The sequence below is a fragment of the Gluconobacter sp. P5B12 genome, from assembly GCF_018812035.1.
GTDB lineage: Bacteria > Pseudomonadota > Alphaproteobacteria > Acetobacterales > Acetobacteraceae > Gluconobacter.
Genome location: NZ_JACRVV010000005.1, coordinates 111,914 through 226,289 on the forward strand (window position 1 = coordinate 111,914; position 114,376 = coordinate 226,289).

General features: G+C 54.1%; 113 protein-coding genes, 1 tRNA gene and 1 pseudogene (1 of these 115 only partly in view). 64 read left to right on the forward strand and 51 right to left on the reverse strand.

Going from position 1 to position 114,376, the window contains the following annotated elements; translation table 11 throughout:
- The 4 genes in view from pdxA to KP702_RS10335 are tightly spaced (at most 50 nt apart) and all read right to left on the reverse strand, a layout consistent with a single transcriptional unit that may run on beyond the window.
- A protein-coding gene (pdxA, locus tag KP702_RS10320; protein WP_215768864.1) for a 4-hydroxythreonine-4-phosphate dehydrogenase PdxA crosses the window boundary here: on the reverse strand, positions 1-190 show its 5' portion. The gene continues 809 nt to the left of window position 1, outside the view; only the first 190 of its 999 coding nucleotides appear in the window; it begins with the start codon at positions 188-190; its stop codon lies beyond the left edge, outside the window.
- Between the two features lies 1 nt (position 191).
- Complete coding sequence (locus KP702_RS10325; RefSeq protein WP_202207581.1) at positions 192-1,613, reverse strand: M20/M25/M40 family metallo-hydrolase; 1,422 nt, start codon at positions 1,611-1,613, stop codon at positions 192-194.
- 4 nt (positions 1,614-1,617) lie between these two features.
- Positions 1,618-4,818, reverse strand: coding sequence for a glycosyltransferase (locus tag KP702_RS10330; RefSeq protein ID WP_202207582.1), 3,201 nt, complete (start codon positions 4,816-4,818; stop codon positions 1,618-1,620).
- Between the two features lie 50 nt (positions 4,819-4,868).
- On the reverse strand, positions 4,869-5,384 hold the full coding sequence (locus KP702_RS10335) for a protein-export chaperone SecB (protein WP_064272925.1): 516 nt from the start codon (positions 5,382-5,384) through the stop codon (positions 4,869-4,871).
- A gap of 583 nt (positions 5,385-5,967) precedes the next feature.
- Here KP702_RS10335 and KP702_RS10340 point away from each other — a divergent pair.
- The 5 genes from KP702_RS10340 to KP702_RS16555 all read left to right on the forward strand — a co-directional run bounded on the left by KP702_RS10340 (position 5,968) and on the right by KP702_RS16555 (position 9,152).
- A complete protein-coding gene (locus KP702_RS10340) occupies positions 5,968-6,303 on the forward strand; it encodes a lipopolysaccharide assembly protein LapA domain-containing protein (protein ID WP_215768865.1) in 336 nt (111 codons plus the stop codon).
- Between the two features lie 8 nt (positions 6,304-6,311).
- A complete protein-coding gene (pyrF, locus tag KP702_RS10345; protein WP_215768866.1) occupies positions 6,312-7,022 on the forward strand; it encodes an orotidine-5'-phosphate decarboxylase in 711 nt (236 codons plus the stop codon).
- Positions 7,019-7,648 (forward strand): phosphoribosylanthranilate isomerase, encoded by a 630-nt coding sequence (locus KP702_RS10350; RefSeq protein ID WP_215768867.1) that lies wholly within the window; start codon positions 7,019-7,021, stop codon positions 7,646-7,648. The genes pyrF and KP702_RS10350 overlap by 4 nt, the downstream gene beginning before the upstream one ends.
- A 40-nt stretch (positions 7,649-7,688) precedes the next feature.
- Positions 7,689-7,779, forward strand: a tRNA-Ser gene (locus KP702_RS10355).
- 158 nt (positions 7,780-7,937) lie between these two features.
- Positions 7,938-9,152, forward strand: coding sequence for a phage integrase central domain-containing protein (locus tag KP702_RS16555; protein ID WP_215768868.1), 1,215 nt, complete (start codon positions 7,938-7,940; stop codon positions 9,150-9,152).
- On the opposite strand, the gene KP702_RS10365 is transcribed toward KP702_RS16555, so the two are convergent.
- From KP702_RS10365 to KP702_RS10460, 19 genes are all read right to left on the reverse strand, one after another.
- The gene (locus KP702_RS10365; protein ID WP_215768869.1) at positions 9,100-9,318 is read right to left on the reverse strand and encodes an AlpA family transcriptional regulator; all 219 of its coding nucleotides are present in this window, start codon (positions 9,316-9,318) and stop codon (positions 9,100-9,102) included. The two genes, KP702_RS16555 and KP702_RS10365, sit on opposite strands and share 53 nt — an antisense overlap.
- Entirely contained in the window at positions 9,311-9,502 is a 192-nt protein-coding gene (locus tag KP702_RS10370) for a hypothetical protein (RefSeq protein ID WP_215768870.1), read from the reverse strand. The genes KP702_RS10365 and KP702_RS10370 overlap by 8 nt, the downstream gene beginning before the upstream one ends.
- The gene (locus KP702_RS10375) at positions 9,499-9,663 is read right to left on the reverse strand and encodes a hypothetical protein (protein ID WP_215768871.1); all 165 of its coding nucleotides are present in this window, start codon (positions 9,661-9,663) and stop codon (positions 9,499-9,501) included. The genes KP702_RS10370 and KP702_RS10375 overlap by 4 nt, the downstream gene beginning before the upstream one ends.
- Positions 9,664-9,874: 211 nt before the next feature.
- Positions 9,875-10,066 (reverse strand): hypothetical protein, encoded by a 192-nt coding sequence (locus KP702_RS10380; protein ID WP_215768872.1) that lies wholly within the window; start codon positions 10,064-10,066, stop codon positions 9,875-9,877.
- Positions 10,063-10,518, reverse strand: coding sequence for a hypothetical protein (locus tag KP702_RS10385; protein WP_215768873.1), 456 nt, complete (start codon positions 10,516-10,518; stop codon positions 10,063-10,065). Before KP702_RS10385 ends, KP702_RS10380 begins: the two co-directional genes overlap by 4 nt.
- A complete protein-coding gene (locus tag KP702_RS10390; protein ID WP_215768874.1) occupies positions 10,515-10,715 on the reverse strand; it encodes a hypothetical protein in 201 nt (66 codons plus the stop codon). Before KP702_RS10390 ends, KP702_RS10385 begins: the two co-directional genes overlap by 4 nt.
- Positions 10,715-11,272 (reverse strand): hypothetical protein, encoded by a 558-nt coding sequence (locus KP702_RS10395; protein WP_215768875.1) that lies wholly within the window; start codon positions 11,270-11,272, stop codon positions 10,715-10,717. Before KP702_RS10395 ends, KP702_RS10390 begins: the two co-directional genes overlap by 1 nt.
- Positions 11,269-11,739: a hypothetical protein gene (locus KP702_RS10400; protein ID WP_215768876.1), complete on the reverse strand. Its 471-nt coding sequence runs from the start codon at positions 11,737-11,739 to the stop codon at positions 11,269-11,271. The genes KP702_RS10395 and KP702_RS10400 overlap by 4 nt, the downstream gene beginning before the upstream one ends.
- Positions 11,740-11,926: 187 nt before the next feature.
- Positions 11,927-12,409: a hypothetical protein gene (locus KP702_RS10405; protein WP_215768877.1), complete on the reverse strand. Its 483-nt coding sequence runs from the start codon at positions 12,407-12,409 to the stop codon at positions 11,927-11,929.
- Positions 12,409-12,582, reverse strand: a complete 174-nt coding sequence (locus KP702_RS10410; RefSeq protein WP_156472205.1) for a hypothetical protein — start codon at positions 12,580-12,582, stop codon at positions 12,409-12,411. The genes KP702_RS10405 and KP702_RS10410 overlap by 1 nt, the downstream gene beginning before the upstream one ends.
- Positions 12,579-13,169: a 3'-5' exonuclease gene (locus KP702_RS10415; RefSeq protein ID WP_215768878.1), complete on the reverse strand. Its 591-nt coding sequence runs from the start codon at positions 13,167-13,169 to the stop codon at positions 12,579-12,581. The genes KP702_RS10410 and KP702_RS10415 overlap by 4 nt, the downstream gene beginning before the upstream one ends.
- Entirely contained in the window at positions 13,166-13,822 is a 657-nt protein-coding gene (locus KP702_RS10420; protein WP_215768879.1) for a hypothetical protein, read from the reverse strand. Before KP702_RS10420 ends, KP702_RS10415 begins: the two co-directional genes overlap by 4 nt.
- A complete protein-coding gene (locus tag KP702_RS10425; RefSeq protein ID WP_215768880.1) occupies positions 13,815-14,513 on the reverse strand; it encodes a lambda exonuclease family protein in 699 nt (232 codons plus the stop codon). Before KP702_RS10425 ends, KP702_RS10420 begins: the two co-directional genes overlap by 8 nt.
- Positions 14,510-14,692, reverse strand: a complete 183-nt coding sequence (locus KP702_RS10430) for a hypothetical protein (RefSeq protein WP_215768881.1) — start codon at positions 14,690-14,692, stop codon at positions 14,510-14,512. The genes KP702_RS10425 and KP702_RS10430 overlap by 4 nt, the downstream gene beginning before the upstream one ends.
- 29 nt (positions 14,693-14,721) lie before the next feature.
- Positions 14,722-14,910, reverse strand: a complete 189-nt coding sequence (locus KP702_RS10435; RefSeq protein WP_215768882.1) for a hypothetical protein — start codon at positions 14,908-14,910, stop codon at positions 14,722-14,724.
- Positions 14,910-15,179, reverse strand: a complete 270-nt coding sequence (locus tag KP702_RS10440) for a hypothetical protein (RefSeq protein ID WP_215768883.1) — start codon at positions 15,177-15,179, stop codon at positions 14,910-14,912. The genes KP702_RS10435 and KP702_RS10440 overlap by 1 nt, the downstream gene beginning before the upstream one ends.
- Entirely contained in the window at positions 15,179-15,940 is a 762-nt protein-coding gene (locus KP702_RS16190) for a BRO family protein (RefSeq protein ID WP_373687844.1), read from the reverse strand. The genes KP702_RS10440 and KP702_RS16190 overlap by 1 nt, the downstream gene beginning before the upstream one ends.
- A 319-nt stretch (positions 15,941-16,259) precedes the next feature.
- Entirely contained in the window at positions 16,260-17,186 is a 927-nt protein-coding gene (locus KP702_RS10455) for a hypothetical protein (protein ID WP_215768884.1), read from the reverse strand.
- Positions 17,177-17,860, reverse strand: coding sequence for a S24 family peptidase (locus KP702_RS10460; RefSeq protein ID WP_215768885.1), 684 nt, complete (start codon positions 17,858-17,860; stop codon positions 17,177-17,179). Before KP702_RS10460 ends, KP702_RS10455 begins: the two co-directional genes overlap by 10 nt.
- Positions 17,861-17,946: 86 nt before the next feature.
- Here KP702_RS10460 and KP702_RS10465 point away from each other — a divergent pair, with 86 nt between their 5' ends.
- The 12 genes from KP702_RS10465 (at position 17,947) to KP702_RS10520 (ending at position 23,512) form a co-directional block, all read left to right on the forward strand.
- The gene (locus tag KP702_RS10465; RefSeq protein WP_215768886.1) at positions 17,947-18,192 is read left to right on the forward strand and encodes a hypothetical protein; all 246 of its coding nucleotides are present in this window, start codon (positions 17,947-17,949) and stop codon (positions 18,190-18,192) included.
- The gene (locus KP702_RS10470) at positions 18,185-18,655 is read left to right on the forward strand and encodes a hypothetical protein (RefSeq protein WP_215768887.1); all 471 of its coding nucleotides are present in this window, start codon (positions 18,185-18,187) and stop codon (positions 18,653-18,655) included. Before KP702_RS10465 ends, KP702_RS10470 begins: the two co-directional genes overlap by 8 nt.
- A gap of 105 nt (positions 18,656-18,760) precedes the next feature.
- Positions 18,761-19,084: a hypothetical protein gene (locus tag KP702_RS10475; RefSeq protein ID WP_215768888.1), complete on the forward strand. Its 324-nt coding sequence runs from the start codon at positions 18,761-18,763 to the stop codon at positions 19,082-19,084.
- A gap of 277 nt (positions 19,085-19,361) precedes the next feature.
- Positions 19,362-19,790: a hypothetical protein gene (locus KP702_RS10480; RefSeq protein WP_215768889.1), complete on the forward strand. Its 429-nt coding sequence runs from the start codon at positions 19,362-19,364 to the stop codon at positions 19,788-19,790.
- Positions 19,791-19,808: 18 nt separating this feature from the next.
- Positions 19,809-20,033, forward strand: a complete 225-nt coding sequence (locus KP702_RS10485) for a helix-turn-helix domain-containing protein (protein ID WP_215768890.1) — start codon at positions 19,809-19,811, stop codon at positions 20,031-20,033.
- Positions 20,030-20,638, forward strand: coding sequence for a hypothetical protein (locus KP702_RS10490; RefSeq protein ID WP_215768891.1), 609 nt, complete (start codon positions 20,030-20,032; stop codon positions 20,636-20,638). The genes KP702_RS10485 and KP702_RS10490 overlap by 4 nt, the downstream gene beginning before the upstream one ends.
- Positions 20,635-20,904, forward strand: a complete 270-nt coding sequence (locus tag KP702_RS10495; RefSeq protein WP_215768892.1) for a DUF2312 domain-containing protein — start codon at positions 20,635-20,637, stop codon at positions 20,902-20,904. Before KP702_RS10490 ends, KP702_RS10495 begins: the two co-directional genes overlap by 4 nt.
- A 46-nt stretch (positions 20,905-20,950) precedes the next feature.
- Positions 20,951-21,310, forward strand: a complete 360-nt coding sequence (locus KP702_RS10500) for a hypothetical protein (RefSeq protein WP_215768893.1) — start codon at positions 20,951-20,953, stop codon at positions 21,308-21,310.
- Entirely contained in the window at positions 21,307-22,134 is an 828-nt protein-coding gene (locus KP702_RS10505; RefSeq protein WP_215768894.1) for a DUF1376 domain-containing protein, read from the forward strand. The genes KP702_RS10500 and KP702_RS10505 overlap by 4 nt, the downstream gene beginning before the upstream one ends.
- Before the next feature lie 2 nt (positions 22,135-22,136).
- The gene (locus tag KP702_RS10510) at positions 22,137-22,724 is read left to right on the forward strand and encodes a hypothetical protein (RefSeq protein WP_215768895.1); all 588 of its coding nucleotides are present in this window, start codon (positions 22,137-22,139) and stop codon (positions 22,722-22,724) included.
- An 84-nt stretch (positions 22,725-22,808) separates the two neighbouring features.
- On the forward strand, positions 22,809-23,135 hold the full coding sequence (locus KP702_RS10515) for a hypothetical protein (RefSeq protein ID WP_215768896.1): 327 nt from the start codon (positions 22,809-22,811) through the stop codon (positions 23,133-23,135).
- Between the two features lie 173 nt (positions 23,136-23,308).
- Positions 23,309-23,512 carry a hypothetical protein gene (locus KP702_RS10520; RefSeq protein WP_215768897.1) on the forward strand — a complete coding sequence of 68 codons (204 nt, stop codon included), beginning with the start codon at positions 23,309-23,311 and terminating at the stop codon, positions 23,510-23,512.
- Positions 23,513-23,629: 117 nt separating this feature from the next.
- Here the strand turns inward: KP702_RS10520 and KP702_RS10525 are convergent, their stop codons facing one another.
- Complete coding sequence (locus KP702_RS10525; protein WP_215768898.1) at positions 23,630-24,157, reverse strand: hypothetical protein; 528 nt, start codon at positions 24,155-24,157, stop codon at positions 23,630-23,632.
- Positions 24,158-24,250: 93 nt separating this feature from the next.
- On the opposite strand from KP702_RS10525, the gene KP702_RS10530 reads away from it, so the two are divergent.
- The 17 genes from KP702_RS10530 (at position 24,251) to KP702_RS10610 (ending at position 38,867) form a co-directional block, all read left to right on the forward strand.
- The gene (locus KP702_RS10530) at positions 24,251-24,577 is read left to right on the forward strand and encodes a DUF5681 domain-containing protein (RefSeq protein WP_215768899.1); all 327 of its coding nucleotides are present in this window, start codon (positions 24,251-24,253) and stop codon (positions 24,575-24,577) included.
- Entirely contained in the window at positions 24,570-25,916 is a 1,347-nt protein-coding gene (locus KP702_RS10535) for a terminase large subunit domain-containing protein (RefSeq protein ID WP_215768900.1), read from the forward strand. The genes KP702_RS10530 and KP702_RS10535 overlap by 8 nt, the downstream gene beginning before the upstream one ends.
- A 61-nt stretch (positions 25,917-25,977) precedes the next feature.
- Complete coding sequence (locus tag KP702_RS10540) at positions 25,978-28,221, forward strand: portal protein (protein WP_215768901.1); 2,244 nt, start codon at positions 25,978-25,980, stop codon at positions 28,219-28,221.
- The gene (locus tag KP702_RS10545) at positions 28,218-29,054 is read left to right on the forward strand and encodes a hypothetical protein (RefSeq protein WP_215768902.1); all 837 of its coding nucleotides are present in this window, start codon (positions 28,218-28,220) and stop codon (positions 29,052-29,054) included. Before KP702_RS10540 ends, KP702_RS10545 begins: the two co-directional genes overlap by 4 nt.
- A 212-nt stretch (positions 29,055-29,266) precedes the next feature.
- Complete coding sequence (locus tag KP702_RS10550) at positions 29,267-30,550, forward strand: P22 phage major capsid protein family protein (protein ID WP_215768903.1); 1,284 nt, start codon at positions 29,267-29,269, stop codon at positions 30,548-30,550.
- Positions 30,547-30,732 carry a hypothetical protein gene (locus KP702_RS10555; RefSeq protein WP_215768904.1) on the forward strand — a complete coding sequence of 62 codons (186 nt, stop codon included), beginning with the start codon at positions 30,547-30,549 and terminating at the stop codon, positions 30,730-30,732. The genes KP702_RS10550 and KP702_RS10555 overlap by 4 nt, the downstream gene beginning before the upstream one ends.
- Positions 30,716-31,561, forward strand: a complete 846-nt coding sequence (locus KP702_RS10560) for a hypothetical protein (protein ID WP_215768905.1) — start codon at positions 30,716-30,718, stop codon at positions 31,559-31,561. Before KP702_RS10555 ends, KP702_RS10560 begins: the two co-directional genes overlap by 17 nt.
- Entirely contained in the window at positions 31,558-32,943 is a 1,386-nt protein-coding gene (locus tag KP702_RS10565; protein WP_252348660.1) for a hypothetical protein, read from the forward strand. The genes KP702_RS10560 and KP702_RS10565 overlap by 4 nt, the downstream gene beginning before the upstream one ends.
- Positions 32,943-33,401: a hypothetical protein gene (locus tag KP702_RS10570; protein WP_215768906.1), complete on the forward strand. Its 459-nt coding sequence runs from the start codon at positions 32,943-32,945 to the stop codon at positions 33,399-33,401. Before KP702_RS10565 ends, KP702_RS10570 begins: the two co-directional genes overlap by 1 nt.
- Positions 33,402-33,413: 12 nt before the next feature.
- Positions 33,414-34,430 carry a hypothetical protein gene (locus KP702_RS10575; RefSeq protein ID WP_215768907.1) on the forward strand — a complete coding sequence of 339 codons (1,017 nt, stop codon included), beginning with the start codon at positions 33,414-33,416 and terminating at the stop codon, positions 34,428-34,430.
- Between the two features lie 166 nt (positions 34,431-34,596).
- Entirely contained in the window at positions 34,597-34,902 is a 306-nt protein-coding gene (locus KP702_RS10580; protein ID WP_202208217.1) for a hypothetical protein, read from the forward strand.
- Positions 34,899-35,225, forward strand: a complete 327-nt coding sequence (locus KP702_RS10585) for a hypothetical protein (protein WP_215768908.1) — start codon at positions 34,899-34,901, stop codon at positions 35,223-35,225. The genes KP702_RS10580 and KP702_RS10585 overlap by 4 nt, the downstream gene beginning before the upstream one ends.
- Before the next feature lie 74 nt (positions 35,226-35,299).
- Positions 35,300-35,452, forward strand: coding sequence for a hypothetical protein (locus KP702_RS10590; RefSeq protein WP_202208219.1), 153 nt, complete (start codon positions 35,300-35,302; stop codon positions 35,450-35,452).
- 161 nt (positions 35,453-35,613) lie between these two features.
- Positions 35,614-35,949, forward strand: coding sequence for a hypothetical protein (locus KP702_RS10595; protein WP_202208220.1), 336 nt, complete (start codon positions 35,614-35,616; stop codon positions 35,947-35,949).
- Positions 35,946-36,452 carry a hypothetical protein gene (locus KP702_RS10600; protein WP_202208221.1) on the forward strand — a complete coding sequence of 169 codons (507 nt, stop codon included), beginning with the start codon at positions 35,946-35,948 and terminating at the stop codon, positions 36,450-36,452. Before KP702_RS10595 ends, KP702_RS10600 begins: the two co-directional genes overlap by 4 nt.
- Entirely contained in the window at positions 36,449-36,700 is a 252-nt protein-coding gene (locus KP702_RS10605) for a hypothetical protein (protein ID WP_202208222.1), read from the forward strand. The genes KP702_RS10600 and KP702_RS10605 overlap by 4 nt, the downstream gene beginning before the upstream one ends.
- On the forward strand, positions 36,681-38,867 hold the full coding sequence (locus tag KP702_RS10610) for a hypothetical protein (RefSeq protein WP_215768909.1): 2,187 nt from the start codon (positions 36,681-36,683) through the stop codon (positions 38,865-38,867). The genes KP702_RS10605 and KP702_RS10610 overlap by 20 nt, the downstream gene beginning before the upstream one ends.
- A gap of 336 nt (positions 38,868-39,203) precedes the next feature.
- Here KP702_RS10610 and KP702_RS16470 read toward each other — a convergent pair whose 3' ends face one another.
- Positions 39,204-40,358, reverse strand: coding sequence for a CatB-related O-acetyltransferase (locus KP702_RS16470; protein ID WP_306795939.1), 1,155 nt, complete (start codon positions 40,356-40,358; stop codon positions 39,204-39,206).
- A gap of 223 nt (positions 40,359-40,581) precedes the next feature.
- Here KP702_RS16470 and KP702_RS16200 point away from each other — a divergent pair, with 223 nt between their 5' ends.
- Complete coding sequence (locus tag KP702_RS16200; protein WP_237390054.1) at positions 40,582-40,914, forward strand: hypothetical protein; 333 nt, start codon at positions 40,582-40,584, stop codon at positions 40,912-40,914.
- On the opposite strand, the pseudogene KP702_RS16560 reads toward KP702_RS16200, so the two are convergent.
- The 4 genes and pseudogenes from KP702_RS16560 to KP702_RS16205 all read right to left on the reverse strand — a co-directional run.
- A pseudogene (locus KP702_RS16560) lies at positions 40,908-41,012 on the reverse strand (IS5/IS1182 family transposase); the annotation flags it as partial. The gene KP702_RS16200 and the pseudogene KP702_RS16560 overlap by 7 nt on opposite strands.
- A gap of 1,149 nt (positions 41,013-42,161) precedes the next feature.
- Positions 42,162-44,342, reverse strand: a complete 2,181-nt coding sequence (locus KP702_RS10630; RefSeq protein WP_252348661.1) for a TonB-dependent siderophore receptor — start codon at positions 44,340-44,342, stop codon at positions 42,162-42,164.
- 30 nt (positions 44,343-44,372) lie between these two features.
- Complete coding sequence (locus tag KP702_RS10635; RefSeq protein WP_215768911.1) at positions 44,373-45,503, reverse strand: LLM class flavin-dependent oxidoreductase; 1,131 nt, start codon at positions 45,501-45,503, stop codon at positions 44,373-44,375.
- Between the two features lie 449 nt (positions 45,504-45,952).
- Positions 45,953-46,186, reverse strand: coding sequence for a hypothetical protein (locus KP702_RS16205; protein WP_237390057.1), 234 nt, complete (start codon positions 46,184-46,186; stop codon positions 45,953-45,955).
- Here KP702_RS16205 and KP702_RS10640 point away from each other — a divergent pair.
- From KP702_RS10640 to KP702_RS10655, 4 genes are all read left to right on the forward strand, one after another.
- On the forward strand, positions 46,174-48,243 hold the full coding sequence (locus KP702_RS10640) for a TonB-dependent receptor (protein ID WP_237390058.1): 2,070 nt from the start codon (positions 46,174-46,176) through the stop codon (positions 48,241-48,243). The genes KP702_RS16205 and KP702_RS10640 overlap by 13 nt on opposite strands.
- Before the next feature lie 183 nt (positions 48,244-48,426).
- Positions 48,427-49,434: an ABC transporter substrate-binding protein gene (locus tag KP702_RS10645; protein WP_202208230.1), complete on the forward strand. Its 1,008-nt coding sequence runs from the start codon at positions 48,427-48,429 to the stop codon at positions 49,432-49,434.
- A complete protein-coding gene (locus KP702_RS10650) occupies positions 49,431-50,990 on the forward strand; it encodes an FAD-dependent oxidoreductase (protein WP_215768913.1) in 1,560 nt (519 codons plus the stop codon). Before KP702_RS10645 ends, KP702_RS10650 begins: the two co-directional genes overlap by 4 nt.
- Positions 50,987-51,331: a ferredoxin family protein gene (locus KP702_RS10655; protein WP_202208234.1), complete on the forward strand. Its 345-nt coding sequence runs from the start codon at positions 50,987-50,989 to the stop codon at positions 51,329-51,331. Before KP702_RS10650 ends, KP702_RS10655 begins: the two co-directional genes overlap by 4 nt.
- A 39-nt stretch (positions 51,332-51,370) precedes the next feature.
- Here the strand turns inward: KP702_RS10655 and KP702_RS10660 are convergent, their stop codons facing one another.
- The 4 genes from KP702_RS10660 to KP702_RS10675 form a co-directional block, all read right to left on the reverse strand.
- Positions 51,371-52,456, reverse strand: coding sequence for an LLM class flavin-dependent oxidoreductase (locus KP702_RS10660; RefSeq protein WP_215768914.1), 1,086 nt, complete (start codon positions 52,454-52,456; stop codon positions 51,371-51,373).
- Between the two features lie 136 nt (positions 52,457-52,592).
- Positions 52,593-53,198 carry a nitroreductase family protein gene (locus KP702_RS10665; protein WP_215768915.1) on the reverse strand — a complete coding sequence of 202 codons (606 nt, stop codon included), beginning with the start codon at positions 53,196-53,198 and terminating at the stop codon, positions 52,593-52,595.
- A 28-nt stretch (positions 53,199-53,226) separates the two neighbouring features.
- Positions 53,227-53,961 carry an ABC transporter ATP-binding protein gene (locus KP702_RS10670; RefSeq protein WP_215768916.1) on the reverse strand — a complete coding sequence of 245 codons (735 nt, stop codon included), beginning with the start codon at positions 53,959-53,961 and terminating at the stop codon, positions 53,227-53,229.
- The gene (locus KP702_RS10675; protein ID WP_202208242.1) at positions 53,958-54,797 is read right to left on the reverse strand and encodes an ABC transporter permease; all 840 of its coding nucleotides are present in this window, start codon (positions 54,795-54,797) and stop codon (positions 53,958-53,960) included. The genes KP702_RS10670 and KP702_RS10675 overlap by 4 nt, the downstream gene beginning before the upstream one ends.
- A 186-nt stretch (positions 54,798-54,983) precedes the next feature.
- Here KP702_RS10675 and KP702_RS10680 point away from each other — a divergent pair, with 186 nt between their 5' ends.
- Complete coding sequence (locus KP702_RS10680; protein WP_215768917.1) at positions 54,984-55,922, forward strand: ABC transporter substrate-binding protein; 939 nt, start codon at positions 54,984-54,986, stop codon at positions 55,920-55,922.
- Positions 55,923-55,966: 44 nt separating this feature from the next.
- A complete protein-coding gene (locus KP702_RS10685; protein ID WP_215768918.1) occupies positions 55,967-57,136 on the forward strand; it encodes an acyl-CoA dehydrogenase family protein in 1,170 nt (389 codons plus the stop codon).
- A gap of 53 nt (positions 57,137-57,189) precedes the next feature.
- Here KP702_RS10685 and KP702_RS10690 read toward each other — a convergent pair whose 3' ends face one another.
- From KP702_RS10690 to KP702_RS10710, 5 genes are read right to left on the reverse strand one after another with little or no spacing between them, the layout of a single operon-like run.
- Entirely contained in the window at positions 57,190-58,797 is a 1,608-nt protein-coding gene (locus tag KP702_RS10690; protein WP_215768919.1) for a rhodanese-like domain-containing protein, read from the reverse strand.
- Entirely contained in the window at positions 58,794-59,390 is a 597-nt protein-coding gene (locus tag KP702_RS10695) for a cysteine dioxygenase (RefSeq protein ID WP_202208250.1), read from the reverse strand. Before KP702_RS10695 ends, KP702_RS10690 begins: the two co-directional genes overlap by 4 nt.
- 14 nt (positions 59,391-59,404) lie before the next feature.
- Complete coding sequence (locus tag KP702_RS10700) at positions 59,405-60,211, reverse strand: class II aldolase/adducin family protein (RefSeq protein WP_202208252.1); 807 nt, start codon at positions 60,209-60,211, stop codon at positions 59,405-59,407.
- A gap of 19 nt (positions 60,212-60,230) precedes the next feature.
- Positions 60,231-61,226, reverse strand: coding sequence for an NAD(P)-dependent oxidoreductase (locus tag KP702_RS10705; protein ID WP_202208254.1), 996 nt, complete (start codon positions 61,224-61,226; stop codon positions 60,231-60,233).
- 3 nt (positions 61,227-61,229) lie between these two features.
- On the reverse strand, positions 61,230-62,324 hold the full coding sequence (locus KP702_RS10710) for an LLM class flavin-dependent oxidoreductase (RefSeq protein WP_202208256.1): 1,095 nt from the start codon (positions 62,322-62,324) through the stop codon (positions 61,230-61,232).
- A 142-nt stretch (positions 62,325-62,466) separates the two neighbouring features.
- Between KP702_RS10710 and KP702_RS10715 the strand changes: the two genes are divergently transcribed.
- The 7 genes from KP702_RS10715 (at position 62,467) to KP702_RS10745 (ending at position 69,569) form a co-directional block, all read left to right on the forward strand.
- On the forward strand, positions 62,467-63,351 hold the full coding sequence (locus KP702_RS10715) for a LysR substrate-binding domain-containing protein (protein WP_202208258.1): 885 nt from the start codon (positions 62,467-62,469) through the stop codon (positions 63,349-63,351).
- A 97-nt stretch (positions 63,352-63,448) separates the two neighbouring features.
- Positions 63,449-64,135, forward strand: a complete 687-nt coding sequence (locus tag KP702_RS10720; RefSeq protein WP_202208260.1) for a peroxiredoxin-like family protein — start codon at positions 63,449-63,451, stop codon at positions 64,133-64,135.
- Positions 64,125-64,670, forward strand: coding sequence for a flavin reductase (locus tag KP702_RS10725; protein WP_202208262.1), 546 nt, complete (start codon positions 64,125-64,127; stop codon positions 64,668-64,670). Before KP702_RS10720 ends, KP702_RS10725 begins: the two co-directional genes overlap by 11 nt.
- Positions 64,671-64,693: 23 nt before the next feature.
- A complete protein-coding gene (locus tag KP702_RS10730) occupies positions 64,694-65,770 on the forward strand; it encodes an ABC transporter substrate-binding protein (protein WP_202208264.1) in 1,077 nt (358 codons plus the stop codon).
- A complete protein-coding gene (locus tag KP702_RS10735; protein WP_202208266.1) occupies positions 65,770-66,765 on the forward strand; it encodes an ABC transporter permease in 996 nt (331 codons plus the stop codon). Before KP702_RS10730 ends, KP702_RS10735 begins: the two co-directional genes overlap by 1 nt.
- Positions 66,759-67,529, forward strand: a complete 771-nt coding sequence (locus tag KP702_RS10740; RefSeq protein WP_202208268.1) for an ABC transporter ATP-binding protein — start codon at positions 66,759-66,761, stop codon at positions 67,527-67,529. Before KP702_RS10735 ends, KP702_RS10740 begins: the two co-directional genes overlap by 7 nt.
- 765 nt (positions 67,530-68,294) lie before the next feature.
- Entirely contained in the window at positions 68,295-69,569 is a 1,275-nt protein-coding gene (locus KP702_RS10745; RefSeq protein WP_202208270.1) for a glycosyltransferase family 2 protein, read from the forward strand.
- On the opposite strand, the gene KP702_RS10750 is transcribed toward KP702_RS10745, so the two are convergent.
- The 4 genes from KP702_RS10750 to KP702_RS10765 all read right to left on the reverse strand — a co-directional run bounded on the left by KP702_RS10750 (position 69,451) and on the right by KP702_RS10765 (position 73,291).
- On the reverse strand, positions 69,451-70,071 hold the full coding sequence (locus KP702_RS10750) for a class I SAM-dependent methyltransferase (protein WP_202208272.1): 621 nt from the start codon (positions 70,069-70,071) through the stop codon (positions 69,451-69,453). The two genes, KP702_RS10745 and KP702_RS10750, sit on opposite strands and share 119 nt — an antisense overlap.
- Positions 70,068-70,799, reverse strand: coding sequence for a PIG-L deacetylase family protein (locus KP702_RS10755; protein WP_202208274.1), 732 nt, complete (start codon positions 70,797-70,799; stop codon positions 70,068-70,070). Before KP702_RS10755 ends, KP702_RS10750 begins: the two co-directional genes overlap by 4 nt.
- Positions 70,796-71,932, reverse strand: a complete 1,137-nt coding sequence (locus KP702_RS10760; RefSeq protein WP_202208276.1) for an acyl-CoA dehydrogenase — start codon at positions 71,930-71,932, stop codon at positions 70,796-70,798. Before KP702_RS10760 ends, KP702_RS10755 begins: the two co-directional genes overlap by 4 nt.
- A gap of 132 nt (positions 71,933-72,064) precedes the next feature.
- Positions 72,065-73,291: an MFS transporter gene (locus tag KP702_RS10765; protein ID WP_202208278.1), complete on the reverse strand. Its 1,227-nt coding sequence runs from the start codon at positions 73,289-73,291 to the stop codon at positions 72,065-72,067.
- Positions 73,292-73,562: 271 nt separating this feature from the next.
- On the opposite strand from KP702_RS10765, the gene KP702_RS10770 reads away from it, so the two are divergent.
- From KP702_RS10770 to KP702_RS10790, 5 genes are all read left to right on the forward strand, one after another.
- Positions 73,563-74,069: a (2Fe-2S)-binding protein gene (locus KP702_RS10770; protein WP_202208280.1), complete on the forward strand. Its 507-nt coding sequence runs from the start codon at positions 73,563-73,565 to the stop codon at positions 74,067-74,069.
- Positions 74,066-75,073 carry a xanthine dehydrogenase family protein subunit M gene (locus tag KP702_RS10775; protein ID WP_202208282.1) on the forward strand — a complete coding sequence of 336 codons (1,008 nt, stop codon included), beginning with the start codon at positions 74,066-74,068 and terminating at the stop codon, positions 75,071-75,073. The genes KP702_RS10770 and KP702_RS10775 overlap by 4 nt, the downstream gene beginning before the upstream one ends.
- Before the next feature lie 12 nt (positions 75,074-75,085).
- The gene (locus KP702_RS10780) at positions 75,086-77,332 is read left to right on the forward strand and encodes a xanthine dehydrogenase family protein molybdopterin-binding subunit (protein WP_202208284.1); all 2,247 of its coding nucleotides are present in this window, start codon (positions 75,086-75,088) and stop codon (positions 77,330-77,332) included.
- A gap of 1,316 nt (positions 77,333-78,648) precedes the next feature.
- Positions 78,649-86,298, forward strand: a complete 7,650-nt coding sequence (locus tag KP702_RS10785; protein WP_252348662.1) for a GH36-type glycosyl hydrolase domain-containing protein — start codon at positions 78,649-78,651, stop codon at positions 86,296-86,298.
- Positions 86,299-86,554: 256 nt separating this feature from the next.
- Entirely contained in the window at positions 86,555-86,779 is a 225-nt protein-coding gene (locus KP702_RS10790) for a hypothetical protein (protein ID WP_237390060.1), read from the forward strand.
- 322 nt (positions 86,780-87,101) lie between these two features.
- Here the strand turns inward: KP702_RS10790 and KP702_RS10795 are convergent, their stop codons facing one another.
- On the reverse strand, positions 87,102-87,707 hold the full coding sequence (locus KP702_RS10795) for a DUF1826 domain-containing protein (protein WP_202208288.1): 606 nt from the start codon (positions 87,705-87,707) through the stop codon (positions 87,102-87,104).
- Positions 87,708-87,796: 89 nt separating this feature from the next.
- Here KP702_RS10795 and zigA point away from each other — a divergent pair, with 89 nt between their 5' ends.
- Positions 87,797-88,999 carry a zinc metallochaperone GTPase ZigA gene (gene zigA / locus KP702_RS10800; RefSeq protein WP_202208290.1) on the forward strand — a complete coding sequence of 401 codons (1,203 nt, stop codon included), beginning with the start codon at positions 87,797-87,799 and terminating at the stop codon, positions 88,997-88,999.
- Positions 89,000-89,095: 96 nt separating this feature from the next.
- On the opposite strand, the gene KP702_RS10805 is transcribed toward zigA, so the two are convergent.
- The 3 genes from KP702_RS10805 to hydA all read right to left on the reverse strand — a co-directional run bounded on the left by KP702_RS10805 (position 89,096) and on the right by hydA (position 94,419).
- Entirely contained in the window at positions 89,096-91,438 is a 2,343-nt protein-coding gene (locus KP702_RS10805; protein WP_202208292.1) for a TonB-dependent receptor, read from the reverse strand.
- A 210-nt stretch (positions 91,439-91,648) separates the two neighbouring features.
- Positions 91,649-92,968, reverse strand: coding sequence for an aspartate aminotransferase family protein (locus tag KP702_RS10810; protein ID WP_215768948.1), 1,320 nt, complete (start codon positions 92,966-92,968; stop codon positions 91,649-91,651).
- A gap of 35 nt (positions 92,969-93,003) precedes the next feature.
- On the reverse strand, positions 93,004-94,419 hold the full coding sequence (gene hydA, locus KP702_RS10815; RefSeq protein ID WP_202208293.1) for a dihydropyrimidinase: 1,416 nt from the start codon (positions 94,417-94,419) through the stop codon (positions 93,004-93,006).
- Positions 94,420-94,551: 132 nt separating this feature from the next.
- On the opposite strand from hydA, the gene KP702_RS10820 reads away from it, so the two are divergent.
- Positions 94,552-96,006, forward strand: a complete 1,455-nt coding sequence (locus KP702_RS10820; protein ID WP_202208294.1) for an NCS1 family nucleobase:cation symporter-1 — start codon at positions 94,552-94,554, stop codon at positions 96,004-96,006.
- On the opposite strand, the gene KP702_RS10825 is transcribed toward KP702_RS10820, so the two are convergent.
- The 4 genes from KP702_RS10825 to KP702_RS10840 form a co-directional block, all read right to left on the reverse strand.
- Complete coding sequence (locus tag KP702_RS10825) at positions 95,918-96,628, reverse strand: TetR family transcriptional regulator C-terminal domain-containing protein (RefSeq protein WP_202208295.1); 711 nt, start codon at positions 96,626-96,628, stop codon at positions 95,918-95,920. The two genes, KP702_RS10820 and KP702_RS10825, sit on opposite strands and share 89 nt — an antisense overlap.
- An 81-nt stretch (positions 96,629-96,709) precedes the next feature.
- A complete protein-coding gene (locus KP702_RS10830) occupies positions 96,710-97,951 on the reverse strand; it encodes a Zn-dependent hydrolase (RefSeq protein ID WP_202208296.1) in 1,242 nt (413 codons plus the stop codon).
- A 57-nt stretch (positions 97,952-98,008) separates the two neighbouring features.
- Positions 98,009-99,277, reverse strand: a complete 1,269-nt coding sequence (gene preA, locus KP702_RS10835; RefSeq protein WP_202208297.1) for an NAD-dependent dihydropyrimidine dehydrogenase subunit PreA — start codon at positions 99,275-99,277, stop codon at positions 98,009-98,011.
- Positions 99,270-100,622, reverse strand: coding sequence for an NAD(P)-dependent oxidoreductase (locus tag KP702_RS10840; RefSeq protein WP_202208298.1), 1,353 nt, complete (start codon positions 100,620-100,622; stop codon positions 99,270-99,272). Before KP702_RS10840 ends, preA begins: the two co-directional genes overlap by 8 nt.
- A gap of 306 nt (positions 100,623-100,928) precedes the next feature.
- On the opposite strand from KP702_RS10840, the gene KP702_RS10845 reads away from it, so the two are divergent.
- The 9 genes from KP702_RS10845 (at position 100,929) to KP702_RS10885 (ending at position 112,098) form a co-directional block, all read left to right on the forward strand.
- A complete protein-coding gene (locus KP702_RS10845) occupies positions 100,929-101,204 on the forward strand; it encodes a YtcA family lipoprotein (protein ID WP_202208299.1) in 276 nt (91 codons plus the stop codon).
- A gap of 2 nt (positions 101,205-101,206) precedes the next feature.
- The gene (mdtN, locus tag KP702_RS10850) at positions 101,207-102,256 is read left to right on the forward strand and encodes a multidrug transporter subunit MdtN (RefSeq protein WP_215768921.1); all 1,050 of its coding nucleotides are present in this window, start codon (positions 101,207-101,209) and stop codon (positions 102,254-102,256) included.
- The gene (locus KP702_RS10855; RefSeq protein WP_215768922.1) at positions 102,237-104,066 is read left to right on the forward strand and encodes an FUSC family protein; all 1,830 of its coding nucleotides are present in this window, start codon (positions 102,237-102,239) and stop codon (positions 104,064-104,066) included. The genes mdtN and KP702_RS10855 overlap by 20 nt, the downstream gene beginning before the upstream one ends.
- Positions 104,063-105,685 (forward strand): TolC family protein, encoded by a 1,623-nt coding sequence (locus KP702_RS10860; protein ID WP_202208301.1) that lies wholly within the window; start codon positions 104,063-104,065, stop codon positions 105,683-105,685. The genes KP702_RS10855 and KP702_RS10860 overlap by 4 nt, the downstream gene beginning before the upstream one ends.
- A 757-nt stretch (positions 105,686-106,442) precedes the next feature.
- Positions 106,443-106,994 (forward strand): sorbitol dehydrogenase family protein, encoded by a 552-nt coding sequence (locus KP702_RS10865; protein WP_215768923.1) that lies wholly within the window; start codon positions 106,443-106,445, stop codon positions 106,992-106,994.
- 19 nt (positions 106,995-107,013) lie between these two features.
- On the forward strand, positions 107,014-108,474 hold the full coding sequence (locus KP702_RS10870; protein WP_215768924.1) for a cytochrome c: 1,461 nt from the start codon (positions 107,014-107,016) through the stop codon (positions 108,472-108,474).
- Positions 108,475-108,494: 20 nt separating this feature from the next.
- A complete protein-coding gene (locus KP702_RS10875; RefSeq protein WP_252347408.1) occupies positions 108,495-110,129 on the forward strand; it encodes a GMC family oxidoreductase in 1,635 nt (544 codons plus the stop codon).
- Positions 110,130-110,242: 113 nt separating this feature from the next.
- Positions 110,243-110,644: a heme-binding protein gene (locus tag KP702_RS10880; RefSeq protein ID WP_373687845.1), complete on the forward strand. Its 402-nt coding sequence runs from the start codon at positions 110,243-110,245 to the stop codon at positions 110,642-110,644.
- Positions 110,641-112,098 carry a carbohydrate porin gene (locus KP702_RS10885; protein WP_215768926.1) on the forward strand — a complete coding sequence of 486 codons (1,458 nt, stop codon included), beginning with the start codon at positions 110,641-110,643 and terminating at the stop codon, positions 112,096-112,098. Before KP702_RS10880 ends, KP702_RS10885 begins: the two co-directional genes overlap by 4 nt.
- 185 nt (positions 112,099-112,283) lie before the next feature.
- Here the strand turns inward: KP702_RS10885 and KP702_RS10890 are convergent, their stop codons facing one another.
- Entirely contained in the window at positions 112,284-114,305 is a 2,022-nt protein-coding gene (locus KP702_RS10890) for a GAF domain-containing protein (RefSeq protein ID WP_215768927.1), read from the reverse strand.
- Between the last annotated feature and the right edge of the window lie 71 nt (positions 114,306-114,376).

Genomic DNA, 114,376 nt, shown 5'->3' on the forward strand with positions numbered 1-114,376 from the left:
CGGAAAATACCTCGTGGGCACTTTCCGGCGCTTCAATCAGTCTGAAGGGTACGGCGTCATTGAGGAGGGCCGGATCACCAAGCCAGAAGAAAGTTGGTCCAGTCTTTCGCAGGGCCGACCAGGCCAGAGCGGCCAGCTCCGGCCCTATCCCAGCCGGATCACCGAGGGTCAGGGCAATCGGAGCGTTCATGTCAGCCTACGTCTGCGAGGGAAGCAATGATGCGTGCCCAGGATCTGACACCTTTGTGGAAGGAGTCCAGGCCGTATTGCTCATTGGGAGAGTGAATACGGTCATCAGATTGTGCGAAGCCAACCATGAGCGCATCTAATCCGAGTGCGTCCCGTACTTCTCCTGCCACTGGAATGGACCCACCACAGCCGATTGTCGCGGCAGGGATGCCCCATTCATCTGTGAGTGCTTTCAGTGTGGGAGCAAGGAAGCGACTGTCACGTGAGACTTCAAAGCCAGGTGAGCCGCCATGCGCCGTGAACGTGACCTTGGCATCTGCTGGCAGGGCAGCATTGACATGCGCGCGGAAGGCTTCACGAATTTTGTCTGGATCCTGTCCCGGAACCAGACGGAAGGACACCTTTGCCATTGCCTTCGCTGGAAGGACTGTCTTGAACCCCTCGCCTTCGTATCCGCCGGAGATACCATTGATTTCGCAACTTGGGCGGCACCAGGTCTGCTCAATGGCTGTATAGCCTTTTTCTCCAGCAGCGACGGATAGGCCGGCTTCTTCCAGCAAGGCCGCATCATCTGGAAACAGTGTTTTCCACTGTGCGCGTGTCTCTGGGGATGGGTCCTGAATGCCGTCGTAAAATCCTGGAAGCGTTACACGGCCGTCAGCATCGCGAAGCGACGCTAAAATCTGACACAGCAGTGCAATGGGGTTAGCTGCGGCGTTGCCGTAAATGCCAGAATGCAGGTCATGAGAGGCACATTCGATGACGATTTCTTCTGCCATCATGCCTCGAAGTGAGGTCGTAATACCCGGGGTCTGACGGTCCGCCATTGAGGTGTCGCACACCAAAGCGATGTCGGCCTTCAGCTCGGTAGCATTCTCCTGAAGAAACGGCAGGAGATTGCTGCCCCCGCACTCTTCCTCACCTTCCAGCAGAACACTGACCTGTACCGGGATGGACCCATGCACGGTTTTCCAGGCGCGGCAAGCTTCAAGGAAGGTCATGACCTGGCCTTTGTCATCGCTGGCACCGCGCGCCACGATGACCTTGCGTCCAGAGGGTTCTTCCACAAGCCGTGGTTCGAATGGAGGTGCTTTCCAGAGGTTTTCCGGGTCAGTCGGCTGGACGTCATAATGGCCGTAAAACAGAACATGCGGCTTGCCTGTCTGGGCCGTATCATGAGCCACGACCATTGGATGTCCGGGAGCCGCCCAGCGTACTTCGCGTATATCTGCGTTCAGACCCATGCTTGCCATATCAGCTCGAAGCCACTCCGCGGCTTTGCGGCAATCCGCAGCGTGTGATGGCTGCGTAGAGATGCTTGGAATTCTCAGGAGGCTGAAAAGTCGTTCAACAGAAGCATCAAGCGTCGTGTCGATATGTGAGAGGACAGCATCCAGAGCTGAAGTGTGAGAAGTGGTCGTCATTAGGTCAAAGTTCCGAAAGCGGTAATGAAATTCCGACGCGGGGGGAGAGCGTGACTGAAACAGGCGTCTCGCCGTAATCGTCCTCATCGGAGAGGGCTGAGGGTGCGGGAGTGTCAGATATTTTACGCGGCTGCAGGCGGATAGGAGCAGGTGCAATTGGTCCTGCAGGTTTGTTTTGCCGGATCATGCGTGGGGGATGGGTCTGAAGCGGCAAAGCATCTTTTCCGCTTGCCAATGCCAGAATGCTGTCGAGCTGCTGGTCGAAACGTGCTGACCCGGACGCGTCCAAAACAGACTTACGGGCATGGCTGCTGATGTCATTCCAGAGCGCTTCATCCTGATACAGGCGTACGATCGCGTCAGCAAATTTGTCAGGGTCACAGAAACCGCCAGACAGACAGTCTTTTCCATCTTCCCAGTTGAGATGTGCACGCGTTGTTTCTGTCAAAATTGCAGGCAGGCCTGCCGCAGCCGCCTCGAGAATTTCTTTGGCAGAAGCACTCATGACGCGTGAAGGGTCAATCAGAATGCGCCGTGAACGATACAGAGCGTTCATGTTTATCAGTGAAGGCAGCGGTTCGACGTGCGATGCGCGGGTATAGGGCGTCAGATCGACATTGTCCCCTCGGTGCCCGGCCATCAGAACGGTTGCCTCTGGTGGCAGTCGCCCTTCCAGCTTCTGAATAACGTCGAGCATGAACCAGTTCAGGCCGTCATGTACGGCATTTCCTGCATCCTGTACGGGCAGAGCAAACAGAATACCTGAGCGTTCATTAAAACCAGGAGCCATTGCAGAGGATGTGATCGGAAACTGCTCCAGTTCCTGTACATTCCCATAACCAAGCTGACGGAGACTTTCTGCTTCCGTCTTGTGGGTGGTTACCAGAGCCTGGCACATCCAGGCATCTGTTAGTTCCTGATCAAGATCATCAAGCAGTTGCTCATGATCATCAACTGCTCCAACCCTCTTTCGAAGATAGGTTTCCTCCGCCTGTGTCCCGTCCAGATCCAGTACAATATTCAGCACAGGGAGAGTGGCGGCATGTGCGCGTAAAATCGCAGCAGTGCGTCGGAGCGCGCTGCTACCACTTACCCAGATCATATCAAAAGATCCGCTGCGATCGCGCAGGAAATCAGACAGCTCAGAAATATCGCTGTCGTTCATGATTTCGACGTTGGCCGGAAAATCCAAAGCGGTTGTTACGGTATCCGTGACATCTCCATCTATCGGAAAGACCGTAACGTGGTGCCCTTTCTGACTGAGGGCCAGAACAAGGTCTTGACGTCGCAGATGGGGAGAACCCAGCGAGCGATGTGGAAGTCGGTCGCACAGGAAGAGAACTGTAGGAACACCTGATGCAAAGCGGGCTTTGAACAGGGAGCTTCCCTGCATGGGATGCCGTGACAGCAGAGACGAGAAGCGACGGCGCAGCCAGTCCTGATTGCGTTTCAGGAAGTCTGAAGGAAGTGCGCTGGGCGGTCTGGTGCGATCCAGAATTGAAGGATCGTAGACAATTTTCCCGCCACCTTGACGTAGCGCCAGGCAGAGAGAAAGCAGTCGGGCTTCCGAACCAATGCAGTTCTGGTCAATGCTGCCGCATTCCGCGAGCCTTTCTCGTCTGCAGAGCATCATTCCGACCGAAATGGCATCTACCTGACGGCAGAAGCCAATTGCGGGTTCGTTTGCTTTGGCTCCCGTGCCAAAGCGCAACGTTGAGGCATCGCGCCATACGATTGTTCCGGCTTCCAGCACGCGTCCGTCAAGGCCAAGGGACTGACCACCAATGGCCCAGATGTCCGGAGAGTTAAAAGCCTGCAGTGCGGCTTTAAGAGAGCCCGGAAAAGGCTGCGTCCCTGGTTCCATGAGAAGAACGATGGGTGCACGTGCTGCTTCTACGCCTAGATTGACCTGTTCGCTGCTACTTGCCCGAAAAGACGGACGCAGGACGCGGATACCTTTTACAAACCGCTCGATCTGTGCCGTCTCATCTGTCGATCCTGCATCAACAATAATGACCTCGACCACTCCTGGGCCATTTGCGTGCAGTGCCGCGAGACTGGAGAGCGTGTCTAGGAACTGATTGGCAACCGGGATGATGACACTGACTTCCGGGGGCCGAATGAGGCGGAAATCGAGGGGAGCGCGGACGATGGACGGAATCAGTGTTTCTGCGCGCTTCAGATCCAGATTCTGGTACTGCTCTGCTGAAGCATCCGGAATATCTTCCGTCACGCCGAGAGTGCTCTGTGACTGCACCCACAATGCGAAAATATCCCTGAAATGCCGCTCTCTCAGCTTTCGCTGAACTCCAGGTTGGTGTGCAAATGCCTGCAAATCCACGCCTGTCTGTGGGATGCGCATTTCTCGTGCGCCAAACCGGATGAAATGCTCATACCCATTTCGGAAGCCGCCATCCGTAACGATAGCCGCAACATCCGGATAAAGCTGGGCATAATGTGCTTCGCTGAACCATTGATTCGGATTGTAAGCGACCGGATTTGAATTTGTCAGGTAATGGTGAAGAGCATTGAGGAAGAGGCCCTGCTCCACGGCTTTTGCAACCTCTGGATAGGTAGAAAGATACCACTCTGGATCAAAATACCAGGAACTGCGGCATAGGCCAGCCTCCGATGACATCAGGAACTGTCTGAAATCGCCTTTTCCATAATCATATGACAGGCCCCGGCTCAGGCTTGCCATACGGAAAACAGAGGTTTCAAAGAAAGGATGCGCCTGTCTGTGCTCGTGTTCCCCATCGGTCAGGTAATGGTCATATCCGTTGCTGAAACCCTGCGAGATCAGAACTGGCAGGCTTAGATCCGGATTGCGACTGAAGTAATCAGTTTCTGAGAACAACCAATGCGGTGAGCGGCTGCGAAAACCGCTTTCACAATAATGCAGAAAGCCACAGCTAAAAACGCCATAGCTGATCCCGTCTCGCACGTCTGGATTTTGGCGGAGATACCATTCTTCATCGAAGAAGCGGTTTGGAGAAAGGCCTTTACTGGCCCCCGTCTCGAGCCAATGATTTTCCATAGCCTCATTGCTGAGGTTCAGGGGCAGATTATCATCATTGAGGAGCTTTTCTTCGCGCAGAATGTGGGCGTAGCGTGTCCGATACCATTCCGCATCAAAGCGTCCCCACACGGGAGGACGGCTGCCGGAAAAAGCCGGGGAGGCTAGGATGTAGTCTTTCAAGCTCATGCGGACCGTCTCTTCTGCGCGAAACTCTTACTTCAGGACCTGTCGATATCTCATTTCTGCTGAGTGCGGCGGCTCTGCCAGAGGTCATGGAAGTTGATCGGCTGGATATTGCCGACAGGAAATCCAGCTTCCCGGATCGTATTAAGCAGGATCATTCTTGCAGACGGGAACAGATACCCAGGAGCATTGACCAGCAGCAGAGGTTCGACATCTGCCTGTGTGACCAGACCGGAAAGCGCAAAGAGACCCGCATAAGCGATCTGAAGTTCATACAGGGTACGGGCATTGTGTGTGGCGGACTGCGGAGCATCCAGACCCTGTGCACGGATCACGAGGGTGACTTCAAAATTCGGGTGTCCTCCCGGAAGCTGCCGGGCTGTCACGTCTACCGTCATGCCGATATGGGGCTCGCCTGAAATATCGCGATAGATGTCAGGCGTATTCTGTACGTCGATGGACAGTGTGCGAAGGTATTGAGAGCCAAGGACGAGTGTAGGGGCAGCAGCCGGGCTTGCAGAAACGCCCGAAGCGCCCTGAAGTGTGTCTGCGTGATCGTGATCGTTCATCCTGACCTTACCTTGTAAGCTATGCACGGTGTCCTGCGTAGTCGTCTGAAAGCGCAGCAACATGTCTGAAACAGTCTTGTGTCATGAGGGCGGCATTTTGGCTACCCGGCAACACTTTCTGCTGATCTCAAATGAGCCTGCCGCGTAGCATTCCCAAAGCTGGCAACGGCGCCCATCGTTTAGGTAATTCAGCACGGCGTATGCGCTCGATGTGATACACAGGCGGTGGTTGCTGTTCACTGATAAGAAATCGCGAATAACTCCTGACCTGAGCCATGCGCCACTGGCAGTCGGCCTCAGCGGCCTTTTGTGATAGATGAACATCTGCGATGACTTTGCGCCTTCCCTGCGAAGCAATGACAGCCCAGAGAAGATCAGCTTTCGGAAGTGTCGGTCGGAGGGGGATGACTTCGGACACAGCTCTCCCTTTCAGTGAGGCGCTGAGAATGTTATCGCCTTAAAGGAACGTCAGCATCGGTGCTTGGTTATGTTCCAAACGCAAGCACATCATGAGTGCTGACAGGAAATCAATCCTCCCGTGGCGCGGTTCGTGCCTCACGGGCAGCACGAATAGGACATTCCTATGCTGAGACTTCTTTTTATCGTCATCTTTCTGGCCGTACTGATCGTGTTCGCCTTGAGCAACACTGATCTGGAACCGATCTGGCTGATCTCTTTTGGCTGGCATCTTTCAGTGGGCACGCTCGCGCTGGGCATTGGTGTCGTGGGGCTGATCTTCGGGTTTGTCACCGGTTGGGTGGGCGAATTCCGTCAACGCTCCCGAGCTCGTCGTTCTGAAGCGCACGTCCGCACTCTGGAAAGCCAGCTTGTTGAGCTGCACCAGCGCCTTGATCGCCTGCAGACGCCTCCCGTTGCAGCTGCCCCTACAACAGTCCCCTCACCTGAAAACCGGATCTGACTTCACCCATGACCAAGCGCACCCGGCTGATTGCCGCTTTTGATACAAACAGCCGAACGCAGGCCGAAGAATGGTCTTCAAGTCTTGGGCATGCTGTTGATGCCATTAAGCTTGGCCTCGAATTCACGTATGCCTGTGGTCTGGAGGCTGTGAAGTCTGTGTCTGCCGGGCATGAGTTGTTTCTGGATCTCAAGCTGCATGACATTCCCAATACTGTTGCATCGGGATTGTCTGCGCTGGCGCCGTTGCGCCCTGCCCTGACGACAATTCATGCCTGTGGTGGCGCCGAGATGATCTCTCGCTCCCGCGAAGCGCTGGAGAAGACTTTTCCGGGTGACGAAAAGCGTCCCAAGTTGCTGGCCGTGACCGTTCTGACGAGTATGGATGAAGCTGGACTGCGAGAAACGGGGGTGGATGCTATGCCGCGGGAGCAGGTTCTGCGCCTTGGTAAACTGGCGATCAGTGCCGGTGCGGATGGCCTTGTTTGCTCGGCACATGAAATTACCCTTCTGCGAGATGCTTTGGGCGACGATCCCGTTCTGGTTGTGCCGGGTATCCGGCCCGAGGGCAGCGCATCAAATGACCAGAAGCGCATCATGACGCCTACTCAGGCGGCGCAAGCCGGGGCAGACTGGATTGTTGTGGGGCGCCCGATCACGCGTTCGCCAAACCCCGCAAAGGCTGCGGCGGCTATTATGGCTGAGCTTGCGAGCGTATGACGAAAGTCAAAATCTGTGGTGTGCGAGATGTAGAGACAATGCAGCTTTGCGCTAGCTTAGCTGTAGATTGGGTTGGGTTTGTCTTTCACCCCGCATCACCACGGTATGTATTGCCGGAGCAAGCGCGTCTGCTGCATGAGAGTGTGTCAGACGTCCTTGCGCCCTCCCGCGTAGGATTATTCGTCAAAGCCGACGACAGAACAATTGAGCGTACCTTGCAAACAGTGCCGCTCAATGTTTTGCAGATTTACGATTCAGTTGAACGTGCGAAAGAAATCAGAAGTCGATTTGGACTTCCCGTCTGGTTAGCGCGCGGGGTGAAGTCATTCTCTGATCTCCCCATTCAGGCTGATGTTGACGGGTATGTCATCGAAGCCCCCAGGCAGGCTGGAGATGATCGCCCAGGCGGTCTCGGGCGAACATTTGACTGGACCTTGACCCGGAAGTGGAAAGCTCCCGCTTTCTGGATGCTTGCTGGAGGACTAACGCCGTTCAACGTTCAGGAGGCTCTGAACGCCAGTTCGGCGCCCGCTGTGGATGTGTCTTCCGGCGTTGAAAGCCAGGCGGGCGAAAAATCTCACAAATTAATTGAGCAATTTGTCGAAAAAGCCCGCATAAGGGGTTGATCTTCAAACAGACCTTTCGTAAACACCACCTCGCTCGACAGGAGAGATGGCCGAGCGGCTTAAGGCGCACGCTTGGAAAGCGTGTGTACGTTAATAGCGTACCGTGGGTTCGAATCCCACTCTCTCCGCCAACGATACCCCCACCATTAGTGACCGTTATTGACCAAGGGCAGCCATTTCTGCCCTTTTCGTTCATCTGGTTTGTGTCCATTAATGACGAGAACAAACCATGAACCGCAATCATAATGGGGGTACTGATGGGGGTATCGTTTGAGACGTGGGGGTATCGGTGCTTACAGACATAGCAATCCGCAAATCTCAGCCACGCGAATCGCAGTACAAGCTTAGCGACGCGCAGGGTCTGTATCTTCTCGTCCGACCGAACGGCGCGAAGCTCTGGCGGTTGAAATATCGGTTTGGAGGCAAGGAAAAAACGCTCTCGTTTGGGAGTTATCCCGAGGTCAGTTTACTCAATGCCAGGAAGGCGAAAGAGGTCGCACGCGAAGAGTTGCGAAACGGGCAAGACCCGGCGCTCACCCGTCAGCAGAAACGGGCCGAGGCAGTAAGAACAGACAATCAGTTCAAGACTGTGGCAATGGCGTGGATTACAGCCCATGGGAAGCAGTGGACGCCGCAGCATCGCTCTGAGGTTCAGAGCACTCTTGAGCGCTTTGCTTTTCCGAAGATCGGAAGCTTGGCCCTGGACGCTATTACAGCGCCTATTGCTCTAGATGTCGTTCACTCCATAGAAAAGAAGCAGGCCGGTGAAACAGCTCGTCGCGTACGCCAGCGCATGGGGGCTATTTTTGCTTACGGGATAGCCTGTGGCTTGGGGACGCTAAACCCTGCTGACCAAATAAAAGGCGCCCTTGCCCCGCTTCAGAAGGGGCAGCAGCCAGCGATTATTCAACTTGAGCCGCTTAAGCGCATGATGCGGCGGGTAGAACATACTCCTTCCCATCCTATCACTCAGCTTGCTCTCCGCTTTCTAGCACTTACGGCAGTGCGCTCCGGAGAAGTGCGCGGTATGCTTTGGACTGAGCTGGAGGATGACGTTTGGGTCATCCCATCGGAACGCATGAAGATGCGCCGTGAACATGTTGTACCTCTCTCAACGCAGGCCCGCGCCGTGATTGAAATAATTCGACCTCTGACAGGTCGCGGGCCCCTAGTATTCCCAAATACGCGATGGGCTCATAAGCCCATGTCCGAAAATGCTCTGGGCTATCTCATTAATCGGGCAGGATATGCCGGCCAACATGTACCGCACGGGTTTCGGTCCTCGTTCTCATCTATCATGAATGAGAGGCGGCCTGAGGATAGGGCCATTATCGATTTAATGCTTGCGCACGTACCTAAAGACGCTGTTGAGGCAGCATACAACCGCGCCCAGCATGTAGAGCGCAGAAAGCAGATCGCCCAGGAGTGGGCGGATCTGTTTTTAAAAGATGCTACGCCAACTCGAGATCTGCTTCAGACGGTACGGAGGTCGGCAAGTTATTAAGCCACTCCACGACGTCGCTTTCTCTCCATCGTACACATCGGATACTTAACTGGATCGGGGCCGGAAATTTACCGGCCTTGATCTTGCGATAGAGATTGCTCGGCGTGGTGCGTAGTTTATCAGCCACTTCCTGTGCGGTCAGGAGTTGTTCAAGCGTCTCACCCATGGCCACCCTCCTTCACCTTCACGGCGCGATACAGCCCGTCCGGGCTGCGCTCGATCAGGCCGAGGCGCATAAGGGGCTGATAGGCATACCGATTGCGCTTGTCCGGCGCGTGCCAGACGTCCGGCTGTGCTTGCAGGGCATTCAGCACGTCACGCTGCGGACGGGTTAGGACGGGTTCTGTCATGGCTTGATCTCCTTTAACTGGAACCCAAAGCCTTTACGGTTTGCGATCCCCTCATTTGCCAGCGCTTCGAAGACTGGCAGGTTAATATCGGCTGGGAAGATCCAGCCCGTTGCAACGCGCGGCAGGCGCGCAATGGCCTGCTCTTTTGTGAGGGGCGTCACGCTGCCTTCCTCCACATCGTGGAATGAACTTGTCCATCAGGGTAAGCCGCAATAGAGAAAAATCGCCCGCACTGATGACACTTTAGTCGTCCAGACCAAAACCAAGACACTTTTCTAAAGGTCTTCTCATGGTGCCAGTCGTCGAACGTGTCGCACTGGCACGCGGGGCATTTGGGGCCTTGGTTAATCTCGATTGAAAGCTGCTTATCTCTCATCCCCGTTCCTCCGCGTCCATGGCAGCGTCACAAACTGCCGCGTTTAATGCGCGCTTCAAGGTGGGGTATGGTCCCCACATTCTTGTGGCTCCCATTGTGACAAACCAACCTTCCTCATATCGCTCTAAGCGCACACCCGACAGGCGATCAGCATCGCGTAAAAGCTCCATATCCGTCCGCCCGCTCATGCGCGATACCCCGGATAATTTGGATAAATCGGCTGCAAAGACACGGCCGCTGTGTGTCCAGCATCTGTCAGGACGAAATAAGACTCACCCGTGTTCCATCCTCGGCCCGTGGCTTTCATCAGACCAGCCTTAACAAGGCTGCAAATCGCCTTGTCATCCGTTGCTGTGTAGAATCTCTGGTTTATCAGAGTGTGGTTCAATACTGATTTCGCCTCTTCATCCAGCGCAGCAGTGACCGTATCGACAGCTGGCAAGATGATGTCCTCATCCGGCATCCGCCGTACGCGGATGCTGGCGAAAGTGATCGAATCACAATCTGCTCCCAGAAATTTCTGGTATCGAGCCTTGCTCGCCGTAGGGGCGTAAATAATCTCACCTAGACCGTAGGCGGGATCCATTATCTGCGCATGCCAAGCCTTGCGCACTCGGGTTGTATCCCTCCGTCCGCTCATGCCGGGTCTCCTGCGATGGGCTCGACTTCAGACACTGTCACGCCATAGACGGCCATGCCGATTGCTGTGGATGCTGGAACGTCATTTGGGCACAGAAGCGTTTCTGCGAGCCGCCCGCCGATGAACTCAAATCCTGACTTTGAGATCATGTCGAATAGGGCGGAATTATCGACCTCGAAAACGACGCGGTATTTCATCACACCCCTCCCTCGCGTGTGAGGGCAGCGCGGGCAACCTGAACGGCGCTGTCATGTCCTCTACTTCCCAAGCCATGCTCTTCCTCAGTCCAAACAACATGGCGGCATATACCCTCCAACACCTTCACCCGCGCCTTACTCGCCTCGGCATCCGCCCGCGCAAGCTGCTCGGCTTCCTTCAGGGACGCAATCTCCGCTTCCAGCGCGTCAACGTGGTCAGCAACGTCAATAAATGCAGACCCGAAGCCGTAAGATGACGACCATTCGACACTATGGCCTAGAACGCGCTCAGCGAATTTCCCGATAAACTCTTCGGCGTTGTCCCGCTCGACCATCACCTCGTCAAGCGCTTCGTCTGATGCCTCCGCATCCTTCCGGCGCTGTTCTTCCGCGCCTCGGGCTTCGGCTTCGAGGATGTGCTGTAGAGCACGTGCATCTATTCCCGCTCGATACTCGTCCGATAAAAGTCTGTAGATCTTTTCCGGGCCGATAGCCTTAGCGAGCGCGTCTATCTGCTCATCCCGCGTCTGCACGTTCTGTTCCGTGTTCTGGGTCATTTCGCGGCGCTCCGGATGGCTTCGGCACAACGATGTGAAGCCGTGACACAATCGCCCATTCGCGCCCTGACATATCCCTCCTCAACTTTGTTGCAGGCTCCTATATTCCGCTCCCTCTCCGCCGCCACAGCCTCGGCAATGGCGCGTTCGATCATCGGGCCAACTCCGCACATCACCTCAAGCAGCGGCAAGCTGAGCTCAGAACCGCAAGAGCCATATTCTGCTAGATAGCAGTCCGTATGCGGTCCCATTACAAAATTGCCGCCCTTGTATCCTTCGAACGTCTGCCCGATAGCTGAATTAGCTTCTGCAAGCATTTCGGCAATCGTGACATTTACCTTGGGAGTAAAGGCAATGCATTCATAATATCCACGATAGGAGTGGGCCGATCCCTCTCCCCACCCAGATGCGATTACTTTCGACTGGTCTTGCTTCTCGAGAAAATCAATCAATTCGCTTAAAGTCATCTCAAACACTCCCCGGCTCAGCGCCGGACACAATCAGCAGCAGGAACACGAGGGCCAGCGCCTCGCAGATGGTAGGTAGGAGATCAGTCACGCCGCATCCTCCAGCCGTGCCCGGTGATCCCGTCGTGGAACCACACGGACAGCGAGCGCAGAGCGTGATCGATCCAGGTGAGGATCGGGTGCGGGGTCATGCCTCACCTCGGGCTTTGGCGAGGGCGCACTCCGCATTGTTCAGGCACGTGAATTTATTCTCACTAAGAGCCTCAAACAGAGACATACTTCCTCCGCCAGTCCCAGCTGGCCTCGTCTCGCTCTTTAAGGCGTGGATAATTCCATCCAAAGCCTCATAAAGTTCAGGCGCGGCGGCGATTAGGTGGGCGTCTGGGGCCGCAATCCCGCGGATCTGGAACCGATAGACAGACGTATCTTTTTGAGCGGCATCCAAGCCAACGATCGACTGATCGCCAACTTCAAATTGAAGTAAATCTTTTGCCTTTACCATTCCGCAGCCGTTAGGCTGGAAAGACGGTTGCGCTCCATTCAATCCCCAACGATTGAAACCCATCACATAGCGGCGTCCTGAATGCTTCGTCGCAAGATATATTTCTGGGCATCCTCCAGCCGTACCGAACCAGCCCCAAGGCCCCTTCGTAAACTTTGCTTCACTCATCACGCCTCACCCCCGACAAAGCGCCCTTGGAGGCGCATCATCCGCACGTCGTCAGTCGCCAGCGCCCTGCCCCAGCGTTTGTCTCGGTTCTCCTGCGACAGTTCCCGCAGCGTCTCCGCCATATGCTGCACCCAGATCGCTGCGCTCATGTTCTGGTCCAGGTCGCGGGTCATGCTGCTGCTTCCTTCTTCATTTCGAAGTAAATCCGAGCGCAGGCACGAACATCGACCAAAGCGTCATGTGCGCCTTCAAGCGTTTCGCCATAGAAGTGCCGGATGCACTCTTCGAGCTTTGGGGCCTTGGGCTTGTTAAACCCAGCCGCCAGCATCCGAGGTGTTGGCGGTAGGTTCACTAATGGGGCGGCTGCTTCCATGGTGCAGAACTGCGCTTTAGGCAGTTCCCATTGCGTTCGGTTCGCCCTTGCAAACATTGTCGCAATGATCTGACGATCAAACTTAATATTGTGAGCCACCAAAAGGTCTGCGCGGCACAAAAGATCGTAAAATAGGACAGCAGCAACCTGCTCGCGTATGCCGTATCGAGTAGCCTTTTCTGTCGTGATGCCATGGACAGCAGACGCTTGCTCGGGAATGGGCCATCCATCAGGGCGAATAATCACACTGATTGAGGCCTCTTCCTTTCCATCGTCGTCTGTCATGATTGCGGCAAACTGGACGCAATGAGGTTGCGTCTCATGGCCATCAGGCATCGAAAATGCTGGCAGCCCAGTGGTCTCGGTATCAAAAAATAGAATTGTCATGCTGGCACCATGTCGTCTTCGGGTTGCTCCACAGACGCATCGTCCGCAGTGTTCAGGGTCTCGACTTTTGCCGTTACGGCTGCCTGTAGCTCAGGAAGTTTCGGGTGTTTTTCTTCCGAAAGCTTGGCGATAGCCTTCTGGTAGTTCTCAGTCCCCGTGACCTTCTGCAGAGCTTCGATGCTGTCAGCATTTTCAACTGCAGCAATTCGACCCGTAACCCACTTAATCCAGGGGTCTTGCTGCGCTACCTGCTGCTCCTGCTGCACTCGCAGAGGCTTCACGGTGAACAGCTTCTTGCTGCCCTTCGTGACCTGCAGGGCCATCGGCATGTCTTTTTCCAGCCCGGTCATGTGGCTGATGCGAATTCCGCCCACCATGATCCCGCCAAATTTGACGTTCGGATCGCGATAGAGCGTCATGGATTTACCAGCATAATCCGTGCCGTTCTTGCCCCATACGTTAACCAGAACGCGGCGCATGGATTTGCACGGATAGAAAGGCTTGCCGTTGCAGCCTTCGTACAGGATAGCGACCGGCTGGTCAGAATTGCCTTCCTTCACAGCCTGGACTTTCACAGTGATCGGACCGCCAAGAAGATCGTCAGCATTCAACTGATCTGATTTGGCAATAATGGTGCGAGATAGATCAACCATCGATCAGGATCTCCTCTTCCATGCTGCGCTTCTCAGTCTTCAAGAAGCGTAATTCGGGATTTTTCATTGCTTCGACGTATTCAGCCTGCTTGGCCTCGAGCTCGCCTTCGAACGCCATGGCGGCATCAACAAGGGCGTCCTGCATGACGGGATCGGGATAGACGCGCTTGATCATCATTTGACCGCCACCCATTGCGGGAAAGCTGATGAAGTCGAGCCACTGACGACCCGATACGAGCAACCCGGTCTGGATCTGTGCCATGTACTCGGCCGGAACTTCCTGAGAGCAGATCACTTCAAGCTGCAGGCCGTGAGCGCGGGATTTGCATTCCAGCAGCCCCTCATCGCCAACCAGACCGTCTGGCGAGTACCCAATCTTGAAGCCCCATTTGTCCTCAGTCATGAAACCGACTTCAGACACGGCAGCGACACGATCTGCATAGAGCAGCTTGGCTTCGATTTCGTCTTCATGGCCGCGCTGCATTGCAAATGTCTGAGGGATTTCCTCAACAATGCCCGTGATGCGCTGCGACAGAAGATCCAACACAATGCGGCGGCTCTTATCATTGCGTGCGCTCTTTCCTGTCGCCGTCAACAGCTTGCCGATCGTACTGGCAGTCAGAACGCCACAGCGTGCCTGCAGCCATTCGTCAGTGCCCTGCTCAAGGTCATGGTAAATCTTGAGGCTCATGCTGCGTGCCCTACCTGATCCAGATAGCTCGTCAGCGTTGCGACATGCTCCATGGTGCGCTCGAACGTGACGGGGAAAACATCCCGGTTCAGAGACAGCGCGAAGTCCAAGCGCTCCTCACGAAGCTGCTCCATTTCCTGTACATAAGGCGCACTTCGGGCGTTGAGTGTCTGAGACATTTTTCGAATTCCTTGCTTTTACTTGGCGGTTAAGCGGCTTCTAAAGAGCGGGCCTTGATTTCATGACTGAGGCGAATAGCTGCCCGTGATGCGCTGTAAGTGGCTCCGAAGAGTTCGTCTGTATTCAGACCTGCCAGAGCGCTGCGAACATCGGCGCGCTTGAGAAAGTCCCGCACGATCTTCACTTCGTTCAGTGCTTTATTCAGTTCGCTAGACATCAAGCGCACTCCATTTTCAGGTCGCGCTTGTAATCAGCATACTCCGCTGCCTCATTTTCACAGCGCTCATTGTCCCAATCACTGATCGCCTCAATCTGATGGCGGACATTGGATCGCAAATCAGTCAACGCGCCGATTACACATTCCCAATCAGCGTCATCGTTTTCCTTTTCGCATTCCGTTGCGGATGCGATCATTTGGTCAATGACGTCAGCCTGATGTTCCAGTACGGACAGACGGTTCTCGGCGATGTTTGACAGGTAATCCATCAGTGCAGCTCCATCTCGTGGGATGGTGCGGCCTGGTACACGCCGAGCAGCATCTTGAGGCGCGTGAGGCCCTTCTGGGTGATCATCGGCTGGCCAACGCCCTCGGTGTATCCGGTACGCTTCACCTCGACGTTCTTCACTTCCATCATGCCGGTCTTGAGGCGATCAGAGTATGCGTGCTTCCGGCCCGTAACCGGATTGACGTAGACCCAGCCGAGCGTGATCAGTTGGTCGATGAACTTGTTCTGAGGCCAGCCACACTGAGCCGCTGCGGAACGCAGGTTGTGACGGCCTTCGAGATTGGCGAGCGCGTCGAAGCTCTCTGCCTTTGGGGTAAGGGCTGCGTTCTCTGCCTCAAGCGCGATTACCTTCTCGGTGTATCCGAGCAGCGTCTGGCGCAAGAAGGCCGGATCGTTCAGATCGATGGCCGGAGCCGACTTGTACCCACCCGTCTTCCGGATCTCCGGCAGCACGTCATGCCGAACCCAACGGTCGAAGCGTTTGGCTTCTGGTTTCCGGCTGCGGCTAATGAGCTTGTAGAGGCCAGGCTCAGATACGCAGTTGACCTGCTGCTCTCCGCCAAGGGTCTTCATAGTATGAAGGCCCTTTTCGTCCTCATCCAATACGCGCAGTGCGTTTGTGACGTTGGCAATTTCAAGGATGCGGCAAGCATCCGGTGCGGAGAACCATGCGTCTCCACTGCTATCGATGACTGACGCCATCGGCTTATTCTCAAATCGGAAAAGTGTGATCTCTGTCACGAGCGTTTCTCCCATCGCCGTTCTGGCGTGGGATTATCCATAATAGGAATGTTCCTATCTGGTCAATAGGAAAATACGATTAAAGAGGAAATATCCTATTTCAGGATAATGAATTCCAAATTCTTTTTGTTCTTGTTATGTTCTTTTTTTGGAGCAAGGGCGTGATGAGGTCAAAGCATCGATATGTAATATGGGTGTACAAATTTATGATTGCAGCATCTATATATATAAGTCTGTCTTACATTAAAGTAGTATTCGGATCAGATTTTTCTTATTCTGTAGTTATATTTATCATAATTATTCTTAATGTTTTTGATAATTAGAGATTATCATTAAAATTATCTTGCCTAAACGGCAATAAAATATCTTCTATTTCCAATATTTCAGCTTTTTCGATTTTCCAGAAACCTTCATCATTTTTCTCAATGACCTTTATTATTACATTTAATCTGATATCTGGTCGCAACTCGACGTGTAAATCACCATTATAGAATTTATCTAAAAACTCCTTATCATTAATCGAAGCATGGAATTTTCCATGCGAAGAATCTTTAAATTCCCATTTCCGGTTAGCTTTTTTTATTAATACTGGACTAACTAGGGTAATTTCATCAGCGTAAACACGCTCCCTAGTTAAGAATGTCTCGATCTGATCTTTTCCGAGAGAAAGTCTTTTAAAATCTTTTCGGTCTACAAAAATATTTGGTTTTTGGGCATTGCTGGGGCTTATTCCAATTTTTTGTACTGATTCATCATTATCTAATTTTTTATAAAGTCGCTTTGAGCTTTCCTTAATCTCTTGATTTTTTATCGCTTGTTCTGCTCTCCGCTCAGCCTCTTGAATGATTTCCTCTTTTTGCTTTGGTGTTACATCGGCAGTTGATGCGGGCTGAGATAGAATTTGGTTTTTAAAAGTCTCTTTTACGATTTCTCCTCCGGACTGAAAAACATAGAGTGCAAGTGCAATTAGAATTGCTTGAGATGTCGATTTTCCAGATTTTAAATTATCCTCTCCAGTGATTTTCCCAATAAATTTTAACCATAAACTTCCTTGTTCACCGCTTACTAGGTCTAGTTCAAATTTTGTATTGGGGCTTAAAAAATAATGCAGTTCCTTTGAGGCAAAGCTTATTTCCTTTATAATATTCCAGGCAGTATCAGCTTGGATAGATCTGCCTGGAACAAGACCAAGATAGATACTTATTTCTTGGCTGAACTCCAGATCATCAGTTATATTCACTTCCAAGTCCACTTCCCAACGACGCGACCGTTGATCCGCACATCATCTAAGGCCAGTTCGTAGGCCGGATATGCTGGGTTGATGCTCATGATCCTGATGCGCTTAGGCTCTGATCCCATCACGACTTCCACGCGCTTCAAAACGACGCCCAGGCCATCCCACAACACATAGACGCCAGCGGGTGACGGTGTTGTGTGGCCTGTATCGACCAGGATGCGGTCTCCCGCGCAGTAATCCGGCTCCATGCTGTCGCCCGCTACGCGGATGATCGTTAGCTTTGAGGGGTCAGAGATGAACGCACTTACGAGTGCGCGTGGGAAGCTCCAGTGGTCTACAGGCTGCTGGTGCTCAACAATATCGGAGACTACGGCGCCCATTCCTGCCTGCGGGCTCACGTCGATTTCTGGAACCTTTAGCCCTGAGCTAGACTCTTGCGCGACCTTGGGTCGCTTCCCGCGGCTTTGAGCTCCTTCGGAGCGGAATACATTAGGGTCAACACCCAGGAGATCTGCGACAGCCTCGCGTTCCGGCTCTCCAAGCTCTCTCGGCGATCCGCGTGTAACGTACTGCTGAAGATACGCTGAATTTCTTCCTATCTTCTCCGACAGAGACTTGAGGTCGAATTCACTCTCAGAAAGTAGCTGCAGAAGAGTTTCGCGCGGTTTGTCGAGCATTGTCATGATTTCAGGCTACAGCTTGGAATAGGAAATATCCAATATGATCTTTCCTATTGAATGACAGGACATTTCCTACTAGGTTCCTATCCATGGAACACGCACATGACCCAGTGTTGCCGTTCGTGGAGGCGCTATTGGCCCGCGAAGACATCACGCCAACGGCTTTTGGAAGATTAGCTATCGGAGATCCTAGGCTTGTTCCTGATTTGCGGAACGGCCGTGAACTTCGACGGCTAACGAGAGAGCGCGTTTTTAGCTTCATCACTAACTTCGCTTCATCTCCATGCCTCCCCACCCGCGCCAAGCGCGCCGCGAAGGAGCCCGCGCATGTCTGATGATATTTTCCAGCTTAGCGAAGAGCAGATGCGGAGCGCCATGTACAATATGGCGCTCCGGAGCGGGTGGATTGTTAGAGATACGCAGCATTGTCCCCTGCTTCGCGCACCGTCTGATATGTCAGATATTGTAGCCGCCAAAGTCGATGCCCTAATTCCGGAATGCCGCCTGCAAGGCGCTCTCGAAGCATTTCTTCAGGAAAGCGGACTACATGAACTGCTGACCATTCAGTCACGCCATGAACTCCAGAAATCTCTAATGTCGCTTCTGCTTGACCGTTTGCAGAACCTTCAGGCGCACGATGTACGCTCAGAACTTTTACAGACATGGTTGATTGGGCCTCAGACATCTAATTCATCCTCTGTGTTGGCAGATGGTGATAGCGGGGACTCGGTTGCCGCCGATCCCCGCAATAACGGTACTCCCGATACTTCCGAGAAGGGAGTCAACGGCGATGCCTGACTTGGTGACTATTGAGGCGTTCATTGTGATCGGCTCGGGCATCGTGATGATCCAGGCCGTCGTTCTGTCCCTCACCTTCATGGCTCCGTTTCGGGGGATGAGGTGATGGCGAAAGTTCCTCACAACAAAATCGACTGGACCCCTCTTTTGCCGAGCGTTTTGGCTCTGATGAAGAAGGGTTTGACTGCTCAAAAGATGGGCGAGGCTTTGGGAGTTTCTGCTAACGCCTTGATGTCGGCGATTGAGCGCCATGCGCCTGCCAAGCTGCGCTCAGAGTGGAAGAAGGGTTTTCGCAAGGCAGGTAATACAAAGCCTGCACCCATCTTGCGCGGGCCTCTTGAGGCCGGTTCATCCGTGACGTGGAGCGCACTCTGGAATGGCCCGGCCCCGGCCTTTCCGGAAGACTTCAAGCGCAGCCGGTTGAGCTGACCTCACCCGATGCGCGCCCCTAACTCCTCAGCAACGCGAAGCGCGATGTGGTCCCTGACCTCCTGGCACATGCCACGGTGCAGCGTTGCCCATATCCGCGCCTGCACGATCAAGCCGCGAGCCAGTACCGGGTCGTCCAGGTCTTGTTCAAGTTGTGGTGTCTGGGGCGGCATGTCCTCCATCGCTGTTCTCCGTTCTTCGCTCAGTGACATGACGAAGAATGGAGCCAGCCGTGTCCAAAATTTTTGGAAAGAATTCCGCCAGATTGGAAAAGTGCATGATGCCCTCACCTGAGAGCGTGACGCATAGCGCCCAGTCTATGGCCCGAACCATCTCTGAGACGTTCGGCCAAGGCCTCGGCGTCAAAGAGACAACCCATCGCCTCGCGCGTCTCCTGAAGCTTACTGAACGTCAGGCGAAGAGCCTGTTTTACGGCGAGTGGGAGCGCATCCCAGCTTACGTTTATCTGAGGCTGGTCGAGGCATACCGAAGCAATTTGGAGCGCGCAGCCAGACAGGCAGAGCACAAAGCCGCCGTCTATCGCGCCCTAAGCCATGAATGGGATGAATTATGCGCACAGGATACCTGCGCCTGCGCATCCACTGCCTCCGATGGAGAGCAGAATATGCGATCCGTGCCGCCATTGCCCTTAAGCGCCTTGCCGACCGGTTCACAGCCGTCGCGGATCGGCTCGAACGTCGCATAGCGGAAATGGGGGTTAGTGATGAATGACCGACCGATTGGGGATGCACAATCAATCGTTGCGGATGCGGTTGAGATGGCAGGAGGGCAGCGCGCCCTCGCCCGTCTCCGCGGCATCGCGCAGTCCGACATTTCGCAAGCCCTGAATAGCGGACCTGTTGACGCTCGAAACCGCGTCCTCAATGGCCTCGGCTACGTCGTCGCCACCCTTGAAGTTATCCGTCCAATGAAAGGCCAGAACCGATGACGCGGAAACTGAGTGTATTGGTTGCCTGTGAATACAGCGGCGTTGTCATGGATGCGTTTCTCGAGCGCGGACATGACGCCATGAGCTGCGACCTGCTTCCTACGGAAAAGCCGGGCCCTCATTATGAGGGCGATGTGCGGGACGTTCTGGACTATCCGTGGGATCTGATGATCGCGCATCCGCCTTGCACCGACCTGTCTGTCAGTGGGGCAAGGCATTTTGCTGCGAAGCGTCTTGATGGCCGGCAGCAGGCGTCGGTGGCGTTCTTCATGACGCTCGCGCGCTGTCCCATTCCGAGAAAGGTCATCGAAAACCCGGTGAGCATCATGTCCAGCATGTGGCGCAAGCCTGACCAGATTATTCAGCCTTGGATGTTCGGTCATGGCGAGACGAAGGCAACATGCCTCTGGCTTGAAAATGTCGCACCGTTGGTTCCGACAGACGTCGTGGAAGGACGGATAGCGCGGGTGCATCTCCTGCCACCGTCAGAAGACCGCTGGAAACTCAGAAGCACGACGTATCAGGGCATCGCTAATGCTCTTGCTGAACAGATCGGGGGCCGTGTCCATGCCCCTACAACTTGCATTCCGGAGATGGCGCTATGACCCAAGACATGACAGGCCACAACAGCGCTGCAACGGGCGGCATCGCGGCGGATCGTTTGCGCTCCATCATCGAGCGGGTCGAGCGCTTGGAAGAAGAGCGCAAGGCTCTCGCTGGCGACATCAAGGACATCTTCTCAGAAGCGAAGTCGGCCGGCTTCGACGTGAAAGTCATCAAGCAGATCATCCGCCTTCGCAAGCAGGAGCCTGCTGAGGTTGAAGAGCAGGAAACGCTGCTGGATATCTACCGCCGTGCCCTGGGGATGTGAGATGATAGCGAGAGCTAGTATTCCCCAGTTCAGGACTGAGGACGACTTGCACAAGCATGTCGCCCGGATCCTGACCTATGCGGTTGCACCCCCTGGAAAACTCTCAGGTGACGGCGTGTACTGGTGCTCAATCGAGCACCGAAACGCACGCAGTCGGATCGAGGGCGCGCTTCGAAAAGCCCGCGGCGTGGTGGCTGGCGTTCCTGACATCCTGATCGGATATCGTAACCGCACGTACTGGGTCGAACTCAAACGTCATGACGGCACCCGAAGCAAATCCCAGATAGCGCTTCATCCGGTTCTGGAGGCCTGCGGACAGCCTGTTGGGCTCTGCCGCACACCGGATGAGGTGATCGCTTTTCTGGAACGTCACGGCATTCCGGTGAAAGCCGAGGTGATGGCATGAGCAGAACCAACACATGGATGCCATTGTACGTGGCTGACTATCTTGCCGACACTACACGCCTCAATGCGGCGCAGCACGGCGCCTATATGCTCCTTCTGATGGAGATTTGGCGTAACGGCCCGGTTGCGAATGTGCCGAGCGAACTGGCCATGATTACCAAGACGGACGTGCGCGCATGGTCGAAAGATATCTGGCCAACACTGAAGCGGTTTTTTCAAACCGACGATGACGGAAATCTCTATCAAAAACGGCTGCTTCTTGAACGTCAGAAGGCTGAGGAAATCAGCAACAAACGGCGTGAGGCTGTGCAACAAAGGAAAGACCGGCAGGCCAACAAACCGCCTGCAAAGACGCAACAAGGAGATAACAACGATCCTACAAATGTAGGTTCAAATGAACACACACGCGCGTTGTCGCGCGACAATCACAATTACACTTCTTCACTACGTTCAGAAGAACCCTCACTACGTTCGGGGGGCGCTTCTGCCGAAGCTTCGCCCGGTCAGGATGTTGCGGTCGCCTCGAAACCAGCCAAGGCCAAGCGGGCTTGCCGCCTTCCCGAGAACTGGCAGCCGTCAGCTGAGCAGATCGAGTTTGCCCGAGAAAACGGCGTGGACCCGATGAAGACCGCCGTCGTGTTCCGCGATTACTGGATCGGCGTACCCGGGGAGAAAGGCCGCAAGCTCGACTGGGACGCAACGTGGCGCAACTGGGTACGGCGCGATACCTCCATGCGCTCACCTCCTCCGCGTCAAACGCAGTCCGACCGCCGCGCAGCCGTGAACCAGGCCTGGGCAGGTGTGCCCGACATTGAGGGAGTGTGACCATGGACATCGCGACCAAACGCCCCGGTGCCGTCGTTCTCGCACCGACCTACACGCCTGCCACCGGCGACCTCAAGGCGTTGATTGCCGCCAAGCGCGAGGGATATCTCTGGCGGTCCGATCTGACGCCCGATCGTGTCCGCTCCATTCGCAAGCAGCTCGCCGATGCAGAACGGGCATCCCTGCCCCCGAACCCTGTCATCGTTGCTTCGTGGCTGATGAAGCTCACGAAGCTAGTCACGAACGCTCCGGCCGAACTGTCCCGGGAACTCACCGAGGTGATCTTCGAGGTCTGCGGCGATATTCCGGCCGGAGCATGGAACCCGGAAAGCCGACTGGCCTGGACACGTCAGCCGGACCGGAATGGCTATCCCGTCGGCTCTCGCTGGCCAGCGCCGGGAGAGCTGCACACTCACCTCCGGCCTTTTGCCGAGCGGATCAGGGACGAGGTTTCATCGCTCAAGACCATGCTTGCGATGGTCGAAGCGCCTCCTGAGCAGCGCGAGCGTCAGAAACCGACCGATGCGGAAATCGCCGCTGTTGTTCGCTCTGCGCGAATGGCTAGACAGATGCTTTCAGATGGGGTGTAAATGGCTATCGATACTCAGGCGCGTTTTTTTGAATAAGCCCCAAAGCCTTTAAAGTGAATTTCTAAAGAAAAGGAATATAATTGGATGACTTATTACTTACATCAAGCAAGATTAAGTCGTTCTAAGTCGCACCCAAATTGGGTAAAATTTAAAGAAGAGTGTGATCTTTTGAGGGCTAAATATCCAGGATACGGAGGTTTTGACGGATTAGCGCTCATTTCAACGACGCAAAGCGCTCAGAACATAAAATACATATTAGAGGCTGCAGTCGGACAGGAATATATTCAAGATATTTCAGTCGATGAAATAACTACGAATTCCATTTTTAATGGTAATGATGGATATTTACTTGACGACATAAAATATCTCGAAAATTACCATAGCTATGATAATATAGATACTGATTCGTAATTAAGATAATGAACTCTCGCGCCCCCGAGGGGGCAGAATCACGCTTCTGCTCTGGTGGCACATACCACAAAAAAACCGCCCGCTAAAAGCGACTTATGTGATCAAAAGTAGCTAAACGAAGCCATCTGTCGCCTGATCCAGAGGGGGGCTTGAGGCAGAGAAGGAATAAAGAGATGCCCAAAGATATTGGCATTCCCTTTGGAATGGATCGCCTTGTTGCGAACGCTTTAATGGAGTGGCAGAAAATCCATGGTCAGACTAGTTATACGACCGTGACTGGAACTACGGCTGACGGTCGGAATAAGTTAATGAATATGCCTGGCGCGTTATTCGATTTCCTGCGCTCCAAAGGGATTGATGTGACGGATGAGTCCTAGATCAAATTACTTTTCAAAACTGGAACCCGCAGGAATCATTTCACCCACGCACTCAAGCCGCCGCTTTCAGGTGTGGGACTTGGAAGTGGATTGAGATGCAGCCGGTGGAGTTTTAGCTCAGAGGTTTTTGCCGCTGTAAAATCTGCCGTTTTCCCAATTGAAAACTTCCTCAACCTTACCGCCAAAAAATGGCAGATAAGCATATCGATATTTAATCGTGACGGTCATCTTTAAGACGGTGGGCTCGATACGATAAGTAAGAGCATCGCATGAGAAATTTCTGTCGTCGGACGCGGGAATTTCTCCTGATCCAATATTGCCTTTCTTCTCAATATTATGGGCAACATCACCTATATCTCCGCCAAAATCTGAGAAGCCAACCACGCCAAAATTTATGAAGCATCGACCATTTTTGATATAAACTGGGAAGAAGAGATTTTTATTTCTTAATTTTATTGGCAGTCCATACGAACCCGCTTGATTTAATCCAATATCATCTATCGATACGGATGGGTTGCTCGCATAAACAAACCAAGAACCTGCGGCTATCACCAAGCCCACAGCTCCCACAGCTTTTTTAGCGAGTTGGATAAAGGGGCGATTAAGGTGTCGCTCAATTGCTTTGTTGCAGGTTCGAAGGCTCATTCTACAATTGATATCACGGGTCTGGTGTTATGATGTGGTATCCTGTTACCGGTTTTGCTTGTACTGAGTGGGGTCTGATGATAGGTTGGGCCTATGACCGAACCCACTGCAAACAGCGGCAAGCAGCGGAAAAAACCGCCAGCGGGCAAGCCATTCCAAAAAGGACAATCCGGCAATCCATCAGGGCGACCCAAGGCTCTGAAAGAGGTTGTCGAGCTCGCACGGTCTCACACCATCACAGCCATCGAAGCGCTGGCACAGATTGCAGGGAAAGCAACCGCTCCTGAAAGCGCCCGTGTATCTGCTGCGAATGCCCTGCTCGACCGCGCTTGGGGTAAGCCGAAGGACACAGTGGCGCTTGAGAACGCGGAAGGTGGACAGCCTTTCCAGATCGTCATTCGCAAGCTGAGTGATGGCTGAACTTCAAATACCAGCTTATGACTGGCGTCCGCGTGATTACCAGATGGGGCTTTGGACCTATCTTGAGAACGGCGGGAAACGGGCTTACGAGGTCGCGCATCGTCGTTGGGGCAAGGACGACGTCGCTCTGAACTGGGCGGCCGTCTCTGCGCTCACGAAGGTCGGCAACTACTGGCACATGCTTCCTGAGGCTAGCCAGGCGCGGAAGGCCATCTGGGACGCGGTAAACCCACACACCGGACGTCGTCGCATCGATGAGGCTTTCCCGGCAGAGATCCGCGCCACGACCAAAGAGCAAGAAATGTTCATCCGGTTCATCAACGGATCGACATGGCAGGTCGTTGGTTCGGACAACTTCAACAGCCTCGTGGGCTCAACACCGATCGGCGTGGTGTTTTCTGAATGGGCACTGGCGAACCCGTCAGCATGGGCGTTTCTCTCTCCGATCCTACTGGAAAATGGCGGATGGGCCATGTTCATCACCACGCCACGCGGTCGCAATCACGCCAAGACGTTCTTCGACGGGATGCGCAATGAACCGGGCTGGTTCTGCGAAGTCTCGAACGTCGAGAAGACGGGACGTTTCACCCCGGAACAGTTGGCAGCAGAAAAGAGGCAGCTCGTGGCCCAGTATGGCGAGGACGACGGCGGCGCGAAGTATGAGCAGGAATATGACTGCTCCTTCGATGCGGCCATTCAGGGTAGCTACTACGGCAAAATCATGAAGCGCCTCGATGAGGATGGGCGCCTTGGCGATGTTCCGCACAATCCGTCCCTGCCCGTCATCACGGCTTGGGATCTTGGCATCGGTGATAGCACGGTCATTTGGTGCGCTCAGCAGATCGGTCCAGACGTTCGCGTGATCGACTGCATTGCAGGGTCTGGCCAAGGGATCGACTGGTATGTGCGAGAGCTTGGGAAGCGGCCCTACACCTATCGCCAGCACATCGTTCCGCATGACGCGAACAATGGCGACCTTGGAACCGGTCAGCGCCGTATTGATACCATGCGCTCACTTGGCATGAACCCGATCCGCGTCCTGCCTCGCACACCGGTGGATGACGGTATCAGCGCAGCTCGCAACCTCCTGCCCCGCTGCCGGATTGACCGGAAGAACTGCCAACGCGGGATTGAAGCGCTCGAGCAGTATCGCAAGTCATGGGACGACGCGAACAAGGTCTTTCGAGACAAGCCGCTGCATGACTGGGCGTCCGACTACGCGGATGCGTTTCGGTATCTGGCTGTTGGGTTGAGGGATCGCGAGGATGATAAGCCGACACGCAAGCCAATCAAACGCTCTCCCTTGATCGGCGCTGCCGGTGGATGGATGGGGGTTTAATCGGTCCAGCCTGTCGAATTTGGTTGTACTGACAAGTTTTGGTGTGGTATTCGAATACCTCATGAGCGAGCGCTTTCCAGAAACAAATGATGTTCTCCGCGAAGTTCAGGAGCGGTTCGAAGCCGCCCGTGATTTCGAGGCTCAGTGGCGCAAGCACGCACTAGAAGATCTGCGGTTCTTCCATGCTGATGCGTACAATCATGACCAATGGGACAGTGCTGTTTATCAGGCACGTTCTGGCACGTTTGGCGGCTCCCCTCGGCCCTGCCTGACGATCAACAAAACCCAGCAGCACGTCTTCCAGATCGAGAATGACGCGCGGCAGTCGCAAATGGGCATGAAGGTCAATGCGACCGGCTTTGGCTCAAATGAAAAAGCGGCAGACGTCATCGAAGGCATTATCCGCCATATCGAATATCAGTCGAACGCTCAGCAGAACGCCTATAACTGCGCTATCCAAGGACAGGTCCGCCAAGGCATAGGCTGGGTTCACGTCGTGACAGACTACGTGCGTGGGCAAGACAGCTTCGACCAAGACTTCTTCATCAAGTCCGTTCCAGACCCGCGATCCGTTTACTCCGATCCGAACACGCAAGAGCCTGATCATTCGGACATGCAGTGGGCAATGATCGTAGAGGAAATGCCGCGGGCTGAGTTCGAGCGGCTTTATCCCGGGCATGAAGACGTTAAGGGCGCGCCACTGTCTATCGCGGCAGAGGGCGATGAACGCACAGACATCTCAGAACGCGATACCGTGCGTGTGTTCCGGTATTATCGTCGCAACGAGGACAAAGACACGCTCTGGGCCGTTCCGAACGCTCAGACTGGCGCCGTGCAGGCCATGCGTCAGAGCGAGATGCCTGACGAGATGGTGGCCATGTGTCGTGAAATGCAGCTTCAGTCTCGGCCTATTACCCGGCCTCATGTTGAGTTCTTTCTGATTGCTGGCAATGACGTCATCTCGTCTGGCCTGACGGTCTTCAGGCACATTCCACTCGTGCCGTTTGTTGGCGTTGAGAGCGTGATTGACGGGCGTCTGGACCGGTGCGGACTTGTGCGGTCGCTGATCGATCCGCAGCGCATGTTCAATTACAGCGCGTCCGCGTTCGTTGAGAGCATTGCCACGCAGACGAAATCGCCCTGGCTGGTCGATGAGCGGTCCATTGAGGGATACGAGAACCAGTGGGCCAACGCGAATACGTCCAATCAGGCGTGGTTGCCGTACCGATCCATTGATCCGGACACATCAGAAGCATTGCAGGCACCGCAGCGTCTGGACCCGCCAACCGGCAGCACGGGCCACATGCAGGCCATGCAGAACGCAGATCTGCAAATGCAGATGGTCACGGGTCAGTATCAGGCAGAAATGGGCGCACCGGGCAATGAAAAGTCCGGGAGAGCGATCAACGAACGCCAGCGCCAGTCTGACACGGCAAACTACCACTACACCGACAATCAGGGCATGGCGCTTCGTCTGCTTGGACGCATCCTGATCGACGCCATTCCGTTCGTGTACGACACAGCCCGCGCAGTCCAGGTTCTGGGCATGGATGGTACGCAGTCGAGTGCGATTGTTGATCCGCAATCACCGCAGGCTGCACAGGTTGTTTTGCCACCTGGTCCGAATGGCCAGCCTCAGCAGTCCCAGCAGGGCCTGACGTTCGAAGAACAGCTTGCGCAGGAAGGCGCTATCCTCGCAGTCAATCCGACGATTGGCCGCTACGACGTCGAGGCAGACGTTGGCCCGGCCTTTGCAACGCGTCGTCAGGATACGTTCAACAGCCTGATGCAGGTGTTGCAGGCGAACCCGGCAATCATGGGGCAGATTGGCGATCTGTTCTTCAAGGCGGCTGACTTCCCGCTTGCTGACGAGATTGCGGACCGCCTCAAGCCTGCCTCGGATGATCCACGCCTCGGGCAAGCTCAGCAGACCATCCAGCAGCTACAGGCGCAACTTCAGCAGGTTACGCAACAGCTCAAGGACAAACAGGCGGACCTCTCTTTGAAAGCACAAGGACAGCAGCATGATGCCGCTGCCGATCTGCTTAAGGAAGAGACGGACCGCTACAAGGCCGAAACTGACCGCATGGCCGCGATTGGCTCGACTGATCCCGAGGCATTGCGTGTTCTGGTTCACCAGCTTGTTCAGGACGCACTGAGTAACGGCACGCCCTCGCCTTCAGATGGCGCAATGCCTGCAATGCAGGACGGCCCTCCGGGCTCCCTCCCACGCCTTCCTTCTTCCAATCCCCCCGGTGGAGAAATCCACGCCCCCAATCCAGTGACAGGAGCCGTTGACGCATGAGCGAGACCCTAGAAGCCCCAGTTGTCGAGACGAACGACGCTCCTGCTGACCGCTTTGCGGGTGTCGAGTTCGGCAGTGAAACACAGACCGAACAGCCCAAGACGGAAACGCCTGCCCGTCCGGAACCGCAGGAACCAAGCGAGCCAGAGCCCAAGCCGGAACCGGCCTGGGCTGAACGACGCATTGGCACACTGACGGGCAAGTGGAAAAGCGCAGAAGAGCGCGCAGTGGCGGCAGAACGCCAGCTTGAAGAATACCGCCGCGCCCTCGCTGCGTCTCGTGGTGAGGAAGATCAGCAGCCGGAACAGACGCCAGAGCAGATCCGCCAGCAGGAACGCGATAACGCCAGTCAGCAACAGGCGCAGCAGGCTGAAGCTCAGGAGTTTGGAAACGCGACAATTAAGGTGGCGCAGTCTCTCACAGAAGCCCATGGCGCTGAGGCAGTTGGACGCGCTACGCAGCTTCTTTCAGAGCGCGCAGGCCTCGACTTCGCTAACAGGTCACACCAGCAGATCATTCGCGACATATCGGAGTTGCCGAACAGTGGCGCGGTGTATTATGCTCTCGCCAACGATCCAGACGCGGCAAGCGAGTTGCTTGATGCTCCCGAGCGCAAACAGTTTGCTCTGCTACAGAAGTTCGCGGACAAGGTGACAGCCCCAGCAGGACAGACGCAGGCCACGCAGCCAGCATCACGCCCTGCCCCAGCAGTTTCCAAAGCTCCGCCTCCTGTTGCCGCAACGTCTGGTTCTGGTCGAGCGGTTTCAAGCCGTTCGATCTACGACGACGATTGTAGCATAGAGGATTACGTCAAGCTGCGGTCGAAGAAGTAAGGCGACGGCCTCTAAACGGGTGTCTGGCGGGAACTGATCCCGCCCGTCTACCAGGACGTTAAATGCGGGCTCACCGTGGGTGACGGTTGCAAAGTCACCCTGCCTACCATGGCACGAAATGCGGGTGTTTCCGGTCGTAAACCGGCGCACGTTCTGGTTAAGCCGAGAACGGGTCACGAGACGCACGACGTCACACCCCGAAAGCCAAGGCAGTGGCAAGCAATAACCTGATCAACAACTCCATCATCACGCGTGAAGCCCTGATGATCCGCCGTAACTCCAACGACCTGATCAAGAACATTTCCCGCGAGTATCAGGGGCAGTTTGCGCAGCGCGGCGCCAAGATCGGCGACACGATCAACGTGCGCCTGCCGAACGATTACGTCGTGCAGGATGGCCCGGTCGTGAACCCGGAAGCAACCGCTGAGCGGTCCATTCCGCTGACGATCAACTTCCGCAAGAACGTCCCTATGTCCTTCTCCACGCAGGAACGGACGCTGAATATTGACGACTTCTCGGAGCGCTATATTGCGCCTGCCGTGAACGCTCTCGTCGGACAGGTCGCATCCGATGCCATGACGCTCGCGCTGCAAGCGTCGAACATGGTGATCAACACCGATGACGATGGAAACCTGATTGCGCCGTCTTCTCAGACTTGGCTTCAGGCCAAAGCGATCCTGACATCCTGCAACGCCCCTCTTGATGACCGCTTTGCCGTCCTCGATCCGATGACCGATGCCAACACGGTTTCGGGCATGATGGGCATGTTCAATCCGGGCAGTACGGTTTCTCGCCAGACGACCGACGGCCAGATGGGCTCCAAGATCCTTGGTGTTCGTGAGTGGATGCAGGACCAGACTGTCATGATCAGCCAGACCGGCTCTTATGACAGCAAGGCCACGGCAACAGGGACCTACGGGAACTACACACCGAATGGCGCGCCGGTTACGACCATCTCCTCCAGTGCCTCGCCTCACTCGTCTGTTCTGACGGTTTCCGCCATCAATGGCACTCTGAAGGCTGGCGACATCATCACCATTGCTGGTGTGAACCGCATCAACCGCGTGAACAAGAACAGTCTGCACATTCCGCAGCAGTTCGTTGTGCTGGCTGATTGTGCGAGCGGTGCGACGTCCATCCCGCTTTCTCCTGCGATCATCCCGCCTGGCGCAAATGGACCGGTCCCATATCAGACCGTTGACGCCGCACCGGCTGCTGACGCTGTAGTGAAACTGGTCGCTCCGGCTGGCTCCATCATTCGCCGCAACATGCTCTACAGCAAGCGCGCCCTGACGCTGGCAACGGTGGACCTGGAGAACGTGTCCGAGCTTGGCCCGCTGTGTGCACGTGCCTCTCTCGACGGCGTAAGCCTGCGGACTGTCACGTACTACAACGGCACCGACGACACGCGCTCTACCCGCCTCGACGTGCTGTACGGGATCGGCATGCTGCGTCCTGACTGGTGCGTCATCGTACCGGAACTGGTGCAGGCATGAAGCACTACCCGCGCACCCTCTTTGCTCCTGACGGCTTCACGACAGTGACCGTCCAGAATGCTGAGCAGGAAGCGCGGGTTCGTGCCCGTTTTGCGGGGCGATCCGATCCAGACAGTAAGGACGCCCCGCCCAAGCCTGTCATGAGACGCAAAGGGCGCGTTCCCAATGTCAGAAAGTCTTAACGAGGAAAGCGGAGACCAGGGGTATCTCGTCTCCGACCTCATCAGCATGGCGCTCCGTCAGATCGGCATAGGCGCAATGGGCACAACTGCCAGCGCGGCTGATCTGGCGGATGGTCTCATGCACCTGAACATGCTGTTGGCTCAGTGGCAGCGTAAGCGGTGGCTGGTTCCAAATCTTGTCGATCGTGCGTTCGTCTCGACAGGCAAGAGCGTCTACTTTGTGGGACCCGGAGGTGATCTGGATATCCCGGTCAGGCCGTCACAGATTAATGCCGCCTACATCCGTCTTCTGAATGGCGCGCCTCTTTCGACTGAGGGCGAGTTTGCCAGCACGGATTTCTCAGCGGACTTTGATGTCGGTAGCGACGGACTGAACTCCGGTGTGCAACCCATTGATTACGCGCTGGAGCAGATCCCGTCATACGAGGATTACGCGGGCCTTGGTCTCAAAGCGCTTCGGTCATGGTCAAGCTACTTCCATTACAATCCGGCTTTTCCTCTTGGTGAACTGCGTCCCTGGCCCATTCCAGCTGCGACGATCTGGGAAATTCATCTCGTCTATGCAGAGCCGCTTCCTGCGGCATTGAAGCCTACAGACGGGATCAATCTGCCTCCTGAGTATTGGGATGCGATCATGTGGTCGCTGGCTTCTCGCATGGCGCCTTCTTACGGACAGCCCCCGGATCAGACTGTTGTTGCAGCTATGAGGTCTGCGCTTGCCACTATTCGCAGCGCCAACACGCAGGTTCCAACGCTCGGCATGCCGTCGATCCTCACTCCTATCAATTCCCCATTCTACTGGCCCGGCTTGGAGATCCAGAGACTATGATGACCCGTTATATTCTGGCTCTCGCCCTCTTTGTCGGCGCACCAGGCCTTGCATCCGCACAGTCTGTTCCGACGCTCTCGCCGCCCGTTACGCTTTCGGGCCCTACGGGCATGAAATCAGCCCTTGCGACCAAGGCTGACGTGAGCAACGGCACCCTGAAATCTCCGACCATCACGGGTGGCACGCTTGATGGCGCCCAGAGCATCACGACCACGAGCGGCATCACGCAGCCCCTCGCATCTCTTCTGGGCCAGCAGATCAACGTTGTGAACTACGGTGCAGTCGCAGGCGGGACGGATAGTGGGACGGCCGTCAAGAACGCACTTTCGACCGCGGCAAACCGCTTTCCGGTTTACTTTCCGTATTCAGCGTATGGCTACACGATTAACTCCGGCGCCTACACGGGCAAGGAAATTGGAACGTGGCTGCTGAATGGTAACCGGATCACAGGCAATGCGATCGGCGTTCCGAGTGCTGGAACCGGGACACTCATCAGTCCCTACACGAACCCTTACCTGATCGCGACGGATCGGAAATCCGTCTATGACCCTGCCGCAATTCCACAGCCAAATACGGGTGCGACAGTGGCGGAAAGCATCGAATGCCTTCCCAACCGTGCGAACGGCCAGAACGCGAACGTGACCCGTAACTGGATTGCCTGCCGGTATGTCGGGGCGGATACGGGATCTGGTGGCACGACATCGATTGATATCAGTACCGAAGTCGAGAACTGGGTCCTGAACGTCTCCGGGAACCATGGTCTGGCCTTCGAGATTGACACCAACTTCAATGCGGCAGTGACTGATGGACAGTGGACGACCGGGCTCTTTCTGACAGGTGGCGGCGCTGCGGGCACGAACGTGAACTCCGTTGCGCTGTCCATCATGCATGCCGCTTATGACGGTTCCTGGCTGCCTTGGACGACGGGGCTTTCAATTCGTGAGGCGACCAATCAGATCCAGCAGTACAAAGCCAGTGCTGGTGAAGCCGGGTTTTTCCAGCAGGCTTTCGATCAGTCCGGGAATACACTCTGGCAGGTCGATAAGAACGGCTATGCAAAAGCGGTCGGCTTTGTCTCCATGGCAACAGGAAACCCCGCATTCAGTGCTCATGCGGCTAATGCTGATGATTTCGTTGCGACACGCGCATCAGCTACCGATACCGGCTTCTTTTTCCGGGGGTATGATGAGAGCGGCAATACACTTGCATCCTTGGATAAGAGAGGATCAGCAACAGTCGCAGGCCTGATCAATACCAACCACACAGGAGAGAGCGCATCATCGACCTGTACCGTTGGTGAAATGCATGCCGACGACCTGAATATCTACGTTTGCACCAGTGCGGGGACCTATAAGGTCGCAGCCCTTACGGCCATCAAATAATGGCTTTGCAGCGCCTCAATCTATCCGGTGGCTCGTATGAAGCGCGGGCCGTCTCGGTGGCGGCACAACGCTGCCTGAACCTGTATGGCGAGCCCGTTCCTGTTGAGGAGGGCGAGCCAGTCCGGTTTGCTTACTATCTGACGCCCGGGCTGCGGAAAATTGCCCAGATGACGGGTGCGATCCGATGCCTTTACCAAACGACGCAAGGCGATCTGATTGTTGTCGCGGGCAGTCAGGTCTCGCGCCTGTACAAGGACGGCGCACTGACCTCAATCGGGACCATTTCGCCCGGATCAACGCCTGTCCGAATGAGCGATAACGGAACGTGCCGTTTCATCGTGGATGGAAGCTCAGGAAATGGGTGGTTCTGTTCCATGCCGTCTTCACCAGGTAGCTCAAAAGGTAGCACAACCACATTCAGTTATTCCGTGAATAGCGCGACCCGTTCGGGCTCGTAGTCTCTGACGATTATGAGCGCGTTTACGCTGTCTGCGAGTTATGTATACACCCTGTCTGGTACTGGGATTGCTGACGGAACGACAGTCACGGGCGTGTCGTCTGCCTTGTCCGCCACCACGTCCGGAGATGCGGCAGAAGGTACGCAGACGATTACCGTTCAAAGCGTCGTCTCTAACGTCGGCGGCTGCGCGATCGTTGGTGGAGGCATTGCGGCCGGAACAACCATTCTGGCGACGTCAGCCAATGCCGCGAATTCCAGTTACACCGATATGGAACTTTCTGCACCGACCTCGGCGGATACACCCGTAAATACCGTTCTCACGATCCTGTCCACGGCCGATCCGGACGCAGACATTACGACGCTCACCCTGTCGCAGGCGACGACGGCTGATATCGATGCTGCGGCCTCCGTCTCGATTGTGACATCCTCTCCCAACCCCTATGGCGCTTTGGTGAAGATCAGTGATGACGCGTTTTACGGCTCGCCGACCATCGATATTCTGGACACGTTCTTTCTGTTCGTGAACCCGAACACAACGAACTGGTACACGTCTCCGGCGCAGTTTGCTGACGAGAACCAGACACCATTTGATAGCCTCTATGTCGCAAGCGATGCGACGAGCCTGGGTACGATTATGGGGTTGGCCGTTATTGGTCAGTTCATATGGATTTTTGGTCGGTGGCAAATTGAAATCTGGTACGATAGCGGAGCGTCTGATTTTCCGTTTCGGCGCAGTTCGGGCGTTACGATTGAGGCCGGCCTTATCAGCCCGTACACGATTGCAAAGATACCCTCGACGCAAAGCACACTGAATGGTGCGCTGATGTGGCTGGGTCAGGATCGAAACGGCTACGCGCGCGTCTATCTGGGCGCCGTTGAGTCTGCGGCTCCTGTCTCGACATTCCCGGTTGAGGGTGCGTTGCAGGATATGCCCGATCTCTCTCTCTGTGGCGAGCGTCTATCAGCAGGAAGGCCATATCTTCTATGTCCTGATGATCCCAGGGCAAGCGGCTTCGTGAGTTTATGACGTTTCCACGACCCTATGGCATGAACGATGCTCTCTCGATGCTTCTGGCAATGAGAGCCAGTATCGTCCTTATTGCTGGGCTTCGGCCTACGGCAGAGTCTTTGCTGGCGATTACGAGAGTGGCACAATCTATGAGGCTGATCTCGATACGTTCACCGATAACGGCATGGCCATTAAGCGCCAGCGCGCCTTCCCTCACCTGCTGACAAACGGGACGCGAGGCATACACCGACGCCTTACGCTCGACATGCAGAGTGGCGCTTCTCAGTCCATAGAAGTGGATTGGTCTGATGATAGGGGCGCAACCTTCAACGCAGCGCAGACAGTTGCGCTTGGGGCGAGCGGGAACGGCTGGCCAACGCTCTGGCGTCTCGGAATGGCGCGTGACCGCGTTTACCGGCTGACATGGACTGACCCTGGGAATACGGCGCTGATGGGCGTCTTTCTTGATCTGGAGCCTGTACGGTCATGAGCACAGAGCCCAAGGATCTGAATAGCCCGCTTCCGATCCAAATTTACAATCAGGACGGGACGTTGACTGCGCAGGGTAAAGCGTTCCTGCGTCGTCTCTGGGAGCGCACGGGATATGCGCTCGGAACGGATAGCGCGTGGACGGCGCTTGAGGCTGACATTGCCCTTCTCTCTGCTGCGCAGGCGCAAAGCGTGGCGAATGCGGCTCTGGCTGAAGCGAAGTCTGCACTTGAACTGGCCCAACAGGTTCTCTTGCAGGCAACGTCAATTCGCACCGAGGCAGCAAAAGCATTGGAATTTTCAGACGATTCCGCTATTCCCTGAGTCACGGCACGCGGTAACGCTCAGGCGGCACAATCTCCCGATGAGAGCATGATCTTTGCGATCATGAAGCCCTGATGTCCGTTGTCGCGAAATCCCTTCAGCCTGGAACAACCCTGACCGCTTCCACTGCATCCGTCCTGACGGCAGGCGCAGGAACGACAGTCATTACAAGCGGCGTTCTGTCCAATCCAACTACGGCTGCGGTGTCGTTTACAATACAGGTCTAGCGCTCAGGCGGCGCGGCTCTGGATGTCGTACCGTCCCGATCTATCCAGGCCAATGGCACGGATCTGCTTCCCGAGCTGTCGAGCCTTGTCCTGACGAATGGCGACGTCTTGCCCGCCTCGGGTGCAGGGCTTGTCTGCATCGTGAATGGTTACGCCATGTCGTGATGACGGATGCTGAAATCCTGGGCGCTGTACCTCCGGAGAACGCGATCCTCTACCGGGACGGCGATGCAGTCGGGATGCTTCTGCCGATCACGCCGTCTGTCTGGGAGGTCCATTGCGGAGCTGCCCAGGCCATGCGTGGCAAAGCATCCCTCTCCGAATTCTGGTCGGATCACCCCGAGGTTCAGGAACTGATTGGGGTTATGAAATCAGAGCATCTGTACGCCCGGTACAGCGCGGCTCGGCTTGGCTTGGAGCGCGTCAACACAACCCCCATCACATGGCCGGACGGGACTGTCCGCAATACCGCCGATTACAGGATGAAACGCCCATGATCCGCCATTCCGTTGCTCAGGCTGATTACTTGCCGGGGGTTTGTTTTGATCCAGGAGCCGCTATCGGGGGCGGTTTATCCGCTGCTGGTACGGTGGCTGCTACGGCCATGCAGGTCAATGCCGAGAAGCAGGCGCGCGAGATTGCCGTCAACACGGCCAAGGAAGTCGCGCCGACGATCACGGACAGTGCCACCTCCGCCAACGCTTTGCTTGGAAACTATGCGTCCGCAGGTAACTCCGCGATCAACGCGCTGTCGAATGGGCTGACAGAAAGCCAGCTTCAGGCCACTCTTGGATACAAGTTCAACCTTCAGCAAGGCGAACAGGCTGCGACGAACAGCGCCGCCGCCCGAGGGTTGGCGAATAGTGGGGCAGCCCAGAAGGGTGCGGCGGCTTTGTCTCGGGCCTCGCTGACAGTACGTATCAGAACCAGTTCAACGACACGAACGCACTGGCGCAGGAGGGCTACAACGCCCTCAACCAGCAGGGCAACAACACCATGATGGCCGCGAACAATGCGGCTCAGGTCCGTATGGAAGGCGCGAATGGCGCCATGGCCACGACGGTTGGCGCAGGTAATGCGCTGGCCAGTGGGCTGAGTTCTATTGGAAATACAGCCAGCCAATACAGCCTTTACAATGCCCTTCTGGGCGGCAGGAGTACAGCTTCCCCTGCATCGGCCAGCACACTCACGGAGGCTGATAAGGGGACTGAAAGCGGCACGCCAATTGGTGTCGGAGGGTTCTATTAATGGCAGGCTTCAACACAAACGCACTCTGCCGACACCGCTCACGCAGCAGACCAATCTGCTTGAGTTCGCAACCCAGGCGATCGGTGTTCGCAATGCTCTACTCGGTAATAAAATCCAGCAGGCGAAGTATGATGCCGATATGGCGCAGGGAAATGCCCTGCTCGGCGCCACAAGCCCGGACGGCCGTACAGATTATGCCAAGGCCCGTGCTACAATGGCCGCTGACCCGGCTGCCGCATATGGGGCATCGCGGGCCGTGCGCGAACAGAACGCGGTGCGTGCGGACGATCTCGCCAACACGGAAGCCTGGACATTCGTCAATGACACGGTGAACTCCGCAGGACGGGAGATCGACCGGACATTCGGTGTTGGCGTCCCTCACCTTGTGAGCTGGGCCACGTCTCTTGGTCATCACATGGACAATCCAGTTTCACGTGCGGCGCATGACGTGGGTGATTGGGTTGCCTCCAAGGAAGATGGCGACGAAGCGGCGCGCAAGAATGATTATGGTGCTCCCTACACGGATGCAGCCGGGACGATGCTTGGCGCGGGGTTGGCAACCGCGCTTGGTGGCCGTGCCGTGCGCCCTGCTGCTGCGGCGCTTGATGAAACGAGGGCCGGTCGTGTTGTCGCAAATGCGCTGACTGGCGAAGGTCCGTCTGCGATGAAGTACGCGAATAACGCTATTGCGGCAGGTGTGCAGACCGGTCTCGCAGGCGGGGACTGGAAAGACGCAGCAGCCCTGACGCTTGGCCTCGGTGCGGCTGGAAAGCTTGGGAGCAAAGTCCTTTCGCCTGTCACGGATCGGGCCTCTCCGGCACTCCGTCGTGCCGGGGATTATCTGGACCCGCAAGGCGCGGCTGCCAGAGGAGTAGAAGAAGCCCCTACAGAAATTGGGCGGCCTGCCAGCACGTCGGTACAGAAGGCGGAAGAGAAAGCCCAGATCAAGGCTATCTCCAAGGTTGGTGCCTTCAGTGACCCGGAGAAAGCCGCAGATGCCATCATGAAGGCCTTCACGAGTGAGGATGGAACGCGGCTTTATCAGGCGCAGGTTCCGGGTGTCTTCCACACGACTGCGGTACGCACACAGGATGCCAAAATGGCGGGCTTGGAAAACAACCTGCGCGATCTTTACCCAGATGCGTTCAAGACGCTCGATAGCGCAAATGATCACGCCTACACGCAGCATCTGCGGGAGACGATTGGCACGCCGGAGCAGATCCACAATCTGGAAGCCGAGCGTTCAGCCTTCGAAGAGGCACAGCGAACCAAGGCTTTCGAAAACGAAGAAGCCGTGCCGGTGGGCGCGCTTCATTCGATACTGGATAGCCACATCTCTGCCAATAAAGGCAATGAGCCCGTTCGTCAGGCCATCATGAAAGCCAAGAAGGCGCTTGAGGAAGTGACGTTCGCCAAAGAAAATCCGTCGCCTACACATACCCTTTGGAATGAGCCGAAAGACCCTGTTCGTTGGGCAAATCCGTCTGATCTTTGGAATGTCCGCAAGGCCATCGGTTATGGCCTTCAGAAAGCCGCAGCCGGTGAAGACGGGCATATGCGTGCAGCGGCTGCGCGTCTCTCTCCCTTCATGGATGACCTTGCACACCATATCGACCAGGGCGCACCGGGCTTTCATGACTATCTGGCAGGTTATTCGCAGCGCTCAGGCACCATCGACAGCCTGCGCTTTCTTCAGTCGCGCGGCCTGATGCAGCCTTCGACAAATGCTCCGACGGGTGAGAGCGTGAATTACACGGCGCTGAAGAACCTCATCAAGCAGATCGACAAGAACGAGGTTTCAGTTGCGACCAAAGGGACGGATGCCGTCACGCCTGAGCAGGAAGCGCGCATTCGGACGCTTTACCGTGACATGCTTGCAGAGCGCACCATGCGAGACGCGGGCGGATCCGTGGGGTCAAAGACCTTCAAGGCAGGGATGACGCAGCGCCAGAAGGAAATCCGAGGCGGGAATGCGGGTGCTGTTCTTAGCACCGCAGGAGGTCTTGCTGGGGTGCATGAAGGAGGAACTGGTGTTGGAGCAGTTTCTGGTGCCCTATTCCACGGTTTTAATCACCTTTCCAATCACGCCTTCGCCAATCGTCGCTTGACGAAGATGGAACAGGCAGAACAGAAGGTTATTAATCCCCTATTGAGTCAGTCTCGATAATCGAACCGAACGCCATTTAGAAACCGATCCGTCTTTTCCGCGCGGTATCGGCGAATGGTGTAAGGCATGAAGAATGCTACAGCCAACAGAACAGTGCTTATCCAGTAGTCAGAACCGTATTCTACATGATGAAAAATGACGTCATCGTACGTGTGGCTACAGCGAGAAAAGCAGGTGCCGGCAAAGCCTCCCCTTCCGCCCAGAAGAAGCACCAGGCCGCAGCCACGACGAGATAAAGGAAGATCATGCGAGGATTATCGCAACTCTATGCTTATTGGACAACGTTTTTTACTATCATTGCGTTATCCAACAAGTCGAAGCTAGGTCAATAAGTCATCAGGCTAATGATATACGTACAAATTCACTTACCAAATCGATTTTCTCAGGAAGAAATTTTCCGATTTCGCCTTTAACTATTTTTTCTTCCAATTCGTCTAAGGTCCGCGGGACATCGGACCAACATGCAGGAATATCGGTAAATTTATATTCCCACCAATTGGAAGCGAGGAGACGTTCAATCAGTGCATCTGAGAAACGCATCTTAATAATTCTAGCAGGAACACCCCCAACGACTGCGTAAGGAGGAACATCCCTTGTAACCACTGCTCCGGAGGCAACAATTGCCCCTGTCCCAATCGTCACACCGTCTCTAATTGATACGCCCGAACCTATCCAAACATCATTTTCAATTCTAGCACAAATGGGATGCTCAACAGGGTAGTCTTCTATTTTAAAATCCGCTCCGAAGTCCTCTCGAGCAAGTTTTTCCCAGATATTACCATATGTAAAAGTACTTGTAGTCAAACGCTTGGACGGATGATCGTCCCCCATTCGACGAACACGCTCAGCTATGCTGCAATATCGTCCTATAACGAAGTTCTGCGCAAGTTTACTTTCGGTGTAAGAAAATGCTCCCATACTGCAAAAGCCATCTCGTGGAAGAGAATCATAGGGCTCTACAAGAATTTTATGATCAAACCTAATGCTTGATCCAAAAGGTATTACACCACGAATATTAAATCCTGGCGCCAAAAATATCCTTTTCTCAAAACAGAAATCTTCCATTTCTTTTGTCCATGATATCATTACAGGATAATGATTCACGATGTGTTCGGATTTTCTGAATACTCTTAATTCGTTACCTTCGTCATGCAACAAAAATTTTCCAGAAAGCTCTACTATAGATCCGCTTTCTATAAGAACGTCTAAAAGAATGCTTGTCTCACCACGGTCGCTAAAAATAGCAATTTTTCCGTTTTTTATTCCCCAAGATGTTTCAATCGGGTGCTGATAACCCGTGATGGTGCCATTTTCATTAAATTTGAAAAAAGAACCGAAAATATGCCCGGATGAAGTCCCGTAAAGCCATACGGTTTCGTCGATTAATTTTTTTAGTATTCCTGCCTCGGTTTCTTTTTCTATCGCTATATCTAATTTTTCTGGATGATTTGTAGTCATTGTTTCTTCTGAGTCACCATCTGGGGCAATCATATTCTCTCCAGTATTTTATAACGATTCGTATCTTTTTCTTACAATTAAGTTTTATCATGTCATATGGAGAGGACTAGGTCTAAAAAATGAAATATGCGGCCACTTTCTTTTGGGCTTCGAAAGGGAATATCGCGAATTTTATGCTGTTCCCCTTGTACTGATTTCTGGACATCCCGAGCGCCAACGTAGCCTTGTCGTTGCCTGACTAGGTCACGTTGACAAAATGCTCAGCCCCGAGCCTTGCGGCGGCGAGGCCGAGGAAGTTCATGAACGACAGGGCAGTTTTGTCGTAGCGGATTGCGATACGGCGCATCTGCTTGTGTCTGTTGAACATCCGCTGGATGCGGTTGCGGTAAGGCTACCAGTCTGCTTTCTGAGGCGGCACTTCGGCCCCTTTGCGTGGGCGACTAAATGCTTCCGTATGGGCCCCGCTTTTGCGTCTGTGGCCTATGAATGGGGCCGGCACCACCGTGCTGTCGACCGTATGCTGCCCAGTCATCAGCCAGCCTCAGATCCATACAGGTTTGCAATAGAGCGCCTCCAGACGGCTCAATGACAAAACTGGGCATACACGAAGTTCCACTTGCCGTAGCGTTCATGCATGTCTCGCCACGGACAAACGACGCGCAAGTCATGCAGCATACCATTGAGAAACCGGCGGTTATCTCCCGCGGGTCATGCTCAACCGTTCGCCCTCAGGAGGCAGAAGCGTACCAATAACGTTGATCGCCTCGGGCCATACCCCTTTACTACCCTGCCTTTACTGAGGAAGCCAGTGAATCAGATATTGCCTCAGACCGACAAGTCTTTTGTCAACGTGACCTAAGCTTAATCTGGTCTACACTTACAGCAATCGTACAGTTAGCCGGATTTTATTGGCCGTGTGGTCTAAGGTGAGTGCCAGTCTTGCCATCATTCCAGAGGGCGTTTCCCCGCCTCTTTTGCGCGAATGGAAGTCGTAGAGCTTCTATTTCGCACCCTTTGGGGTGAGGCGGTGTTTTACAATCATGCACCATTCAAGGATATTCGCTGTTGCTTCCTCTGCAAATTCCGCAATGAGATACGAAGGAATTTGTTTGATACAGAACGAGATGAAGGCTGCGCCGATGAGTGCTCCAACTATTTTTTTCATATGACCTCCGATGATCTGAAGACATTTTTTCCACTTTTATTTGAGAAGAGCAATAGAATTTCCCTCGCGCTGAACTTCTGAGTTCCAGTGTGATCTCAACATGGCATGCTTCGCGTGTGGCGGGTCATAATCTGGTCAAGATATCTCATCATGCACCGCCCTTTGAAAGAATCAGTTATGAATGCTGTGTGGTGCGCAGCCGAAGCCAGTGAGTTGATCTCCAAGAATGCCCTTACGCCTGACTTCATCTGACGGGCGGCGCGGTGTCGCAACTCTTTCATACACTCGAAGGTATTTATCTTCCCCCAAAGACAGTAACCAATTTAACAAGCAGGACGGTGCTATTGGGTCAGCTTGCGTATGCAAAAATAGCGGCAGAAATCTATGAAGTGTCGGGTAGGCAAGAGAATTTTCTGGGATTGTGATGAATTACAATTGCTCGGCATTGACGTTAGCACTCTCGTCTCGAGCCAGATCCTGTCGTAGCACTCAAAAGGCAGGGCAATCAAAAGGGCTCAGGGCAACATGACCGGGCTCGCTAAAGGCACCAGCAGCATAAATCTCCGTGGTGTCACGGATCTGGAGAGGCTTTTTCCAGCGTCTTTATGGCAGCAGGCGCCCTATCATTTCGCGATGTGTCATTCGTTATGTGTCTTTTATAAAGCCAGAACTTAGAGATCAAAGCGAGCATTAAGAGAAATTGTTCTGGGCGCTCCCGGAAATAAATTTCTGTTCCCACGGCTGAGCCAATAACGAACATTTCCTATATTTTCTACTGTTGCCCTTAGAACTACATGATGATTGCCAATTTTTGTGCTGTAAGCGGCACCTATATTCCCCACAATATAAGACGGTAGCCTAATCGTGTTTGCCGCATCTAACCAACTCCGGGAAACGTAATTGAAGCCTGCGTTGACGCTTAGGCCTTTGATGGCTTCCAGGCGATATTCCGTATTGAATGCGGCTTGAAATGGAGCAACAGCTTCCAGTTTATGCCCTTGGTAGCCTGCGGTGGCTTGAACATATCGCGCATCCAGATACGCAATACTGCCGTTGATATTCAGATTGCGCGTTACCAACCAGGAGCCAGCGGCTTCAACCCCCTGATAGCGGGACAGTCCGTCCTGAACATAATAATTCTGGGCGTTGGTGTAAGCCGCTCCCGTGTCCATGCGGAACACTGCGAGCGTTCCATTCCATGCTTTCTTCTGTATTTTTACTCCTAGCTCATACTCGTCACTACGGATTGGCCCGAAAACCTGCATATAATTGACGTTGGAGGCCCCCGCCTGCCCTCCAGATTGCATGGCCTGCACCCAGCTAAAATAGGTGTTTATCTCCGGGGTGATTTTGTAGCTGAGAGACACCAATGGCGTGACGGGATTATTTCTGTGGGCGGCTGTCTGCTGGCCTGACGTCGAAAAGTCGTTTTCCAGATAGTTCGTATATCGCCCTCCTGCCATGAGAGACCAGCGATGATAAGTGATTGTGTCGCTCCAGAACGGAGCCACCTGTTGGTAATCAATGTAGCGATACATGCGAGGATTAAAGTTGCTTGCGCTCGTCAATGTAGGGCGATCACGGAAGATATTGCCGTATTCAACAGGATTTTTAGCCCCTGAATTGGCATCTGCATCAAACATCTGCCGCAGCCAGGTGATGCCGGCAATTACATCATGATGGAGTGGCCCTGTCTCGAAGTGTCCCTGAGTGGTCGCATCCACCTGATGGTAAGTCAGCACACGCACCATCTCGAAAGCGCGGCTCATATAATCGCCGTTTGTTCCCGTAAACGTCAGTTGGTTGGACGGGAATTTTTCATCGAGATGGGTGTAGCCGTATGTTAGATGAGCGCTCCAGTTCCGGGAAAAATCCCAGTCGAAGCCCGTACTAAAGCGCTTCATGTCATTGGTTTTCCAGGAGTCTTTGGCGCCAAATGCCTCGCGACCGCTCATCGTCCGTACGGCTCCGACCCCGTTGGCAGATGCAATCGTATTCACCATCCCTTTCTGAAGGGTATTCAGATAGAACGTGTTGAAATGCCAGTGCAGATTATTCGTAATCCGGACGTTCGTTGTGAAAGACAAGGACAGATTGCGCAGGAAGCTGTCATTCACCTGATTCCCGACTTCGCTGGCGAAAACAAATCGCGTCTGTATGCGATGGGCATTGTCGAGAGACCCTCCAACATCCAGCATCTGCCGAAACACCGCATCGGAGCGATAACCTGCTTCAAGCGTCAGCTTTCGTGTCTCAACCGGAGCTTTCAACTGGTAATCAAGCACACCGCCTGGTGAGCCAAACCCGTACATAAATGCTGAAGCACCCTTGATCACTTGGATATGATCAAAATTGGCCAACGGTAGGTCAATGTACCAGTAGGGAATGGCCAGACCATCAATCTTGTAACCATTCGTCCAGTCCAGGTTGAGGCCACGAACTCTGACGCTGGACCCGGACGCCGTGGAGGAGCCGTTTGAATTCGCCTGGACCCCTGGCTCATACCGCATGACGTCATTGATATCCGAAGCCTGCATCTGTTCAATTCGATCGGCAGAGATTGTGCTGACTGAAAAAGGCGTATCGAACTCAGATCTGCTCCCGAATGCCCCCAGAGGGACTTTACGCGCCAACTTGGGCGCATGACGGGTGACATGAACCGTCACGGATTCCTGTGTCTGACTTCGAATATCATGCGGCACAGCCCGCTGTGGCGGCGCACTCGCTATGGAGGGAATGGTCGAATGATTATGTGTTTGTACCTGTTTCCGTAGGGCGTGATGGATCGTCGCGGCTGACGATAGATCGGGCAAAGTAACAAGCAGAAGAGCGCGCAGGCTAAAACGCCGCATGACAAGTATATCCTTGAAAAATTTGAAATTTCAGCCTGAAGTGCGACGGAGCCTGTCTTCCTGCTCCACCAGAGATCGAACCTTGGGAATGAGATCCCGGCCATACCGAATGGCATCCGTCAGGGGGTCGAAACCCCTGATGAGAAAGGTCTCAATCCCGAGACGATAGTATTCGAGTAAACTCTGGGCGACCTGTTCCGCCGTTCCGACCAAAGACGTGGAATTCCACCGACCGCCAGTAACCTGCGTCACACCTGTCCAGAGGCGTTCGTCATGTCGTGCAGATTTCGCAGCAATCGCCTGTAGTCGCCGGGACCCTTCATTTGTTGGAAGGTTGTCGGCCGTTGGGCGTGCGCCTGCGTGGTCAAGGGCTATTCCGCTTTGTGTTGGCAGAATAGCTGCCTGTCGTTTTTCAATCTGCGTCTGAATGACCTCAGCGCGCTCCCATGCTTCTTCTTCCGTATCTGCAATGATTGGACGAAACGAAATGGAGAACCGCAAGGAGCGATTATACTTCTGACCAGCCGCGCGTACTTTTCCAACGAGTTCTGCAGCACTGGCCAGGGGCTCTCCCCATAAGGCATATCCGTCGGCGAGTTCGCTTGCGACCTTGATCGCCTCCTCGGAGGCTCCACCGAAATATAAGGGGATGCCGTTCGACTGGTAGGGCAGCACAGCCGAAGAGGCTCCACGCAGACGATAGAATTCTCCATCATGATCAAAAGGTGATCCCCCCGCCCATTCTCGGCGAAGAATTTTCAGATATTCCGCAGTCCGTTGATAGCGCTCTGGTTTTGACAGATGGTCTCCATCAGCTTCGAGTTCGCGATCATTCCCGCCCGTTATGATGTGGACCGCTACCCGTCCTCTACTGAGGTGATCCAATGTTGCAAACTGTCTTGCGGCCAATGTGGGGGCTGTAAAACCCGGACGATGCGCAATGAGCAGCCCCAACGTGGATGTTACGGATGCTGCATGTTGGGCAATCAAAAGGCTATCAGGAGAGGTCGAATGGAATGCAACCAATACCCTGTCAAAACCGGCGCGCTCATGAAGCAACGCCGTGGCAGCAATGTATGCGGGATCAACAGCAGGCCCAGGAAGGTCCAGAGTTTCTGTCTGTTCACGCGCACTGACGTAACCAATGAATTCGACAGGCATAAACCACTCCATTTAAAAGTGGTTTCATTTTAACTACTTTTTATTTTCATAAATCTTAAAAATGGAAACCTTAGTCCTGAAGATATGAAATGTTTCCACGTTTAATGTCAGCCTTGTTGGACCCACAAAATGCGACAATGGAATATTTCGAATAAAAAACTATAAGATAAGGATATTAAATATTTTTGTTTATAATATTGCAGTTTAGAAGTACAAAATTAAATCAATTAATCATAAAAAAGCAATATATTTAAATAAATCTACATTTTAATTGTATGCTTATCGACAGGATAAGAAATAGAATTTCAGGGACAGTATTGCGTTTTGTAGGTGTTTCTGAGGCATGTCTTTTCTTTCTGAAAAAAATCTTCTTTTTCCTGCTACAGGTAGGAATTCGCTGCCTTCCCTTTTGGGGACAACATGCGGCATCGCAGTATTCATGGGCGTCATTATCCACCAGGCTCATGCTGCGACCGTCCCTTCCCGATCGCTCCATAGGACACAGCATCCTGCTTCGTCATCACGAGAAACGCATCAAAAACAGCGGCTTTCGCCCAGTCGCCCCGCGATAGTGCAAGCCAAAGGCTTAGGTGAATCGTTTTCAGTTCACGGGCGGTCTTACGCCGCGCGACGAGCCGCAGCCCTGCAAAAGACGCCACAATCGGCAAGTTTGCTGTCTGCATCACAGCTCGAACGATTGGGCGTTCAGAATACCAAGCAACTCGCCCGGCTCACACCCAATCTTTATATTCCGAACAATATGCCAGGCTACGCAGTTCTGAATTACTTCATTCGAGGCATTGGTGAGATTGATCCACAAGGTGAACCCTCAGTTGGCACCTATCTCGACGGGGTCTACCTTCCTCGAAACATGGGCAACATGCAGGAACTTCTTGATGTGGCTGACATCGAAGTAGACCGTGGTCCTGTCGTATTTTCCGGACATCAGTCGGAGGGAGGAGCGGTCAGGATCAATACCCTCGTTCCCACCAATCAGAGGCGCTTCGTCGCGCAGACTGGATATGGAACCTATAACGAGTACCAGATTGGTGTTGCAGCCAGTGGTGCTCTCGTAAAAGACAAAGTCTACGGAAGTATAGCATTTGGCCGTCATGCCCGAGGCGGGATCGATCATAACTATACGGTTGGGAAAGACACCAATAACATCGATTATACCCAGGCCCGCGGAAAGCTACGCTTCACGCCTAACGAGGACCTGGACATTACCCTTGCTTTCGATGGCACAATAGATGGCAGCACCAACAAGGGTGTCGGAAACCTTCTGAACCCTTATATCTACGGGAATTATAATCAGCTTTTTCCGAAAAATAACTACAGTGAAGCTGGTTTCATCGGGAACGTGAGATATACGCTTTCCCCACATCTGAAGCTCTATTCCATCACGGGTATCAGAGGATACGACGACAAAGGAATTTACGACAACACTGGTGATTATTATTCCCGGACATCCCAGCCTCTTTATTACAAGGATAGAATGTATTCTCAGGAGCTGAAGCTTCACGGAGATTACGGCAAGGTTGATTTTAATGTCGGCGCATACTTCATGTATGAAGACTGGTTCACTCAACGCTGGGCCAATAATTCTTCGGGGACGGCAACCAATGATCCGGCGAAGATCCGTTATGCACCAGTTTATGCCGTCATTGATCAGGTCACACGAAACTGGGCGCTTTATGGGGAAGCGAATTACCATATCACGCGTGCCCTGACCTTCACTGCCGGACTGCGCTTTAACTGGGAGAACCATTCAAATTCTGAGACTTTGAATTATCTGGCGCCAGGTCCTTCGCACCAGTCAACGCCGGCCAACCAGCTTTCCTATATTCTCTGGGGAGTGCCGGGTGATCTGGCCTGGCAGGTTTCAGATCGTAAAAGCTGGATCCAGCTTCTCCCGAAAGGCACGCTGACTTATCAGGTTCGTCCAAACCTGATGACATATGCTTCCATCTCCCAGGGTGGGAAATCAGCAGGATATGATTTTCGGGCACAGAGCCCAACGGCGTCCGGAAGCCTTCAGGCCTCCACACCCTATAATCCGGAGATCGTTACAACCTACGAAGTGGGCCTTAAAAGTGATCCCCTGCCCGGTCGGGTCCATTTCAATGGGGCTCTCTTCTGGAACCAGTTTGACGACATCCAGCTAACCACCACAGATCCATCAAATGGGCTTGCGCGGCGTTTTAATGCAGGAAAGGGTCATTCCGTAGGCGCCGAAGCAGAGACTTTTGTCCAGATCACTCGCGATCTGGATCTGCATTACACCGCGTCTTACCTTTATTCTGCGTTAGATAAATTCCGTGGACGCGTTAGCCGGACGGTTCTTGCTAGCGGTCAGGTCTATAACAATACGCCGTATGCAGGCGCTCCCCTCCCTTACTCCCCACGGTTCCAGACGATGGGATCTCTAACCTATAAAATTCCGGTTCGGCTGCCCGGAGTATTCCGTATTGGCGCGGATGTTTCATTCCAGACTGCGCTTTACACCAGTTCTCAAACCAATCCGCAGAACCGTCTGACGCCGCAGACTTATGTAAACGCCATGGCAAGCTGGACCAGCCCTGACAAGCGCTGGTTCCTGCAGGCTACTGCCCGAAATCTGCTTGATCGGCGGTATCTGCAAAGCACAACGTTTGTTCAGGGAGGGGGCGTGCCCGTTTATGAATCGGCACAGTTTGCTGACCCAAGAACAATCTATGTGACTGCGAAGTTTACCCTCTAGCAGAAATAACCCTACCTAAAAATCTTGGTTCAGGAGGTTTATAGGTAGGGGAAAATATCTTTATTCAGAATAATAAAATGCATTGATTAATTTTTATCATTGGAAATTTAATCAATGCATTTTTATGTTTGGTTTAAATAATAATTTCAACGTGCACAAGCAATAATATTTAGGTGTGATTTCATGTCCCTGTCTTCGTCTGCCGTAAAGCGTCGTAGTTTTCTTGGCCTCGCATCTGCTGCTGCGGGTTCGAGACTGTTGCCCCAGGGGCTGGCGGCTCAGACAGAAGACATCTCCCACATTACGCTGAGAGCGGCCACGTTCCGCGGGGCGGACCAGACGCTTCTTAAAGAAACGAGACTTGATGACTTTCCCTACAAGGTCAGTTTCAGCGAGTTCAACTCAGGAAACATCATTGCTCAGGCCATTAATGCCGATGCCTTGGATATCGGCGGCTGGAGCGAAATTCCGATGGTCTTTGCGGCTACATCCGGAGCACGGATTTCCATTGTTGCAACGCTGGAGGGGCCGACAACCGATCAGGTTCTGCTTGTTCCGACACAGTCGACTGCGAAATCAATCAAGGAGCTTAAAGGCAAGAGAATTGGCTATATCAAGGCCACAACAGCCCATTACTTTCTGATCCGGATGCTGGAGCAGCATGGTCTTTCCTGGCACGACATCACGCCTGTCGCGCTCAGCATCAGCGAAGGGCTGACGGCCATGAAATCAGGCAGCCTCGATGGATGGGCAACATATGGATATGCCATTCAGATGCTGGAATCTGACGGAACGGCTCGCATCTTGCAAAGTGCTGCTGACATTCTTTCAGGCCATTATTTCATTGGTGCCAATCCGCTCCGTCTGAAAGATCAGGCCTTCCGCGCCGCTGCAGCAGATTATCTTGGGCGGCTCAACAAGGCTTATTCCATCTTAAGTCACGATAAGCCGCGCTGGGCGCACGCTGTATCCCCCGTGATTCAGGTGCCTGAACCTCTGGTATTGAACTATCTGCAAAACCAGAACCGCCCCTATTATCTGCGCTCCTGGCATAAAAACGACATTACCTCGGCGCAGGAGATAGCAAACACCTTTGTCAGAAGCGGTTTCCTTCCCCCTGGAACAGATCCTGCGTCAATCTTCTCTCCTGTTCTCTCCGATGCGCTGGATCGCCAGAGTTCCCGTCTGTGAAGTTCTCGTCGTCTCTTCGGCTGGAGGCAGACGTTCTGATTATCGGTGGCGGGCTGGCAGGATGCTGGGCGGCCATTACCGCAGCTCAGACGGGCGCCAGAGTTGTTGTTGCTGAAAAAGGATATTGTGGAACCGCAGGGGTAGCAGCCTCTGCTGGCCCAGGGCACTGGTTCATCCCTCCTGACGGAACCCTTCGCCGCGATGCTATTGCCCGGCGCCTTGAAACCGCACAGGGACTGGGCGATGCGGACTGGATGGAAACTATTATTGACCGGACATTCCGAACCCTGCCCACCATTGCCAGCCATTATCGCTATACGCAGGATGATAACGGGAAGGTCAGATACCATGCCCTGCGTGGCCCGGAATATCTTCGCGCTCTTCGCCAGAAGGCGCTGGATTGTGGTGTCACTGTACTGGATCATAGCCCTGCCCTGGCCCTGCTTCGCCATGGGGATACCAGTATCGCGGGCGCTACGGGGGTATCTCTGAAATCAGGACATGATCAATGGATCGTCCGTTCTGGTGCTACCATTCTGGCTACCGGAGGGTGTGCTTTTCGATCCCACCTTCTGGGGAGTGCAAACAATACCGGAGACGGGCTTCTGATGGCCGCTGACGCTGGGGCCTGTTTCTCCGGAATGGAATTTTCGGCCTTTTTCACGATCGTTCCGGCCAACACGACAATGGCCCGAACCATGATCTATAGTTTTGCGCGATATTATGATGCTGCCGGTCATGAACTTGAACGACCGCCTGGCTCACACGACAATAGCTTTCTCGCCAGAGCTTTGAAAAAGGGGCAGGTCTTCTGTGATCTCTGGGGCGTCCCAGAGGACATTCGCAGACAACTGCCGCAGATTTCTCCAAATGTGCCGATAACTTTTCAGCGCCTTGGAATAGATCCTTTTTCCCAAAAATTCCCCGTTTCTCTGGTGGGTGAAGGAACAATTCGTGGCGTCGGCGGCATCCGCGTCATGGACAGGCACAGTGGCTGTGGGGTTCCGGGGCTCTATGTCGCTGGCGATGTAGCTTCGCGAGAACCTGTAACTGGGGCCATATCAGGAGGTGGTGCCGTCAATGCGGCCTGGGCCCTGTCTTCCGGTTGCATCGCAGCAGAGGCTGCTGTTGCTTACACACGCAGGCAGCGACGCTCCCTGAAAGAGCCCGTCACACTGCCAGAATACGAAGCCATTGCCGGGGATTCCACGGCCGTCGAACACGCTGTTCAGCGTGAAATGCTGTCTCCAAATAAACAGTATTTCCGAACAGCATCATCCCTGAAACAGTCGTCTCAGGCACTGGAAGACGCGTGGGAGCGTCTGTCGCTTGGCGATGTCCATCAGGCAGGAGCGCGCGCACGGCTTCGACATCAGGAATTGAAGGCCCTCACGGCGGTTGCGCGCTGGTGTACGGCAAGCGCTCTGGCCCGGAAGGAAAGCCGGGGACTTCACTATCGCTGTGATGCTGAAAGTGTAGCCATGCCCGCCCATATTCTGAGCGGCGGCCTTGCAAAACCGTGGACCCGCTCGGTCCCAGCGAAAGTACCCTCATGATTGAACTGATTGTTGAGACCCGTTGCACGGCCTGCAATATCTGTGTGGAGGTCTGCCCACGCGATGTTTTAAGCCCTCGCGAAGGACAGCCGCCCATCATTGCCTATCAGGTAGACTGCCAGACCTGTTTCCTGTGCGAGCTTTACTGCAAAACAGACGCCATTTACGTTCATCCAGACGCCACCCAGGCGCATCCACAGAATGCGGAGATTTTGGAAGCATCAGGCCTGCTGGGAGAGTATCGCCGGAATTCTGGCTGGGATGAGTGGTCAGTTCATGAAGAGCTGAGAAATCAGCACTGGCGTATGGAAGATGTCTTTCGACGTGCCAGATCACCCTGAGACCCATTGAGGGGAGACAAAGGTCTCCCCTTTTGTTTTTTATCCGGCAGCGCGTGATGGCTGTGCTTCAAGAGTAGCAATTTTCTCCCGGACAAGCGGAATAAGATCACGACCGTAACGTCGCGCATCTTCCAGCGGCTCAAATCCCCGGATCAGGAAGTTGTCGATACCCAGCTTGTAATATTCCACCAGAGCGTCTGCGACCTGTTCAGGCGTCCCAACCAGCCCGGTCGAATTTCCGGCAGCGCCGGTCAGGCTGGCAACCCCCGTCCAGAGACGTTCATCCCGCCGGCGGGTAGTCGCCGTTTCCAGCAAGCGGCGTGAACCATCATTCGGCGGTTGATGACCTGTGACGGGCAGTCCAGACTGTTCTCGGGCTGCACGCACAAGATTTTCGACCTCCTCTGCCCGCTTCCAGGCAGCATCTTCCGTATCCGCGATAATTGGACGCAGAGACAGGGAAAAACCAATTGTTCGACCATGGCGAGCAGCAGAAGACCGTACACGACTGACGATTTCGCGGGTTGCGTCCAACGTTTCCCCCCACGTTGCATAAACGTCAGCATGTTTTCCCGCGACATCCAGAGCTTCAGCAGAAGTGCCACCGAAGAAAACCGGAAGATTCTGCGGGTGAATGGAACTCTGTGCCTGCCGAATATGATAGAAACGCCCGTCATGATCGAACGGTGTGGAAGCACTCCATTCCTGCTTCAGAATATCGAGATATTCGTCGCTGCGGACATAACGTTCCGCCTTGGTTGTACCGACGTCCCCGTCGCGGGCCATTTCAGTATCTGCGCCCCCGGTGATGATATGAACGGCCACACGGCCCTGCGAAAGCTGATCAAGCGTTGCGAGCTGCCGAGCAGCAAGTGTAGGCTGCGTAAAGCCAGGGCGATGTGCGACCAGAAAACCCAGCCGGCTGGTTAAAGCCGCTCCATAAGCTGCCACAAGCTGGCTCTCGGGAGAATTGGAGCCAAACGGAATCAGGACGCGGTCAAAGTCGCCCTCTTCCTGAACCTGCAAGGCTTCGCGAACGTAGGAAAGATCCAGCGCGCGATCGCGCACGCCTGCATGAATTTCAGATCTATTATTGAAACCAATATAACCGATGAAGTGAACCATAACGATTCTCCATTTGTATTATCTCTTCATCGTAAAATAAAAATATTCGAAATAATCGTGATTTCGGAAAAGGATATTCATTAGAAAAACTGGACGAAAGCGCCCTCCCTAAAGAAGGAAAGGCACGGCCTTTGTCTTACTGATCGTCAGGGCTGAAACGTCCTTCAAAAGCGACTTTCTCAAGCGGCAGGCGATCGGAAGGCTGTTCACGCTGACGCAGCCCTTCCGGCAGGGCGGCGGCATCGGCCTGACGGCCAATCACAAGAGCTGCATGCACCTGATAATCCTCCGGAAGTTCCAGTCCTGCCTGAGCCAGATCGTGGTCGAAGCCATTGATCGGATGAACGGCCCATCCCGCCTGTGAGGCCTGAAGCTGTATGAGAACAGAAGCGGCACCGGCATCAAAAGCATGCGTCGGCACCGGAGAAGGTTCACCTGTTCTACCAGAGATGGTGATTGTTCTGGACGCGATGTAAATGATCGCTGAGGCATTTTCGGCCCAGCTTCGGTTGAACGGGATCAGCCATGACAGGAACCGTTCCCAATCCGGCGTATTCCGGCGTGCGTGAATGAAGCGCCAGGGCTGGATATTGTAAGCTGAAGGTGCCCAACGTCCCGCATCCAGGAAAACTTGCAGGTCTTTCGGATCAATTTCCTCGGGCTGAAAGGCCCGTGGAGACCAGCGATTGAGAATAACCGGCAGGATAGAAGACTCCGGAGCACGGTCAGGGGCAGTCGTCATGAAATTTGGCCTTATGAGAAATACGGACTTATGCAGCATGCACGCCCAGCGCATTGAGTAACAGGCTACGCAGTTCCTCGAACGCTGGATCAGAGTGTCGTCTAGGACGCGGTATGGTAATGGGAACATCTACGCGAATGCGCCCCCGCTCAAGCACCACAGCCCGGTCGGCAAGCAGAAGAGCTTCGTCCACGTCGTGGGTTACGAGCAAAACCGCACACCTGTGTTTTTTCCAGAGATCTGCGACAAGGTGCTGCATCTTTAGCCGCGTTAGAGCATCCAGAGCTGCGAATGGCTCATCCAGCATTAGAAATGCGGGCTCTCTCACAAGCGCACGGGCAAGCGCTGCACGTTGGGCTTCGCCGCCGGAGAGCGTGAGCGGCCAAGCATTGCTTCGATGAGCCAGGCCTACTTCTTCCAAAACGGTCTCCGCACGCTCCCGGATGCCATTGTCTTCCTGCCCCAGCACAACATTCTTCCACACGCGTTTCCATGGAAGAAGCCGATGCTCTTGGAACACGACTGAAACTTCACGTGGTCTGGTCACAGCTCCGTCTGTTACCGGGTCAAGTCCGGCCAGCGTTCTCAACAACGTGGACTTCCCAGAACCGCTATGCCCCAGCAGAGCAACAAACTCACCAGGAGCAATCGCCAGATCCAGTCCATCCAGAACAGGAGGGCCATTGTTGAACCGTCGCGTCAGTTGCTCCACAATCACTGCTGTACCGCGATCAGCCTTCGAGTATGCTTGAGCGTGTGTCATGCCGTGCGCCCTTTCCGTCCGTCGGGCCGCCAGGCCAGCAGGGTGCTTTCCAGAAAGCGCACGATCTGGTCCGATATCAGGCCGAGCACACCGTAAACCAGTAGCCCCACAAGAATGATGTCCGTGCGCAGAAAGTCCTGAGCGTCCATCATCATGTGTCCAATGCCACTTTCCGCATTCACCTGCTCGGCCACCACAAGCATCAGCCAGGAGACCCCCACGGCATACCGCAGTCCGGTCAGGAAATCAGGCAATGCTCCGGGAAGGAAAACATCCCTGATCGTCTGCCACCGTGACAGGCCAAGCGTGGACGACATTTCCACGAGTTTCGGATCAATGGACCGAATACCCTTATGCAGGTTCAGATAGATCGGGAACGTCGCCCCGAGGGCAACAAGCAGGATCTTGGGTGTTTCGCCAATGCCGAACCATAGGATGAACAATGGAACGAGCGCCAGAGCGGGCAACGTCCGCAAAATCTGCAGGGGGGCATCAACAACGTCTTCCCCGACACGGGACAGCCCCGAAACAAGCGCTAAAGCCACGCCAACGCTGATGGCAATGCCCAGACCGCTTCCTGCCCGCAAAAGCGAAACGCCAAGATTGAAAGGAAGCGTCCCGTCACGCACCAGCGTCCAGCCTGTTACCGCAATCTGGATCGGAGATGCGACCAGTCGTGTTGAAAGAAACCCAAGGGAGCACGCGACCTGCCAGAGGCAGACCAGCACAAGAGGAGATGCAAAGCGCCTTATGGAAACAAGCCTCCGCAAACTCAGAGCCTTTCTCTTGGTTTCGGCAGTCTTGTACGTTCCAGTCAGTGTGATGGTATCTGACATCGGGCGTCCTCTCACAGGCAGCAATGGATGGACACTTTTCCCTATTCTACATGTATGTGTCAGGTTAATATTCTAAATACCAATGTTTGACGTGATTTAATTGTGCCTGGAGAAACATGCCGTCAGGTTACAGGCTCTCCTGTTATACGCAGGGTCCATTTCCCAGATCTGAACGAGTTGTTTTCCATGGCTTCTGCGAGAAAATTCCTGCCATTTATGGCTGCGGTTCTGTTGGGAACCTCGTTTGCGCATGCTGAAGAGACCCTGATCGTTGCCGACCAGAAAGGGCAGCAGAAAGCCCTTCTCGAAGCCGCCGGACAAGACAAAAACTTGCCCTACACTCTTCGGTGGACCGAATTTGAGGCTGCCGCTCCACTTTTGCAGGCACTCGCCGCAAAGGCTGTTGACACAGGAATTGCAGGAGATGGCCCGTTCCTTTTTGCTTGGGGCGCGCATCTCCCAATCAAAGCCGCCTTTCTGGTGCCTCCCAGAGGTGGGGGAGAGTCAACTGCGGTGGTAACCGGGCCATCTTCCCCCATTCAAACTGCGGCAGATCTGGCCGGGAAAAAGATTGGGACAGGCAAAGGCTCGATCGGCCATCTCCTCCTTCTGCGGCTGATAGCCTCTGGTGTTATCCCTGCTCCCGCGCCTCACATCGTGTTTCTTGCCCCTGCTCAGGCCAAGGCTGCGCTTGATACAGGGCAGATTGATGCGTGGTCCACCTGGGAGCCGTACGTCTCACTTGCTGTCATTCAGGGTCATGCACGGAACATCGTGGATGGTCGAAATGTCATGCCTAACAACAGCTTTTTTGTCGCCACTAATGAAGCCCTGGCAACAAAGCATGCTCAACTGGCAGATTTCTATAAGCGGGTGACGGCCGCCTATGCATGGGGGGCAAAACATCAGGTTGAGTATGCGGCTATTCTCGCGCGACAGACGGGTTTACCTCTTCCTGTCGCTGCCGCTGTAGCCAAACGTCTTATCGCTTCTCCTGCGCCCTTAACTCCAGAAATCATTCAACAGGAGAAGACAACATTAGACGCTTATCGTTCGGGTGGTTACCTGACTGATGCAGGGAAGCTCGAAGATGCTTTCGACCTGACGGTTTCCACGCCCCAATAAATACGCTCTAGTATCTGCCAGATGAGGAAAGACGGAGAAACGTCATGGGTGACAGTCCATTTTCCCCCGCAACCAATCCTGCCGCTACGGACAAGACGCTCGACGAACTGGTTCAGGTCTTTGCGGAGCGTGCGCCACGGTATGATCGCAGCGGCAACATTGCGACTGAGAACCTGCACGATCTCCATGAAGCCGGCTTTCTTGCCCTGGCACTCCCGAAGACTGCTAGAGGCCAGGACATTTCTCTACGGACAGTGACGCAGATTATCGGCCGCCTTGCGCAGGGTGACCCCTCAACTGCCCTCATTCTGGCCATGCAATATCTGCAATCCGGCGCGTTCTCTCATTCGTCTCAGTGGTCAGAGGATGTTAAACAGGAGCTCTTCGAAAGCATTCATCAGGAAGGCGCGCTGATCAATGCGCTGCGTGTAGAGCCGGAACTGGGAACCCCTGCCCGTGGTGGAGTGCCTGACACCACAGTCAGCCGTCATGGTTCGGCATGGCGCATCAATGGGCGCAAGATTTTTTCAACAGGGTCTACAGCGCTTCAGTGGGGTGTGGTGTGGGCGAAAACTGACGACGCCGAACCAAAAGTCGGGCCGGTTCTCGTTCCTCTGGACCTGAGAGGTGTAAGGATCGAGAAAAGCTGGCATCAGCTTGGAATGCGCGCTACGGGAAGCCACACGATCATCTTCGATGATGTGGAGATCCCGGAACGGTATCTGGGTCTGCTGGCGCCTTCTCCTGCAGAAAAGAGTGGTCCCGTCGCGATTGCGAGTTGGCATGCCGTTGTCATTGCGGGGCTTTATAATGGCATCGCCATTTCAGCGCGGGATTGGCTGGTTGAATTTCTTCATAACCGCGTACCTTCCAATCTCGGGGCATCCCTTGCAACGTTGCCTCGTTTTCAGATTTTGCTGGGGGAGATCGATGCTCTCCTTCTGGCAAACGAAGCTTTGATTGGCCATGCGATCGCTCTCTCGGAACAGGGCACAGAAAGTGATGCCCGCGCCGGGCTTGTCAAACAGGTTGTCACGGAAAATGCCATTACAGCTGTAGGCAAAGCGGTTGCCGCCATCGGGAATCCCGGTCTGAGCCAGGATAATCCGCTTGAGCGGCATTATCGGAATGTTCTGTGCGGGCGCATCCATACACCGCAGGGAGATAGTGCCCTGTTGGCAGCAGGCCGTGAGGCATTGAAAATTCAGGCATAAAAAACGCCCGGCGACTTCCTTGTCGCCGGGAAACAGAAGGGTCTGAGCGAAGTTCAGATGTCTTCCAGAACCCTGAAACCGTGAGTTCCATCTTTTTCAAGCTGAGAGACCAGTCCGAACTCCCAGTCCAGATAAGCCTGCATGGCTTCTGCTGCGTTGTCCGTTCCCTCGTAAGGACGTTTGTAAACATCATCGGAAGCTGAGAGAGCCTGTGCGTCATCAAGCCCTGTTTCAAGCCCATAACCATGAGCCTGCCAGGCTTCCGTCCCCCCTTTTAGAACCCGGACCTGACGATTTTCTCCGGTAATGTCCGGCGCTGCCAGATGAGCAGCAATCCCATTCGGTGAGATCAGAATAATTTCCTTGGCCTGCCGAATGACAGGATGAGATACCAGATCCGGGCGGATGACGAACCTCGCGCCCGGAATATGTCCTTTGCGAAAAACCGGACTGGCGGCGAGATCCAGAACCAGAACGTCGTCAGCCTCGAGGCGCTTATGCAGTTCTGCAGGGGAAAGCGTTTTCACCTCCGGCAATGGCCGTGAGAGTAAGGGTGCTTCCGGACCAGTTTCGAGGGGTTGTTCGTTCCATTCTTCCAGAACGTAAACCTCGCTCCATCCCAGTTGTCGGAGCCAATGAGCCGTCATTCTGGCCCGGACCCCATCATTGTCCGTTAGAACAATGGTTCCATGCCGAACTCCGACCCATTCGTCCGTAGCCTGCACAAGCTGGCCGCCTGGTGCGGAACGGAAATCCTTGAGATGCCCTTCCGCGTATTCTTCAGGAGAACGAACATCCAGTCGATAGACAGTGCGTTTGGGATCGGCCAGCAGTTCTTCCAGTCCCTTCGCAGTCAGGGAGTGGACACCCGTCCTGTCTGCCAGCCGTTCCGCACGGGCTCGGGCCGCCTGATGGTTCGGCTCTGAGACTTCTGTTCCTTTACGGGAGGCTCCATGTTCAAGCGAAAGCCCTTCCAGCGTCCAGCCAATCGTACCGTTTCGAAGCGCAAAAACCGGGTTGGGAATTCCAGCATTGACGAGGGACTGCGTGCCAATGATGGACCTTGTCCGTCCCGCGCAGTTCACAATCACGGTCGTTTCCGGCGAAGGCGCAATATCCCGAACCCGCAACGCCAGTTCGCCGCCCGGAACTGAACGACCGCCAGGGATGGCCATGACATTGTATTCGATGAAACGGCGTGCATCGAGAATGACAAGATCATCGCCGCGCTTGACTCTGTCATGAACCTCACGCGCTGGCAGGGATGGTGTGTGACGGACATGTTCGACGAGTTCGCCAAATGCCTTGGACGGGACGTTCACATCAATGAAGATCTCACCCCCGGAGCGTTTCCAGCCCTCCAGACCTCCCTCCAGCGCCGAGACGTCCGAATATCCAAGGGACTGGAGCAGTCGAACAGCTTTTGCTGTACGGCCTTCCCCGTTATCATAAACAACGATGGGTGCGTCCTTGCGGGGCACCAGCCCGGTAATGCGTTCCTCAATGCGCCCAACAGGCAGATTGACCGCAAAGAGCGGATGCGCCGAGGCAAATGGCCCCTCTTCCCGAACATCCAGCAGCGCGATTTCAGCCCCGTTTTTCAGGCTCTGCCGGACGTCTTCCGAAGATGTCACTGGCAGAAGGTTTGTAATGCTGTTCATGCAGCTTTGCTCCTGGAACGATCCCAGAGATTGGGAACATCCTCGCTCGAATATCCGGATATGAAGGTCTTCTCGGTGCCGCTGGTCTCATCGTAGACGGCGCGCGAAACCCCACCGATATTGGCACCGTACACATGGATGGAGATCGACGTCTTATCTGGCAGGGCATTTGCCACGAGATGATAGTCGTTCACCCCCGGCGCCAGAAACGCGACTTCACCCGGTTCGAGGAAGTCGGTTTCGCCTTTTTCAAAGCTTCCGTCATCCTTTCGTGTGAACTGAGTTTCACTTTCCTTGCCCCGCAGCATCCCGATCAGGCCCCACACACGATGATCGTGCAAAGGTGTTTTCTGTCCTGGCCCCCAGACGAAACTGACGACAGAAAACCGCTCCAGTGGATCACAGTGAAGGAGATACTGGCTATAGCGTTCCGGATGTGGCCGGGTATAAGTTTCGGGCAACCAGTCATCTCGCGAGACGAGGGTTTTCAGAAGCTCTGCACCCGCTTTCTGGATGGACGCCGCGTCCGAATGTGTTTCGAAAAGCCGCGTAAATCCGGAAACGAACTCTCGTAATGGCTCAATACTCGTCATTGATTTAGCAGTCCCTAATCGAGCAGATCTGGCTCAAGTGCGACGATCCAGTCCCAAAGAGGCTGGAACGAATAATAGGCGCCCTGTGCGGTTCCGACCTGGCTGGCGGTCAGCCGTGCAATATCCGGCGCAATAGGCTTCAGCGGTCCGGCGGCCTGCGCCAGAAGCTGGGTATGGGCGGCGTTGTCCATAGCCAGGAACCACCATGCCACGGCCTCAACGGTCGGCCCGGCGGTCAGAAGACCATGGTTCTGAAGGATCAAAGCTTTCCGGTTTCCCAGCGTCGCGGCCAGACGGTCGCCTTCACTGTCATCCAGAACCACCCCACTGAAAGGATCGAAGACTGCATGATCTTCGTAAAAAGCGCAGGAATCCTGCGTGATGGGAAGCAATTCGGTCCCTAAGGCAGAAAACGCCTTGCCATATGTGGAATGGGTGTGCGCCGCAGCGACCACATCCGGACGCGCACGGTGCAGAGCCGAATGAATGGTGAAGCCAGCCGTATTGATCGGGCGATCCCCGATCAGGATATTTCCTTCATGATCTACAAGCTGAAGATCGGAAACCTTGATCTGCGAGAAATGCACAGCCAGCGGATTGATCCAGTACCGCTCGGGGAACTCAGGATCACGTGCTGTCACATGCCCCGCAAGCCCCTGATCGAAGCCATAGCGTCCGAATAGCCGAAAAGTCGCGGCAAGACGCTGCTTACGGTGTAGCCGCTCCTCTTCAAACGTCGCTGCAGGCTTGCGGGGCTGAAGACGGTGAGTCCGTGCACGGACTTCCTGCAGGGACGAGATGTTATGCTGTGTCGCACTCATGAGAGTCTTCCTTGAGAAATCAGTATCCACGGCTCAGATCCAACCGGGCTTCCAGTGGGCGTCCCTGAAGGAAATTTTCGAAATTCCGGGTAATACGCTGCCCCAGACTGGCCAACACGTCTGGCCCGGACCAGGAAATGTGTGGCGTCAGCCGAATTTTGGGGTGAGTATAAAAAGGATGCCCCGCAGGAGGCGGCTCCGGCGCCGTAACATCAAGCGTAGCCGCCGCGACACGTCCATGATCCAGACTGCTGAGAAGCGCTGCTTCATCTATCAGCTTTCCACGCGCCACATTGACGAGATGCAGCCCGGGCTTTGCTCGCGCCAAAACAGCCGCTCCCACGATCCTGTCCGTTTCTGAAGTCAGCGGCAGAGCCAGCACCAGATGATCGGAGCGTTCAAACAGCGTCCCGAGATCAGCTACAGGCTGCACATCTTCCCGGACGGCTTCTCCATCTGTCCACGTGCTTCTGCGCCAGACGAGAACGGACATCCCGAAACTCCGTGCCAGACGGGCAATTTCCTGCCCAATGGCCCCATACCCCGCAAGACCAAGTGTCTGCCCTGCCAACGATCCCAATGGCGTCTCATTCTTGACGACGGAAGCCTGCTGGCCCCAATCCTCGGGAGATAAGGGCTTGAACGTTTCGAACCGCTTGGCTTGGGCCAGAAGGGCAAGAAGGACGTACTCAGCAATTGGGCCAGCCGCATTGCCGCGACCTGTCGTAATCTCTCGCCCCTGAAGCAGCCATTCTGGAAAACCGTCAATTCCAGCCGAAGCAATCTGCACCCAGCGCAGGGAAGAATTCCAGCTCGGTGGTGGGCTCGCAGGAGCATTTCGCCATGCTACTGACGGGCCAGTCAGCAGGATATCAGCCGTACCCGTATTCCATGGATCGGGGACATCCCTGTTTTGAGTGATGACCCGAACACGGTGGTCCAGTCCGGTGAGGAGTTTCCCGATTTCAGGTCCGATCTGGTTGATGACCGTCAAGGGTACGGAGGCGTCTCTCATGTGTCAGGCAGCCTTCAGACCGGTGCGTTGATCTTCTTCCGCAACCAGTTTTCGAACGCGTGGCAACAGATCGCGCCCATAGTCGTAGGCATCCACCAGCGGATCGAACCCACGGATCAGGAACGTCGAAATTCCCAGACGGTAATAATCAAGGAGTGCTTCAGCCACCTGATCCGGCGTTCCTACAAGAGACGTCGAATTTCCCTTGGCGCCTGTTAGTGCGGCGATGCCCGTCCAGAGACGCTTGTCCAGCCTTGAGCCCTGTTCGGCCGCAGCCAGAAGGCGACGTGATCCTTCATTCGGAATGATAGTGGAGCGGGTGTAGCCCGTCTTTTCCTGAAGAGCCCGGGCCTTCTCAAGAATGGCATCGGCTTTGGCCCAGGCGGCTTCCTCTGTCTCAGCCAATATTGGCCGAAGAGAGAGCGAAAACCGCAGATTGCTACGGCCGGCCTTTTCCGCCGCAGCGCGAACACGGGCTATAGTTTCACGAACCTGCTCATAGGTTTCACCCCATAGAGCATAAACATCAGCCTGCTCACCTGCTACTGCGATGGCTTCCTCCGAGGAGCCACCGAAATAAACCGGAATGGCATCACCCTGATACGGCAGCACCCGGGACTGGGCACCTCGAACGCGATAGAATTTACCCTGATAATCGAATGGCTTCTGGCTGCTCCATTCGCGGCGCACGATTTCAAGGTACTCGCGGGTCCGTTCATATCGCTCCGTCTTGACGGTATGATCACCATCAGCCTGAAGCTCCGTATCACTTCCCCCTGTGATGATATGCACCGCAGCTCTGCCCCGACTGATCTGGTCAAGCGTTGCAAACTGGCGAGCGGCCAGAGTCGGTGCCGTAAACCCGGGGCGATGTGCGACCATAAGGCCAAGCGTCCGCGTCGTGGCAGCAACATGCTGGGCAAGCAGGATGCTCTCGGGCGAATTAGAGTGGAAAGCAATCAGCACCCGATCAAAACCGCCATTCTCATGAATTTTGGCGGCAGTTTCGATATGGGAGAGATCAATGACCGGCTCCGCCGGCGGAATGATCTCAGAATGGTTCTGACTGCTCACGAACCCGATGAATTCCACAGGCATGGCTAAGCCCCTAAAAGACTATAATAAATTGTTGTATTGACAATATACTCATTTTATCACGTCATAATTCAAGCAAGAAACACAAATGCCACACTTTTGCATGGTTAAATATACTGCCATGCCTCCAGCACGGAGCGCTGCTATGTCCCACACGTCCCTTCCCCAGCGCATGGCACGCAATGTTCCGACTGAACTTCTGCGGTCTTTCGTCGCGATCGTGGAGGCCGGCTCCATGGCGCAGGCAACAGAGACGATCTTTCTGACCCAGTCCGCCCTGAGTCTGCAGATGAAGCGACTGGAAGACGTGCTCCAGCAGAAGCTTTTTCGACGGGATGGGCGAAAGCTGGTTCTTACACCTGCGGGTGAAGAACTCGTGGCCTATGCGCGGCAGCTTCTCGCCCTCAATGACCGGATCATGCACAAACTTGGCGATGTTTCAGAACCGGAACCGATCACGATCGGCATGGTGCAGGACTTTGCTGATACTATCCTGCCTGATGTTCTTGCCCGTTTCCGTCTCGAACATCCCCGTTGCAGGCTGACCGTCCGGGTTGGTGGATCAGCGGAACTACTGGAAATGTTCGACCGCTCCCGCTTGGATATCGTGCTGTGCCTTGGCCAGCATGGGGATCGTCCCAATTCGTCCTGGCGTATCGTCGGGCATGACAGAATGGTCTGGATTGGTGATCCCGGCGTTCTGGATCAGTCTGAAATCCCGCTTGTTCTGCTGGAACCTCCCTGCCGTTTCAGGGAAGCGGCCCTCAGAACCCTTGCAAAGGCCCGCAGAGATTACCGCATTGTGCTGGAAACTCCTCACCTTCCCGCCATGCGTGCTGGTGTCCGGAGCGGCTTGGGGGCCAGTTGCCGGACACGGCGTTTTGCGACAGCGGAAGGGCTTTCCATCCTGCCGACGGGTATTTTACCGGAAGTCCCAGAGATCGAGACCATTCTCGTTCAGAGAAATGGCCTGCCGGATGCCGCACAGGATCTGGCCGAACTGCTGGCTCAGGCGACAGCAGATCAATGATCGCGCGCAAATTGCCACATAAGAAAAACTCTTTGGAATCCGTGTTCAATTATCCCGCATGGTGCACCGATCAGGTCACCCTCGGGGTATATTAAGCATGAGCACTTCCACATCTTCCCTTCAAAGCCGCTATGAAGCTCTTGAGGCCGAACGTCGCAGAGTGTGGTCTCCTGAAGCTTTGGCTGGAAATATTGCTCAGCGGGACGCTCTTGTCCGGTCTCATTCTCAAACAGCGCACGCAAAAGCCGGGGACGTTCTGTCTCCGCATACTCTCTCGGATGCAGATGGTTCCACGATTTCACTGGATGATCTGGTCTCGTCAGGGCCAGCAGTCCTGATTTTTTTCAGGTTCGCAGGCTGTCCAGCCTGTAACGTGGCTTTGCCCTACTACTCAGAAACCCTAGCGCCCCTTCTGAAGGCCGCAGGCATTCCGCTGGTTGCGGTATCCTCCCAGCCTTTTCCTGAACTCGCTAGCATCAGAACGCGAAATGCCCTGTCTTTCCCGGTTCTGAATGATGCAGGCCTGACGTTGGCCCGGGCTCTGGGCATTACCTATGTCTTTGATGACGCTGCGCGGGAAGCTGCCATTTCCAAAGGCGGTCGCAGTGAAGCTCTGAATGGTACATCCAGTTGGGAGCTTCCCAAACCAACGGTTCTGGTTCTTAGCCCCGGACGGGTGGTGAGATTTATCGATATCTCCCCAGACTGGATGCGCCGAACTGAAACTCCAACCATCCTGAAAGCCCTCGGGCTTGAAAACAGAGGCGTCTCTCATGCCGCATAATACCGTCACCCTATTTCCACAGAACACTCTCGATACGCCTGCCGTCAGCCAGGAACTGTTTCGTGAAGCCATGAGTTTGCTCGGTGCTCCTGTTGTGCTGGTGACGACGGATGGACCGGGAGGACGTCAGGGATTGACCGTTTCCGCTATCAGCAGCGTCAGCGACACACCCCCGACGGTCCTGGTCTGCCTTAATCGTAGTAACCGCTCTCATCAGTCCTTCCTGAAGAATGGGGTGGTTGGAATTAGTGTTCTTTCACCAGTCCATCATGAATTGGCGCGGGTTTTTGCGAGCCGATCCGTGGAACCTGACGAGAAGTTTGCTCACGGCAACTGGGTTCTTGGTGAAACCGGATCCGCACTGCTGTCAGACGCACTCGTCACGCTCGACTGTGAGATTGACGCCATTCAAAGCGCAGGCACCCACGATGTTCTGTTCTGTGCCGTCAAATCCATTTCCACCAGCACAGACGCCAACCACGGTCTCGCCTGGTTTTCCAGGGGTTTTCACCATCTGCCCGTCAAGCGGGCCTGAATGATTTTTCAGGATAAAGAATAATGCTCAATGCGCTCCATCCCTCGCGCCGCACTGTCCTGACTGGCTCTCTGGCCGGTGTAACTGCTCTGGGAATTCACGGACACCGTGCCTTCGCACAATCCATGGACCACATGGACATGGGAGGAGCGCAAAATCAGTGTCAGGCCGCGGGCCCCGCCACTGTCGAACCCATTCCCGACCCGCCTCGCAACCTGACAATTGCATGGAACGAAGCTTCGATCTGCACAGCCGCCGTTCCCGTGGCCAAGGAAAAAGGGTTTTTCAAAAAATACAATCTGAACATCGATTACGTGAATTTTGCAGGAGCGACCGATCAGCTGCTGGAGGCGCTTTCAACAGGCAAGGCCGATGGCGCACCTGGTATGGCTCTCCGTTGGCTCAAGCCGCTTCAGCAAGGCTTTGACGTCAAACTTGTGGCGGGGCTGCACGCAGGATGCATGTACCTCATGACCACTCCTTCCACCGGGATCAAAACGCTTGCCGACCTGAAAGGTAAAACCGTCGGCGTGACGGATATTGGTGGCCCGGATCGGAATTTTTTCAGCATTCGCCTGAAAGAAGCCGGGTTGGATCCGGAAACAGACGTTCAGTGGAGACAGTTCCCGGCGGATCTGCTGCCTTTGGCTTTGCAACGTGGAGAGGTCCAGGCCATCTCGGATGCTGACCCGTTCTCCTATCCGCAACGTCGTCAATTCGGCCTGTTGGACATTGATAATAACATGAAAGGCGAATGGGCTCACCTGACCTGCTGCGTTATAGGCCTGCGAGGGAGCCTTATTCGGAATGAGCCCAAGGTCGCTGCGGCAGTAACGCGCGCGATTATGGAAGCTGGCGCGTGGCTGGCCTGCAACCCTGAAGAAGCCGCTACCATTTTCCAGCCTTATGCTCCGAAAGTCAGTGTCAAGGATCTGGCCGCAATGCTCCAGATGCAGGGCCATCACCATCAGACCCTGACAGGAAATTTCAGGCAGGAAATCGTACGTTATGCGGAAGCTCTCAAACAGATTGGGGTTTTTCGCCCTTCTTTGAATACGGATCGCTACGCACAGCGCGTCACTCAGGACCTGTTCAGCTGATGAGCGAGACGTCCTTTGCAGCGCCGCAATCGCAATCGTTAAACCCACCGGATGCAACACAAACAAGAGTGTTGTCACGCTCTCTTTTCTGGCGATGGGGCGCAGGTCCAGCATGGCTGCTCGCTGCGCTGGTAACGTGGAAGTGGCCTGATGCGGATGATTTCCCGGCGACAAACCAGTTCGCAGCGCTCCTGTCGGCAGTAGGCCTTTTTGTGATTGTTCTTGCCGCGATTGGCCGCTTACAGAACCGCGCACCATGGGCACTCGTTCTCGGGCTCGGACTGGGGGTGTGGGAAACGGTACAGGCAAAGCTTCTGCTGCTGCCGAGACCGTTTTTCGGAACACCCCAGGATCTGCTTGATGTGTTCCTGACGGACTGGAAACGCCTCGGAGACAGCCTTTTTCATTCCTTGCTGCTTCTCGCAGGCGGATATGTTTCTGGTTCCATCCTTGGAATTATTGTCGGTGTCGCATTAGGTCGTTCCCATCACATCCGCTACTGGGTTCGACCGATTATGCGGGTTATTGGGCCATTGCCACCCGTAGCTCTTCTTCCCCTGGCATTTGTCGTTATTCCCTCAACACGACTGGCGGGTGAGGCTCTCATGGCGCTCGCAGCAGGTTTTCCAGTGGCTGTTCTGACATGGTCAGGCGTGTCGGCTGTTGATCCAGCCTATTATGATGTTGCCAGAACCATGGGAGCCCGAAATCGCTTTCTGGTTCTTCGTGTCGCGCTCCCGGCCGCAACCCCACAGATCTTTGTCGGTCTTTTCATGGGGCTGGGTGCGTCTTTCGCCATGCTGGTTGTGGCTGAGATGCTTGGAGTGAAATCAGGATTAGGCTTCTACATGCAATGGGCTCAGGGCTGGGCGGCCTATCCGAACATGTATGCGGCTCTGTGCGTCATGTCCCTGATGTGCACAACGCTCATGACATTGCTGTTCAAGGTAAGGGATCATCTTCTCAAGTGGCAGAAGGACGGGCTCAAATGGTAAATTCCTCCGTTTCAGAGGCGCCTCTTGGGCTGACATTGTCCCATGTTCATCACAGCTACGATCTGCCGTCAGGCTCGCGACTTGTCTTGGAGGATGTGAGCCTCGATGTGGCACCGGGTGAATTCGTAGCCTTGATCGGACCATCGGGATGCGGAAAATCAACCCTTCTGCGTTTGGTGGCGGGGCTGGAAGCGCCAGATGCCGGAACACTTCTGGCCGATGGAGTTCCCATTGCCGGCCCCGATCCCAGCCGCATCATCATGTTCCAAGACCCTACGCTTTATCCATGGCGGACAGTGCGTGGCAACATTGCCCTTGGACTGGATATTCGGAAGGAAAAAGATGCGGAGGCGATTGACGCTGCCATTCGCCTTGTCGGTTTGGAAGAATTTGCCGCAGCATGGCCGCATCAGCTCTCTGGTGGCATGGCCCAGCGCGTTGCTCTGGCCCGTGCCTTGATCAATCATCCACGGTTACTCATTCTGGATGAGCCCCTCGGCAAACTTGACAGCCTGACCCGTCTGGCCATGCAGACTGAACTGTATCGTCTTTGGAGCTCCCAGGGCTTTACAGCCCTGATGGTCACACATGACGTTGAAGAGGCTCTTCTTCTGGCAACGCGCGTGATTATATTCAGTCCGCGCCCTGCTCAAATCATAGCGGATATACGCATTGACGGGGCTCAACCTCGCCATCGGGATGACCCTTCCCTTCAGAAGCTACGAGCCGATATCCTGCTTCAGCTTCAAGCTGCCATGGTCTGAAGATTTTCTCTACTTTGCATAGTAGTCCGTGCAATGTGCCATCAAGGGCGGTCTGACTTCAGACGCAGCGGATGATGAGTTTTTTACAGGTCGGGCGAGTTCATGGCTTCTAAGGGCGTCGTATAACTCGCCCGACGCCAGCGTTTCACAGGCAGGCTCATATCAGCTTGCTCACAGAGTGGCTTTGTCGCGGTCACCAACAGGCCCCGCAACGCCCTATTTTCTGGTACTCATAGCCAGACATGAAAACGGGAGCCTGTCATGAGACATAAATGGATTATCTTGGTCACGTGCATCGTGCTGGTGGCGTTGATGCTTCTTGCTATGTCTCTTTCTCGGCATGTTGCACCATCCGTGGGCGAACGGCGCACGGAGCATGCGAACCCTACCCCAGGAGCGAAAGGGTGGCGCGCATAGGAAGTGTCTAACAACTGATATTACAGAGTCATTGAAGACTGCTTTTTTCAGCCAGGGCTGCGAGAGAAGCTTTTTTTGGGGGCTATCCAGATACGATAACCAATGGCCCGCCAGCCTTGGTATACGAGAAAAGGATTGCCCTGCGGTTCGAATGAATTAACAGGATGGAGTGATAAACTTCAGAAGTGCCCGTCAAATCCGGCACTACGAAGTTCAAATTACGGTACCGGCTACGAAGATCGTATTTTCTGGGTGCTCGGTTGTTTCAAGAATAAATCATATCTTTTTAAATTGAACTGAACTCTTGGTGCCTTCAGCCATTGATTCGTTTCCTCAACGGAGGCGAACATGTCTTTTCTTAATAGCGCCGCCCTCGGAACTCCGACAACAGCGAAGACTACGGATGATCTCCCCAAAGAAGAGACGTCTGAAAGATCGTATTTGGCCAAGAGAAAAGTTTACACTCCGGCTCCTGGGGAGCCTTTGGGACGTCCTTACGGGCCAGAAAACCCGGTCCTCAATTCAAGTCTTACATCGGCAAGCAGACACTCGCTGCTCTGGAAAAAACAGCGAGTTGTCGCGATCCCAGTATGCAATGAGGAAGACTATATTGTTCCCTGTCTTCTGGCGTTGGCCGCACAGAAATATAAGGCAGACAAGGTTATTCTCTGGATCAACAACACCACAGATGACACATGCCAGCGGGCGCGTTCCCTGATTGATCAGCTGCCGTTCGAACTGGAAACGGTCACGGTCTTCTATGATGCGGCATTGGCAAGCGCAGGTCTGGCACGACGGGATGCGATGGCTCATGCTGCCAGAGCCGCCTCGTCCGATGCCATTCTTTTCACTACAGATGCCGATAGTGAAGTTGCCTCTGACTGGATCGAAAGCATTCTTGCGGCTTTTGTCCGGTATCCGGTCGATGCTGTTTTTGGCCGGGTGCTTCTCCTGCCAGACGAATATAAGAAGATTCCTGCACATCTTCACGAGGACGAGCAGGCAGAACAGGCCTATGGGGCACTTCTCGAACAGATCGCGCTGCTGCTCAATCCTGAACCTTACGACCCTTGGCCCCGGCATCTTGAACATTCAGGAGCCAGTATCGCCGTCACGCGCCAGGCCTGGAGCAAGGTCGGTGGGATTCCGCACATCCCATCTGGAGAAGATCGTGGATTTTATCAGGCATTGCGGCAGAACGGGATTCCGGTCCGCCATGCCTTGGACGTCAAAGTGTATGTATCCGCGCGTCTTCAGGGGCGCGCTCAAGGAGGTATGGCGGAAACTCTTGCCCGGAGACTGATCGCACAGGACGAATGTATCGACGATATTTTCGAACCGGTTTCCAGACGTTTGCTTCGTATCCGCAAAGAACTCAAATACTTGCGCGAAAGCCGGTTATCCATGTCTAACCAGCCATATCCGGAACTACCCGTTATCCGTATTCGTCGTAATGAGCTGCAAAGACACTATGAACGTGCTGAACGTGTTCTCAACTTTCTTTCTACAGTGAAGCGTCGTGTCCCTGAAAATCTGCAATCCGCGACAGCCGATCAATACGATACCCCTCGCCTCGCTCTGACAGATCAGGGTGCCAGTGTCTTTCACGACAGGCCTGAATGAACCATTCGGCAGCTTCATCGCCGGTACAAGGGGTATCGGTCTGCCCTGTCCAATTTACGATCAGGATATGTCCCTCCGGTGTCAGGCTCTCCGTAGCCATAAGCGCGAGGCGCTGAATGTCGCTGGCCGTAAGGAAGTAAAGAACTTCGGAAATAAGGAGAAGATCGCAACCCGACGCTTCAGTGATCGGATAGTCTGTCGGCAAAAAAGCTTTGAGAAAGCAAACGTCTTCCTGTTTTCCCAAGCGCTGTCTTGCGATAGCAAGCGCATTCTCCGACGCGTCGACCGCCAGAATGCGTTTGCAGTGCTTCGAAAGCGCGCGTGTACTGACGCCGATCGCACATCCAAGTTCTACGGCAAAGGAAATCGGCGAGGCTGGCAGGCAGTCCAGAACCCGTGCCAGTTTCTTGTGTTCATATGGACTGTTTTCAAAATCCCATGGGTCAGGGTTGCTTTGAAACAGCTTGTCGAAGACTTCCGGCTTCCAGGTCTCGTTGCTCATGATGCGATGAAGAGTTCATAAGGCTGGAGCATTTTTTCGAGAAGCTGATCTGGCAGGACAAAACCATCCGGGTCATCCTCTACAACCAGTCCCCTTTGGCTTCGATGTGCTCGGATAGCCTCCCGTTTTTTGTTCAGAAAGGTCCTTACATCGAGCCGCCATCCTGTCGGTGGTTCTTCTTTGATCTCCTGCTCAGGTGGAAGTGTCAGCCCCCAGACCGGGTAAGCGAGTATTCGTAGTTGCGGTCGCAAAGCTTTCAGTTTCTGCCCCATGATCCAGACGGCTTCATGATCGCAGTGAGGGTCATGACGCCAAGGGACCAGAACCGTCTGGCAATCATGCCGGCCGACGATTTCAAGAAGATGACGGATCGCAGCATCAAAGTCCTGTCCGTCCGTTGGAACTGCGGTATCTGCCAATCCTAAAAACATTAGTCGGTCAGGAGCTAAGCCAAGCGCCTTTAAGGCCTGTCTACTTTCTTCCTGACGAAGGCTTGCAAGGCGCAAGGGTGGCCACGTCACGGAACCGGGGTGAGACGCAGAGCCATCAGACACGATGACGACAACTGGTGGCCTGCCCTCTTTTATTGCAGTGGCGATGAAGCCCCCGCATCCCAAACTTTCATCATCCGGATGGGGAGAGAGGACAAGCGTGGTTCCCGGCGCCATCCTGTCGAGAGAGGTCACTGGAAATGTGGCAAAGTGCCGAAGCATGTCCTTGATTTTCATAAGTGTGTCTCCGGCCAGTCGTGTCTGACAAACCAGGCGGCGGCTTCGGTCAGCGCTTCGTCTGGGGCTGGCTGCCTCAGATAGGTTGCCAGATCCCGCATGACCTGCTCAACCGCTCGGCCTTTCACGAAAGCGGAGAGTCCAAGACCTCGTTGTACAAGCGTGATCAGTTCCAGAGCTGCTCGTTCGACAGCAAGTCTCGCAAGATTGACCGTCGCGACGATTTCTTCCGGTCTCATCGCTACGTCTCCGCATGCGGCGAGAGCCGCCTGCTCGACCCAGAGGGCAGCAGTTTTTTGCAGAATGAGGGCTTCTCCGATCCGGCACAACTGGTGGGGATTATCTGCCCGCTCCCGCGCCACAAGCTCCTGTCTCAGCAGATCGACCAGTCGGCCCATGCCCCCAAGGGCAACTGCTGATCCTCGCCATGCCCCGGCAGAAAATTCAGGCTGGTGAAGATAGTCTCCCGGAGCGCCCAGAACATTCTCGTCAGCCACAGGTAGATCCGTGAAATCATAAGCGCCTGTCCCACTTGCCTGCATACCGGTAAGCTTGCCAGGCCCGGAGAGCCTGCGTTTAGGGTCAGTGGTGGGCACAAGAACCATGACGGACGTGCCCTGCTCTGTGGTGGCCGTGATCAGCGCTAAGCCGACTTCACTGACGCCGCTGGCAAATCCTTTGATCCCGGAAAGCCTATAACCCCCATCGTCTTTGCTGATCAGCACGGAAGGGTTGCCGTCTGTGACCCATATGCCTGCCAGAACGCCTTTTTTCAGAGTTTGGCTCAGTGTGTGACACTGCTGCCTTGTGCCATACAGCGTGACAAGACGAATAACATTCACATGCCCTTCCAGACATCGCCCCAGAGACAGGCTCAGATAGCCCGTCCGTCGAAGGAGCGTCAGAAGAACCCCACGTCCTTCCGCTGAGCGGGCCAGTCCGAAGCCGCCCTCATCAGCAGGAAGAAGGGCATCCAGTGCCCCGATTTCCTGAAGGGATTTCAAAAGGTCTTTGGGGAAAAGATTTTCTGTTGAACTGAAGGGCCTGTCTTTCCAGTCTTTAAAGAGGTCTTGCAGCGTGGCCCGAAAAGCAACAAGGCCTTCGTCAGAGAAACACTGACCTGAATTCGACATGCCCGAGTATCCTTCCGCACAACCCATTTTAGGCAACGCTCGGCGGCTGGGCTGAGATCCCCATTCGAAAGCCCTCTCCCGGTCACTCTTTTGAGGGCTGGGGTGCGGTATCTATGAGCGGCACAGACCACATCATGCGGGATCTGAACCTGTGCGATGGGTTTCCGGCATGCCCCATGCAAACAGACAGGCTACAGCCGCGCCCGTAAGACCGAGGAGCAGGAAAGTTGTGTTGAATCCGTATCCTGACGTCAGGGCACCCCCTGCAAGATTGGACAGAAGCGCGCCGATGGTCCCCAGAGCCAATCCCAGTCCGATCAGCAGATTTCGTCGTCCACTTTCCGAAGCAATATCCGAAAGAATGGCGTAGAACAGTACCAGAATAATGCCTGAAGACAGTCCATCCAGAATTTGAACAAGAGCAAGAGTTGGCCACCCTGCGCTCAGAACCACCAAGCCATCGCGTACGGGCTGAAGGGAAAGTGCCAGAATAAAAAGAGGCTTGCGCGGCCACTGCGGAGCCTTCTTGCCGACGAGAAAAGCAATGGGTGCCATGGTGATCTGAGCGACGACGATACAGATCGCTGTGACGATGGCAGGGTCACCAAGATGCAAAAAGGCGTAACGCTCGATCATAAGCGGGACCACGGCGCCATTTGCCACATTGAAAAGAAGATAAGTCGTCAGGAAGATCGCCAGCCGCGGCTCTGAGAGTAGCGTGCGGATAGCATGCAAGGTCTCTTTGAAGGATGCCGCTTCCCGGGATTGACCTGACGGTTCGTCCGCCTGAGCTGAAAAGCCAGCGACAAGAAGAAGACTGACCGCCGCAAGGCCACCAACGCCCCATAAGGGCGCTACCGGCCCTAACATCCTTCCGAGAAGACTCATCAAAAATCCGGAAGACGCGTTGCCCAGATGATTAAAAGATTCATTGCGGCCCATACGTCCGATATAGCCGCTGGCTCCTGCGGTATGATGGCTGATTGCTGCCAGAATTGGCGTAAAAAGTGCTCCTGCTCCACCGGCGATGAAATGTGCCAGAACAATAGGATAAAAGACCGGAGCCCAGGCCATGATAGCGACAGAGACAAAAGTCACGCCACAGCAGATGGCAAGTATCGCGCGCCGGCAGGCGACGATATCCAAAGCCCAGCCTCCTACAGAACGGGCCAGAACCGCCCCCAGCCCACCCGCAGCGATGGCGGCCCCGATCCGGTTCGAAGGCCAGTTATGGATCGTCAGAAAAGCCGTTAGGAAGTTACCCAGATTGTCCTGTACGTCCGCGAGGAGAAAACTCAGTCCGTCTAGCGAAAGGTCATCCTTTCGTTGTTGGGTCTGTGCTCTGTTTTCCGTCACCATGTTTCCAGTCAAAGTGTTTTAAAAAAGCGGCGGAAACTGGATCTCCATCGCTCCCATCATGAACGAGCAAGTCACGGATACGTTACGGAAAAACAGAAAAAGAAATCTCTAATCGACACGAAAGGCCGGTTTACCCTCAAATATCAGCTTATATTTTGGGCCGATAAAGATTTCATGCTTCGGGTGCACGAAATTCATATGAAACTCACCGGAGCACATACTCTTACACTCTGAACAGCCGAAAAACTGACGCTGAACGGAGCGATTTCCAATGACTGATCTGTCTGTCGCCAGCCCATGTCGCCTCAAAATAAATGGTAAGAGCCACACTGCTGATCTTCCACCCTGCGTGACGTTGCTGGATTTGCTCCGGGAGCGTCTTGATCTGACAGGCACAAAGAAGGGATGCGATCACGGGCAATGCGGCGCCTGTACTGTGCTGGTTAATGGAAAGCGCGTGAAAAGCTGCCTCATCCTTGCCGTTTCAATACCGGACGCTGAGATCACCACGATCGAAGGCCTTGGTTCAGACGGTCATTTGCATCCTATGCAGCAAGCTTTTATCGACCGTGACGCCTTTCAGTGCGGATACTGTACGCCAGGGCAAATCATGTCTGCTGTGGCGCTCCTGGAAGAAGGGCATGTCAGAACTCGTGAAGAAATCCGTGAGTTCATGAGCGGCAATCTCTGTCGTTGCGGAGCCTATAACGGCATCATCGATGCCATCGAACAGGTTGTTTCGCAGCAGCTTCAGAACCGAGCCGGAGAAGCAGCATGAGGCATTTCTCCTATTCTCGTCCCGAGACCTTCGAGAACGCCAGTCATATCCCTGACCATGCGCGATATCTCGCAGGCGGCACAAATCTGATTGACCTCATGAAATCCGACGTTGAGCGGCCCGAGCATGTCGTGGACCTCAATGCTTTGCCCATGAGCCAGATTGAGGAAAGACCTGCCGGGGGTCTACGTATCGGCGCTCTTGTCACCAATGCTGACACTGCGGCGCATCCGCTTGTTACAGAACGCTATCCTCTTTTAGCGTCTGCCATTCTTGCTGGGGCCAGTCCGCAAATTCGAAACCGGGCGACGAACGGCGGAAACCTGAACCAGAGAACGCGCTGCCATTATTTTTATGATCCCGATATGGCCTGCAATAAACGTTCTCCCGGAACAGGATGCTCTGCGAAGGGCGGACGCAACAGGATCATGGCCATTCTGGGAACCAGTGATGCCTGTATTGCCACCTTCCCTTCGGACATGTGCGTCGCCTTGGCTGCACTGAATGCGACAGTCAATCTTATCGGCCCGGAAGGTGAGCGCGCTGTTGCCTTACGCGACTATCATCGCCTTCCGGAAGATACACCGTGGCAGGACAACGTTCTGCGTAAAGGCGAAATTGTCACGTCCATAGATCTGCCGCCCATCTCTTTCGGCAAAAATCACACCTATCTCAAGGTCCGTGATCGCCTGTCTTTTGCCTTTGCCATCGTATCGGTCGCTGTGGGTCTGCAAGTTGAAAACAATACGATCCGGAAGGCCAGTATTGCCATGGGGGGCGTTGGCACAAAACCTTGGTGTGTTCCCGAAGCGGAGACACTTCTTGAAGGGAAAGTGCCGTCTCCCTCCCTGTTCCGGGATGTGGCCGAATGTCTTCTGCAAGGTGCAGTCACAGATCGCGATAACGCGGCAAAGCTCAAACTGGCCCCCCGTGTGATCATCCGGGCTCTGTTGCAGGCCGCCGCGGGCACTCCCCAGTCCCAGACGTACAAAAGCATTTCCTGAAAGAGGCCAGACATGACTCTTGTGTCAGCAAAAATTGGACAATCCGTCTCTCGGATCGATGGCTTTGCCAAGGTGACAGGCCAAGCCAGATATGCTGCCGAACCGCATCCTGCAGGTATGCTGTATGGCTTCATCGTGAACAGCCCTGTTGTCCGAGGGAAGATCGAGGCCATTCGTGATGAAGCCGCTCGTGCGGTGCCGGGTGTGGTGGAGATCATGACCCACCTTAACAGACCGCACACGGCTCTTTTCGAGAAATCCTACGTCGATGGTCTTGGCGTTCCTGGCTCGCCTTACCGGCCCCTCCACGATGGGGAAATTCGTTTTAATGGTCAGCCGGTGGCTGTGGTCTTTGCAGAAACATTCGAAGCCGCGCGCGAGGCCGCGATGCTCGTGGAAGTCGATTATGAGCGCTGGCCCCATAATGCGGACTTCGAAGCCGCCCTGCATCAGAAATACATGCCCGAGAAACCTCGTAGCAATTACGTGCCTCCCAAATCACGCGGGAATGCAGCGGAGGCATACGCTTTAAGCCCTGTGAAGGTTGAAGGTCATTATCATCTGGCGCCTGAGCATCACAATCCCATGGAAATGCACGCTACCACCGTTATTGTCGAGGACGATGGGACGTTTACAGTCTGGGACAAAACGCAGGGCCCGCAGGCCGTACAGGCTTACCTGACAAGCGCGCTTTCTCTCTCGAAAGATCAAGTACGCGTTCGTAATCCCTATGTGGGAGGCGCTTTTGGATCAGGCCTACGTGCGCAGCACAATGTATTTCTGGCAGCACTAGGTGCGAAAATGCTGAAGCGTTCGGTACGCGTTTCCCTGACACGCCAGCAAATGTTTACGCATGTCTTCCGCCCGGAGGCTATTATGGACATTGCGCTCGGCGCCACGCTGGACGGAACCCTGCAATCCATGATTGTCCAAGGCGTTACAGATACTTCCCGCTTTGAGCATAATATGGAAAATCTCGTTGTCTGGGGCTTGATCAATTACAAATGTCCCAATGCAACAGCCGATTACAAAGTCGCGCCACGGGATACCTATACATCCAGCGATATGCGGGCACCGGGTGCAGCCACGGGGGTTAATCTCTTTGAAATGGCCATCGATGAAATGGCCTATGCCTGCACCATGGATCCCTTGAAATTCCGCCTGCACAACTATTCCGATGTCGATGCCATGCATGACATGCCGTTGACCAGCAAAGCCTTGAAAGAGGCTATGGTTCAGGGCGCGGACCGTTTTGGCTGGCATGATCGTCCTATGGCGCCCAAAAGCATGCGAGATGGCAAGGAATTGGTCGGCTGGGGTATGGCAACAGGCATCTGGGATGCGATGTTCTCCCCCACTTCTGCTCGCGCCACCCTAACCGCTGATGGGCGTCTGCGTATTGCAACAGCCGCATCTGACATCGGGACAGGAACCTATACGATCCTGGCTCAGACAGCCTCCGAGGCGTTCGGCATCCCTATCGAAAAAATTGATATTGAACTGGGGGATTCAACTCTCCCTGAGTGCCCGACAGAAGGCGGCTCGTGGACAGCCGCCTCGGCTGGCGCTGCGGTCTGGCTTGCATGTCAGAGTTTGCGAGAGAAGCTGTTCAAAACGCTCAGCAAAAATGGGAGTACTTCCGCGTGGCTGACCGAAGGGCTGTCGAACAACACTATAGTGCTTAAAGATGGGTTCCTTCAAAGCGCAGAGGCAAGTGAAACACTTAAACTTTCCCTACCGGAAGCCATTTCTTTGACTGGTCAAGAAATGCTCGAAGTTGAAGAAACTGCGAAACCGGGACTGCGCGGAACTCTTAACCAGATGAGAAAGGCCCGTTTCACCCATAGCGCAGTCTTTTGCGAGGTTCGTGTGGATGAGGACCTCGGCATCATACGTGTAACCCGGCTGGTCAATGCCGTTGCGGCTGGCCGTATAATGAACCCCAAGACGGCAGCCAGTCAGGTTCGTGGTGCCATGGTGATGGCAACCGGGATGGCCCTTCACGAGGAATCCCTGATGGACGAGCGCGTCGGTCGCTTCATGAATCACAACTTTTCCGAATACCATATCCCGGCACATGCAGACATTCCGGACATGGATGTACTCTTTGTTGAGGAAAACGATCCGGAAGTGAGCCCTCTTGGCGTCAAGGGTGTGGGAGAGATTGGTATGTGTGGGACTGCTGCGGCGATTGCAAATGCCATCTTTCATGCAACAGGCCACCGCTATCGCAATCTTCCTATCATCCCTGGAAGCTGAGTTTTGTAGTCTTTTAGGCTCATATGGGCCCAAAAGAGAGAAGAGGCAGTCAAAAATCAAATAACACGGTTCAGCGACACGTTTTATGTAGCTGCTGTCTCTCACTGATCATAACCTGTCTGTCTGCAGGTCTTTTATTCCCGCATTACTTAGGCCCAGCAGGAATTGATATTTTTGATCTGAAACAGCGTTCCTCGTCAGATCGAAGGAGCGTGAGCTGAGCCTGCTTCTGTTTTCTCAGGAAATATTTTCAGACCGCTAACTAACATCCTGATCGCGCGTTATGTTTTTAGTGTGTCGTTTTAGGTAATCATAACTTCCGTAAAATTGTTAATTTCGTAATACATAACGACCAGAAATATAACGAAAAATATACATCCTAGAAGTACCTCTGCAACACAGTCTTAACAATGGCTGGATGCTTCCCGCCTAAAGGAACCGCAGAAATGGCTATTTTTTCCAGGAAAACTGCCGCAAATTCGTTTCGGTTTCATGATGGAAGGATTATTCGGTCCGATCTTTTTAGTGGTGATCGACTGTTGCAGCATGCTCAAAGCTTGGCAGAAAATCATGAAAATATTGTTGTTGCCACGCACGACAATATATTGCCTGGCCGATTAGACGAAAATGCCAAGGTTCTTCTGGAATCAAACATTATTTTATCTCAGGCCTCCGAGAGAGGGGAACAGATTACCCCCGCCGGAGGATGGTTGATCGACAATTATTACCTGATGGACGCCCAGATACAGGCCATTAAATTTGATCTTCCCTCCAGATATTACAAAGACCTCCCTGAACTTTCCCTTGGGCCATTCTCCGGTTTACCGAGGGTGTTCGAAATAGCCTGGGCGCTTGTGGCTCATACGGACAGCCATATTGAGCCTAAAACGATATGTCAGTTTTTGGGTGTCTATCAGAAAAACAGACCTCTCTTAATCAGAGAGCTTTGGGCCATCCCCACGCAGATCAGAATAGTCCTGATTGAGAACCTGCGGCGCGTAGCAGACAAAATCTGTCAGAACCTGAAAGAACGGAAGCAGGCTGATAATCTTGCCAATATGTTGTTTCTTGATGTTCAGGCCAGCAATGCAAAAATCCTTAAAAGCCTTTCCAAAATCAATACGGAAATATTAAGCCCGGCGTTTCTTGTACAATTTGCGCATCGTTTGAAAGGGCGAGATCCACAGAAAGATCCGGCATTTTTGTGGCTGGAAGGAATATTGCAGGAAAAAGGAACAGATCTGGATCAGATCGTTCATGAAGAATTACAAGAACAAAGCTCTTTAAACGCCACTATCAGAAATATTATCACGAGTATGCGGCTAACGACCATGCTGGATTGGAACAGCATTGTCGAAAAAATTAGCGCAGTAAGCCAAATACTTTATCGACATGCCGGCTTTGCCGAGATGGATGCTGCAACCCGGAATTTATACAGCAAAGCTGTTGAGGCGCTTGCCAAGGGATCTAACTATACGGAATGTGAAATCGCGCAGAAGGTGACGTCTCTCGCGGCGATGGCGAAAGAGGAGAAGAATTTTGATCCTCGTCGGTCAGACCCCGGCTATTACCTTCTGGCAGAAGGGCGTCCGTGGCTCGAAGCGCAGCTGAAGTTCCACGCACCCCTCCGTGTCCAAGTCGGACAGGCATGCCGCAAGCTGGGCATCACAGGATACAGCCTGGGCGTTACGTTACTGACGCTCCTGCTCTTGTCAGCCTTCCTGTCCTTCATGAGCGGAAACCTCTCAGGTCATGCAGCTCTCATCCTGATTATTTTAGGATTTATTCCGGCTACGGATGCTGTTGTGGCCGGTGTGAACCGCTTCCTGATGTGGGCCATCAGAGTGTCAGAGCTTCCTGCGCTGGAGCTTAAAGAAGGCGTCTCAGCGCATCTGCGAACCATGGTGGTCGTCCCAACCCTGCTGACAAAGCGGTCCTCCATCGTGGAAATGGTGAACCGCCTTGAGAAGCATTATCTCTCCAGCCGCGATGGTGAGATCTATTTTGCACTACTGACAGACTGGACGGACTCTCCCATAGAAAGCCGGAAAGGAGATCAGGATCTTCTTGATGTTGTTACGCGAGAGATTGCGCGCCTGAATCAGACTTATGAAGCGGGGCCTGCCGGGACAAGATTTCTCCTTCTCCATCGTAGGCGGGTGTGGAGCGCAAGCGAAGAGAAATGGATCGGATGGGAGCGTAAACGTGGCAAACTCCATGAGTTGAACCGCCTTCTCCGTGGCGCAACGGATACCAGTTTTCTAACCCTGTCCGGTCAGAGCATCCCTCAGGACGTACGGTATATCGTGACTGTGGATTCCGATACACGTCTGCCACATGAGGTTGTCAGGCGGCTCGTCGGCAAGATCGCGCATCCGCTCAATAATGCCCGTTTTGATCCAGAAGAAGGGCGCGTCACGGAGGGATATGCGGTTCTCCAGCCGCGGGTTACGCCATCCTTGCCGGAAGCGCGACAGAGCACACTTTTTCAGAGGGTTTTCTCAAGCCCGAATGGAATAGAACCTTATACGGCCGCCGTATCCGACCTGTACCAGGATATGTTTGCAGAGGGTTCTTTTGCAGGCAAAGGTATTTACGAAATTGACACTTTCGAAGCTGCGTTAGCTGGCCGGGTTCCAGATGGAACGCTTCTCAGCCATGATCTCTTCGAAGGCGTTTTTGCCCGCGCAGGTCTCGTGACCGATATTGAGGTTATTGAGGAATATCCCACGGACTATCTGGTCTCTGTGGCCCGTCTCAATCGTTGGGTGCGGGGAGATTGGCAGCTTCTTCCATGGATATTCTCATGGATGGGCTATTTTCCAACCATTCGGATAAAAACCCGCCCTCTCACGGGCATTGCGCGCTGGAAGATGCTGGATAATCTACGTCGCAGCCTTTCAGCCCCCATGGCTGTCAGCGCCCTGTTTGCAGGCTGGTTCCTCGGGCTACATAATGCAGTCGTCTGGAGCCTCTGCATTGTCTCGACGCTCGCCATTCCGGCATCTTTACCTCTTCTGGTTGATATTATCAGGCGGAGACGAGGAGAAACTTTTCGGAGCTATTTTTCTCTTCTGACAGTCGATCTCAAACGTACCGCTCTGACAACTGCTCTATGCTTTGCGTTTCTGGCTGATCAGGCGTGCCTGATGGGCGATGCCATTACCCGAACATTAGGACGTGTTTTCGTCACCAGAAAGCACCTTCTCCAATGGGTGACGGCCGCGCAGGCGGCAGAGGCTCCACGTGAAGAGATGCAGGGATATTGCCGTCAGATGAGCGGGGCTGTTCTGACTGCTTTTCTTGCGGTGGGCGTCATGTTCGTGGCAGCGCCGTGGGTTTGGATCGTCATTCTTCCATTTGCCCTTGCCTGGAGCCTGTCACCAGCGATTGCATGGAAGGTCAGCCAGTATCGTCCTTCGGCTCGCAGGCTTGAGGCTACTGAAGCCGAAACCATTTTCATGCGAATGCAGGCACGGCGAACATGGCGGTATTTCGAAACATTCGTTTCTGACGCTGATCATATGCTTCCGCCAGATAACTTCCAGGAAACCCCTGCCCCTCTGGTCGCGCATCGTACGTCTCCCACCAATATGGGACTTTATCTTCTCGCAATCGTCGCAGCATGCGATTTTGGATGGATCGGTGTTGCTGACGCAACCTCGCGTCTAAGGGCTACCCTTGACACCATGCTGAAGCTTCCTCGTTTCAGGGGACATTTCTATAACTGGTACAGTACTACTGACCTCTCTCCGCTTCCTCCCATTTACGTCTCGACGGTCGATAGCGGAAACCTTGCTGGCCATCTGATCACGCTGGCTGGTGCCTGCGAAGAGTGGATTCAAAAAGGAAGGAAGTCCGATACCTGGCGGGAGGGTGTGCAGGATGCTCTCAACCTGGCACTTGAAGAAGCTACGTCAGGCAGTGGAACCTTCCGCTCTTCCGAAATCGCTCAACTCGTAGAGACCCTTCTGCAGAATATGAAGGAAGGTCATGCCAGCCAGATCACGGTTGCGTACCGAGTGCAGATGCTTGTCAGTCAGGCGGAAGAACTGGCGCATCTGCTGCAAAGGCGTGCCATGGCAGGGAGTGCGGGAAAAGGCTCGTCTGTCACAGGAGCCGAAAACCTTCTGTTCTGGCTGCACGCTGCGCAAACCTGCATTCAGAGTGAACGCAAGGATCTGGAGAACAATCCTTTACTTCATGACGAACTCCGTAAAATTGCACAGATCGCCAGAACCATGGCACTGGAAATGGAGTTTGGTTTTCTCAGAAATTCCGACCGGAAACTGCTCTCAATCGGGTTTGTCGTCAATGAAGGCACTCTTGACAATAACTGCTACGATCTGCTGGCTTCGGAAGCCAGGCTCGCTGTCTTTTTTGCCATTGCAAAAGGCGATATCCCTGCGTGGGAATGGTTCCGTCTGGGAAGGCCCCTCGCCGCAGTCGCCCATGGGGAGGCTCTGGTGTCCTGGTCGGGGTCCATGTTCGAATATCTTATGCCCTCCCTGATTATGGCAGCCCCCTTTGACAGTCTTCTGGAAGAAACCAGCCGCCAGATTGTCCGTCGTCAGATTGAGTATGGCCAGTTCTGCGGTGTACCCTGGGGTATTTCGGAATCTGCCTACAATGCGCGGGATCTGGACTATAATTATCAATATTCCGATTTCGGCGTCCCCGGATTAGGAATGAAAAGAGGACTGGCGCAAAATCTGGTCATCGCTCCTTACGCCACTGCCTTGGCCACTATGGTTGATGCACGGCTGGCTACGGAAAATTTTCGGGTTTTGCAGGCGGCTGGAGCTCAGGGCACCTATGGGTTTTATGAGGCACTGGATTATACAAAGGCCCGCCTGCAACCCAATCAGACCGTCGCAATTATTCACTCTTACATGGCCCATCATCAGGGCATGTCGATCCTTGCAATAGCTGACACGGTTCTGAAGGGCCTCATGCGATCCCGCTTCCATGCGGAGCCTATTATCGGGGCTGCGGAGCTCCTGCTTCAGGAGCGCGCACCAACAGGCGGTGCGATTACAACACCATTGAAGGAAGAAGAGTTCGCGCCTGCCGCGCTGACTGTACAGGTCCAGTCTGGAGGTCGTCATCTGCGGACAGCAGACACAAGCGCTCCTGTGACTCATCTTCTTTCGAATGGACGCTACAGCGTGATGCTGACGGCCGCAGGGTCCGGATACAGCAAGTGGGGTGAACAGGCTGTTACGAGATGGAGACAGGACCCTACACTCGATAACCTGGGGAACTATATTTACCTCCAGAGCCCCGGAAACAATCACTTCTGGACCGCGGGATTACAGCCTTCCGGAGCAGAAGCCGAAAGCTACGATATCGAATTCCGGGAAGATCGTGCCACCTATACGCGGCAAGACAACAAACTGACGACGACGATGGAGGTGTTGGTTTCAGCGGAAGACGACGCAGAACTTCGGCGTGTTTCGTTGCGGAACTCCGGTACATCAACAGTTGAAGTCAACGTAACCTCTTACGTTGAACTTGCCTTGTGCCCACCTGGTATGGACATCAGCCATCCTGCGTTTGCCAAGATGTTTGTACAGACGGAATATCTTCCTTCCTCCCGGGCAATCATTGCAACCCGGCGAAAAAGAAATCCCTCTGATGCGGAGATCTGGGCCGCGCATCTGATTGTTGGGGGTAACACTCTTTCCATCGAGACTGATCGCTCTCGTTTCATTGGCCGTGGACGGGATTTGCGGGCGCCGATTGCCGTAATTCAGGAAGGCCCGCTCTCTGGATCAACCGGAACGGTGTTGGATCCCATTTTCTCTGCTCGGTGTAAGCTGACAATTCCTGCACGCTCTACTCGGCATGTGTCATTCTGGACAATCGTTGCGTCCACACGTGAGGCGCTCATGCAGAGTATTGAGCGTCACCAGAGTGAAGCTGATCTCGATCGTGCCCTGACACTGGCCTGGACGCATGCTCAGGTTCACTTGAGGCATCTCGATATCCAGCCCGTACAGGCAGACCTGTTTCAGCAGCTTGGGGGTTATCTTCTGTTTCCGGGGCCCACCCTGCGCTCATCTGCTGTCCGTATCAAACGGGGCGCAGGTAAACAGGTAGACCTATGGGGACAGGGCGTTTCGGGTGATTTGCCGATCCTGCTGTTGGTCATCACTGAAAACGAGGATTTCGATCTCGCCCGTACCCTTCTCACGGCGCATGACTATCTGAATTTCAAGGGACTGGCGTTTGATCTCGTCATTCTGAATGACCATCCGACGTCTTATGCCCAGGATTTACAACATGCTCTCGAAGCGCTTGTTCGATCATCCGGGCAGACTGGAACGGTTCGTCTTCTGCGCGGAAGTCTCATGTCAGAGACAGTCAGGGAGCTTCTGTTCTCGGTGGCCTACGTCGTTTTGACGGGGAAAGGCGGAAACCTGCAACATCAGATAACCCATATCGAGATGATGCAGCGCACAAAAGTTGTGCAGACTGCTGTACGTCCCTGCAAAGCCTACCATGGACCACAGGGAGCGCCTGAAGCACCCCAGCTTGAACTGGCAAACGGATATGGAGGGTTCACGTCAGACGGCAAGGAATATGCTGTTATCATCCGCGGAAAAACCCGGACCCCTGCCCCTTGGATCAATGTTGTTTCCAGTCCTCATTTTGGCTTTCAGGTCTCGGCGGAAGGTAGCGGTTACACCTGGGCTGAAAACAGCAAAGAAAATCAGCTAACACCCTGGTCTAATGATCCGGTCATTAACCCGACTGGCGAGGCCTTTTATCTGTGCGACGAAGAAAGTCGTCAGTTCTGGTCCCCTTTGGCCGCCGTCTGCTCTGATGACAATGCTGTCTATGTTTGCCGACACGGGCGCGGATATAGCCGGTTTGATCGTCATGCCAACGAGATTGCCGCGAGCCTGCTGCAATATGTTCCGCTTGAAGATCCTGTAAAAATTTCCAGACTGAAACTGACCAATACGTCCTCACGGTCCCGCACTTTGAGGGTGACCACCTATACCGAGTGGGTTTTAGGGCAGTCTCGCAGCACGACGGCACCTTTTGTGTTTACCGAGCAGGATCCTGACACGGGCGCGCTGTTTGTCAGGAACAAGTGGGGCGAGACGTTTGGGGAAAAGATCGCATTTGCGGATCTGGCCAGTCAGCAGACTTCAAGCACGGATGACAGGCGTACATTCATCGGTCGCAATGGCACTCTTTCTGCCCCGAGAGCCATTGTCCGTGGAGGCCCGCTTGAGGGTATTGTCGGGGCAGGTATTGACCCCTGTGCTGCATTGCAGACTCTCATTACGCTTGAGCCGGGGGAAAGCACGGAAATTGTCTTCCTGCTGGGTCAGGGACGAAATGCTGAGCATGCCCGTCAACTGGTTCGGCAGTATAGAACAGAAAATCTGGATATGGTTCTGGATGCAGTTCATCGCAGATGGGACAAGATCACGGGGGCCGTACAGGTCCACACACCTGATCGCGCCATGGATATCATGCTGAATGGCTGGTTGTTGTATCAGTCCCTGTCCAGCCGCATCTGGTCACGGGCGGGCTTTTACCAGGCCAGCGGCGCCTATGGGTTCCGGGACCAACTTCAGGATGGGATGTCTCTTGTTCTATCGGCTCCTCAACTGGTGCGTGAGCATCTTCTTCGGGCTGCATCCAGACAGTTTCCTGAAGGAGACGTCCAACACTGGTGGCTTCCCCAAAAGGGAAATGGTGTTCGGACAAGGATTTCTGATGACTGTGCCTGGCTGGCCTACACAGTTGCGCACTACGTTCGCGTGAGTGGTGACACGACTGTTCTGGATGAGGAAATTCCATTTTTGGAGGCTCCAGTTCTGGCAGATGGAGAGCATGAGCGTTTTCTCCAGCCGGAAGTCACGGACGAAACAGCGTCTCTCTATGCTCACTGCGTTCTTGCGCTCGATCACAGCCTGCAAAGAGGCGCGCATGGCCTCCCGCTTATGGGAACCGGCGACTGGAACGACGGGATGAACCGCGTTGGCGAAGCCGGGCGCGGAGAAAGCGTCTGGCTGGGATGGTTCACGCATGCTGCGCTGTCCGCATTTCTTCCACTGGCCCGAGCTCGGCAGGATACTGAGCACGTCACGAAGTGGACACGGATCATGGCAGAACTTGAGAGTGCGCTGGAGGCAGCGTGGGACGGCTCCTGGTATCGGCGCGCCTATTTTGACGACGGTAGCCCTCTAGGTAGTCATGCAAACAGCGAGGGGCGAATTGATGCCATTGCTCAGTCCTGGGCAGTAATTTCAGCGGCCGGATCTCCCGCGAGAGCCCGACAGGCCATGCGGGCCGTTCAGGAGCAGCTTGTTGATCTGGACAAGGAGATCATCATGGTCTTGACACCTCCCTTCAATACGTCAGAGCCTGATCCGGGTTATATTCGGGGTTATCCGCCAGGTATCCGGGAGAATGGCGGTCAGTACACGCATGCTGCTCTCTGGACGGTTATGGCGACTGCCCTTCTAGGGGACGGCGATGCGGCACACGAGATGTTTGCTACGCTCAATCCCGTTCACCATTCCAGGGATCAAGCGGCAGCGGATCGCTACAAGGTCGAACCATATGCCGTGGTGGCAGACGTGTATTCCTCTGACCCGCATGTCGGTCGTGGGGGATGGTCTTGGTACACCGGGTCAGCAGGATGGATGCAACGGGTTGGGGTGGAGACGTTGCTGGGAGTTCAGATCGAAGGAGATCGGTTGTCACTTAAGCCGCACATCCCCTCGTCCTGGCCGTCATACACAGTCCAGCTGCGCTGGAAGACGTCGGACTATCATATCCAGATAGAAAACCCTGACCATGTCTGCCAGGGAGATCTCTTTATGCTGGTCGATGGGGAGCCAACTGCATTCACACAGCCATTCTACATGCAAGATGATGGGCTTATGCACAATTTAAATTTCGTGCTCAGAAGATCGGCAGCTCTTATTCCAGAGGGTTAAGAGCGTGGCGTGACTCAATCGTTTTCTTCCCTGAGCCTAATAAGGCTCAGGGCGACCAATCGGACGGAAAAGGGATCAACTCCTGCATTCCAGGACGCAAACCCCGCCACCTCAGCCGCCTTGAGGTCATGTTCGAATGTCGCAGAGGTTGGTAGCGTATCACCACACGCTATGACAGATGCCTGGCCGTCTTTTTAACGTGATCTGAACTCTTATCGTGCTGAGCCATTGAATGATCTTACCACTGGAGGCGATCATGTCTTTCCACAGCAGCACTCTTCCTAAAAATCCGACAAAAGCTCCTGGTTCTCCTGATGAGCGGGAGCCGTTTGATCCGTATCCCGACAAAAGCCCGATTACGGATGAGCCCCCGGAAGAAGAAAAGCCCGGCAAAAGGTATCCGCCCGAGAAAGGCTCCCCCGATCCGAAGCCCGACCAGCCACCAGTTCTTCCTGATGCGCCTGAAAATCCAACCAATTAAGGTTTAGGCTTTCCCGGTAACAGAAGATGAGCGACCCGTGCTTGCTTCCCTAAAGCTATAGCAGGGCTTTGGGGGGCATCTTCCGCGTTGGGCAGATCATCATTGTCTGGACGTCTCGCAGTTCAATCCAAACCGTGGGTTAACTCTTCATCCTTAGAACGAACGTCCAGACTTGCAAGGTTTCGCTCAAGTGCGCGAAAGCTATCTTGCAACAAACATACCATTCGACGCCCATGGTCCTTTGTTCTGAATCAAAAGACGGGAAGTATGCCTGCGTGCAGATATCTGGGCGGGCTAGTGTTGAAATAGGCTAGGCCAATTTTTACGCGGCCATTTCGAGAGATGCATCTGCACAGGCGCTGGCTTCGTCAAGAGTGAGCAAAAGTCTGACACGCTCGTTGATAGGACGATCTGAGAGAGGGGGTGAGCGATGGAGAATTTTCTCTGCTTTGTCCCACCCAGGAAAGTGCTTTCCTTTGAGAAAAACAAGGGCACCTGTGGGCGCCTGATGCACGGTTGATCCGTTGTCAGTTTTCCATTGCACACCAGGGCCAACATAGGTTCGAAGCAAACGCAGATCGACGCAGTCAACGTGGAATTTCCGACAACTATCTGTTGTGATCTTTTCCAGTCGTACACGTAGCGCCTGGTGTCCGGAAATATCCCTGTAAAGTGCGGCTATTTCCAAAATATCCGTCAGGAGTGGCTGTGTGCGTTCTGAAAATGCGCTCTGCAGCTGCTTTTCCAGATCGGGTAGGTAACCTCGCCTTGTCAGAGATTGAGCTCCCACCGTCAGATAATCTTTTGTCGCCTGGGTTAGTGATGAAGACATATCGCACGGATGAAGACCAATGCTGCTGTGAGGAAGCAGGATGTTTCTGAACGACGATTGATGCTCCAGACGGCAGCGGGTGGGACATGACGGCATGGAAAAGCTTATCCTTGCTATTGATATGTTATAACATAACTATTATTTGCAAAAGCAGCAACTTTTCCTCCTCTTCAAGGGCTTACTTTATGTCGGATTTCCGATTGCCTGTGACTGTTCTCTCCGGCTTTCTGGGGGCTGGCAAGACAACGCTTCTCAACCATGTTCTCAACAATCGCGAGAGCCTGAAAGTGGCGGTCATCGTCAATGATATGAGTGACGTGAACATTGATGCCGAACTGATCCGTAATGGCGGGAGCAATCTGTCCCGGACCAACGAGAAGCTCGTGGAAATGACGAATGGATGCATCTGCTGCACGTTGCGGGACGATCTTCTGACCGAAGTGACGCGACTGGCAGAAGAAAAAAGGTTTGATTACCTTCTGATTGAGTCAACGGGCATCGCAGAACCCCTGCCCGTCGCGGCCACTTTTGAATTCCGTGATGAAGAAGGCCGGAGTTTGAGCGACGTCGCTCGGCTCGATACGATGGTGACAGTTGTGGATGCCGTGAACCTGCTGAAGGATTATGGATCAAGCGATTTTCTTCGTGATCGGGGCGAGGTTGCCGGAGAGGAAGACGAACGTGCGCTCGTAGATCTTTTTGTGGATCAAATCGAATTCGCGGATGTCATTGTTCTTAATAAAATCGATACGGCAACTGCTGAGCAGGCAGACGCTGCACGGTTGATCATCCGATCCCTCAATGCGGACGCGAACGTGATTGAAACGAGCCAGAGCAAAGTTTCTTTAAACCAGGTTCTGAATACGGGGCGCTTTGATTTCGAGCGTGCACACCAGAACCCCTTGTGGTTCAAAGAGTTGTACGGGCATGCTGAACATCGTCCCGAAACGGAAGAATACGGAATTTCCAGTTTTGTCTACCGTGCCCATCGGCCTTTCAGACCTGAAGCGTTTGCAGACTTCATCGAGCAGTCATGGCATGGGGTGGTGCGGGTAAAAGGTTATTTCTGGCTTGCAACCCGCCCGGATTGGGTCGGAGATCTGAGTATTGCGGGTGCATTGGCGCGTCATCAGGCGGCTGGGCGTTGGTGGGCGAGTGTTCCGCATGACAACTGGCCTGATGATGAAGGCTGGCGAGCGACACTGGCCAAATACTGGGACGATATTTATGGCGATCGCCGGCAGGAACTGGTCTTTATTGGTGCTGGCATGGACGAGGTTGCAATTCGTACCGCACTAGACGATTGCCTTGTCCTACCGTCACAGGACGAAATTTTCATGCCGTGGCACTATGATCATCTTCCTGATCCATTTCCTTTGTGGTCCTGATTTTCAGCTGTTTTGTCTCATATACCAGATGGAACGGTAAAATAACCGTTCCATCTGGTACAAAGCTCAGCCCCTCTTCTTCAGAGCCGGATGATCTCAGAAATCTGATGAGATAGTCCCTGTCATCGAAAACCTTGGAAGAACATAGAAAGACGCGCCGTTGCTGCCTGCCAGGGTACTTCCATCGAGCAGGGTCACGTTATGGTAGTTATTGGTAATGCCGGTTGTCCCAACCCGAATGATTGATCCTGTCAGGTTAGAGAAATTCAGACGGAACGTAGGGGTTCTCAGGAAATAGAGCGGTTTAAAATGATACCCAAGCGCAAGGGTATTGGTAACAAACCCTGGCATTCGCTGATCGCCCACAAGTGTTACTGACTGAGGGCCGGTATAGTGAAGGCTGAAGTTTCCAAAAAATCCTGCATTGCTGTAGGTCAGTCCAAAATTTGCAAGAACGCGTGGTGTGAGAATGGACTGTTTTCCCTTAGTGGGAAGATATGTGTCTCCATAGGGAATATTTGAGTCAAAAGTACCATGCAGGTACTCCACTGACGCGTACGGGCTGAAATGATGGAAATCCCTTCCCGCAATCATGGCATCAAATCCGCGGATCGTCTGGTTCCCTGCATTGGAAACTGCGTAAGCGGTATTGGGCAGATAGGTGGTGAGAAGACGGTTGGTGATATTGGAATTGAATGCCGAAATATCGAACGTCAGATACCGGTTGTTATAGCGATATCCAATCTGTTCTGTGATGGAATACTGGTTTTTGGGGAGTGATGTTGAACCTGAGAGCTGTGAGGGGGATGGCTGGCGGAAATCACCTTCTGCATTCATGTAAACCTGACTGTGAGAGTCAATTTTATATGAGATAGAAAGATGCGGAAGCGGCGCGGTTGAATTCGCTCCGATCGTAAACTTGCTGAGCCCGGAAGCTCGATCCCAATAGTTGGACATGATATATTTGAAGCCACCGTTTATGGTCAGGCGATCATTGAAATATTTGGCGGTATCTTCGATAAAGAAAGAATTCAGCTCGTAGCCGGCATCGTACCTGTAAATTGCTTCCTGACCATCTGCTGTATAGAGTTTATAGGCATTGTCATTTGTTTTGGCATTCCGTCCGCTAGATTGTGTTGCCATGGTCGGAAAGAAATAGTCGACGGCGTTGTTCTCATACCAGTATCCGAAAGACAGATGGTTATGACGATCAATGTCGTAACCCAGTTTGGCGACAAGCCCGACTTGCGGGGACCAGTGCTGCGCCCAGTATGTGCTCAACGGTGTAGAAGGGTCAGCTTTCTGCCCGTTTCCATAGAAATATGTGGCACCAGTCGATGCTGGCGTGCCCGCGGTTGAACCGTCCCAGCCGAAGCCTGTCGCAAAATAGGGAGAAAGGTCAAAAGTCAGGCGTTTGTTGATAACGATATGGGCTTGTGTTGTGACAAAAAACTGGTTCCAGGAGTCAATATTGCCTTGCCAGTAATTTCCGGCGGACGTGGAGTTTCTATCCCAGACATTAGTGCGATTATATCCCTGCCCTGTATGCTTGTAATTATAAAATGTTTGAGCATCTGGATAGGCGTCAATCGTGAACATGGAATTGTTCCATGAGCCGAAGAATTTCACAGTGGATCCATTGGTAAATTCTTTAAAAACTCCAACGTCCACATGTGTTCGGCGGTTTGTACCTGCACCCATCCATTGTCTCGAATGAGTATTTGAGACTGAGATGTAAGACCGAATACCGGAATTGCCAATTTCTCCGGATTCCAGCCGGACGAATTCCCGTGACATGTTGTTTGTGCCGTAAGAAAAATCCATGCTTCCCCCGGCTTTTTTGCCGGGTGTCCGTGTGCGCTCGTCCAGCGTGCCCGCAGTTGCATTGGATGCGGGCGCATCAATAGGAGAGCTCCCAGGGGTCATGGTGACGGTTTCGATGTTCTCTGCATCAACGTTCTGTTGAAGGTAAGCGGCAAGAGATGCAGGAGCCCCATCCAAAAGCAAAGCCGTATCGGCATCAGTAAAACCGCGCATATACAGTGCACCGCCTTTGATGCCAGACGTATCTGGCATGGCAATGCTGACACTCGGAAGATTTTGGACAACATCAAGGCCGGTCGATGTCGGGCTTCTCATCTCGATATATTGGCGCCCAACAGACTGGACTGCATACGGTGCGGTTTCGACCCGCATCATCCCTCCCCCAGAGTTGCGCGCGCTTCTCGATCCACGAACCCCGACGCTTTCCTCGCTGGATGCCATCATGGATGTTCTGCGGGAACGTGGCTTTGTCGGGGTGCCCGGGGCCGCACGATGAGATGGCGTCACATGACGGAGATGATGGGATGGGGCCGCGCTGGAAAGCCCAGTTTCTGCAGAGAGGATTATGGAACTCAAAATAGTACCGAGGAACAGACGAGAAGCCAGTGTCTTCACTTTTTTTCTCCGAAAGCTCAGTTGGTGAAACTGAATAATAGCTACTCAAACACATTTCGGAACAATAATGAAATAATAAATAAAGTTTATTCGAAAATATGGTATTTACACAATGTAGAGATATTTTAACGGTTTTTAGCCGAATGATGAACCCCCCATTCGGCTTTCCTAGAGTGTATTTACTTGGGATTCAGGGGTTTGAATGAATATTTAAAAGTCTTTTTCGCAACTCAGAAGCACGTTTCGGACCTGCGCTATCATTCCTCTGATTTGGTCCGGATTCGAAATAAATGGAGGGCCGAAAGAAATCGTGTCTCCCGTGACGCGAAGGAGCACGCCCTCTTCCAGGCCGCGCTCAAAAAGCTGGACACTTCGCAGGGCAGATTTGTCAGAAAGGGGATTGAGTTCGATCGCAGCGGTAAGGCCGATGTTTCGCAGATCTTTTACGGATTTCAGGTCCTGCAATGCATGCACCTCTTCTTCCAGAATAGGCTCCAACGCTCTGACAGCCGCATTGGTCCCCTCTTCTTCCATGATGTCGAGCACCGTATGAGCCACTGCTGCGGCCATTGGATGCCCTGAATAGGTATAGCCATGAGCGAACTCTATGGCTGCGTCCGGGCCATTCATGAATGTTTTGTAGATTTCTGAAGTGACGATAACGCCGCCCATGGGAATGATCCCATTGGTGACCGCCTTGGCGAAGGTAATCATATCCGGTGTGACGCCAAATCTTTGGGAGGCAAAATTTTCTCCCATGCGTCCAAAACCTGTGATGACTTCATCGAAAATGAGAAGGATGCCGTGTTTCGTACAGATTTCTCTCAGCTTCTGAAGATATCCGACGGGAGGGACAAGAACGCCGGTTGATCCCTGCACTGGCTCGACAATGACAGCCGCGATTGTGGAGGCATCATGGAGTGCCACCAGTCTCTCGAGATCGTCCGCCAGATGGGCGCCCCACTCCGGTTGCCCTTTTGAAAATGCGATATGGGCGTGATCGTAAGGGTGTCGGATGTGGTCCACGCCAGGGACCATCACCGTGGCGAACATCTTGCGGTTCGGAACAATGCCGCCGACAGACATGCCACCAAACCCTACACCGTGATAACCTCGTTCGCGTCCAATGAGACGAAAACGGCCGCCTTCACCGTTAAGCTTGTGAAAGCCGATTGCAATTTTTAGTGCAGTATCAACAGCTTCTGAGCCAGAATTTGCGAAGAAAACATGCTCAAGGCCTTCAGGGGCCATCTTTGCAATGCGCGCTGCCAGCGTGACAGCAGGTGCATGGGTCATCTGGAATCCGGGTGCGAAATCCAGGGTTTCTGCCTGCTGACGAAGCGCGTCCGCTATGCGTGGATTTCCGTGGCCTAAAGGCGTACACCATAGCCCAGACAGCGTGTCGAAGACCGTTTTGCCATCGGCCATCGTATAGTAAGGCCCCTTGGCTGAGGCCACGACACGATGATCGCCCCGACCGTTAACCAGTCTGTTTGCCGTAAAGGGCATCCAGTTGCGTCCCTCACTCATGGCAAGGGCGCACAGGCTTTCGTTCGTCAATGTAGTCACGATACTGCCTCCATCAGGCTGTCAGATGTTTTTTTCTTAAAAGGTGCTCTCTCGACATACCGGCCCTGCCCGCGCTCGGCACGAAGTGTACCGTCATCCCAAAGGACGCGGCTCTGACTGATTGTCTTTTTTGCCACGCCTGTAACGGTCATGCCTTCATAAATATTGTAATCGACATTCTGATGATGTGTGGCGGCAGACATGGTTCGCGACGCCGATGGATCCCACAGCACAATATCCGCGTCTGCACCCTCAACAATCATGCCTTTCCGGCTATGGATATTGAAGATGCGGGCCGTATTGGTGGACGTGAGGGCAACAAACTGCTCCGGAGTTATCTTGCCGCCGACAACGCCGTGATGCCACAGAATGCTCATGCGATCCTCAATGCCGGGAACACCGTTGGGGATGCGCGTAAAATTGGTGAGGCCCATTTCTTTCTGGGAACGGCAGAAGCAGCAGTGATCCGTTGCGGTGGTGTGGAGCTGGCCGGAAGAAAGGCCGCCCCAGAGCGCTTGCTGATGCGATTTTTCGCGGAAAGGTGGGCTCATGACGTAGCGCGATGCCTTCAGCCAGTCCGAAGACTGGTAAACGCTCTCATCGAAAACCAGATGCTGCGGAAGAACTTCCCCATAAACTTGCAAACCGCGAAGGCGGGCCGTTGCAATGGCTTCGGTCGCCTCGCGCGTGGAAACGTGAACGATGTAAAGGGGGGTATTGCTGACAGCTGCCAGCGTAATGGCGCGCTGAGCGGCTTCTCCTTCTACGCTGGATGGGCGGGAGAGCGGATGCGCCGCGGGGCCAGTGTTTCCCGCTTTCAGGAGAGATTCCTGAAGAAAGGACACGGCATCTCCATTCTCGGCATGCACGGTGCATAAAGCGCCCAGTTCGCCCGCTCGGCGCATGGAGTTGAGAAACGTCTCATCATCCACCATCAGGGCGTTCTTGTAGGCCATGAAATGTTTGAAGGAATTAACGCCGCAGTCCCGCACCAGTGTTTCCATATCCTGGTGAACCTGGTCATCCCAGTGCGTCACTGCGACATGGAAACCATAGTCGGCAGACGCTTTTTCGGCTTTGCCCCGCCACGCCTTCCACGCGTCATGAAGCGACTGTCCATGCTCGGGGATGACGAAATCGATAATACTCGTTGTACCTCCGGCGAGCCCGGCGGCCGTGCCTGTATAGAAATCGTCACTGGCCGTCGTGCCCATAAAGGGCATTTCCATATGCGTATGGGGATCTATCCCCCCTGGCATGACAAGCAGCCCATCTGCATCAACGATGGTAAAGCCTGTCGGCGCTTCCATATCCGCCTGAACAGCCGCGATTTTCCCGTCATCGTCACACAGGACGTCTGCTCTGAAACGCCGCTCAGACGTAACAACTGTTCCACCCTTGATCAGGAGCATGACATCCCTTCCCTTCAGGAAAAGCGGTTGGCATTATGTCGTTGTCTTACCGAAACTGTATGGTTAATCTGACCAGCCGGTCAACATAACGATTGCGCTTCCGGAATTTTTTCGAGAACGAGGATCACCAGAATGACACAGTCACCGGACGCGTACGCTACAGGGCGCCTGACCAATGCGGATCTTGCGCCTGTTCAGGACCGGAGCTGGGCATGGAAGGACTTTCTCTTTCTCTGGATGTCTGATGTCCACAGTGTCGCCGGGTACATGACGGTTGGTACGCTGTTCATGATGGGGTTGCCGGTCAGCAGCGTGCTCATCGGACTGCTTGTTGCAATCGTTGTCGTGCAGCTTCTCTGCAACCTGATTGCGGTTCCGAGCCTGAAGTCCGGCGCCCCTTTTCCCGTCATTATCCGAAGCGTCTTTGGCGTCTACGGTGCGGTCGTCCCGGCGCTTGTGCGTGGGATTATTGCCGTGGGCTGGTATGGAATCCAGACATGGCTGGCATCCAACGCCGTAGTTCTGTTTGTTCTTCGTATTATGCCGTCACTGGCAGACTATAGCGATGTTCATCATCACGGATTGCTGGGACTGTCTCTTCTCGGCTGGTTGGCCTTTCTGCTCATCTGGGCTTTGCAGTTGGCGGTATTCTGGCGCGGAATGGAATCCATCCGGCATTTCATAGACTGGGCCGGGCCGGCCATTTACGTCATGATGATCCTGCTTGATGGCGTGCTTCTGTGGAAGACGCATGGACAGATCAGCTTTTCCGTCCTTCCCCAGTCTGCTCTTTCTATCGGGCAGCATTTGACAGGCGTGTTGAATGTGATCTCTCTGACGATCGCATTTTTCTCCCCAATTGTCCTGAATTTTGGCGATTTTGCACGCTACGGTATTAGCCTGAGCGCGGTACGGCGCGGTAATTTCTGGGGCCTGCCGATCAATTTCATGGCGTTCTGCGCACTTGCGCTCACAACCGTAACGCTGACCCAGCCTGTTCTGGGGCAAATCCTCGTGGATCCGGTTGAGACGGTGACGCGTCTGGATAGTCAAACCATCATGATTGTGGGAATTTTGACCTTCGTTCTCGCGACTATCGGGATCAATATTTCCGCTAATTTCGTCTCAGCCGCGTTTGATTTTTCCAATATAGCTCCGGCATCCATTTCATGGCGTGGCGGCGGTGTCATTGCGGCGATTGGTGCCATCGCTCTCACGCCCTGGAACCTCTATGCCCGCCCGGATCTGATCCATCTGACGCTCGACATACTGGGTCTGTTCATCGCTCCTGTGACAGGAATTCTTCTGGCGGACTATTATTTTGTTCAGCGGGAAACTTTGGACGTGCCTGCGCTGTACAGTACAGACCCATCGGCAGCTTACTGGTACCGAAGTGGCGTAAACCCTACTGCAATCTGGGCCTTGGGTCTGGCTGTGCTGGTGGGGCTCGCAAACGTCTTCCTGCCAGCATTAGCCGTATTCCAGAATTTCGCGTGGTTTACAGGCTTCTTTTCAGGGTTTTGTTTTCATCTGATTCTGACACGCCTGAAGCCAATTGGGAGAACAGCGGACGAACAAGCGTCATGATGGTTTCGACGGCAGTTTCATAATCGCCATTAGTAAGAGGTGTACGGTCCAGAACGGCCTCATACTGGACCTGCATATCCGCATATGCCTGCGTACCTGACCACAAGAGAAACAACAGATGTGTCGGGTCGATGGGTGCCATGATGCCCTTCGCCTGCCATTCCAGAAAGATCGCGACATGTCGGGCCACATGGGCTCGCAGTTCTCCCCGTAAGAAGTCCTGAACCATATGGCCGCCTGAGAGCACTTCCTGTGCGAAGAGACGCGATCCTTCAGGACGTGCGCGGGAGAATGCAATCTTGGCTTCTATGTATCCTCTAAGCCCGTCCAGCGGGTCCTTGTCAGAAGAAAGCCAGTGATCAGCATCTGTCAGCCACACGTCCAGCAGGCGTGACAGTGTGGCGTTGTACAGGTCTTCTTTGGAGCCAAAATAGTAGAGAATATTGCCCTTGGGGATGTCGCAGACCTTGGCAATATCTTCAAGGCGCGTTCCCTTAAGGCCGCGGGTGCCAAAGGTCCATTCCGCAGCATTCAGAATTTGGGGAACGGTGGCGCGGCGTGGCGCGCCCGCACGGGGTCTTTTTCTGGGGCTGGGGGATGCCTCCAGACTGTCTTGTGCCATTGTCTTTCTCCCAGCCTGCTCTGCGGGAGGCGATTTTTGACAGCAGACAGGCTGGACGACAAGCCCTCGGTTGGCAGATCCTTAAAGCGTGCTGTCTGCCCGCAAGACAGCGCCTAGCAGAACATTGGCCCCTGCTTCGGCTTCGCTCTCCGTGATACTTTCTTCCTCGTTGTGACTCAGGCCATCCCTGCAGGGTACAAAAATCATCGCCGTTGGTGCCACTCGTGCGAGATACGCAGCGTCATGACCCGGACCTGAGACAATCGGAAGCGGATCGTAGCCCATTTGGCGTGCAGAGTCCGCGACCATCTCCACGCACCGCGCATCAAAATGAACAGCAGGCGCATCCCAGAGGGGCACAATCTCCAGTGTCACTCTTCCGGCTTCAGCAATGCCGTGGAAGCGATCCATGAACTCCTGCTCCATGGCAACGACGACAGCATCATCCGGGTGGCGGATATCCACGGTAAAGAACGTCTCACCAGGCACGACATTGTTACTGTTCGGGCGATTTTCAATCAGGCCCACTGTTCCCACGGCTCCCGGGGCATGGGCCTGCGCGATCTCTGAGAGGGCCACAACCATTCTGGACGTTGCCAGTAGTGCGTCATGACGCATTGGCATGGGGGTGGAGCCAGCATGAGCATCCTTACCCTTTACCGTCACTTCATACCAGCGCATTCCCTGTACGCCGGAGACAGCACCGATGACGCGATCTTTGACCTCAAGAATGGGCCCCTGCTCGATATGCAGCTCGAAATAGGCCGCGATGGGATGATCGCCACAGATCTCTTCACCGCGATATCCGATAGAAACCAGTTCGTCCCCAAAGCGTGCCCCTGCGCGATCTCGCTTGTCCAGAACCTCCTGTTCCGTAAAAACGCCTGCGAAAACGCCTGAACACATCATCGGAGGCGTGAAGCGTGACCCTTCTTCATTCGTCCAGTTGATCAGTTCGATGGGGTGGCGCGTTGTATGCCCGGCTTCATGAAGCGCCCGTAGAACAGCGAGGCCGCCCAGAACACCTAAAATACCATCAAATTTTCCGCCGGTGGGCTGGGTATCCAGATGACTGCCCATCGTGATCGGAGGGAGGTTGTTATCAAGTCCCGGGCGGCGGGCAAACATGTTGCCCATCGTATCAACCGTGATGGTGCAGCCCAGGCTTTCGCAGGTTGAGGCAAACCACTCGCGAACCTGTTTATCTTCTGGGGTCAGTGTTAACCGACGGATACCGCCTTTTGGTGTTCCACCAAACCGGGCTGTATCCATCAGATCAGCCCAGAGAGCGTTCCCGTCAATCCGCATATTGCTATGAAACATGCCAGTCCTCTTTCATCCGTCCTCTTGGCTGACCTTTTGGCCGCCGTGTCATGCCTCTCAGGCGGGAATGCGATTAGGATTGGAAGGATGATGGGGCCACGTCAGCTCTCCATCTACAGGTTGTGGAACCATCGTGATGCAATCATCCACCGGGCAGACATGTGCACAGAGATTGCAGCCAACGCACTCGTCTTCGATCACTTCGTAATGTCGGCGATCAGCGGTGTTTTTCTTGGAAATGGCCTGATGGGACGTATCCTCGCAGGCGATATGACAAAGACCGCACCCGACACAGGCATCCTGATCAATATTGGCGAGGGTCTTGAACTTCATGTTGAGCTGGTTCCACGGTACGAACTGCGAAACCGCCCGCCCTGTCAGATCCTCCAGCCGCTCATAGCCTTTCTGGTCCATCCAGTTGGACAGGCCATCAATCATGTCTTCCACGATGCGGAACCCATAATGCATCGCGGCGGTACAGACCTGAAGCGATCCTGATCCCATTGCAAGAAATTCGGCAGAATCCCGCCAGTTGCTGATACCACCAATTCCTGAGATCGGAATTCCGGCCATGATGGGGTCTCTGGCAATTTCCCCGATCATACGAAGCGCAATTGGCTTCACGGCAGGCCCGCAATAGCCGCCATGCGTCCCTTTTCCGCCGACAACCGGCATGGGCGCCATGGCATCCAGATCCACGCCAATGACCGACTGAATGGTGTTGATCAGGGATACAGCATCCGCCCCACCTGCCCGCGCGGCGTGTGCCGGCATCAGGATGTTAGTCACGTTTGGCGTCAGCTTGACGATCACCGGCATCCGCGTGTTCTGCTTGCACCAGCGTGTCACCATTTCAACGTATTCCGGGACCTGCCCGACCGCCGCACCCATATTGCGCTCGGACATGCCATGCGGGCATCCGAAGTTCAGTTCGATCCCGTCTGCGCCTGTCTCCTCAACGATCGGTAGAATGGCTTTCCATTTATCTTCCTCGCAGGGCACCATGAGGCTGACGATAAGGGCACGATCCGGAAATTCACGTTTGACGCGCTTGATTTCCGCGATGTTGGTCGCAAGCGGACGGTCCGAAATTAGCTCGATGTTGTTGAGACCGATCAGCCGACGTCCTTCAAAGCCCAGGGCTCCATAGCGGGAGCTCAGATTGACGACTGGTGGATCTTCCCCAAGCGTTTTCCAGACAACACCGCCCCATCCGGCCTGAAAGGCCCGGCGAACGTTGTATTCCTTGTCAGTCGGGGGGGCGGAAGCCAGCCAGAATGGATTGGGGGATTTAATTCCAGCAAAAACCGTGCGCAGGTCAGCCATTGTGGTCAGCCCTTTCCGTGTTGGATGCCATCAGTTCATTATGAAGCGCTTCAGCTGCGTTCCGTCCGTCCCGAACGGCTGCAACGGTGAGGTCTTCTCCTGCCGTACAGTCGCCGCCCGCATAAACTCCCGGCATGGAGGTGCGTCCTGTTTCATTCACAACGATGCGCCCGTTTTCCACGAGGATCTGGTCGTTTCGCACTGGGTCTGGGACAAAAACCTGCCCGATTGCTTTAAGGACCATGTCGGCCGCGAGTGTGAAGGCATTCTGCGGATCGTACCCGCCATCAGGCGCGCCTCGAATGAATGTGATGCTCCTGATGGCCCCGTCTTCGACATTGAGTTGACTGGGAGACGCCCAGAATCTGACCGTTACGCCGTTTGTCTGGGCCCATTCCCGTTCAACTTCCGTGGCCGCCATGTGCTCAGCACCGCGGCGATAAACCAGCGTTACCTCTTCTGCCCCGAGACGTTTTGCCTGCACTGCTGCGTCAACTGCCGTGTTACCGCCCCCAATCACGACAACCCGCCTGCCAACTACAACTTCCGAGAGATTCCGAGAGCGGAGGGTCTCGATAAAATCGACTGCATCCAGAACACCCTCTGCGAATTCGCTTTCCAGGCCTAGAGCGCGGACACCTGCCAGACCCAGCCCCAGAAAAACGCCATCATAGGTCTCGCGGAGGCCTGCAAGCGTGATATTCTCCCCGAGCGTCGCGTTACTCTGGAAGGTGATCCCTCCAATTTCCATGAGGAAATCGATTTCTTTCTGGGCGAAATTGTCAGCAAGCTTATAGGCCGCGACACCATACTGGTTGAGGCCACCCGGTGAATCGTGTCGATCAAAGATCGTGACATCATGCCCATGCATCGCCAGACGATGTGCGCAGGCCAGTCCCGCCGGCCCCGCTCCTACGACGGCTACACGCTTCCCAGTGCTTGCCGCTCGCTGAAACGGGTGGGTTTTCTGCTGCATCTGCCAGTCTGTAGCAAACCGCTGGAGTGCGCCTATTCGCACGGCATGATGAGCTTCAATCGCGGTGTGAACACATTTCTGCTCACACAGAATTTCGGTCGGGCAGACCCGTGCACACGACCCGCCCAGAATGTTGGACTGAAGAATGGTGCGCGAGGCGCCAGCAAGATTGTCAGACGCAATTGCTTTGATGAACCGCGGAATATCAATGTCCGTGGGACAGGCCTCAACGCAAGGGGCGTCGTAGCAGTAAAAACATCGATCCGCTTCCAGCGCTGCCTGTTCAGGCGACAAGCCGGGGTGAGCGTCGGCGAAGTTGAGTTCCAGAGCGGATTCCGGCAACCGGCCACATGCAATATCGAGTCGCATACTCGTCTCCTGCCTGACTTAGTTCGTAATCGGAATGGTATGGGTTCGAAATACTTTCGTGCAAGGATTTTCTGACCAAACGTTCAGCTTATTCTCTGTGAGGGTTGAATGATGCCTGTTCAGATGTCTGGCTTCCCTGCTGGTGTGGCCTCAGGGAAAAAAGGAAGACGGAGGATATTCTCGGCCCTGGGGCTCCTCATTCTTGCAAGTCCAAACGTTTCGTCTTTTGACACGGAGTAGCGTTTAGAAAGGAATGTGGTAGGTTCAGGCTCTGTTTCTTGGACGCAGAAAGCACTGATACTTCTTATGCGATTTACCCGCCTGCGTTTTCTAGTCCCTGTCTTGGGTTTATTGGCAAGTGAAGGATGTACTCTGCAAGGTGCCCCTTCTTTCCCAGTTGTAGGCGCTTACTTTCCGGACTGGATGGTCTGTGGCCTCATCGGTGTTGTGGTGGCTGTCGGATTGCGGGTGATATTCCTTCTAACCGGCCTTGATGCCATCCTCAGCTTTCGTCTCTTCACCTATGTCGCGCTGGGCGTTATCGCCGCGCTGACTGTGTGGACGTTGGTGTTTGGGCCTTGATAATGCAGCGCGTTCAAGTTTCTGGCAAAAAGCCGATTGGTATTATCGTCGCTGTCATCTGCGTTGGGGCAGCCATTCTCTTCGGTGTCCATGTCTCACATGAAGACAGCACTCATCCGTCTTCTGACAGCGGAAGTATTGACGCGGAAATGGTACACGTCGCCTCCACCGTTGGCGGACGGTTGAAGGAACTCAGAGTTGTCGTCAATCAGCATGTTCATAAGGGTGATGTTCTTTACCAACTTGATCCTGAACCCTACGAACTGATTGTCCGACAGGCTCAGGCCAATCTGGATCTCGCGAATGCGGAGGTCGAGAACCAGACACGGCTGCTCAGCATCAAGACATCCAACGCCGCCACGGCGGATGACCAGGTTGTTCGTGCCAGAACCAACCGTGATTTGGCTGCGCGCACGGTAGAACGCCTGAAGCCGCTTGCCGGTCAGTCCTATATTCCGTGGCAACAGTATGATCAGGCTCGTGTGGCACTCCACGACGCTGAAGTGTCGCTTTCGCAGTCGAAAAACCAGTCTGTCGCAGCGACAACAGCGATCGGAGATCTGAAAAGCTCTCTTGCCGCACGGGATGCCGGTCAGGCAGCCCTGGATCACGCAAAATACGAGCTACGCCAGACTGTGGTTACAGCTCCTGCGGATGGTTATGTCACGAGTTTACGGGTTAAAGCTGGTGAAGTTCTCGCACCGTCTCAGGTCCTGTTCACGCTCATTGCCGATGACGAGTGGTACGCTACGGCCAATATCCGTGAGATCAATCTTTCTTCCGTTCAGATTGGCGACTGCGTGACCGTTCACTCAATGATTGATCGCCACAGTCCTTTACGCGGACACGTCGAAAGTATTGGTTGGGGCGTCCTGTCTGTAGATTCTGCTGGCATTGCCCGCTCGCTGCCCATCGTGCCGCGCCAAATGGACTGGGTTCACGTCGCCCAACGCTTTCCGGTCCGTATCAAGCTAGAAAGGGCAAACCCGCTTTTGCTCAGACTTGGCGCTACAGCAACCGTTGAGATCCGGCATGGCGCTGCCTGTCCCTGACACTCTGGCGAATGCCCCGTCGTCTTCCAGCATGAGAGGGCCGGGACTGGGATTGGCACGGATCTGGCGGCTGGTCTGTGACCCTGCCCCCGGGCGATTAGGATATGCGCTTCGTATGGCTGCCGCATGCACAACGACCGTGCTGATTGGGGAAATCTGGCAGGTTCCGGAGCTGGCCGTGCCTGCCCTGGTGACCATGGCGCTGTGGCAGAAGGACCGCGTGACAAATGCTCTGGCTGGGGTGGCTGTAAATGTCCTCATCCTCATTCTGCTTCTGATCATTTACGCGCTCATCCGCCTGACGCTCGATCATCCTATGGGACTGGTGATCGTCATTGCCCTCTTGTCGTTCAGTTTTTTCTTTTTGGGTTCAGCCAGCAAGTTAAAACCTGTGGCCTATATGTTGGGTCTGATTACTGTTTATGGATTGATCGCGATTGACCAGGTCCCGGTTGGAGAGGTTGTGACGCGCGCCCTTCTCTACACGGATCTCTTTCTGGCCGTGCCGGGGGCGGTCATGATTGTGCTGGGGCTGTTGATTTGCCCATCCCCTAAAAAGATCCTGACGGATAGCATTGCTGCTCGGCTCTACATGGCTGTTCGCCTTCTCCAAACTCCTGATGCGCTAACACAGGAACGAGCGACAGATATGCTTCGGGAAGGCACGGCGGGCATGATGAAGTCCGCCAAGATGGCCTCACTTGAAAAGATCTGGTCCCTCCACGATTTGGCCTGCTTGCGACAGGCAGCCAACAGCAGTGTTGCCGTTCTTGCGCTTGCTGATGAGGCGAGCCGGGCAAGACCGCCACAGGAGCAGTTGTCTTGCCTGACTGAAACGCTTGAAGGCATGGCAAGGATTTTCTCGGAGGGTGACTATCCCACAGCGATCGAAAGCCCTGTGATCGCTGCGGAGCATCCGTCTTTACAGGCGATAACTGCTCTCCTTCCGAATTTCACAACTCCTCCTGCCCCTATCGTTGGAAAATCGCCAGAAAAGAAAAAATCGGGTTTCTTCTCTGAGGATGCCTTTACCAATCCAGACCATGTTCGTTTCGCAGTGAAAGGGACTGCTGCGGTGATGCTGAGTTATCTGACCTTCAAGGTTCTGGATTGGCCAGGCATCCACACTTGCATCATCACATGCTTCATCGTCGCGTTGCCTACGATGGGCGAGATGATTTCAAAGCTGACACTGCGCATCACGGGTGCTCTTATAGGCGGGACGCTGGGGATCGCGTCTATTATCGCTGTTATGCCGCATCTGAATGGTATCACCGGATTTCTGGCGCTTGTCTTTGTTGTTTCCCTGATCGGGGCATGGGTTAAGACGGGCGACGACCGTATTGCTTATGCGGGCTTTCAGATCGGTCTGGCATTTTATCTGACAGATCTGAAAGGTTATGGTCCGACAGCAGACATGGCCACCGCACGGGACCGTATTGTCGGTATCATGCTCGGTAACCTCATTACATATGCCATGTTCACCAGCTTCTGGCCGGCAAGTGCCTACGATCATTTGGGGGCCAGTCTTCGCAAGCTGAAAGATTGCCTGAGGCGCCAAGGGACAGCTCAGAGCTCTGAAGATCAGCTTCAGGCGGCCGCTCTTAGTCAATCCGCGTTACTGGAAAGCGAACGAACACTGGAATATGCGATGTCTGAGCCGGCGCACATGCGCGTTGATCAGCCCCGTCTTCAGGCGGCCCGAAATGCCTTGATGGATGCCTCGAGGCTGACTGAAGAATTGCTTGCAACGCCCAAGCGGCCAGACCTTGCCGATCGCACGGCACGACTGGAACAGATTGCTTCATGATTCACTTCAAAAAAACCGTTTTGCTGCCGCTCCTGCTATCGGGCTGTGCGACCCAGGCACTTGAAACGGCGCCAGCCAGCCCAGATCGGCCATGGCAACCGAATGTCGCTGCAAATGGAGAACTGGTGCCCGGTAAGCCCGGATCACATGCACTGGCCGTTCCCGCTGGATACACATTGCCGTCCAATAGTCAGATCCATGTGCGGCCCCCTGCCCCTGAATTGGCAACACAAGCTGGCCATGCCTATTCCCTGCCTGAACTGATTGATATTGCGCAGTCCGCCAATCCTGAAACCAGACGCGCCTGGAACCTTGCACGTGATGCCGCTCTGGCTGTGGGAATTACGAAGAGTGCGTACTTGCCCCGCCTGACCGCGACAGTTGTGGGCGGATACAATCATAGCCGCAATGACGGTGCGAACCCGTCGGTCAGCAATGTGGGCATTGCTGAAAATGCAATTAACTCGGGCCTGAGCGGGTTAAACAGTGCTTTGGGTGGTGTTCGCAACAGCAGGTCGGGCGCTGGCGAAATCCAGACCCTGGGTATGGAATGGCTGCTGTTTGACTTCGGCAAACGTGAAGCTGTTATTGCCGCCACAAAGCAGGCACAGATTGCAACCAATGTGCTTTTTACTGCGGCTCACCAGAAAATCATCTATGGCGTGACAACGGCCTATTACACCCATGCGGCAGCGCAAAGCCGTGTCGTATTGCTGTGTAAAGCGCGGGACAATGCACGCTTCGTGGAAGCGGCCGCAGTCGCAAAGCTACATCAGGGGCAAGGCACCATAGTGGATGTCACGCAGGCTCGGCAGGCTACGGCACAGACTGAGCTACGACTTGTGCAGGCAGAGGGCGACGAACAGAATACGGCCCTTGAACTTCTGAATGCCATTGGTATTTCGCCGAACACGAAACTTGAGACACTCGATATTTCTGGCCGCCCGCTCGGGCTGGACGATATTCGCCTGACTGACGCATTCGTCCAACAGGCCGTTTCACGCAGGCCGGACGTTCTTGCAGCATACGCAAATGCGAAGGCGGCAAAAAGCAGGGTTCGCGCAGCGAAAAGCGAATTTCTGCCCAAGATCTTCATAACAGGAAATGTGGCCTACACCACGGGGCGTCTGGCACTCTCATCCGTGCCGGGAGTGGGAAGTGAGGCTCCCCCAACCCTTAACTTATCGAGTAATGCCTTCAGCAGTTTGATCCTTGGCGGGATTACTGTCCCCATCTTCGACGGGGGAACCCGAGCTGCGTTGCTGAAGCAGGCCCAGGATCAGTCTGACAGTGCGGATACGACATTGCAGCAAACAGTCGACAGTTCAGTGAAGCAGATTGTAGTCGCAGAAAATGCGCTCCGTACAAGCCTGAGAGCCTATACCGCATCAGCAAAACTGGAGACGGCAGCGATGACAAGTTTTGAGGCATCCTCGGCCGCATATCGTAGTGGCGTAGGCTCCATGACGCAGACAAGTATCGCGCAGAATGCTTATCTGGATGCAACACTTGCTCATTCGGATGCTTATTATGCCGCTTTGATCGCTGCTGCTGGACTTGCCTTTGGGACGGGCTCCCTTAACCAGAATGAGGGGTCATCAATCCCGAGTGCCATGTAGTGCTATGAAATCCGAAAATTCTAAGGGCATGACAACGAATGATTGTCCAAATCAGATTTGTTTTTATGGAGCCGGTGCCGGAAAGCTGGGTAAGCAGCTTATGAAAGCGTAAACCCTTTTTCATTTATTTCGTCTGAAGTAGAATTTGCCTTTCTAAAAGGCTTATCAAAAAACAGTTTACTTAAATTTTTGATATAAGCCACGGGCCGCGTAGCTATCCAAACACGGCTATGCGCGATCTTTCCTCCTTCAATGAAGCAGATTTTCAGCGAACCTTACTCATGTCTGGTGACCTGGGCTGAGAACATGGTGGTGTTCTTGATTGTGTCCTTGATCAGCCAATGTCGCACTAAACCGAATCATAATTTTCAATGCAATCGCTATTTTTCGGTTTGACTTTAATCTGAGCAGAAAAGAAAATTTATAGCCAAAAGATAATGAATAGCTTCTGTGCGGTATTTCTTTATCGTTATAGAAAATATAAAAAATACATCGAAATGAAAAAACACAAAAACCAGATATAAATTCTAAAACAACAAAATAAATATTTATATAAACATCTCATATTATAACAAAAGCGTGTGCTATTATATTAAAAGAAAAAGAACATAATTCCATTTATGCCAAAAAAGTTACCAATAACAATAATTAAAATCACCATCCTGTTATAACGAACAAAAAATAGTCATTTCTATTATTGGGGAGAAAAACGGATGAAGAGGCATAACGTATCAAACTATGTCTCTGGAGAGCGCCGTTGGAAAAAATTCCTGAACCCCACCCTGCCCCGGTTTTCCTCTCCCGCAGGCGGCTCCTGGCTTTTTCCGGCGCCTGCATTACGGCCGCTGCTATAGGCACAGTGACGAAAGGTTCTGCTCAAGAAATAGTCGCGTCAAATCGATATGGCGTTTCGGATTTCATGCAGCTTTCAACCTTCGCCACAGGTCATAAAAATCTGGATCTCAGTATAGGATCTGCATTGCTCCTTGCTCTTGAAGCGCAGAACCATGGCTTTTCCGGTCAGGTAGCATCACTTCGCGACCGTATTGCCAAAAACGGCTATCAGGATGTTGAAGCGCTGGACGCTGCCCTTCAGGGAGACCCCCTGCACCCGACGCTCCTTCAGATTATCCGTGCCTGGTATGCTGGCGTCATTGAAAGTGGAACAAACGCCAAGGTTTATGCCTTCGAGAAGGCGTTGATGTACCAGTCATCCCGCGATGTCGTCGTCATCCCGACATATGCCAATAACGGGCCGAATTACTGGGTTGCAGAGCCTGGTTCCGTCGATGCCATGCCGGAATTCTAAGGAAATTATCTCAGTGAACATGCGATATTTTCGTCCTCTGTCCGGCACCGCCCTGACGACCGCTCTGCTTTTCGCAGGACCGTCTGCGTTCGCGCAGCCGACAGAGCCGACCCCAGCTTCAGCCCATCATCCATCGATCAGTCGCGGTCATTATCTTGCGATTGCGGCTGATTGTGCCGCTTGCCATACCAATGGACGGGGTGGCCAGTTTCTGGCTGGTGGATATGCCATAGCATCTCCTATGGGCAATATTTACTCCACAAATATTACACCTTCGAAAACATATGGCATTGGAAACTACACACTAGAGCAGTTTTCCAAAGCTCTGAGGCACGGTATCCGTGCAGACGGGGCACAGCTTTATCCGGCCATGCCGTATGACGCCTATAACCGTCTGACGGATGAAGACGTCAAATCGCTCTACGCCTACATCATGAACGAAGTAAAACCCGTAGACGCGCCATCACCAAAAACGCAGCTTCCCTTCCCGTTTTCTATCCGTGCGTCTCTGGGTATCTGGAAAATTGCGGCACGGATTGAAGGCAAGCCCTATGTCTTCGACCATACCCACAACGATGACTGGAACCGCGGTCGTTATCTGGTCGATGAACTTGCGCATTGTGGGGAATGTCACACGCCTCGCAATTTCCTGCTTGCACCTAATCAGTCCGCTTATCTGGCGGGAGCAGATATAGGCTCATGGCGTGCACCGAATATCACAAATGATCCCGAGAGCGGCATTGGTGGCTGGTCGGATCATGATCTCTACCAATACCTGAAAACCGGCCAAACCGTTCATGCGCGGGCGGCTGGACCAATGGCTGAAGCCGTTGAACATAGTCTTCAGTATCTGCCTGACGCGGACATTTCGGCTATCGTGACCTATCTCCGTTCGGTCCCGCCTAAAGTAGAAGCTGGGCAGACCGTAGCCAACTTCTCTCACCTCGGCCGTCCGTCGAGTTACAGTGTGGCCGACGCGAATGCGCGCCGTAATAACAGCACCCTGTCCGGGACAACGGACGGTGCAGCACTCTATGAAGCTGTCTGCGCGAGCTGCCATCAGTCGAACGGCAAAGGATCTCCTGACGGGTATTATCCGTCTCTTGTGGGGAATACGACGACTGGTCAGCGCAATCCGAACGATCTGATCGCCAGTATTCTTTATGGCGTCGATCGCACAACGGATGACCACGAAATTCTGATGCCTGCGTTCGGCCCTGGTTCTCTGGTGCAGCCATTGACGGACGGCCAGATCGCCGCGATCGCCGATTATGTTCTGAGCCACTTTGGCAACGCGCAGGCCACGGTCTCCGCCGATGCGGTCAAGCAGGTTCGTATTGGCGGCAAGCAGGTCCCTCTCGCCAAACTCGCAAGTCCGGGCGTGATGCTCCTTCTCGGTGCGGGCGGCGTCTTTGGGGCCATCGTCGTAGCGGGGGGCGTTTGGTGGCTGATCAGCCGTCGCAAACAGCGTGTCGCTTAATAGAATTCAAAGGTAAAATCATGTCTGGTGAAACGCTTTCGGCTGATGTCGTCATTATCGGAGCAGGAATCTGTGGGTCCCTGCTCGCCCATAAACTCGTCCGCAACGGTCTTTCTGTCTTGTTGCTGGATGCCGGTCCTCGGCGTGATCGCTCGCAGATTGTGGAGAACTGGCGGAATATGCCGCCTGACAATAAGTCCCAGTATGACTACGCAACGCCCTATCCCAGTGTTCCCTGGGCTCCGCATACCAACTATTTTCCGGACAACAATTACCTGATCGTCAAAGGCCCGGACCGTACGGCCTACAAACAGGGCATTATCAAAGGCGTTGGTGGCACAACCTGGCATTGGGCAGCCTCGAGCTGGCGGTATCTGCCGAACGATTTCAAGCTGCATTCCACGTATGGCGTGGGGCGTGATTATGCCATGAGCTACGATGAACTCGAGCCTTATTACTACGAGGCAGAGTGCGAAATGGGTGTGATGGGTCCTAACGGAGAAGACATCACGCCGTCTGCGCCCCGCAAGAACCCCTGGCCCATGACGTCCATGCCCTATGGGTATGGAGACCGTACTTTCACTGACGTGGTCAGCAAGCTTGGCTTTTCGAACACGCCCGTGCCACAGGCCCGCAACAGTCGTCCGTATGATGGCCGCCCTCAGTGCTGTGGAAACAACAACTGCATGCCGATCTGTCCGATTGGCGCCATGTACAACGGGGTCTATGCCGCACTGAAGGCAGAAAAGCTGGGGGCCAAAATCATCCCGAACGCTGTCGTTTACGCGATGGAAACGGATGCCAAGAACCGGATCACGGCCATCCGCTTCTATGACCCGGAAAAACAGTCACATCGTGTCGTTGCCAAAACGTTCGTCGTGGCTGCAAACGGCATTGAAACGCCTAAACTGCTTCTGCTCGCAGCCAATGATCGCAACCCCAACGGGATTGCAAACTCATCGGACCTTGTTGGCCGGAACATGATGGACCATCCGGGCATCGGTATGAGCTTCCAGTCTGCTGAGCCTATCTGGGCTGGCGGCGGTTCGGTTCAGATGAGCTCCATCACGAACTTCCGTGACGGTGATTTTCGTTCGGAATATGCCGCGACCCAGATTGGCTACAACAATACGGCTCAGAACTCCCGTGCAGGTATGAAAGCGCTGTCCATGGGGTTGGTTGGTAAGAAACTGGATCAGGAGATCCGCCGTCGTACCGCCCATGGCGTGGACATCTATGCCAACCATGAGGTCCTCCCTGACCCGAATAACCGTCTTGTGCTCTCCAAAGATCACAAAGACGCTCTCGGTATTCCACACCCGGAAGTCACTTATGACGTGGGAGAATATGTGCGTAAGTCGGCGGTCATTTCCCGGCAGCGTCTGATGGACATTGCCAAGGCCCTTGGCGGAACGGAAATCGAGATGAGTCCGTTCTTTACGCCGAACAATCACATCACCGGGGGCACGATCATGGGCCATGATCCGCGTGATTCTGTCGTGGATGAATGGCTCAGAACCCATGATCACGCCAATTTGTTTCTCGCAACGGGCGCAGCAATGGCGGCGTCTGGAACGGTGAATTCCACTTTGACGATGGCTGCGCTCTCACTCCGCGCTGCCGATGCCATTCTCAATGACCTGAAACAGGGGTAAGTGTTTTGTACAAACTATTTCAGCGCCGGACCGCTGGCGCCGTCCTAAGTATTCTCGTCGCAGCATCAAGTCTTACAGGGTTTGCATCAGCGAAGGATCTGACAGTGAATTTGGTGAACTCAAATACCCTCATTGACCAGGCCAAGAAGCTGGCTGCGGCCAGTCATGCCCGTGTCGCTATCGCTATTGTCGATGCGGGAGGAAATCTGGTGTCTTTCCAGAAGATGGACGGGACACAACTCGGGAGTATTGAACTGGCCATCCGCAAGGCCAAGACGGCGCTGTCTTTCGCGCGCCCGACTGCTGACATGGAACATGCCCTCAACAGCGGGAATTACATGATCAGCACGCTACCGAATGCCCTTCCCGCCGGCGGTGGATACCCGATCATGGTGAACAACGAACTCGTGGGAGCGCTTGGCCTGAGTGGTGGCGAAGGTGAAACTGATGCCCATCTCGCGCAGTCCACAGTCACCACCTTCCTGAAGACTTCAAAGACAACGAGCACTGAATGAAAACCCGACGTCCAATGCACAGGAAAAAACTCGTTGGATTTTTCCTGTGCGCGGCTTTGGGTATCATTGGTCCCGGCCGTCAGGCGCTCGCACAGAGCGAAACTTCCCAGAACCTTGCGACACCTGAGTCTTACAAGTCCCGTGCCTTTGCGATGGAAGGCATGGGCACGTTCGCGGTCGGTCCCCTCGTCCCGTCTCTTTATGGAAATCCTCATTTGTTTGGAGACTGGGGCGGTGCGCAGACATGGCTGACAAAGCACGGCATGTACCTGAATGTCGCGCTCAATGAAGAATATATGGCCAATGTCACAGGTGGCCGCACGCGTGATAATGTGCTGGCTGGTCAGGTTGCTGCCGAACTGGATGTGGATTGGCAGCAGCTTGCCGGTGTGAAGGGTCTCTGGACGCATCTTCTCGTCATTAACGGTCATGGGCGCAGCTTCAGCCACACACTCGGCGATTCAGTGACCAATCCTGAACAGATCTACGGTGCCCGCGGTAACGTTGTCGCGCATCTTGTCTCAATGTATGCGGACAAATCCTTCCTGAATGACCGTATTATTTTGTCTCTTGGCGATATTCCAACGGGAAGCTTCTTTGCGTTTGATTACGTCGCTTGCTCTTTCATGAATGTCTCTGTTTGCAGTAATTTCGCTCCTGGGAAGTACGTCCCAGGTGGCCGCGATTGGCCGTCTGGGAATCTTGGTGGTGTGTTGCGTCTTCGGCCAACGGAGCAGACCTACATCATGGGAGGCGTCTTCGCGGTTTCGCCCCATAGTTACAACGGCGGCATTTCAGGCTGGGCTCTGGCTCAGAGTGGATTGGGTAAGGTCTCGTCGCAGATTGAAATCGGGTGGATGCCGTCTTTTGGCAAGAATAAGCTGCGAGGCAATTACAAGCTTGGTGCCTGGTACGATAACTCGCGCTATCCGAACCTGTACGAAGACGTCCATGGTAACTCCTTCCAGGCTACGGGCCTTGGGCGGCGCTATGAAGCCGGGATGACGTCCGCCTGGTTCATGTTTGACCAGATGCTGGTCCGTAATGGGCCGGGCGTTACCGATGGGCTTATTCTTATCGGCGGTGTTGGATATGCGCAGGGCAATCTTGTTGCCATGCGGGATCATGAATGGATCGGCATAGTCGATAGCGGGACGCCGTGGCATCGAAGTGGTGATCAGGCCGGTATCATGTTCCAGCATATGGACATGAGCCATACCGTGACGCTTCAGCAGGAATCATCCCTGGCGCTTGGTCTGCCGTATCTGGATAATCAGTGGGGACCTGTTTACGGGGTGCAGCATTGGGAGAATGTGTACGAAGCGTTTTACAGCACCCACATTATGCGAGGCACAACCTTGCAGGCGGATTTCCAGTATCTCCAACGCCCAGGGGCTACGACCACCTTCAAGGACGCCGCTGTTATCGGGGGGCAGCTGACAGCGAACTTCTAAGATTTCAGTAGAGAATTTGCCAGATTGGTTGGCGTGATCAACCTGAACGGCGGCTCTCTACTGAATCGTTTATCAATGATTTTAAGCTAGGCTATCGAGGCGCAGGATTTGTGACCCATATATGGAATTTCCGTTAAGCCAGCTTCCTGATACGGGGCTTGATCAAGGAAAAAGTGCGTGGTTGTTTACTGCCGAGCCATGGATACAGTAGATGCCGTCATCTCCACGCGCAAACCTTCGGCGTCATAGTAAATTTCTGTTGTCCCTTGATGTCCGAGACCAGCTTTTAGCAGCCGAATTCCAAATCCTGTTCGGGTAGGTCTTGTTACCAAGGGGCCACCAATTTCGCGCCATATCAATATCATGGTCGTTTCAGGGCCGTATCCTTCAGTGGTCCAGCTTAAATCTACCAGCCCGTCAGGGGCATTGAGTGCACCATGTTTCAAGGCGTTCGTCGCCAGCTCATGGAAGACCATTGAGAAGGACGTTGCAGTGTCCGGACCAAGACACAGGAAGGGCCCGTTGACTTTAACCCTTTCCTTCATCCCTAGCGGAGCCAGAACGCCTGCTGCGAGGCTGGCAAGATCAGTAGAGCGCCAGTTTCTTTTCATCAGCAGATCATGCGCAGAGCCCAGTGCGATCAGGCGGGCTGTAAATGTCGCGAGCGCGCTTTGGTCTTCAACGCCACGAAAGCCTTGATGGGCAAGGCTTTGAACAATGCTGAGTGTGTTTTTCAGTCTATGCAGGATTTCATGGTTGATGAGGTCCTGTCGGGCAATCGTGTCCCACTCGTCCACACCCGCAAAAATTCTGTCGGCGGCCGTACGAATGAAAGACGTCTCGTCCACTGTCCATTCGCGCGCTTGAGAGCAATGCACGAAAAGGCACCCTGTCAGTTCGCCTCCTTTAATTTTTGGAACGAGAACCTGCGCAACAACCTGTACAGCCTGATAGGCTTCCTGTTCGACATTCATCCACGATGTATGGGTAATATCGTCCAGGATGAAGACGGACCCTCCGCGCAGGAAATCTGACGTGTGCCGGAAGGCCTCAAACGAAAACTCTCCACTGATGGGAGGTATGTCGGTCGCGCACCAACTTTGCTCCACTGTAAAGCGTTCGTCTCGCATTGAGATGCGCGCGAAACCTACCCGCTGAACGTTAAGGCGATTTCCCATCAACTGACAGATTTCTTCCAGGGCCTGCTGGCGCGTTTCGGCAGTCCGGAGTGCGTCACCAATCGCGAGGAGTGTTGTCAGCCGGGCGGTGGCATTTCTTTCGGGCGTCACATCCTGCAAGGTACCGATCAGACGGATTGGTCGACCAGTCTCGTCATGATCCAGAATCCCCTGACGCAGAACCCACCGTTCTTTCCCGTCGTCAGAACGCAGGATGCGATATTGCAGTCGTAATGGAGCAGTCCCTTCAAGGATCCGGTTAAGCGTAGGGACTGTAGCCTTGTCGTCAGGATGGATTAAGGCGACCCATTGCTCCGCCGACAACGTTGGTGTCTGAGGAAGGCCTGCAATACGGCAGACTTCCGGAGATACCGTAATGTCTCCCGACACAAGATCGTATTCGTAGATCCCAATGCCACCGGCAGCTCCTGCAGCCTGCTGAAGCGCATATTTTTCCAATGCATGACGACGTTCAGCTTCAGCTTCACGTGCCCGTTTTGCGGCGCGCTGACTACGAAGCTGCTGGGCTGTAAGGCGACGTTCCTGCGTAACTGCGGCCTGCCTCAGATCCATCAGGCGCATGGATTGTCGGGCAAGCGCTGCGAGGCCGTCTTTCTGGGGGGAAGACAACCCATTCGGCCGTGTCGCAAGATCGACAACGCAGAGTGTCCCAACCACCTTTCCCTGAGTATCGAACAGCGGATAGCCCGCATAAAACCGCAGCCCTGGCGTTCCACAGACGAGAGTATTCTTCTGGGTGTGTGGATCGGCCAGCATGTCTGGAATGACAACGGGCACCTTGAGGGCAATAACCTGCCCGCACCCGGAATTTGCCAGTGGCCCAAAAGGCTGGTCCGTACCGACGCGTGCTGAAAACCATAGCCTTTCCTGATCCAGTATGCTGATCAGGGCGATGGGTGTTTGACACAAAGCTGCTGCAGCGACGGCAATGTCGTTCAGGTCGGGGTCGGAAAAAGCCGCCAGATCCCCATAGGGATTTACCCTATCCAATCTATCGGCAGCGCCCATTCTCAAGGTGTATCCAAATCCTGCATGATTTTTAGTATAGTGCGAGTGGTGGCTGGCTCCAATCCCGTTTC

What these genes read in the sequence shown, in the direction of transcription:
- KP702_RS10325 (WP_202207581.1), bottom strand. Translation starts at nt 1,613, where the DNA reads ATGACGACCACTTCTCACACTTCAGCTCTGGATGCTGTCCTCTCACAT.
- KP702_RS10330 (WP_202207582.1), bottom strand. Translation starts at nt 4,818, where the DNA reads ATGAGCTTGAAAGACTACATCCTAGCCTCCCCGGCTTTTTCCGGCAGC.
- KP702_RS10335 (WP_064272925.1), bottom strand. Translation starts at nt 5,384, where the DNA reads ATGAACGATCACGATCACGCAGACACACTTCAGGGCGCTTCGGGCGTT.
- KP702_RS10340 (WP_215768865.1), top strand. Translation starts at nt 5,968, where the DNA reads ATGCTGAGACTTCTTTTTATCGTCATCTTTCTGGCCGTACTGATCGTG.
- pyrF (WP_215768866.1), top strand. Translation starts at nt 6,312, where the DNA reads ATGACCAAGCGCACCCGGCTGATTGCCGCTTTTGATACAAACAGCCGA.
- KP702_RS10350 (WP_215768867.1), top strand. Translation starts at nt 7,019, where the DNA reads ATGACGAAAGTCAAAATCTGTGGTGTGCGAGATGTAGAGACAATGCAG.
- KP702_RS10365 (WP_215768869.1), bottom strand. Translation starts at nt 9,318, where the DNA reads ATGGGTGAGACGCTTGAACAACTCCTGACCGCACAGGAAGTGGCTGAT.
- KP702_RS10370 (WP_215768870.1), bottom strand. Translation starts at nt 9,502, where the DNA reads ATGACAGAACCCGTCCTAACCCGTCCGCAGCGTGACGTGCTGAATGCC.
- KP702_RS10380 (WP_215768872.1), bottom strand. Translation starts at nt 10,066, where the DNA reads ATGAGCGGGCGGACGGATATGGAGCTTTTACGCGATGCTGATCGCCTG.
- KP702_RS10385 (WP_215768873.1), bottom strand. Translation starts at nt 10,518, where the DNA reads ATGAGCGGACGGAGGGATACAACCCGAGTGCGCAAGGCTTGGCATGCG.
- KP702_RS10390 (WP_215768874.1), bottom strand. Translation starts at nt 10,715, where the DNA reads ATGAAATACCGCGTCGTTTTCGAGGTCGATAATTCCGCCCTATTCGAC.
- KP702_RS10395 (WP_215768875.1), bottom strand. Translation starts at nt 11,272, where the DNA reads ATGACCCAGAACACGGAACAGAACGTGCAGACGCGGGATGAGCAGATA.
- KP702_RS10400 (WP_215768876.1), bottom strand. Translation starts at nt 11,739, where the DNA reads ATGACTTTAAGCGAATTGATTGATTTTCTCGAGAAGCAAGACCAGTCG.
- KP702_RS10405 (WP_215768877.1), bottom strand. Translation starts at nt 12,409, where the DNA reads ATGAGTGAAGCAAAGTTTACGAAGGGGCCTTGGGGCTGGTTCGGTACG.
- KP702_RS10410 (WP_156472205.1), bottom strand. Translation starts at nt 12,582, where the DNA reads ATGACCCGCGACCTGGACCAGAACATGAGCGCAGCGATCTGGGTGCAG.
- KP702_RS10415 (WP_215768878.1), bottom strand. Translation starts at nt 13,169, where the DNA reads ATGACAATTCTATTTTTTGATACCGAGACCACTGGGCTGCCAGCATTT.
- KP702_RS10420 (WP_215768879.1), bottom strand. Translation starts at nt 13,822, where the DNA reads ATGGTTGATCTATCTCGCACCATTATTGCCAAATCAGATCAGTTGAAT.
- KP702_RS10425 (WP_215768880.1), bottom strand. Translation starts at nt 14,513, where the DNA reads ATGAGCCTCAAGATTTACCATGACCTTGAGCAGGGCACTGACGAATGG.
- KP702_RS10430 (WP_215768881.1), bottom strand. Translation starts at nt 14,692, where the DNA reads ATGTCTCAGACACTCAACGCCCGAAGTGCGCCTTATGTACAGGAAATG.
- KP702_RS10435 (WP_215768882.1), bottom strand. Translation starts at nt 14,910, where the DNA reads ATGTCTAGCGAACTGAATAAAGCACTGAACGAAGTGAAGATCGTGCGG.
- KP702_RS10440 (WP_215768883.1), bottom strand. Translation starts at nt 15,179, where the DNA reads ATGGATTACCTGTCAAACATCGCCGAGAACCGTCTGTCCGTACTGGAA.
- KP702_RS10460 (WP_215768885.1), bottom strand. Translation starts at nt 17,860, where the DNA reads ATGACAATGCTCGACAAACCGCGCGAAACTCTTCTGCAGCTACTTTCT.
- KP702_RS10465 (WP_215768886.1), top strand. Translation starts at nt 17,947, where the DNA reads ATGGAACACGCACATGACCCAGTGTTGCCGTTCGTGGAGGCGCTATTG.
- KP702_RS10470 (WP_215768887.1), top strand. Translation starts at nt 18,185, where the DNA reads ATGTCTGATGATATTTTCCAGCTTAGCGAAGAGCAGATGCGGAGCGCC.
- KP702_RS10475 (WP_215768888.1), top strand. Translation starts at nt 18,761, where the DNA reads ATGGCGAAAGTTCCTCACAACAAAATCGACTGGACCCCTCTTTTGCCG.
- KP702_RS10480 (WP_215768889.1), top strand. Translation starts at nt 19,362, where the DNA reads ATGATGCCCTCACCTGAGAGCGTGACGCATAGCGCCCAGTCTATGGCC.
- KP702_RS10485 (WP_215768890.1), top strand. Translation starts at nt 19,809, where the DNA reads ATGAATGACCGACCGATTGGGGATGCACAATCAATCGTTGCGGATGCG.
- KP702_RS10490 (WP_215768891.1), top strand. Translation starts at nt 20,030, where the DNA reads ATGACGCGGAAACTGAGTGTATTGGTTGCCTGTGAATACAGCGGCGTT.
- KP702_RS10495 (WP_215768892.1), top strand. Translation starts at nt 20,635, where the DNA reads ATGACCCAAGACATGACAGGCCACAACAGCGCTGCAACGGGCGGCATC.
- KP702_RS10505 (WP_215768894.1), top strand. Translation starts at nt 21,307, where the DNA reads ATGAGCAGAACCAACACATGGATGCCATTGTACGTGGCTGACTATCTT.
- KP702_RS10510 (WP_215768895.1), top strand. Translation starts at nt 22,137, where the DNA reads ATGGACATCGCGACCAAACGCCCCGGTGCCGTCGTTCTCGCACCGACC.
- KP702_RS10515 (WP_215768896.1), top strand. Translation starts at nt 22,809, where the DNA reads ATGACTTATTACTTACATCAAGCAAGATTAAGTCGTTCTAAGTCGCAC.
- KP702_RS10520 (WP_215768897.1), top strand. Translation starts at nt 23,309, where the DNA reads ATGCCCAAAGATATTGGCATTCCCTTTGGAATGGATCGCCTTGTTGCG.
- KP702_RS10525 (WP_215768898.1), bottom strand. Translation starts at nt 24,157, where the DNA reads ATGAGCCTTCGAACCTGCAACAAAGCAATTGAGCGACACCTTAATCGC.
- KP702_RS10530 (WP_215768899.1), top strand. Translation starts at nt 24,251, where the DNA reads ATGACCGAACCCACTGCAAACAGCGGCAAGCAGCGGAAAAAACCGCCA.
- KP702_RS10535 (WP_215768900.1), top strand. Translation starts at nt 24,570, where the DNA reads ATGGCTGAACTTCAAATACCAGCTTATGACTGGCGTCCGCGTGATTAC.
- KP702_RS10540 (WP_215768901.1), top strand. Translation starts at nt 25,978, where the DNA reads ATGAGCGAGCGCTTTCCAGAAACAAATGATGTTCTCCGCGAAGTTCAG.
- KP702_RS10545 (WP_215768902.1), top strand. Translation starts at nt 28,218, where the DNA reads ATGAGCGAGACCCTAGAAGCCCCAGTTGTCGAGACGAACGACGCTCCT.
- KP702_RS10555 (WP_215768904.1), top strand. Translation starts at nt 30,547, where the DNA reads ATGAAGCACTACCCGCGCACCCTCTTTGCTCCTGACGGCTTCACGACA.
- KP702_RS10560 (WP_215768905.1), top strand. Translation starts at nt 30,716, where the DNA reads ATGTCAGAAAGTCTTAACGAGGAAAGCGGAGACCAGGGGTATCTCGTC.
- KP702_RS10565 (WP_252348660.1), top strand. Translation starts at nt 31,558, where the DNA reads ATGATGACCCGTTATATTCTGGCTCTCGCCCTCTTTGTCGGCGCACCA.
- KP702_RS10570 (WP_215768906.1), top strand. Translation starts at nt 32,943, where the DNA reads ATGGCTTTGCAGCGCCTCAATCTATCCGGTGGCTCGTATGAAGCGCGG.
- KP702_RS10575 (WP_215768907.1), top strand. Translation starts at nt 33,414, where the DNA reads ATGAGCGCGTTTACGCTGTCTGCGAGTTATGTATACACCCTGTCTGGT.
- KP702_RS10580 (WP_202208217.1), top strand. Translation starts at nt 34,597, where the DNA reads ATGGCCATTAAGCGCCAGCGCGCCTTCCCTCACCTGCTGACAAACGGG.
- KP702_RS10585 (WP_215768908.1), top strand. Translation starts at nt 34,899, where the DNA reads ATGAGCACAGAGCCCAAGGATCTGAATAGCCCGCTTCCGATCCAAATT.
- KP702_RS10590 (WP_202208219.1), top strand. Translation starts at nt 35,300, where the DNA reads ATGTCCGTTGTCGCGAAATCCCTTCAGCCTGGAACAACCCTGACCGCT.
- KP702_RS10600 (WP_202208221.1), top strand. Translation starts at nt 35,946, where the DNA reads ATGATCCGCCATTCCGTTGCTCAGGCTGATTACTTGCCGGGGGTTTGT.
- KP702_RS10605 (WP_202208222.1), top strand. Translation starts at nt 36,449, where the DNA reads ATGATGGCCGCGAACAATGCGGCTCAGGTCCGTATGGAAGGCGCGAAT.
- KP702_RS16470 (WP_306795939.1), bottom strand. Translation starts at nt 40,358, where the DNA reads ATGATTGCCCCAGATGGTGACTCAGAAGAAACAATGACTACAAATCAT.
- KP702_RS16200 (WP_237390054.1), top strand. Translation starts at nt 40,582, where the DNA reads ATGCTCAGCCCCGAGCCTTGCGGCGGCGAGGCCGAGGAAGTTCATGAA.
- KP702_RS10630 (WP_252348661.1), bottom strand. Translation starts at nt 44,342, where the DNA reads ATGCGGCGTTTTAGCCTGCGCGCTCTTCTGCTTGTTACTTTGCCCGAT.
- KP702_RS10635 (WP_215768911.1), bottom strand. Translation starts at nt 45,503, where the DNA reads ATGCCTGTCGAATTCATTGGTTACGTCAGTGCGCGTGAACAGACAGAA.
- KP702_RS16205 (WP_237390057.1), bottom strand. Translation starts at nt 46,186, where the DNA reads ATGCAGACAGCAAACTTGCCGATTGTGGCGTCTTTTGCAGGGCTGCGG.
- KP702_RS10645 (WP_202208230.1), top strand. Translation starts at nt 48,427, where the DNA reads ATGTCCCTGTCTTCGTCTGCCGTAAAGCGTCGTAGTTTTCTTGGCCTC.
- KP702_RS10655 (WP_202208234.1), top strand. Translation starts at nt 50,987, where the DNA reads ATGATTGAACTGATTGTTGAGACCCGTTGCACGGCCTGCAATATCTGT.
- KP702_RS10660 (WP_215768914.1), bottom strand. Translation starts at nt 52,456, where the DNA reads ATGGTTCACTTCATCGGTTATATTGGTTTCAATAATAGATCTGAAATT.
- KP702_RS10665 (WP_215768915.1), bottom strand. Translation starts at nt 53,198, where the DNA reads ATGACGACTGCCCCTGACCGTGCTCCGGAGTCTTCTATCCTGCCGGTT.
- KP702_RS10670 (WP_215768916.1), bottom strand. Translation starts at nt 53,961, where the DNA reads ATGACACACGCTCAAGCATACTCGAAGGCTGATCGCGGTACAGCAGTG.
- KP702_RS10675 (WP_202208242.1), bottom strand. Translation starts at nt 54,797, where the DNA reads ATGTCAGATACCATCACACTGACTGGAACGTACAAGACTGCCGAAACC.
- KP702_RS10680 (WP_215768917.1), top strand. Translation starts at nt 54,984, where the DNA reads ATGGCTTCTGCGAGAAAATTCCTGCCATTTATGGCTGCGGTTCTGTTG.
- KP702_RS10685 (WP_215768918.1), top strand. Translation starts at nt 55,967, where the DNA reads ATGGGTGACAGTCCATTTTCCCCCGCAACCAATCCTGCCGCTACGGAC.
- KP702_RS10690 (WP_215768919.1), bottom strand. Translation starts at nt 58,797, where the DNA reads ATGAACAGCATTACAAACCTTCTGCCAGTGACATCTTCGGAAGACGTC.
- KP702_RS10695 (WP_202208250.1), bottom strand. Translation starts at nt 59,390, where the DNA reads ATGACGAGTATTGAGCCATTACGAGAGTTCGTTTCCGGATTTACGCGG.
- KP702_RS10700 (WP_202208252.1), bottom strand. Translation starts at nt 60,211, where the DNA reads ATGAGTGCGACACAGCATAACATCTCGTCCCTGCAGGAAGTCCGTGCA.
- KP702_RS10705 (WP_202208254.1), bottom strand. Translation starts at nt 61,226, where the DNA reads ATGAGAGACGCCTCCGTACCCTTGACGGTCATCAACCAGATCGGACCT.
- KP702_RS10710 (WP_202208256.1), bottom strand. Translation starts at nt 62,324, where the DNA reads ATGCCTGTGGAATTCATCGGGTTCGTGAGCAGTCAGAACCATTCTGAG.
- KP702_RS10715 (WP_202208258.1), top strand. Translation starts at nt 62,467, where the DNA reads ATGTCCCACACGTCCCTTCCCCAGCGCATGGCACGCAATGTTCCGACT.
- KP702_RS10720 (WP_202208260.1), top strand. Translation starts at nt 63,449, where the DNA reads ATGAGCACTTCCACATCTTCCCTTCAAAGCCGCTATGAAGCTCTTGAG.
- KP702_RS10725 (WP_202208262.1), top strand. Translation starts at nt 64,125, where the DNA reads ATGCCGCATAATACCGTCACCCTATTTCCACAGAACACTCTCGATACG.
- KP702_RS10730 (WP_202208264.1), top strand. Translation starts at nt 64,694, where the DNA reads ATGCTCAATGCGCTCCATCCCTCGCGCCGCACTGTCCTGACTGGCTCT.
- KP702_RS10735 (WP_202208266.1), top strand. Translation starts at nt 65,770, where the DNA reads ATGAGCGAGACGTCCTTTGCAGCGCCGCAATCGCAATCGTTAAACCCA.
- KP702_RS10740 (WP_202208268.1), top strand. Translation starts at nt 66,759, where the DNA reads ATGGTAAATTCCTCCGTTTCAGAGGCGCCTCTTGGGCTGACATTGTCC.
- KP702_RS10745 (WP_202208270.1), top strand. Translation starts at nt 68,295, where the DNA reads ATGTCTTTTCTTAATAGCGCCGCCCTCGGAACTCCGACAACAGCGAAG.
- KP702_RS10750 (WP_202208272.1), bottom strand. Translation starts at nt 70,071, where the DNA reads ATGAGCAACGAGACCTGGAAGCCGGAAGTCTTCGACAAGCTGTTTCAA.
- KP702_RS10755 (WP_202208274.1), bottom strand. Translation starts at nt 70,799, where the DNA reads ATGAAAATCAAGGACATGCTTCGGCACTTTGCCACATTTCCAGTGACC.
- KP702_RS10760 (WP_202208276.1), bottom strand. Translation starts at nt 71,932, where the DNA reads ATGTCGAATTCAGGTCAGTGTTTCTCTGACGAAGGCCTTGTTGCTTTT.
- KP702_RS10765 (WP_202208278.1), bottom strand. Translation starts at nt 73,291, where the DNA reads ATGGTGACGGAAAACAGAGCACAGACCCAACAACGAAAGGATGACCTT.
- KP702_RS10770 (WP_202208280.1), top strand. Translation starts at nt 73,563, where the DNA reads ATGACTGATCTGTCTGTCGCCAGCCCATGTCGCCTCAAAATAAATGGT.
- KP702_RS10775 (WP_202208282.1), top strand. Translation starts at nt 74,066, where the DNA reads ATGAGGCATTTCTCCTATTCTCGTCCCGAGACCTTCGAGAACGCCAGT.
- KP702_RS10780 (WP_202208284.1), top strand. Translation starts at nt 75,086, where the DNA reads ATGACTCTTGTGTCAGCAAAAATTGGACAATCCGTCTCTCGGATCGAT.
- KP702_RS10785 (WP_252348662.1), top strand. Translation starts at nt 78,649, where the DNA reads ATGCGGCTAACGACCATGCTGGATTGGAACAGCATTGTCGAAAAAATT.
- KP702_RS10790 (WP_237390060.1), top strand. Translation starts at nt 86,555, where the DNA reads ATGTCTTTCCACAGCAGCACTCTTCCTAAAAATCCGACAAAAGCTCCT.
- KP702_RS10795 (WP_202208288.1), bottom strand. Translation starts at nt 87,707, where the DNA reads ATGCCGTCATGTCCCACCCGCTGCCGTCTGGAGCATCAATCGTCGTTC.
- zigA (WP_202208290.1), top strand. Translation starts at nt 87,797, where the DNA reads ATGTCGGATTTCCGATTGCCTGTGACTGTTCTCTCCGGCTTTCTGGGG.
- KP702_RS10810 (WP_215768948.1), bottom strand. Translation starts at nt 92,968, where the DNA reads ATGAGTGAGGGACGCAACTGGATGCCCTTTACGGCAAACAGACTGGTT.
- hydA (WP_202208293.1), bottom strand. Translation starts at nt 94,419, where the DNA reads ATGCTCCTGATCAAGGGTGGAACAGTTGTTACGTCTGAGCGGCGTTTC.
- KP702_RS10820 (WP_202208294.1), top strand. Translation starts at nt 94,552, where the DNA reads ATGACACAGTCACCGGACGCGTACGCTACAGGGCGCCTGACCAATGCG.
- KP702_RS10825 (WP_202208295.1), bottom strand. Translation starts at nt 96,628, where the DNA reads ATGGCACAAGACAGTCTGGAGGCATCCCCCAGCCCCAGAAAAAGACCC.
- KP702_RS10830 (WP_202208296.1), bottom strand. Translation starts at nt 97,951, where the DNA reads ATGTTTCATAGCAATATGCGGATTGACGGGAACGCTCTCTGGGCTGAT.
- preA (WP_202208297.1), bottom strand. Translation starts at nt 99,277, where the DNA reads ATGGCTGACCTGCGCACGGTTTTTGCTGGAATTAAATCCCCCAATCCA.
- KP702_RS10840 (WP_202208298.1), bottom strand. Translation starts at nt 100,622, where the DNA reads ATGCGACTCGATATTGCATGTGGCCGGTTGCCGGAATCCGCTCTGGAA.
- KP702_RS10845 (WP_202208299.1), top strand. Translation starts at nt 100,929, where the DNA reads ATGCGATTTACCCGCCTGCGTTTTCTAGTCCCTGTCTTGGGTTTATTG.
- mdtN (WP_215768921.1), top strand. Translation starts at nt 101,207, where the DNA reads ATGCAGCGCGTTCAAGTTTCTGGCAAAAAGCCGATTGGTATTATCGTC.
- KP702_RS10855 (WP_215768922.1), top strand. Translation starts at nt 102,237, where the DNA reads ATGGCGCTGCCTGTCCCTGACACTCTGGCGAATGCCCCGTCGTCTTCC.
- KP702_RS10860 (WP_202208301.1), top strand. Translation starts at nt 104,063, where the DNA reads ATGATTCACTTCAAAAAAACCGTTTTGCTGCCGCTCCTGCTATCGGGC.
- KP702_RS10870 (WP_215768924.1), top strand. Translation starts at nt 107,014, where the DNA reads ATGCGATATTTTCGTCCTCTGTCCGGCACCGCCCTGACGACCGCTCTG.
- KP702_RS10875 (WP_252347408.1), top strand. Translation starts at nt 108,495, where the DNA reads ATGTCTGGTGAAACGCTTTCGGCTGATGTCGTCATTATCGGAGCAGGA.
- KP702_RS10885 (WP_215768926.1), top strand. Translation starts at nt 110,641, where the DNA reads ATGAAAACCCGACGTCCAATGCACAGGAAAAAACTCGTTGGATTTTTC.
- KP702_RS10890 (WP_215768927.1), bottom strand. Translation starts at nt 114,305, where the DNA reads ATGGGCGCTGCCGATAGATTGGATAGGGTAAATCCCTATGGGGATCTG.